Raw genomic sequence first — 110,852 nt, forward strand, 5'->3', positions numbered from 1 at the left:
CAGCAAAAGTGGGTCACCTAAGCGCTTAAGATTCCGAAGCTTTTTGTATCTGCTTCATATCTCGGAAGAAAACAAAGCCCGCATCCGGCGCGTTTGCGCCGTCGCGGGCAATGCTGCATCTTATATGCCGATCGGTCAGATCCGTCCAAGCAGGACCAGGATCAAGACGATGACCAGAACCAGTCCGAGACCACCCGAGGGGCCGTAGCCGTAATTATGGTAACCCCAGCTGGGCAGCGCGCCGATCAGGAAAAGAATGAGCAGGATGACGAGGATGGTGCCGAGCATGTGTAACCCTCCACTGTTGGCATGTGTCTGCCTGATTGAATGATGAAACGCGCAAAAAGTTCCCTTTCCTGCAGGTCCGGCAGCATAATTGCAGGCAGGCATCCTGTTCCGTTTCAACGGGTTACACCGGCAGTTCAAGAATGCGGCCCTTGCTCCCGTCTCCTGAAGTAATTCTCTGGCTAATTATATCGCGGCGGGAAGCTCCGGATGCGAATGACAGGCCTGCCCTCACGCGGATCGACCAAACCAGCGATTTATTCGTGGTAATTTCTCGGCCTATGTCTATCGGCAGTTGTCCGTCATATTAAGCGCCAGTCCCCCGTACCCTGAAACTGGCGGGAGACGGAGAGATCTGGCATCACTGGCAGTGCGCCAGATCTCTCCCGCCCCTCCCCAAGGGCCTCAAATTCTCCTTTGCAGGCACACGGATATTTTACCGACCGTGTCACGCCTTTGCCTTGCCTTGCCGGTTTCAGTCCGGCTAGACCCCGTGCCGGGAGGGAGAAACGAGAATCATATGTCCGGTTTTGCGAACCTCATCCCGCTTTTCATCTTTGGCCTGCTCGTCTACTTTTTCTTTCGCTGGGTCGCGCGCGACATTCAGAATCCGAAAAGCAAATAGTCGGGGAAAATCGCCTCCGGCCCCTTGCCCGCCGGGAACCGCCGCGCCTCCATCTCGTTTTCACAGACGCACTTCGGAGGACAGGATGAAAACGCTCGCATCATCGGCCACTATAGCGCTTGCACTGGCACTTGCCGGATGCACCGCCGGCACGACCGCCTATGTCGGCCCCGCGCCCTATGTCGAACCCATCCCCGGCAGCATCATCTACAGGGGCCAGCCGCGCACAAAGCTGACGAAATCACCGATCGGCAGCACCTTCAGCCACGAATTCCGCATAGACGGCAGCACAAGGGCGGTGGAAACCTATCGCATTGCGCCCGACCGCTCGCTGGAACTCATCGACCGGCGCATCATTCGCGACTGGCTGTTCGGGCGCGACGACTGACCGCACCGCAACCGGCAGAAACGCATCCGCAACGGGATTGCGCATCCTGACCGGTTCGTTTAGAGCCGGGCGCAACAACCAAGATGGATAGGCGATGAATACGCGCTGGCAAAAACCCGTCCTGATCGCGTTCGAAACGCCGGGCGATTACACGAGCATCGAAACCACGCAGGCCGCCTCCTGGGCGCTGATCGAGGACTGGCCGATAGAAGACGGCGATGCGCTGGACAAGGCGCTGCTGATCTGCGCCGCCGTCGATGCAGGCCGGAAAAAGCCCGAGGACGCGCGCAAGGCCTTCATCGCAGCCGCAATCGAAGCGGGCCTCGATATCAAGGCCTGATGGCGCAATAACTGGGGCCGCAGACTATAAATGCCGCCTGCAGCGCTACGTTTTCAACAAGACAGGTTCGATGGATCGCAACAGATGGAAGCTTCCGGAAACATGAAAAAAGCCCTGTTCATTTTTCTCCTCTCCTGCCTGGCGATCGGCCTTCTCGGCCACCTCGTGGTCGCCTTCGTCGTCACAGGCTGAAGCGTGAAAACGCCCTCCGTCGAAAGGCGGAGAGGCTGGATTTTAGAATTTCCTGAATTTCATTCTTTCGTTATGGAACCGCGATAAACTTTGACCGTTCTCTTTTCACTCAACAGGAGGAGGGTTGGAATGCGTGACGGATTGAACGGTTTTCTCGAAATCTCGATGATCGGCTTCGTGGTCGCAAGCTGCCTTTTCATGGTCAACCTGCCGATTTGACCCACCTCAAAAATCTATCTCCGACAGAACCGGCGACTTGACGTTCCGGCGTAAAAAATGCGGCCTTTTGGGCCGCATTTCTGTTTCAACAAATCATCACATCAGGCAGAAAGCTTGGCGGCCAGCTTGGCGACATGGGCGCCCTGATAACGAGCGGCTTCCAGCTCGATTTCGGAAGGCTGACGCGAACCATCGCCATCGGTGATGGTGGAGGCGCCATAGGGCGAACCGCCCTTGATTTCATCAACGCCCATCTGGCCCTGGAAAGCATAGGGCAGGCCGACAACGGCCATGCCGTGGTGCAGGAAGGTGGGGATGAAGCCGAGAATGGTGGATTCTTGACCGCCATGCTGGGTGGCGGACGAGGTGAAGGCCGAGCCGACCTTGCCGACCAGCTTGCCACTGAACCACAGGCCACCGGTCTGGTCCCAGAAATTGCGCATCTGCGACGCCACCGTGCCGAAACGCGTGCCGGCGCCGACGATGATCGCATCGTAACCCGCCAGTTCGTCCACCGTCGCCACCGGAGCCGGCTGGTCCAGCTTGAAGTGGGAGGACTTGGCAACCTCTTCCGGAACGAGTTCGGGAACGCGCTTCACCACGGCTTCCGCGCCGGTGGACTTCACGCCCTCGGCAACCGCATAGGCCATTTTCTCGATATGGCCGTAAGAGGAGTAATAAAGTACCAGAACCTTCGTCATTCTCTTCGTTTCCTTTGCTGGAACTGTTTCCGGCGTACCGGCGACAAGCTTCTTTAAAAACTCGATGATCATCGGCGTTGACCTGTAAAAACCGTATGACAAAAACGTAGCGGACGGATCGGTCTCTCGCCAGCCGGGGATTGGCATACGCACTGTTCACGATGAGTGAACACTCGATGCCATCGTCAACCAATCCCCGTTTTGCGTTTCTTTAAAACCGCTTTGCATTCGCACTGGCGCGGCGTTAACGTCTGACAAAACAGATGACGAGTGCACCCATGTCCAACCCCTCCTCCACCTCCTCCGTTGTTACCGCCGCCATGCTTGCCATCGGCGACGAACTGCTTTCGGGCCGCACCAAGGACAAGAATATCGGGCACCTCGCGGATGTGCTCACCATGTCCGGAATTGACCTGAAGGAAGTGCGCATCGTCGCCGACGAGGAGGAAGCGATCGTGGAAGCGCTGAACGCGCTGCGCAGCCGTTATGATTATGTCTTCACCTCGGGCGGCATCGGCCCGACCCATGACGACATCACCGCGGATGCGGTATCAGTGGCATTCGGCCTGCCCTGCGAACACGACGCCGAGGCGCTGCGCCTGCTCGGTGACATGTATCGCGTCCGCGAAATGGAATTCACCGAGGCGCGCAAGCGCATGGCGCGCATGCCGAGAGGCGCCGCCCACATCGCCAACCCCGTTTCCGTCGCCCCCGGCTTCGTCATCGGCAATGTCCACGTCATGGCCGGCGTGCCGCAGGTGTTCCAGGCCATGCTCGACAATGTCATGCCGACGCTGCGCACCGGCGCGAAAGTCATGTCGCAGGCGGTGCGTTCGCCCTATGGCGAAGGTGATATCGGCACGCCGCTGACGGCCATCCAGAAGGCGCATCCCGAAACCAGCATCGGCTCCTATCCGAAATATGACGGGCAGCGTTTTTCGACGGAGATCGTCGTGCGCGCCCGCGACGCTGGCGTGCTGAAGGCGGCGACCGAAGCGGTTGCGGCCATGATCGAAACCATCGGCCAGGAGAAACAATTGGCCGCCAGCAAGGGCGATGCAACCGCCTGAAACGAAAAGGCCTGAAACAAAAAAGTTTGACCAAAATCAAGGTGGCCATCGGCGAAGACGGCCACTCTCCCCCTAGAAACTAGATGTCACCGAGGAGAGAGAAATGGGTTACAAAACGATATTGGCAGTGGTCGATAATGTTTCGAACACGCAGAAGCTCGGCGAATTCGTGGTGAGCCTTGCCGACCAGTTTTCCTCGCATGTGATTGGCCTGCACATGGAAACGCTGGCCGCCGTTCCGCTCGTCGCGCCGATGGAGATTCCCGATCCCGCCACCGTGCAGGCGCTGCAGGATGTGGCGCACAAGGAAACCACCGACGTCGGGACTATCTTCGAGCACACCCTGTCCGCCAATGGCATCTCGCATGAATGGCGCAGCTTCGTCACCTCGGTGGGTTACGCCTCCGCATCGGCGATCGACAGCGCGCGCTGCGCCGATCTCATCGTCGCCCGCCAGAGCAGCTCCTCTGCACTGTCAGACAGCCGCTCGGATATTGACGGCTTCCTTTATGAAAGCGGCCGCCCCGTTCTCCTCGTGCCGCATGTGCTGACCGTCGCCAAACCGATCAAGCGCGTCCTGATCGCCTGGAACGGCTCGCGCGAGGCGACCCGCGCCACCTTCGACGCCCTGCCCTTCCTGAAGGCCGCAGACAGTGTCGAGATTTTCTCCGTCGATCAGGCCGAAAGCGAAACGCAGTCTTCCGGCCTTGCCGGCGCGGAACTGGCCGCAACCCTCGCCCGCCACGGCGTCAATGTCACCGTCACCTCGCAGGAAAAGATCGCAGGGATCTCGCCGCAGGCCGCCATCGAGAACCGCCTGTCGGACAACAGCATCGACCTTCTGGTCATGGGCGCTTATGGCCATTCCCGCTGGTGGGAGCTGCTGTTCGGCGGCGTGACGCGCACGCTGCTCGATTCCATGACGGCGATGACGCTGCTGTCGCGTTGAATAAGGATGCGGCGCAAACAATGCCGCATACCCTCCGTATCCCGCATTATAACAGCGATCACCGCTTGTTTCTTCTCCCCGCCGGGGAGAAGTCCGCGGCAGCGGGATGAGGGGGCGACAGTCGAGATATGCGGTGAGGCTTCCCCCTCATCCGACCCTTCGGGCCACCTTCTCCCCGGCGGGGAGAAGAAACAGGCGGCAATCTCCCGCCCTGTCCTTTTAGCGGAAAGCTTGCCTTTTTGCCGGTCTTGCGGCTATTAGCCAAAGCCATCGACAATTTTGACCAGATGGTAGACGACATGTCCCTTCCCGATAAAGCCTTTCCCGTTTCCTGGGACCAGTTCCACCGCGACGCCCGTGCGCTTGCCTGGCGTCTTGCCGGTCTCGACAAAGAGTTCCGGGCAATCGTCTGTATCACCCGCGGCGGCCTCGTGCCGGCGGCGATCATTTCCCGTGAACTGAATATCCGCATGATCGACACGGTCTGCATCGCCACGCGTCATGACTATGTGAACCAGGGCGACACGGTTCTGCTGAAGGGCGTGGCCCCGGAACTGACGAGCGATGCCGGCGAAGGCGTACTTGTTGTCGACGACCTGACCGATACCGGCAAGACCGCGCTTGAAGTGCGCGAAATGCTGCCGAAGGCGCATTTCGCCTGTGTTTATGCCAAGCCGAAGGGCGTGCCGACCATCGACACCTTCGTCACCGAAGTCAGCCAGGATACCTGGATTTATTTTCCCTGGGACATGGGCTTCACCTATCAGGAGCCGATCGCCAAGGGATCGCGCGGCTGATTGCCGGCCGCCATTAGAAAATCGGACAAAAAAACCGCCCCGCCGAGGGCGGTTTTTTTTGGAGAAAAGCCTTCTTTGACGACGGCGGAAAAACACGGAAAAACCGCAGTGTCGCCATTATGCCTCACCCCGGAAATGCGGGGTTTTGTCTTTCCGTTGCGGAAACCAGTCTCGCGCAAGCTTCAAATTTTCCCGCCAAGTCACTGATTTTTCTAATCGCTTTTCCTATCCCCGTTTTCCACAGGCACTTCACACAATATCTTGTGGTTAAAAATGGGTTTCAATCTATGGCTTGACGAATCTGTGCCGCGAGAGGAAAGTGACATTTATGTTGCGGCGGCAACGGACCGGAAAGTAACGAGGCCGGTTCTTCTCCATCTTCAGCGCGCATGTCCAAAGCGGCGTCCCGGCCATGAGGGGGCGGTTCGCCGCAGGCTTTTGCGCACCTTTCGGAACCGCCAAAAACATGACGCGGGGACTGGCGGCAGGAAGCTGTTGATACTATATTTAGTATTCCATGACATGCTTGCAGCCGAATAAGCCACGAGATACAGGGATGACATCCAAGGATGAACATCCCTTACAGATCGGCAACAACCGGCTGCGCGAAGGCATCGCACGGCTGGACCGGATTTTTGCGCCCTCCACCGGGCGCCCAATGGACGAGGACAGAAACCATGCGCATTGAACGCCGCTTCACGAAGCCCGGCCAATCGCCTTACGCGGAAATCGACTTCCGCAAGGCCGTCAGTGAAATCAAGAACCCGGATGGATCGATCGTGTTCCGTCTGGCTGACATCGACGTTCCCGCGCAGTTTTCCCAGGTTGCCACAGACGTTCTGGCGCAGAAATATTTCCGCAAGGCCGGTGTGCCGAAGTTCCTGAAGAAGGTTGAGGAAAACGACGTTCCTTCCTTCCTCTGGCGCTCCGTTCCCGATGAAAAGGCGTTGAAGGACGTTCCGGAAGCCGAACGTTTCGGTTCCGAGACCGATGCGCGCCAGGTTTTCGACCGTCTGGCCGGCACCTGGGCCTATTGGGGCTGGAAGGGCAAATATTTCTCGTCCGAAGAAGATGCGCTGGCCTTCCGCGACGAGCTTGCCTATATGCTCGCCACCCAGCGCGTTGCTCCGAATTCCCCGCAATGGTTCAACACCGGCCTGCACTGGGCCTATGGCATTGACGGTCCCGGCCAGGGCCACTTCTATGTCGACCCCTTCACGGGCAAGCTGACCAAGTCCAAATCCGCTTACGAACATCCGCAGCCGCATGCCTGCTTCATCCAGTCCGTTGAAGACGACCTCGTCAATGAAGGCGGCATCATGGACCTGTGGGTGCGTGAAGCGCGCCTGTTCAAATATGGCTCCGGCACCGGCTCCAACTTCTCCTATCTGCGCGGCGAAGGCGAAAAGCTCTCCGGCGGCGGCCGCTCCTCCGGCCTGATGAGCTTCCTCAAGATCGGCGACCGCGCAGCCGGCGCCATCAAGTCCGGCGGCACGACCCGTCGTGCAGCAAAGATGGTGGTTGTCGATGCCGACCACCCGGATATCGAAGCCTATATCGACTGGAAGGTGAACGAGGAGCAGAAGGTTGCCGCGCTCGTCACCGGCTCGAAGATCGTCGCCAAGCACCTGAAAGCGATCATGAAGGCCTGCGTCAATTGCGAGGCTGACAATGGTGATTGCTTCGACCCGGCCAAGAACCCTGCCCTGAAGCGCGAAATCCGCGCCGCCAAGAAGGACATGGTGCCGGAAAACTACGTCAAGCGCGTCATCCAGTTCGCCGAACAGGGTTACAAGGACATCCAGTTCAAGACCTATGACACGGATTGGGATTCGGAAGCCTACCTCACGGTTTCAGGCCAGAATTCCAATAACTCCGTCTCGCTGAAGGATGACTTCCTGCGCGCTGTCGAAAATGACGGCGACTGGAACCTCACCGCCCGCAAGGACGGCAAGGTGATGAAGACGCTGAAGGCCCGCGATCTCTGGGAAAAGATTTCCCATGCCGCCTGGGCATCGGCCGACCCGGGCCTGCACTTCAACACCACCATGAACGACTGGCACACTTCGCCGGCCGAAGGCCCGATCCGCGCTTCGAACCCGTGCTCGGAATACATGTTCCTCGACGACACGGCCTGCAACCTTGCCTCGCTGAACCTCTTGCAGTTCAAGGATCAGGCGACGAAGCGCATCGACATCGCCGACTATGAACATGCCGTCCGCCTGTGGACCGTCGTGCTCGAAGTTTCCGTGATGATGGCGCAGTTCCCGTCGCGCCAGATTGCCGAACGCTCCTATGAATACCGCACGCTTGGTCTCGGTTACGCCAATATCGGCGGCCTCCTGATGTCCTCGGGCATTCCCTATGACAGCGATGAGGGCCGCGCCATTGCCGGTGCGCTGACCGCGATCATGACGGGTGTCTCCTACGCAACTTCGGCTGAAATGGCCGGCGAGCTTGGCCCCTTCCCGAGCTTTGCGCCGAACCGCGACAACATGCTGCGCGTCATTCGCAACCACCGCCGCGCCGCCCATGGCCTGTCGGATGGTTATGAGGGCCTTTCGGTCAACCCCGTCGCACTCATCCACGCCGATTGCACGGATCAGGACCTCATCGCCCATGCGACAGCCGCCTGGGACAAGGCGCTGGAACTTGGCGAAAAGAACGGCTACCGCAACGCCCAGACGACGGTTATCGCGCCGACCGGCACGATCGGCCTCGTGATGGATTGCGACACGACCGGCATCGAACCCGACTTCGCGCTGGTGAAGTTCAAGAAGCTCGCCGGCGGCGGCTACTTCAAGATCATCAACCGCGCGGTTCCGGATGCCCTGCGTTCGCTCGGTTATTCCGAAAGCCAGATCGCCGAGATCGAGGCCTATGCCGTCGGCCATGGCAATCTCAACCAGGCGCCGGCCATCAACCCCTCAACGCTGAAGGCCAAGGGCTTCACCGATGAGAAGATCGAAGCCGTCAACGCTGCGCTGAAGAGCGCCTTCGACATCAAGTTCGTCTTCAACCAGTGGACGCTCGGCGCCGACTTCCTCAAGGAGACGCTCAAGGTTTCCGACGAGCAGCTCTCCGACATGAGCTTCAACCTGCTCGAGCATCTCGGCTTTGCCAAGAAGGACATCGAAGCGGCGAACGTTCACGTCTGCGGCGCGATGACGCTGGAAGGCGCACCGTTCCTGAAGAACGAGCACCTGCCGGTCTTCGATTGCGCCAACCCCTGCGGCAAGATCGGCAAGCGTTACCTCTCGGTCGAATCGCACATCCGCATGATGGCGGCGGCACAGCCCTTCATCTCGGGTGCAATCTCCAAAACGATCAACATGCCGAATGATGCGACTGTCGAGGATTGCGGCAGCGCCTACATGCTGTCGTGGAAGCTGGCGCTGAAAGCCAACGCCCTTTACCGCGATGGTTCCAAGCTTTCCCAGCCGCTCAACGCCTCGCTGGTGGAAGATGAGGACGACGAAGATTTCGTCGAGGAACTGGTCCAGCAGCCGCTCGCACAGCAGGCCGTGACGATCACCGAAAAGATCGTCGAACGCGTCATCGAGCGGGTTTCGCGCGAGCGTGAAAAGCTGCCGAACCGCCGTCAGGGTTACACCCAGAAGGCAACGGTCGGCGGTCACAAGGTGTATCTGCGCACCGGTGAATTCGGTGACGGCCGCATCGGCGAAATCTTCATCGACATGCACAAGGAAGGCGCCGCTTTCCGTGCGATGATGAACAACTTCGCCATCGCCATTTCGCTCGGCCTGCAATATGGCGTGCCGCTGGAAGAATATGTGGAGGCCTTCACCTTCACCAAGTTCGAACCGGCCGGCATGGTGCAGGGCAACGACGCGATCAAGAACGCCACGTCGATCCTCGACTACGTGTTCCGCGAACTCGCCGTCTCCTATCTCGGCCGCCACGATCTCGCCCATGTCGATACGTCTGACTTCTCCAATACGGCGCTTGGCAAGGGTATCCAGGAAGGCAAGACCAATCTGCTCTCCACCGGCTGGACACGCGGTTACAAGCCGACGCTGGTTTCCAGCAACGAAGGCGACCGCGCCGGTTCCGAACCCAAGGGCTCGGCAACGGCAGCCCCTGCCCGCGCGTCGGCCAACGTGACCTCGTTTGCAGGCTCCGCCGCCCGCAAGCTGGAACCGACAGTCGCGATTTCCACCTCGGAAATCGTCTCCTTCAAGCGCGATTATGAAGAGCGCGCCAAGGAACTGGCGGAAGAGATTGCCGAAGAGGTAATCGACGACGTGGTTCAGGAAACCAAGCAGACCGCCACCGCCCTCTTCTCCGACAAGGCCGCCGCCGACGCTGCATCGGCCAAGACGGAAGCCAAGAAGGTGGAAAACGAACGCCGCATGCGCTCGATTGCACAGGGCTATACCGGCAACATGTGCTCGGAATGCCAGAACTTCACGATGGTGCGGAATGGCACTTGCGAGAAGTGCGATACCTGCGGTGCGACGAGCGGCTGCAGCTAAGCAAGGGCAACAAGGTTTCTCGGAACCTGAAATTGGCCAATTGCGCAAATGATGGAAATCCGGACACTGAAAAGTACCCGGATTTTTCTTTTAGAATGACCATGACCTGCCACCTGCGACCCGCTACACCGGAGCGGCCAAGAAGCAACGGGCCTTGAAGCGCCATTAGTCTGACATCGATTGGATCAAATAGTTGGCGTTCCAGATGCCTTCGCATAAACCGCAACCGCAACGAATGCGGCGATACTGACCAGCCCGAGACACGCGTTAAGCGTCAGTGCGAAGCTCAAGCCAAGATTCTCCGTAAGCGCCGCAAAGACGAACGGCGCGCCGGCACCCACTGCAAGCCGAGCGGCTGCCATCTTTCCTGTAATTGCCCCATAGCCTTCGGATCCGAATAGATAGAGCGGCAGGTTTCCCTGTGCGATGCTGTTGATGCCTGAGCCCAGACCAAGGCAGATGGCGAAGGCAACCGCCCCCGGTAGCCAGCTGGCTGTCACCAGCAGGATCAATATGCCCAGCACGATTAAAACAGCGGAAAGCACCGCAAGTGCTGGCGGCGGGAGGCTCTTGCCGAAGATCATGTTGATCAAGCGACTGAGAACCTGGGCCGGACCGAAAAGCGAGCCGATCACGACAGCTGCCGCTCCCAGCCCCACGGTTCCAAGCATCGGCACCATATGGGCGAGGATGGCGGAGAGAGTAAAACCCAGTATCGCGAAAGCGAAGGAGACCAAGATCATCCCACGGCGTCTCGTATGCGAAGGGAGCGCACCCACGACGGTCTCGCGCGCGCGGCTCGTCGTGTCGGCACTCGGTCCCGTCTTTCCTGCGCGCATAATCCAGAAGTGAAGCGGCATACAAAGAAAAAGATTAAGTCCCGCGAAGACGAGATAGATCTCCCGCCAATCGAGGTGGACGGCTAACGCAGCCGAGATCGGCCAGAAAATGGTCGATGCGAAACCACCGATGAGAGTGAGATAGGTGATGTTTCGGGACGCCGAACGAGGATTGTTTTCCACCAGAGCCGCAAACGCCGCCTGATATTGCACCATACCGGAGGATATTTCGAGCAGGATGACCGCAGCGGCAAAGATCGCAACCGAGGGCGATAAAGCGCAGAGCGCCAGTGTCAATGCCGCAAGAAACGAACCGATTGTCATCATGGTTGCGGCGCCGATCCGGTCCATCTGCCTACCGATATAGGTTGCCGAAAGACCGCCGATAAAAAGGGACACCGAAAAAACCGCAAACACCTGAGAAAGCGTCAGGCCCAGATCTTTCGCCATGCCGGGCGCAAGGATGCTGAAACTATAATAGAGGGTGCCATAACCCACGATCTGTGTAAGGCCGAGCGCAGAAACGGTGGCCGCAGACGCCCTGAAATCACGCAACGATGTTGCCCTCTTCAGCACGGCCATCGGCAGGGTGGCAGCTGTTGCCACGCTCGACATCCTCCCGGACGGCCGGATGCCCGGCGCAGCAGTCTTCCATCAGGAATTTCACGAGGGACGCCAGAGTATCGTAGCTCGCGCTATAGAGGATCGATCGCGACAGGCGTCGCTGTGAGATCAAACCAGACCGTTCCAGCTCTTTGAGATGGAACGACACATTCGTTGCCGAGACGCCCATGCGCTCGGCGATCACGCCCGCGGCCAATCCTTCAGGTCCCGCGATAACAAGTGCTCGCACGATGGACAGACGGGTCTCCTGCGAGAGAGCCGAAAATGACAGCAGGGCCTGACGCTCATCCATATTTCAACAATCCTTGAATTATTGTATCGATGGATAACGCAGATTATCGAGGCCGACAAGACGATTATGTCGACGTCGTACGGGATGTGGCAGCCGCGCCTCGAAAAGGCGCGGCCCGCCCCCCTCTATCATCCCATAAAATCCACCAGCAGCTTCACATTCAGCGCCGCAATCACCACCGCGATCAGCCAGGCGAAGGACGAAAGCCAGAGCGGCGAGCGCAGCTCGCCCATCTTCGTCCGGTCGGCGGTGAACATGACGAGCGGGAAGACGGCGAAGGAGAGTTGCAGGCTGAGCACCACCTGCGTCAGGATCAAGAGTTCGGCCGTGCCGCTGTCGCCATAGAAGATGGTGACGCCGGCGGCGGGGATGATGGCGATGGCGCGGGTGATGAGGCGGCGCAGCCAGGGGGCGAGCCGCATCTTGAGGAAACCCTCCATCACGATCTGGCCGGCGAGTGTTGCCGTGACGGTGGAATTGATGCCGCAGCATAAGAGCGCCACGCCGAACAACGTCGGCGCAATGGCAAGGCCGAGCAGCGGCGCGAGCAGATTATGCGCCTCACCGAGTTCGGCGACATTCGTCTGCCCGGTCTTGTTGAAGGTCGCCGCTGCGAGGATGAGGATCGAGGCGTTGATGAGCAGGGCGAACATCAGCGCGATGGTGGAATCGAGGGTGGCGAATTTCAGCGCCTCGCGTTTTTCGGCAACCGTCTCGCCGATTTCGCGGGTCTGCACGATGCCCGAATGCAGATAGAGATTATGCGGCATGACGGTGGCGCCGAGAATGCCAAGCGCCAGATAGAGCATATCAGGATTGGTGACGATCTCAGTCGTCGGCGCAAAACCGAGAATCACCTGCCCCCAGTCGGGATCAGCCAGCGCCACCTGAATGGCGAAACACACGGCGATGACGCCAAGCAGCGTGATGACTAGCGCCTCCACCCAGCGGAAGCCGAGCTTCTGCAGATAGAGGATCAGAAACACATCGAGCGCGGTGATGAGGACGCCGAGTTCGAGCGGAATGCCGAAGATGAGGTTGAGGCCGATGGCCGTGCCGATGACCTCGGCAATATCGGTGGCGATAATGGCGATTTCCGCGAGCAGCCAGAGCACCATTGCCACCGGTTTCGGATAGGCGTCACGGCAGGCCTGTGCAAGATCACGGCCGGATGCGATCGCAAGACGCGCGCAAAGCGATTGCAGCACAATCGCCATGATGTTCGAGACCAGCGCAACCGTCAGCAGCGTGTAACCGAATTTGGATCCGCCGGCGAGCGACGTCGCCCAGTTCCCGGGATCCATATAACCGACGGCAACGAGATATCCGGGGCCGAAAAACGCCATCGCCCGGCGAAACGTGCCGGCATTCGGATTGATCCTGATCGAACTGTGAACGTCGGATAACGAGAGGTCGTCGCCGTTTCGTCGCCATCCAAAGACTGGCTTGTCCATTTTATGCGCTTTCAAAGGGAAGGTTGAATTGGTGCAGTTGCAAATCATTCGCATAAGCAATAGCGGCTGACAAGGGGAGTTTTTGCAGCCATGCAGACGGTGCCGGGGGAACCTGTCCGGTTTGAACGCAATCCGGCGCACCTCCACGTTCCGTTGGGGGCTGACACCCCTCCTTCCCGTCCTTCCGACCCTTGCCAATGCCCAGCCCAGATCCTGCCGCTGAAAAGACTTGTCTCGCCGCGCAGACGCGCCTCTGCTGAATTTCGGCTCAGGGCCGGAATGACGGAGGTCGGATGAGAAAGGGTGGTAGCAAATACGGAGACCGCCATGCCGACAGGTGTAGACGACGGAGCTACAGCCAGCCTGGCTCACGGCCTTGTCATCGCCCCTGCTCCGCCCTTGCGGAACAGCGCCGCACTTGTCTGCGTTTATATTTCAGGAACACTCTAATACCGGGGAAGTTCATGCGACATGGCCATAAATTCAGCCTGGTGAACCATCCGAGCCGATGGCCGAAATATATCATGGCGTATCGAAGGCCGCGCGACTGGCTGATGACGATCAGCGGCATCGTGCTACTGTTCATCGTCGCCGCCGCGGTTGCCATGGGTTATCTCGTCACCAGCCATCCCGGCAAGCCGGAGCCAAACCCCGGCATCGTGGAGGAACAGGCAGCGGAGAACGGCGGGTAAGCTGCGGCGCAAACGCGCCGCTCTCAGCTCAAGCCCGCAAGATGGCCGCTGAACTGCGCCTCATGCAGGCGGCTGTAATGGCCCTTGGCGGCCAGCAGCTCGGCGTGGGCGCCGGTTTCGGCAATGCCGGTCTGGTCCACCACCACGATGCGCGAGGCATCGCGGATCGTCGCCATCCGGTGGGCGATGACGAGCGTGGTGCGCCCCTTGGCAAGCTCGGTCAGCGATTGCTGGATGGCGCGCTCGGTTTCCGTGTCGAGCGCGGAGGTCGCCTCGTCGAGAATGAGGATCGGCGGGTTCTTTAGGAACATGCGGGCAATGGCGAGACGCTGTTTCTGGCCGCCGGACAATTTAACGCCGCGTTCACCGATGACGGTGTCGAGCCCGAGCGGCATGGCCTCGATGACGCCATCGAGACGGGCGCGCCGCGCCGCCTCCATGATGTCCGCATCCGATGCGCCAAGCCGTCCATATTCGATGTTCTCGCGGATCGTGCCGCCGAACAGGAAGACATCCTGCTGCACGATGCCGATCTGATTGCGCAGCGAAGCGAGTTTCATTTGTCGGATATCGATGCCGTCAATGGTGATCGCACCGCTGGTCACATCATAAAATCGCGGCAGAAGCGAGCAGAGCGTGGTCTTGCCCGCGCCCGAAGGACCAACGAAGGCCACCGTCTCGCCGGCGCTGATCTTCAGGTCGATATTGGTGAGAACCTGCTTGCCCTCGGCATAACCGAAACCGACATGACGATATTCGATATCGCCGCGCAGCAGCGGCGCGTCCACCGCATCAGGCGCATCGACAATGTCAGGCGCTGTGTCGAGAAGTTCGGTGAAGCGGCGGAAACCGGCAATGCCCTTCGGATAAGTCTCGATGACCGAATTGATCTTTTCCACCGGGCGGAAAAACACGCCGACCAGCAGCAGGAAGCCAACGAAGCCGCCTTCCGTGAGACCGCCCGTCAGCACGAACCATGCGCCGCAGATCATCACGATCATCTGCGTCAGCCGCATGCTCATGTAGCTGAGCGAGGTGCTGGCCGCCATGATCTTGTAGGCGTCGAGCTTCGTGCGGCGGTATTTCTGGTTGTCCTTCTCGAACAGCGCCCGCTCGTGATCCTCGTTGGCGAAAGCCTGCACCACCCGCATGCCGCCGACATTTTCCTCGATACGGGCGTTGAAATCCCCCACACGGCCATAAAGCGCGCGGAAATTCTGCGTCATGCGGCCGCCGTAACGGCTGGTCACCCAGGCGGTGACGGGCACGACGGCGGCGGTGATGAGCGCCAGCGGCACATTCACCGACAGCATCAGCAGGAAGGCGCCGATGAAGGTCATGATGGCGATGAACAGGTCTTCGGGGCCGTGATGGGCCACCTCGCCGATCTCTTCGAGATCCTTCGTCAGCCGCCCGACCAGATGGCCGGTCTTCTGGTTGTCGAAATAACGGAAGGACAGCTTCTGCAGATGGTCAAAGGCCAGACGCCGCATGTCGGTCTCGATATTGATGCCGAGCATGTGTCCCCAATAGGTGACGGTCGCCATCAGCCCGGTATTCAGCACATAGATGACGAGCAGCCCGACCGAAGCGGCGAGGATGATGGCCCATTCACCGCCCGGCAGCAGCACGTCCACAAAGGTCTTCACGGCCATCGGAAAGCCAAGTTCGAGCACACCCGACAAAACCGCGCAGGAAAAATCGAGAATGAACAGACCGCGATAGGGACGGTAATAGGCGAAGAAACGGCGCAGCATGGCATGACCTGGAGATCGGGCGCGGCAACCTGACGCCGCAATAAAAACGGAGTTTAATTGTCATATTTCAATGCGCGCGCCAAGACCGATGTTCTATTTTTACCAAAATCGTTCAATAGGTTCAGCAATAAACACACAACGGTAATGTGATCGGGTTATATTGCACTTATATGTATCGGTGTGACAGAGTGAATGCACCCCTTGCGGGGAGAATGCGAGAAAGAGCCTGCCGTGAGTAACATTGACAGCCGTAAGCCCAGTGGCGAACCGAGATGGCTTGGTCCCGCCAGCCCGACGCGGATCGCCCTGATCCCGCCTATTTCGGCTGCGCGCTGGCTGCTCCTTCTGGTCGTCCTTGCGGGCATCTATTTCTTCAACGGCTTTCTGGTTCCGGTTCTCGCCGCCCTCGTCATCGGTTTCGCCAGCTGGCCGGTCTATACGCGGCTTCTGCGGCAGGTGGGCGGCAACACGACGCTCGGCGCCACCATCGCCATCATCCTCATCATTGCCTTCCTCGTGGTGCCGATCTTCATCGCCGCCTCCTATACGGCAACCGAAATCCGCGAATGGTTCGGCTGGGCGGTGCACGTCAACAAGACGGGCGCGCCCGTGCCGGACTGGATCGCCGCCCTTCCCGCCGTCGGCCCCTGGCTCGGCGAACAATGGGTGAAATATATCGGCACGCCGGGCGCCATCGGCGAGCTCATCCAGCTCGTCAGCGGCGCCAATATCGGTAATATCTACCGGGCGATCCTCGCCGCCGGCAACGGCGCGTTCCATCTCGTGCTGACCCTGCTGTTCATGCTGATCGCGCTGTTCTTCGTTTACCGCAATGGCGCAGGCTTCACCCGTCAGGTCGATCTGGTGGGCGAACGCATCCTGCCGACACGATGGGAACGCATTTCGAGGGTCGTGCCCGCCACCATCAGCTCGACCGTAACCGGCATGACGCTGATCGCCATCGGCGAAGGCATCATCCTCGGCATCGCCTACTGGATCGCCGGCGTGCCCTCGCCCGTCACGCTCGGCGTGCTGACCGGCGTCATGGCGCTCATTCCCGGCGGCGCGCCGCTCTCGTTTACGCTGGTGTCGATCTATCTGGTCGCCAGCGGTTCGCCCGCCCACGGGCTGGCGCTGTTCGTCTGGGGCTCGGTCGAACTCTTCATCGTCGACAAGACCATCCGGCCGAAACTCGTCGGCGGACCGATCAAGCTGCCGTTCCTGCCCACCTTTTTCGGCCTTGTCGGCGGCGTCAAGACCATGGGTTTCCTCGGCCTCTTCATCGGCCCGGTGCTGATGGCGCTGCTGGTGGCAATCTGGCGCGAATGGGTGCGCGAGGTGGAACTGTCCGCCGCCACCACCACCGAGGCTCCGCCCCCGCCGCCAACAGAGGACGATCCCGTTGATGAGGTTGCCGCGCTCGAAGAGGATAGCGAGGAAACGACGGCATTTCGGAAAGCTGCTTTTTGATTGGTGAAGCCTGCGGTGAGCGGCGATGACGTGGAGCGCCAGCCGACAGGCCAAGGCCGCTTCCCTCTCTTTCGTCATGCCGGGCTTGGATACCGGCATCAGCCATGGCTCATCTGCGCAGTGAAAGAGTCTTCCGCGATCAAAGACTTGATCGCGCTGGACCTGGATCTAGTCCGGGGTGAGGTGGGCGGATGCTGCGGCTATACCTCAAACAGTCACATCGCCAGCCCATCCGACCGATCGGTGCCTTCGCCTTAAAGCACCTTTTCCATGAACCGGCTGAGCGGGTCAGGCTTATAAGGCGCAAAGGCCTCGATCTCCACAAACCCCGCCTTGCGGTAAAGGCTGATCGCCTCCGGCTGGCTGATCCCGGTTTCCAGCCGGATGGCGGAAAGGCCGAGTTCGGTACCGCGCGCGACAAGCGTATCCATGATCAGCTTGCCGATCCGCAATCCCCTCGCCTCGGGATCAACGAACATGCGCTTGACCTCCGCCGTGCCATCACCCGCCTCCACCAGCGCGCCGCAGCCGACCACGCGGCCATCGTGTCGCACCACGAAAAAGGAGACATTGTCCTTTTCCAGCTGGCCGATATCGACCAGATGATTGCTCTCGGCGGGATAAAGCGACGCCATATAGGTATTGGAGAGATCGATGAGGCGCAGAACCGCGTCCTGCCGTGGTGTTTCAAGCTTGATTTCGGTGGCCAATGCGATGCCTGCCTTCTCTATAAAAATGCGTATTTCGTCGTAATGTCACTGCAATCGGGATAGATGAGTTTCTAGAGCATTATTCCCGACAGAGGCAACACACCCCATGAAAACAGCCCTCGTTCTCATGACCTTCCTTGGCTGTGACGACAGCGCCACCGATTGCCATTACATCGCCACCTCGCAGCAGCGCTGGACGAGCATCGAGCTATGTGACGCCGTGTCGGAAAAGGAGCTGGAGCGTTACGCCAATGCGCCCTACCCGGTCGTGGTGGCCGTGTGCCAGACACCGGGCGAGCAGGCTCCGCAGACGGCGAGCAATACGCCCGGCGCGCAGCCTCCCGCCGCGGCGGCACCTGCCGGAACGCAGCAGGCGACCGCAGAGGTAACGCCGAAGGAAGAAGAGAGCCTCACCAAACAGGCGATCGGCCGCGTCAGCCGCATTCTGCCGTCCACAGAAGGCATAAAGCACCTTCTGGGCACACCAGTCAGGATGGTCGAAAACAGCTATTCGTGGATCGCCAAGCGGTTTGACAAGTAATTGCGGGGAACGCAGCAATTGCGTCTGGAGGCCCCCAGGACCTTACGCAGCCTCGACCGTCAGCGCTTCCGCATAATACCGCGCCTTCTGCCGTTCTTCGGCAATGGCCAGCTTGCGCACGGCATGCAGCAGTTCGAACAATGTCTCGGAACCGTTGACCTCACGGAAATGCGCCAGCAACTCGGCCGAGACGGAGGCCGCCGCCTCAGAAAGCTGCGAGCGGGCGGCACGGCGCCACATCAGCGTCGCCTCGATGAAAACGTCAACGACATCGCTAAAAAGCCCGACGGACTGGAACAGGGCCTTCAGCGCGTGCGGCCGCCCCGTCGCCAGAATGGCGCGCACCTTGCGGTCATCGAGACCGGAGAGATTGACCATCGCCGCCGTGAAGAATTCCAGCCGGCCCGAACAGACGGCGTGGATGAGCAGCGCCGGCGTCAGTTCCAGCCGCTGGCGCAGATGCTCCACCAGCGCCGGCAGTTCCGGCGAAGAAACGCTTGATGCGATAAGAATGGTGGCGGAATCTTCCGCCTCGCGAAAAAGACTGTCGGCGCGGTTGCGCGCGATCATCGCGTGAACCAGCGCCGAGCCGGCGAGCGCCTCGCTGATGCGACCCATCAACAGGTGGCGCGCATCGGCCGGCAGCGCCTCACGGCGCAGCAGGAGGTCGCGAATATCGGCGTCGCGGCCATGGCGCTCGGCAATGCGACGCAGCGAGAATGGCGTGATGAAGGCATCGTCGTTTTCAAGCAGGATGATGGTCTCAGGCAGATCGCCGACTTCGGCGAGGGCGGCGCAGACCCCGCGCGGCAGGCCGGGCCTTGCCGCGATGAGCGCGCGCGTCAGGCTTTCGCCGCGCCCGGCCAGATCAACCAGGTCGGCCTCGCCGAGAACCGGCGAACGGGCAATGACGGTGCAGGCGATTTCCGGCTGGTCTTCGGCAAGCGAAACGAGAATGGCGCGCGGTGCGTCTTGGGCATCCGCCAGCGCTTCGGCGAGCGCCAGCCGCACACGCGGTGAAGGGTCATCGAGAAGATAGGTCATCGCCATATAGGCGGCATCGCGGTTTTCCCGCGCCATGTCAGACTGCAGATAGGCACGGCCGAGCGCATTGGCAGCTTTCGCCCGCTCGGTCGATCCAGCCTTTTCAGACCAGCGAAGAAATGCCTGTACGATCACCTGAGCCTCGAAACACATTCATACAATGGATGGCGGCATCATCGCCGCCACCATGTATAAAACTCTAGGCGCAAATGGTTTACGTTTGGTTCACCATAAAATTTAACCCTTGTCGGCGAAGGATTATATTGACGGCGTAGTAGAGGGGCGCTGCAGCTGGAACACATCGCTGCCGCCATCGCAGTAATCCATGTAACCCATGCGCGCCACGGGGCGCGACAGCCCCATGTCGATGCGGCCATCACGAATGATCGTTTCATCGATATGGATCGCCATGACCTGCCCGATCACCATCCACGAATCCGTCGGCTTGCCGTCGAGATCCCCGAGTTGCTGTATCTGCGTCACCCGGCATTCCAGAACAGCCAGGGCTTCGCCGACGAACGGCGCGTCCACCACCCGCCCATTGACGGCGGTAAGGCCGGCAAGGGAGAATTCATCAACGTCATAAGCAACAGGTGCAGAAGACGCATTCATCCGGTCCACCAGATGACGGCTGACGAGATTGGCGGTGAAGACGCCGGTTTCCTCGACATTGCGCAGGCTGTCCTTCCTGCCGCTCGAGGAAAACATGACGAGCTTCGGCCGGTCCGAAATCGCGTTGAAGAAGGAATAGGGCGAGAGGTTCATGGAACCGTCCCTGCCCTTGGAGCCGATCCAGCCGATCGGCCGCGGCGCGACGATGGCCTTGAACGGATCATGCGGCAGGCCGTGCTGGTTGGTGTCCGTGGTGTAGAACATCAGACGTCCCCGACCCAGGTGACGACATCGGCAAGCTCCGGCCGCGGCCGCTCCACCGGCGGGAATGTCGTTGAGCCGATGTGGATATAGCCCGCGACCTTCTCTTCCCCGCTGATGCCGGTCTCAGCAAGGAATGCCGGGTCGAAAGCAAGCCATTCCGTCAGCCAGTTCGCGGCAAAACCGCTGGCATTGGCCGCGAAGATGAGGTTGAGGCACACCGCGCCGGCGGACATGACCTGCTCCCATTCCGGAATCTTGAAATGCGGCTTGGCGGTGCTGATGACGGCGATAACGACGGGCGCGCGGGTGAAGCGCGTGCGCTCCGCTTCCTGCTGCTGCAGGTCCAGTTCCGGGTTCTTCTCAAGCGCGATCCTGAGCGCCGCTTCACCGAGACGCACACGCTCCTCGCCACGATAAACCACGAAACGCCACGGCGCGAGCTTGCCATGGTCAGGCACGCGCACGGCAAGGCGCAGGATGTCCTCGATTTGCCCCTTCGAAGGTCCCGGCTCGGCAAGTTGCAGGGCCGGCGTAGAGCGGCGAGCCTTGAGATAATCGAGGAGCTTGATATCACTTGTCATGATCAAAAATCTTCCATTCTGCTGTCATCGCGAAACATGGGCCTTGAAATAGCCATGGCATTGGTTTTGAAGTGATGCGGGAAAATCAAGAAGTCAATCGGTATCGAAAATGTCGGCAATCAAAATCGCGGCACGTCTGGCCATTGCATGTGCTGCGCTTGGCCTTTTATCACAGGCCGCATTTTCGCAGGATGCCTTTAAAGACTTCAAGCAACTCGGCGGCACGCCGAAAATGCCGAAACTCAACGCTTTCACCGCCCCGTCCGCACCCAATGCCCCCGCAAGCACCGCCCGCGACATCGCCATGGAAGCCAAGCTGACGAGCGAAGGCGAGGCGGTGAAAGAAGGCCTGTCCTGGCGCGTTTTCAGCCCCATTCCCGGCGCTGACGGCAAATTGCCGATGCTGGCAAGCTCCGAGGGCGGCTCGGCCCATTTCAATCTGGTACCCGGCGAATATTTCGTCAACGTCGCCTTCGGCCGCGCCGGCGTCACCAAGAAACTCAATATCCCAACGTCTGGCAACGTTCAGAAACAGGTGCTGATTCTCGATGCCGGCGGCTTCGTGCTGAACGCGGTCGCAGGGTCCGACAAGCAGATTTCCAGCACCCAGCTCAAATTTTCCGTCTATTCGTCGGACGCCCGGCCGGATGGCGAACGCGGCCTCGTCATGGCCGATATCAAGCCCAACACCATCGTGCGGCTGAATGCCGGCACCTATCACGTGGTTTCCGAATACGGCAACGTCAATGCGGTGGTGCGCGCCGACATTCAGGTGGAAGCCGGCAAGCTGACAGAAGCGACGCTGCAGCACCAGGCCGCGCAGATCACCCTCAAGCTGGTGTCCGAAGAGGGTGGCGAAGCCATTGCCGATACGGCCTGGTCCGTGCTGAACGGCGGCGGCGATGTGGTGAACGAAAGCGTCAGCGCGTTTTCGACCATGGTTCTGGCGGAAGGCGAATATACCGCCATCGCCCGTAACAAGGAAAAGGTCTACCAGCGTAACTTCAAGGTCACGTCGGGCCGGGATTCGGATGTGGAAGTGCTGATGAAGGATCAGGCGCCGGAAGATATGACCGGGGATTTCGAGTAAGTCTGATTGAGCCGGCCGCGACGCCAGCGATAACGTCCGAAACTTCTCTTCCGTCATGCCGGACTAGATCCGGCATCCAGCCACGGCGCGTCTGCGCCGTGAGGGACGAGTCTTTCGCGATCAAGGACTTGATCGCACTGGCCCCCGGATCTAGTCCGGGGTGACGGAGTGCGGATGCCCCGCCCTCTGCCAATCATAGCGCTGCTACAGCACATCGTTCACAAACAAAAACGGCCCCCGAAGGGGCCGTTGTCATTTCTCACGCAACCTGCTTCTTCGCCGCAAGCTTGCGCTTCACGTCCGGCGGCGTCGCCTCGTCCACGAGGCTTGTAATGGCCTCCTCGAGCGACATCGACGTCTGGTTTTGCGAACCGAGACGACGGATGTTGACGGTGCGTTCTTCCGCTTCCTTGCGGCCGCAGACGATGATGACCGGAACCTTGGTCACCGAATGCTCGCGGACCTTGTAGTTGATCTTCTCGTTGCGGAAGTCGGTCTCGACTGCCATGCCCGCCTCGCGCAGTGCTTCGGCAACCTCGCGGCCGTAATCGTCCGCATCCGAGGTGATCGTGGCGACGACGACCTGAAGCGGCGCAAACCACAGCGGCATGTGGCCGGCGAAGTTCTCGATGAGAATACCGAGGAAGCGCTCCATCGAGCCGCAGATGGCGCGATGGATCATCACCGGCTGCGTCTTTTCGGAGTTCTGGTCGATATAGAAGGCGCCAAAGCGTTCCGGCAGGTTGAAGTCCACCTGTGTCGTGCCGCATTGCCATTCACGGCCGATGGCGTCCTTCAGCGTATATTCGAACTTCGGCCCGTAGAACGCACCCTCGCCCGGCATAATGCCGGTCTTGATGCGGCCGCCGGACTGTTCCTCGATGGTCTTCAGAACCTCCAGCATCACGCTTTCGGCGCGGTCCCAGAGATCGTCGGAACCGACGCGCTTGTCCGGACGGGTGGACAGCTTGACGACGATCTCGCTGAAACCGAAATCCTCATAGACGGAGAGGATCAGGTCGTTGATGCGCAGGCATTCCGCCGCCATCTGCTCTTCCGTGCAGAAGACATGCGCATCGTCCTGCGTGAAGCCGCGAACTCGCATCAGGCCGTGCAGAGCACCCGATGCTTCGTAGCGATGGACATTGCCGAATTCCGCAAGACGCACGGGCATTTCGCGGTAAGACTTCAAGCCATGCTTGAAGATCTGGACGTGGCCGGGGCAGTTCATCGGCTTCAGTGCGAAGACGCGCTGATCGGCTTCCTCGTCATCGGGATGGGTAAAGGCATGGGCGGATTTCACCGCAAACATGTTTTCCTGATACCAGCCCCAGTGACCGGAGGTTTCCCACAGCGACTTATCCAGCACCTGCGGCGCGTTGACTTCCTGATAGGTGTTGGCGAGCCGACGACGCATATAGGCCGTCAGCGTCTGGAACATGCGCCAGCCCTTGCCGTGCCAGAAGACGACGCCCGGACCTTCTTCCTGGAAATGGAACAGGTCCATTTCGCGGCCGAGACGGCGATGGTCGCGCTTTTCGGCTTCGGCCAGAACATGCAGATAATTGTCCAGCTCTTCCTGCGTCGCCCAGGCGGTGCCATAGATGCGTGACAGCATCGCATTGTTGCTGTCACCGCGCCAGTAAGCACCCGCCACCTTCATCAGCTTGAAGGCGGTGCCGACCTGCCCCGTGGAGGCCATATGCGGGCCACGGCAAAGATCGAACCAGTCGCCCTGGTAATAGATCTTCAGGTCCTGACCTTCGGGGATCGCATCAACCAGCTCGACCTTGTAATTCTCGCCCTTGGCGGCGAAGACTTCCTTGGCCTTTTCGCGCGACCAGATTTCGCGGGTAAACGCCTTGTTGCGCTGAATGATTTCCTTCATGCGCTTTTCGATCTTCGGCAGATCTTCGGGCGTGAAGGGCTCGTTCTTGGCGAAGTCGTAATAGAAGCCGTTCTCGATGACAGGGCCGATCGTCACCTGCGTGCCGGGCCAAAGCTCCTGCACGGCCTCGGCCATGACGTGGGCGGCATCGTGGCGGATGAGTTCCAGCGCACGCTTGTCTTCACGCGTGACGATCTCGATCTTGCCATCGGTGATGGTATCGGACAAATCGCGCACGGTGCCGTCAAGCGCAATGGCGACGGCCTTCTTGGCAAGCGATTTGGAAATGGATTCGGCAACCTCGCGGCCGGTCGTGCCGGGGGCGTAGCTGCGGACGGATCCATCGGGAAATGTAAGGGAAATGGCTTCAGACATCGTCTAGTGCTCCTGTCCAGTCCCGCCAACGAATGCGGGTGGTGTTGGAATAATGATCTGCCCGCTGAAAACGGACAGGCAGCCTGATAAAGGCTTTTGCCATTCCAGTCAAAGGTGAAGGGTCTCTCAGCGAAGCATTTCCGCGAGACCATTGACGGTATTGGCGTTGCGGGTCGTGCCTATGCCGAGCCTCCTGGTGGTCAGGACCGGGAGAAGCCGGCTCTCGCTCGGCTTTCCCAGAAAATCGATCCATAAATCGCCACCAATCACGGCGATCTTCTCCTGCCGGCGATATTTTTCGAGAAATCCGAGAACGTCCTCGCCAAGCGGTTCGCGCATCACCCGAACGCAGACATCGGATGGATTGCCATCCGGAAACGGATTCTCAGCCGCCAGTTTCAGCCAGTCGCGAGCCGGGCGAACCATGATATCGACATGTTTGTCGAAACGCTTTTCGAAGGCGCGTTCAAGCCTGTCCTCGATCTCGCGAATGGGAGCATCCTCCGCACGAAAGACCAGGTTTCCGGTGGCTACAAGCGTCCGGCACTCGGCAAATCCCAGTTCTTCAGCCATTGCGCGCAGATCGGCCATGATGAGCCGCTTGCCCGCGCCAAGGACGATGCTATGCAGCAGCGCCACATGATCGTTCATCGATGCAGGCTCCAGTAACGCCACGGCGCCCACCAGCGCCTCGTGCTGCCGAGCGCTTCCGGCACCGGGTCCAGTCCGCTCGTGCCGCCAGGGCCGCAGCGCGCAACGCGAAACAGGGTCATCCATCCGCCCGCCCACAGCCCGTGGCGGGCGATGGCCTCATAGCCATATTCGGAACAGGTGGGGATGTGACGGCAGGAATTTCCGATGAAGCCGGAAAGCGTCAATTGATAAAGCCGGATAAGGCCGACACCAAACAACCGCCCCGGCGTTTTGGCAAAGCTGCCCGCCCAGTTACGGGATCGGCCCGCTTTTTCCGCCGTCTGCTGATGCCGGCAGCCCGGTTCGCCGCACATCACCTAACCCGCAGCGTTGACAGCCGGCCGGCCTTCGATCTGGTCGAGAGCATCGACCACGGCTTCAAAGGTCAGCATGGTGGAGGCATGGCGCGCCTTGAAATCGCGCACGGGCTGAAGCACCCGCATATCTTCGAAACGGCCCGCCGGCCCTTCGCCGCCCTGTTTCAGCATGGCGAGCATGTCTTCCCGCGCCTGCCGGATTTCACCGCTGGAAGCGCCGATGATGTGATGCGCCATGATGGAGGCGGAGGCCTGGCCGAGCGCGCAGGCACGCACCTCGTGGGAAAACGCCGTCACGATGCCGCCTTCGACCTTCAGATAAACCTTGAGCTTAGAGCCGCACAGGCGCGAGTGTTTTTCGGCGCTGGCGTCGGCATCTTCAAGAACACCCGTCAGTGGAATATTCCCGGCAAAGTCCAGAATGCGATTATTGTAGATATCGTCCATCGTCAGGTGCCCGGCGCGCTCAAGATTGCCCAAAAACAGGACAGGTCAAATTTTTCAAACACAGCGTTTGTCGCAGTGAAGCTTTCCTGCCCTTCATTCTCATTATATGCTAACGAGCTTTCTGGACATCAAGCCGTGATGAAATTAACGGCTCCGATACCGAAATAACAGCATCGGTCTTGCCAAAATGCTGTAAAACAACCAGATAGCAGCAACTGCGAACAAATGTTCGCGATGAAAAACGAATTCAGGTGCGGCCTTTACCCGCATCGGGAGAGACGGAATGGATGCGATCGTGAAGAATTTCCCCGGCGCTGGCGCAAAAACCGACGTGGCAGAAGCTCGCCCAAGCCAGGCCGAAGCGGAAGAAGCAGTGCGCGTTCTTTTGCGCTGGGCAGGAGAAAATCCCGCCCGCGAAGGACTTCTGGATACGCCGAAGCGCGTCGCCAAGGCCTATCGCGAGCTTTTTGCCGGTTATGAGCTGAACGTTCAGGACGTGCTCGGCACGACCTTCGAGGAAGTCGGCGGTTATGACGATGTGGTGCTGGTGCGCGACATCCCATTCTTCTCCCATTGCGAGCACCACATGGTGCCGATCGTCGGCAAGGCGCATGTGGCCTATCTTCCGGCCGGCCGCGTGCTCGGCCTGTCGAAGATCGCCCGCGTCGTTGAAATCTTCGGCCGCCGCCTGCAGACGCAGGAAAACATGACAGCGCAGATCGCAAGATCGATCGAAGAAACCCTGAAACCGCGCGGCGTGGCCGTCATGATCGACGCCGAACATATGTGCATGTCCATGCGCGGCGTAAACAAGCAGGGGTCGACGACGCTGACCACCAGCTTCACCGGCACGTTCAAGAACGATCCGGCCGAGCAGGTCCGCTTCATGACCATGGTGCGCAACCGCTAGGCATCGGACCGAAAAGTGTAGCGCGGGTTTTTGAAAACCCGATGCTCAGACAAATTTTGGAGTGGCGGAGTGATCTCATTTTCCCCGCCGCTCTGAAACCTTCCGCTTTTCTCCCGGGGTAGCCATGTCCATTTCGTTTCCGTCCGCGCCTGCGGACAAGGAAGTGCTCGAAAACGCAGGTCTCTTTTCGCCGAAATTCGATGCCCACGGCCTTGTCACCGCCGTGGTTACCGATGCACGCGACGGCGAATTGCTGATGGTCGCCCATATGAATGCGCAAGCCCTGTCGCTGACGCTCGAGACCGGCATCGCCCACTATTACAGCCGTTCACGCGACAAGATCTGGAAGAAGGGCGAAACATCGGGCAACCTGCAGACGGTGAAGGAATTCCGCACTGATTGCGATCAGGACGCGGTGTGGCTGAAGGTCTCCGTCGCCGGCCATGATGCGACCTGCCATACCGGTCGCCGCTCCTGCTTTTATCGCACCGTCGAGCTCTCCAATGGCGATGCTGTGACGAAGATCACCGACGACACCCGCCATTTCGATCCGGCCACCACCTATTCGGACAAATAAACGGCCACCTTCCATCGGCCGCACCAATTTGCTACCAATATAGCGGGCTCCGGGGATAAGGGCGGAGCTTCACAGAATTGGCAGGGAGTGCGGTCATGTTGGGATGGGGAAATCGTCACAATCATCTTGCGGCTGGAAATCCCGAAGCCACCGGCAATGAGCCGCCCGTCACCCAGATCGTCGACAAACACCGCATAGCGCTCGCCCTTGGCGGCGGCGCGGCCCGCGGCTGGGCCCATATCGGCGTCCTGCGGGCGCTGGACGAGGCCGGCGTGAAGATCGGCATGATCGCCGGCACGTCGATCGGAGCGCTGGTGGGCGGTTGTTATCTCGCCGGCAAGCTCGATGAGCTGGAGGAATTCGCCCGTTCGCTGACGATGCGCCGCATTGCCGGCCTGCTTGATCTCACGATCGGCGGCGGCGGCCTTTTTGGCGGCATGCGGCTGACCAAGCGCATGCAGGAGCATCTGGAAGGCCTGCGCGTCGAAAACCTCGACCATCCCTTCATCGCCGTCGCCACGGAGCTGCGCACCGGCCACGAAGTGTGGATCCATCAGGGCGACCTCGTTACCGCGCTGCGTTCATCCTATGCCCTGCCCGGCATTTTCGAACCCGTGCAATGCAACGGCCGCACGCTGATTGACGGCGCGCTCGTCAATCCCGTGCCGGTTTCCGTCTGCCGCGCCTATGAGCAGGCGCTGGTCGTCGCCGTGAACCTCAACTACGATCTGTTTGGCCGTTCCGCCGTGGTCAAGCACGCGGCCTCACCGCATGGCGGCGGCACACCGCCGGTGGAAACGGCGCCGCGTCCCGGCCTGCCGGGCGTCATGGTGCAGGCCTTCAACATCATTCAGGACCGGATTTCGCGCTCGCGTCTGGCGGGCGACCCGCCCGATCTGATGCTTCATCCCCGCATCAACCATATCGGCCTCTCGGAATTCCATCGCGCCAGCGAAGCCATCGACCGGGGATATGAGGAAACGCGCTCCCGTATTCCGGAGCTTGAGCGCATGCAGCAGGCGTTCCGGCGCTAATACCCTGCTTTAAAAAACGTCTCCAAAGCCCAGATATGGTGAGACCATGTATTGGTATATCTCGGTCCTGCCCCCGACCGACAAAAACATACTGTGCGACACGAATCGATTGATCGGGTTTCTGGAGGGACAGCCTGAGCTCAAACGGACAAACGACGTCACCTTTACGTCGGCGGACGGTCAGCCCTGGATCGACATCGTCATCGTGAAAGAAGCGGCCGATGGCAACTGGTCCAGCAGCGGCAAATTCATTTCACAGTTCAATCGGGTTGAAATTGTCTGCTCTGATTATGAGACGCAAAACTTCTACGTGGAAATATCGGCGAAAATAGCCGACTTTCTTCAATGGCGACTTGTTACCAAGGGCGATGCGTGAGTCCCGGCCCGAGATTGAACCTTTTCCAGCCATCTGACGCCGGGACGCAAGATCATCCGGCAATATAAGCCTTGATGTGCTCCGCTTCTGCTTCGATCTCGCCGATCCGCGCCTTCACCACGTCACCGATGGAGATGATGCCGGCAAGGCGGCCGTTTTCTTCAACAGGAACATGCCTGAAACGTCCGCCCGTCATGATTTCCATCAGCTCATCGGTGGTGGAATTGTGATGACAGCGAATGACATTCTTGGTCATGGCCACCGAAACGGATTGCTGGAGGGAAGCAGCACCCTGGCCCGCCACGATCTTCACCAGATCGCGTTCCGTGAAGATGCCGAGAACGACACCGTCGGCGTCGGTCACGACGACGGAACCGATCTTATGCGCATTAAGCGTTGCCGCCGCTTCACCGATGCTGACCTCCGGACCGACAGTCACGACGTCCCGGCCCTTGCGGTCGAGAAGATCCTTTACGAATGTAGGCATGCCTTCCTCCTCTTTTCAGCGATCCGCAGTGCCGCAGTCTCCCCCGGCGGTTGCAAATCATGAGATATGGTGCGCTGAGGCCCGCATGAATGCAATCCCGCATGGGGCGTGCGAAAGCAAATTTGCGCCACGGCCGACAAGGAGCGTGATCGGCCTAGCGTAACGGACGATCGAAAAGGCCGAAGAACAGAAAGCCGAGCAGAAAACCGAAAACATGGGCGTCCCAGGCAATTTCACCGCCGACATCGCCGAACAGCGGCACGCCCACCGCAATCAGCACATTGCCGAACAGCCACATCAGCGTGAAGATCAGCACCGTGCGGTTGGAAAGCGCCGCAAGAATGCTCTGCCTCGGCATCAGATGGCCGAAGGAGGCGCTATATCCGCCACGCGCGGGGAATGCGAAGCGGCAGGCCGCCCCCATCAGCGCCGAAACGACACCGGATGCGCCGATCAGTACCGTCACATCACCCCAGTTCAACGCGGCATGACCAAAGGCCGAAACAGCGGCGGAAATGCACCATAACAGCACGAAGCGCACTGTTCCGATCCGGCGCAGAACCGGCGCGCCGAAGGCCATCAGCCACAAGCCATTAAAGAGAATGTGCTCGATACCGCCATGCAGGAAAGAATAGGTCACCGGTGTCCAGAGCCATTCCAGCCCCTGCTGCGAAAAAGGCACCGCATAACGCAGCGGAATGAAGCCAAAGGTGAAGATGAACCAGCCATTGCCTTCCTCCGACAGAAGATAGGCGGGAACCACATAAGCGATGATCAGCGCGGCCAGTATGCCGACCAGCAGCGATGGCAGGTTGAAGACGGGATTACTCGTATCGTCTTTCGGCTCCGGTGTTTCCGAAACCGGCGGCTGTTCGCCGTCCCCGTAGGACATGATCCCATCCCTGTCTTGGTCGAATTTTGCGTTCCCCGAGCAATATAGGAAGCCCGAACGAAAAAAAAGCCGTCCCGCCTTTGAAGCGCGCGACGCCCAAACCGCAATCGGTCAAGACGCCGGGCCAGGGACGGTCCGGCTTACGGGCCCGCCGTAAAATAACGGGCGGCGCCATCGAATTGTGCTGACGGAGCTTTCCCCGACATGGCCGCACCGATGCCACGGCCATTGCCGCCATTCAACATCAACCCTTTGTTAACCTTAACAAATCGAGTTGGCACGAAAATCGCTACACCTCAGAATACAGACGTTCGGATGGACATGATGTCCCAAAAACGAACATGGAGAGATGCTATGAAGAGCATGGCCGGACTGGACATATATGCCTATTGGGATGAATTGCGCGGCAAGCGATCGGCCCCTCGACGCGAGGACATCGATCCCGCAAAGCTGAAGCATCACCTGGGCGATCTTTTCATCCTCACCGACAAGGGAGAGAACACCCCGTTCTTCCGCCTTGCCGGCACACGTCTCTGCGACCTCTTCGGCCGCGAGCTGCGGGATCGCCCGTTTTCGGAACTGTGGCATCAGGCAAATGCCGTCTTCCCCTGCCGTGTCGCGCGCGGCATCCTTCATCATCAGTTGCCCGTGGTCTTCGATCTCGAGGCGGAGGACAGCCATGGCGCCGCACCGCTGGCATATGAAATGTTGCTCCTGCCGCTGCGCACGGATCCGGACGCCGCTCCAAGGTTGCTCGGGGCCCTGCTTGCGGAGCGGCCGCGACACGAATTCGCCGCGCCCATCCAGCATCTGTCAATGAAAAGCAGCCGCCTGCTGCGCCTGAACATCGCGCCCGTAGAATATCCGATGGATACGCAGCGCGCCGAAAGCTGCTGACCGACCTGTTTCACCGCTCCCAAACCCGTCTGGAAAAGGTGCGGCGGCGTCGAAACCTCAAAAAAATAGGTCAGAACTGTAACGATATTGCCGATCAGAAAAATTGTAGAGATTAAACAATACAGTCTGTTAACTCGCGCAAGGTAGAAACTTACCATCATCATTCATTACAATTGCGCTGCTCATGTTTTCGTCCCGTTCGGTCAACACCGCCCAAATCCTGCGTCCGGTTGAGGAAGCTCATCTTGACGACGCCGTCCGCGTGTCCTTCACCGGCCGCCTCATGTTGCCCGACCATGAAGAATATGATTGCACCGCGACCGAGATGACCGCCGAAAGAGCGCAGTTCACCTGCTCGGGCATTGCCCGCCACGGAGACCGCGTCATCGCTTATCTCCAGCATATCGGCCGGATCGAAGGCACGGTGACATCGCTCACCGCATCGGGCTTCCTCATCGCCATCAACGCGCCGGAGCGCAAGCGGGAAAAACTCGCCGCCCAGCTGGCATGGATCGCCAAGCGTCAATTGCTCGGCCTGCCGGAAGACCGCCGCCACGACCGCCTGACGCCGCGCAACGCGAGAGCCCAGCTTGTTCTGGAAGACGGCGTGCTTGTCGCATGCCGACTGATTGACCTTTCCCTGTCGGGTGCGGCAATCGAGATCGAAAACCGGCCGCCGCTCGGAAGCCGGGTCCAGCTCGGCAAAAACATGAGCGGCAAGATCGTGCGCCATTTCATGGAAGGCGTCGCTGTCGAATTCGACCGCGTCCAGTCGCCCGACGCACTGATTGAATTTCTCTAGGACGCTCCACCAAACGCGGCAGTTTTACGCCCGTACGAATACGTGCGGCATTTGACGTGCTTTGCGCTCGCCCTAGTCGCATGATTGAGACGATTCCCGGACCACGGTTTGGCAGTCTATGCTTTGTCCTTCGCGGCTGTATCGGGTTCACGAGCCGCTGATAGCTTCCGGCGCTCCATTCTCTGCTTTCTCGCTGCCGAACCTTTCCATTTCATGCCCCGACCGCGCACGACATCCTGCGCATGCTCAGCGTGCCGGACGGAAAACGTAACTACCAGGGACAGCTGTGCGGCAGATCGGTCCACCATATTCGGCGAAAAGGATAAACGCGGCGGAACATGTCACGCCCTTGATCAGATCATCCACGGCACGAAAATCGACCCGCAAAACTTTTTTCCAGAAAAAATGCAGTTTTTTTGAAGTTTTTTTGCCGCTTTTTCCGGCCTGTCCCAGCCTGAGACAGCCATCCCAAAACGAGAAATCCACGCCTTTGGTACCGTTCGCCAACTGGCTGTACAGCGCTCCGGAAATATCTCCGTGCCGAAAATTGCTTTCAATACAGGGGCCTAAATGGCTACCAAAAGCCTAAGGGTGAGATGCGTAAAATTGTAATAAAATTTGCTTCAAACACGCATAAAAACTAATTCGAATACAGTTCAAAACAACGGCTAATTTGCTGAAATTTAAGCTCAAATTGCGCTTCGCAAATTTCCGCGGGGTCAAAATATACCTGCGAATGTCTCCTCAACACGGGGAGACAAGCAATGAACAAGAACAACCGTTTCGTTTTCACTCTGATCGCATTCATCGTCAGCGCCTTCGCGCATCAGGCAAGCGCGTCGCCGGCCGCCGTCATGCGCGTCATCGGCAAGGCCAATCCGCCGATCGGCCACTATGAATTCTGCCAGACCTATCAGAGCGAATGCCAGCCGACATCGCTGGATAACGGCCCGATGAAACTGACCGAAGAGCGCTGGAAGACGATGCTCGACGTCAACTACACCGTCAACACCACCATCACGCCGATGACCGACATGGAAATCTATGGCGTCGAAGAGCGCTGGGCCTATCCGACCACGGTGGGCGATTGCGAAGACTTCGTGCTTCTGAAGCGCAAGATGCTGATGAACAAGGGCTTCTCCGCCTCCAACCTCTTGATCACGGTCGTTCTGCAGCCGAATGGCGAAGGCCATGCCGTTCTGACCGTCCGCACCGATCGTGGCGATTTCGTTCTCGACAACATGCGTAACAAGGTCATGAACTGGTCGGAAACCGAATATACCTACCTGAAGCGCCAGGACACCGCCAACCCCGGCCGCTGGGTCAAAATTCAGGATGGTCGCGCCACCACCGCGGTCGGCGGCATCAACTGAAGCCAGAAAACAACCCGTCTCCCCAAACGAAAAAAGCCGGCTCCCTAAAAGGGGCCGGCTTTTTTCATTTTCATCCGTCAGGCGTCAGAGCAGACCAAGCTCGGCCAGTTCACGCCTGAGATCGGAAGGCATGTCCTCGCCGCCTGCACCGCCGCCGAGATCGCGTGGAGCTTCATCGTCCTTCAGGTAACGCCAGCCCTGAAACGGGCGCTTTGGCGCAGGTGAGGTTTCGATGACTTCGGGGCCGAGAATGAGGTCACAGCGGGAAATACCGTCTTCGCCCTTGAAGGAGCGGATATCGAGAAGTTTCTGCCGCGCCTGTACCTGTCCCTTGATAACCCAGTAGAGCGAACCGCCCTCGAGCAATTCCTCGACCCGTTTCGGGATCATCCGGGTGGTGTGAACGCTGTGCGGCTCAAGGCCTGCGGCAATTGCGGTCAGCGCGCGATGCGCGACCCAGTCTCTCAAGTCCTGGATTGAATCCGCGCCGACGCAAAGTTTGATGAGATGTAAAGGCATGGTTCTATCAATGCCTTTTTGCAGCGGGCGTCAAGCATGGCAACCATGCCGGACGCCCTGCCCGTTCAGCACTCCACAACGTTCACGGCAAGGCCGCCGGTGGAGGTTTCCTTGTATTTCTCACTCATGTCATTGCCGGTCTGGCGCATCGTCTCGATACAGGCGTCGAGCGGCACGAAATGCTGGCCGTCGCCCTTCAGCGCCAGCGAGGCCGCCGTCACCGCTTTCACCGCGCCCATGGCATTACGTTCGATGCACGGCACCTGCACAAGCCCGGCAATCGGATCGCAGGTCATGCCGAGATGATGTTCGAGCGCGATCTCGGCGGCATTTTCCACCTGCTCCGGCGATCCGCCCATGACCGCGGCAAGACCCGCCGCCGCCATGGCGGAAGCCGAACCCACCTCGCCCTGACAGCCCACTTCCGCGCCTGAAATCGAGGCATTGTGCTTGATGATGCCGCCGATGGCGGCCGCCGTCAGCAAAAAGTCGCGCACGTCGTCGACGCTCGCATCCTCGTGGAAATGCCGGAAATATCTGACGGTCGCCGGAACGACACCTGCCGCACCATTGGTCGGCGCGGTCACCACGCGGCCGCCGGCGGCGTTTTCCTCGTTCACGGCCATGGCGTAAACGCTCAGCCAGTCATTGGCCATCACAGGGTTCAGCCGGTTGCTGCGCCATTCCGCATTCAGCTTCTCGTAAATGGAGCGGGCGCGGCGGCGCACCTTCAAGCCACCAGGCATGATGCCGTCCACTTTCAGACCGCGCTCAATGCAGCCGTTCATGGCTTCCCAGATCTGGTCGAGGCGCTCGTTCAGTTCCTCGCGGGAAACCACCGTCTCCTCATTGGCGCGCTTCATCTGGGCGATGGTGCGGCCGGAACGGGCCGCCATCTCAAGCATTTCCCGCGCCGTCCCGAAGGGATAAGGCACGCGCGGACCATTATCGATGGTCTTGCCGCGCTGCTTGATCGCCTCCAGTTCCGTATCGGTCACGACGAAACCGCCGCCGACGGAATAATAGATGCGCTTGATGAGCAGCCTGCCCTGATTGTCGAAGGCGGAGAAGATCATGCCGTTGGCATGGCCGGGCAGCGGGTTCTTCTTGTCGAAGATCAGATCCTCTGCGGGCCGAAACTCATAGGACGGATGGCCGGGCGGCGTTACCGTGCCGGCCTTCTCCACCGCATCGATAATGGCGTCCATCGCATCGGGGTCGACAAGGTCCGGCCGCTCGCCGGTGAGGCCCAGAATGACGGCACGCCCTGTGCCGTGGCCAATGCCGGTAAAGGCGAGAGAGCCATGCAGGCTGACCTTCAGCTGCGCAACGGCTGCACCCGCCGGTCGCGGCCACTCATCGCTGAGGATCAGCGCCAGGAAGCGGTTTGCAGCCGTCATCGGCCCCATCGTGTGGGAGCTCGAAGGACCGATACCGATCTTGAAGACGTCAAAGACCGAAAGAAACATGAAGTTCGCCCTGAATAAGAATGGATTCCTGCATCATCATATCCAAAGCCGAAACGGATCGCCACAAAAGAGCGTCAGCGGTTTGCGCAGCTGCGACATGAGCGTCCCAGAAACGAAAACAGCACGGTTTCCAGAGGAAAACCGCGCCGTTTCAAAACCCGTCATTCAGGAGAGATGCTTATGGGCTGCCAAAAATGTACGTCAATGCGAGAAAAGCGGCAAAGCCTGCAAGTGCGCGCAAGGTGACGCCCCAGCAGGATTTCTGAGCGGTTTCTTCCATGATTACTCCAGCTATTCACTCTCCGGGGGATCTTCAAGACCCGGCCCGTTGAGGCAAGCATTTATTAAAATCCGGCGGCGAACGCAAATGCAAAAAGCGGCTAAATGAAGGCGTTTTCGATGGGCTGCCATTCGCCCCGTGCATAGGTATGTGAAAAAACAAGATGTTAGCGCGGCGTGCAAAAAGACGCCGTTTCGGGCTTCGCCGCAATTTAGGCTAAAGTGTAACCGTTATTTAAAGCTTTCCTACAAACGCCTGTTGAAAACCCTCGCGACCGAACACGTTGCAGTCGAATTTCTTCCACTGAAGCGTCGCGCCTTGAAAGGCCGCCAGTGCTGCTTTATCGACGATGGCAACGGCAACGATGCGAGTCACCCCATGCAGCAGGCATCTTCTTTTCCCGACCGTGAAACGGTCGCGTCGAAACTCACTTCGCTGACAAGCGAAGATAAAGCGTGGGTGCTGCTGTTGATGGAAAACGCCCTGCAGGACGAAAACCTGCTGGCCGGCCTCAATCTTTATCTCGACCAGCAGACCAATGCCCGTTTCCTGAACAGCCTGAAGCTGGAAACGACCGGCGAATGGCTTGGCGGCAATGCCCCTTCCCGGTTGCAGATCCGCATCACGGAAACCGCAAGAGCGAGCCAGCACCCCGCCTATCTCGCCTTCCGCAAAGGGCTGACGGCATCGGCCGGTCTCGAAAAAGCCTATCCCAAGGCGCCGATCTGATCTTTTCGGCTAATCCGGCACCCGATCGACAACGGCGATGATCGGCCCCATGGGAAACAGCGAATCCCGGCGGTTCATCGCAGGAATATCGACGCTGGATATCGTGCCGTCGAGATAGAGCGCATTCGGCGCATCCAGCACGTCCCTGAACAGCGTGGCGAAATCGTAAAAGCGCACGGTATTTTCCGAAATGGCGAAATGCACCATGCCGTCGCGGGAGACGCCGACGCCGTTGCGCCGCTTCAGGCTGTCGCTATCGGCCAGGAAGCGCGGATGCAGCTTGCCGTCGATTACCAGCATCGGCCCGGACTGGGTGGCGAAATCGGCTTTCGGATCCGCCGCCAGATAGGCTGCGGTTTCCAGCACGCCAGCCTTTGCACCCTTCAGATAAAACACGCCGTTCGGCAAAAGGTGAAAATTGCCCCAGCCGCCCCGGGTGCTGAGCGGCGAACGCTCCACCCCATTTTCAATGTAGAGGCCGACGGGCGAATAGTCGGAATGATACATGCCGCCATTCATGGCGAAGATGCTGAACATGTGCTGCCGCCACAAGGCCGACGACAGGTCGGCGAAACTTCGGTATCCCTGCCCGGAGACATGGTCGCGGTCATAAATGCGGATGGCGTTCCTTGCCGGATCGAAACTGCAGACGGTGTAGCGCCCGCCCGCATGGTCGATGGCCTTGCAGAAATCCGGCTGCCCACCGGCCTGCGCGGAGAATGGCAACAACAACGGCAGCAGCGCCTTTGCCAGTTTCTTCATCGATGAAATCATGCCCGCCCCTTTGATTCTCGTAAGGCGAACATTCGCAGGGAAATTCGGTCAAAGAAAAGGCGTCACCCGGGTTTTCGGGTAACGCCTTTCCGGGAGGGGAGCCTTGATTAACGACGCGCTGCGCGGTCCACGTTGCGGCCGGCATCCTGCGTCGCGTCAACGGCGTTTGCCGTATCCCGGCCCATGCCGCGAATGGTATTGCCGCAGGAGCTGAGGGTGACGACAGTCAGCAAAGCCACGAAAACGGTCGAAAGAATACGTGTGATCATGTGAAACTACTCCCCTATGACTTGCCGTCCAAAGGCAAGCGCCAATGTGATATGCGTCACAATAACGTGAGTCCCAAAAAACGGTTCCAGCGGCATTTCAAAAAATCCTGTCGATGAAAATTAACATGGTTTTGAAGTTCACGAGTGACACTCGGCAACTGCATCATGGCTTAGGAAAATCCCGTGGGTGATATGACTGACATCAACAATCGGCTTCTGGTGATGACGGCGGGCGGCGTGAACCCCAATGTCATGATCAATGCTCTGGCTGCCCGATTTCCCGATATCCACGTCTTCATGGAGCAGCCGGAAAGCAAGTCGGTCATTCTCAGGCGACGCGCGAGACGGCTTGGCTGGATTGTCGCTGCGGGCCAGATAGCGACGATGATCGCCTCGCGGCTCGGCAAACGCTTCACGGTTCGCAGAAGCAACGAGATCATCGCCGAACACGGTCTTTCTCCCGATCTCCACCACAGCCTTCCCGTTACGCAATTCGCCTCGCTCAACGATGAGGAATGCCGCAAGGCCGCCAATCTGCTGCAACCGGCTGCAATCTTCACCATTTCCTGCCGTCTGCTGAGACCTGCCACGCTGCAGGCCCTGCAATGCCCGGTCATCAATTTCCACGCCGGCATCAACCCCGCCTATCGCGGGCAGATGGGCGGTTACTGGGCGCTGGTCGAAAAGGACCGAGGCAATTTCGGCGCGACCGTGCATCTGGTCGACAAGGGCGTGGATACCGGCGCAACACTCTACGAGAAGCGGCTGAAACCATCGCCTTCCGACACGATCGCCACCTATCCGCTGCTTTTGACCGCCGCTTCGGTGGATATCGCTGTCAGCGCCATCGAGGACGCCCTTTCCGGCAGCCTTGCGCCGCAGCCGCCCTCACCCGGCAAATCGGTGCTGCGTTTTCCGCCGACCATCTGGACCTGGCTGTGGAACGGCCTGACGAAACGGATCTGGTGAAACCGAAACTCTCCGAACCGGGGTTGAGCTTCGTCGCAGATGCAAGCCTGTCTTGCCGCAACAGGCACAGACTTCGCCGAAAAATCGGTGCATGATAATAAAAAGGATCATGCACAAATTGCCCGATATTTCCGCCGCTTCCATCATTCCCGCCTCCATCGAAGCCTCGCCCGCGCAGGTGCTTGGCGCGAGCGACCTTGCCGGTCTCTTTCCGCAGGGTGTCCGCGTCTATCTCACCGACACCGGAGCTGCCTCGCAGGAAAGGCTCGTTGATGCCGCAGGACATTTGCGCGACCTCGGTTACGAGCCAGTGCCGCATCTTGCAGCGCGGCGCATACCTTCCCGCACGGGGTTTGAAGAACAGGTGAGACGGCTTGCCGGAGAAGCGGGTGTCACGGATGTTCTGGTTGTCGGCGGCGGTGTCGACCGGCCAGCCGGTCCCTTCGCATCCAGCATGGACATGCTGTCGTCAGGCATTTTCGACCGTTGCGGGATAAGGCAGATCGCAATCGCCGGCCACCCGGAAGGCAGCCCGGATTTCAACGACGACACGGCGATGGCCGCACTCAGGCTGAAACGCGATTTTGCAGAAAGAAGCGATGCCGCAATGCGCATCGTCACGCAGTTCGGTTTTGATCCCGCGCGTTTCATCGCCTGGGCGGAAGGACTAACGGCGTCAGGCATCGATTTGCCGGTGCATATCGGCGTTTCCGGCCCGGCCAAGATCACGACGCTCTTGAAATATGCCGCACTCTGCGGCGTCGGCAATTCCATTGCCTATCTCAAGAAAAACGCGCTTTCCCTGACGACGCTGGCGAAGGGCCATTCGCCGGAAAGCATCGTCGGGCCGATCGAGCGGCACTGGCAGGCCAATCCGCAGGGGCCTATACGGCAGATTCACGTCTTTCCCTTTGGCGGATTGCAGAATTCGGCCGACTGGCTGGTCAAGCGTGGAAGCTGGCAAACCGGCGGCGCAGACCGTTCGGCATCACAGGATTCGATGGCGGGCTGAAGCCGCCATCCTGACAGCGCGACGGGCCACGTCCGCCGCGCATTATCAGGACCTCAGGCCGCCTTGGCGACCTCGACAAAAGCGTTTCGAATGCTTTCAGCCACGGCAAGAACAGGGCGCGACGCCTTGTCGCCCATGATCAGGCGAATATCGAAAGAGCCGAGCTCCGGCAGACCTTCCTTGTCGCCCAGAATGACCATATCGTTCAGCACATAGGATCGCGGCAGCGGTGCAATCGCGAGATCGGCGGCAATCGCCGCGCGCTGCGCCATGGTATGGCCGCTGAGATAGGCCACGCGGAAATTGCGCCCGCGCCGCTCCAGCGAATTGATCGCTTCCGAACGCCAGATGCAGCCTTCCTCCCAGATGGAGATCGGCAGCGGATCACGCAGATAGGCCGTACCGCATTTCGCGCCTGCCCAGACAAGACGTTCGCGCATCAGCACCTCGCCGGTGTCGCGCAGCGGATGCGAGGCACAGTTGACGAGGGCGAGATCGAGCCGCTGCTCGTCCATGCGCTTGTAGAGATTGGAACTGGAATCGATGGTGACGTCGATCATGATGCCGGGGAAAGCCTCGGCAAAACGCTTGAGAATACCCGGCAGCAGGCCACGCTCGCCAATATCCTCCGGCGCGCCGAGCCGGACGACACCTGAGAGTTCCGGCATGACGAAACGCGATACGGCCTCGTTGGAGAGCGCAATCATGCGCCGCGCATAGGTCAGCAGCGTCTCCCCATGCGCCGTCAATGTGACTGAGCGGGCATCGCGCAGGAACAGCGTCGTCTTCAACTGCTCCTCGAGTTTCTTGATCTGCATGGAAACGGCGGAAGGCGTTCTGAACACCACTTCAGCGGCGGTGGAGAAATTTCCCGTTTCCGCAATGGCGACGAAGGTTCTCAATATGTCGTTATCCAGCAACGGCAGCGGTTGGCGGAAAGTCACGGTCATGGCACGCACCTTCAAATATTTTGATTTATAGATGGATATCATTTCGTTTGATTGAATGTCAACAAGCGCGCACCATCCGGGACATCGATTGACGGGGCGAATTGAGCCTCGTCGGAATGAAGCGCTGACGATCTCGCGGATTGGAATTTTCCCCGCAGGCGTCGCCGGCAATTCATTCCAAAAACTGATGAATGACATAAGATTCATTATCTTGCCTGATGAAACAGGCAAGCGCATATCGAAGTCGCAAACAGGATCGTGGTTCACGAAAGGATCAAGACATGACCATGATACATTATCTCCCGGTGACGAACCGTTCTACGCACCGTCCTTCACCCATTGGCTGGCTCCATCGCCTGTCCGACCAGGTTTCCGCCCGTTACGCAGAATGGCGCCGCGCCAGAATGCTCCGTGCACTGGAGGCATTGCCGCCTGAAACATTGAAGGATATCGGATGGCCGACCACCGACACCACCCGCATACACACCATCCGCAAATGATGTCCAACCGATGGCTCGCAACCATTGCGCGTCTTGCGAGCCATCCCTGCCCGCGCCCAAACGGCAGGACGGGGGCGCAAAACAGCCTGCCTGTTTTGCATGCGACACATCGCCTTTTTTAAAGGCTTGTCGCGAAATTTGCATATTTCAAAAGCTATTTTTTGACAGCTCCGATTCCGAGGCGTATTTTTCGTTAAAGATGTCGTAATCAGGACATCCAGAAGACCAATTCCAAGGGAGGAATTGCGTATTCGCAACGGAGCACGGGCAAATGAGCAGAAACTCCCAGAAGAAACGCTCAATCGTCTTTTTTCTCATTCCGCAATTTACCATGCTGCCATTCGCCGCAGCGGTTGAAACGCTTCGCATCGCCAACCGAATGTTGGGCTATCAGGCCTATGAATGGCGCCTTGCCTCCCTAGACGGCCAGAAGGTCATGTCGTCAAGCGGCATCTGTCTTGAGGCCGATACCTGTCTTGCCGACGAGCGGCGTTATGTCAGCGGCGAAAACCGCCCGGAAATGGCGATCATCTGTTCCGGCATCGATGTGGATCAACACATCAACAAGTCCGTCAATGCCTGGCTGCGCGAAGCCTATAATCGCGGCATCGCCATCGGCAGCCTCTGTACCGCCGCCCATATCCTCGCACAGGCTGGCCTCCTGAACGGCAAGCGCTGCGCGATCCACTGGGAAAACCTGCCCGGCTTTTCCGAAGCCTTCCCGCAGGTGGAAGTCTATGCCGACCTCTTTGAAGTCGACAGCAACATCTACACCTGCGCCGGCGGCACGGCCTCGCTGGACATGATGCTGAGCCTGATTGGCCAGGATTTCGGCGAAAACCTCGTCAACCGTGTCTGCGAACAGCAATTGACCGACCGGGTGCGCAGTCCCAACGACCGTCAGCGCCTGCCGCTGCGCGCCCGCCTCGGCGTCCAGAACAGCAAGGTCCTGTCGATCATCGAATTGATGGAAGGCAATCTTGCCGAACCGCTGTCGCTGCTTGATATCGCCGACGCCGCCGATCTGTCCCGCCGGCAGGTGGAGCGCCTCTTCCGCCAGGAAATGGGCCGTTCGCCCGCCCGCTATTACCTTGAAATCCGTCTCGACCGCGCCCGCCACCTGCTGGTGCAGTCTGCCATGCCGGTTGTCGAGGTCGCCGTCGCCTGCGGTTTCGTCTCCGCCTCGCACTTTTCCAAGTGTTATCGCGAAATCTACAATCGCACGCCGCAGCAGGAGCGTGCCGAACGCAAGCTCTTGATCAGCGCCTCGCGGATGGCAATGGCAAGCCAGGGCAAAGCCGCGCATTGAGTGCGTGGCAAGGGCCACAAACGCAAAAGGCCTCGATTCGGAGGTAGAAACCTCTCCCCGTCATGCCGGACTTGATCCGGCATCCAGCCACGGCGCGTCTGCGCCGTGAACGAGCCTTTCGCGATCAAGGACGTGATCGCACTGGACCCCGGATCAAGTCCGGGGTGACGGAGTGAGAATGATGGAACTGTGCCAAACCACCGGATCTATCAGCGGCCAGCAAACAGCGAACATAATCAGACCAATTCACCCAAACGGCCGAACCGCATGGGCAAGGTCTTCCGCCGTCATGCCGTCACCCGCCCTGTGGCCCGCCTGCCCATGCAGCCAGACACCGGCCGCAGCCGCTTCGAAGGCGGGGGCTCCCTGCGCCAGCAGCGCACCGATGATACCGGCCAGCACATCACCTGATCCGGCCGTCGCAAGGCTCGCCGGCGCATTGGTGTTGACCAGCGCCCGGCCATCAGGTGCGGCAATCACCGTGTCTGCGCCTTTATAGATCAGCACAGCGCCGCTGCGCGCCGAGGCGGCCTGCGCCTTCTCGATCTTGCTCAGCGTCCCGTCGGCGGCAAGATCGGGAAACAAACGCGCAAACTCGCCCTCATGCGGCGTCAGCACGAATTTTCCCGCGCCTGAAGTGACGCGCTCGAACAAGGTCTCCGCATAATCCTTGAAAGCCGTGATCGCATCGGCATCCAGCACAGCCGCCCTGTCTCCAAGCAGGGACACGAATTGCCGCGCCTTTTCCAGATCGCCGAAACCGGGACCGAGAACGAAGGCTCCATGACGCCGGTCGTCCAGCCAGAGCCGCAGATCATCGGCATCGTCCATCGGCGCATTCATCACGGCCGTCAGCGTCACGGACAGCACGTCGAGCGCCTGCCTCGGAGCGGCGACAGTGACAATACCCGCGCCTGCCTTCAGCGCCGCAAGCGCCGTCATGCGGCTTGCACCCGTCGCATGGGCCGGGCCGGAAAAGACGGTCAGATGCCCGCGGCGGAATTTATGCGTCTCGATATCGCTCGCGGGCAAGGCATCACGCCAGACAAGCGGATGGTTTTCCGCAACCGAGCCTGCGTGATCGGTAAGGATGCGGGAGGGAATGCCGATATCGAACACCTCGAGCGCCCCGCAAAGCTCCCGCCCCGGCATCAGCAGATGGCCCGGCTTGCGCGCCATGAAGGTCACCGTCCGTTCGGCCCTGAACGAGGCACCAAGCGGCACGCCCCGCCGGCCGCAGAGACCGGAGGGCAGATCGACGGCGAGAACCGGCGCCTTCGCATTGGTCACCGCCTCGATTATCCGTGCAAGCTCCCGAGGAATATCGCGGGACAGTCCTGCCCCGAAGACCGCGTCGATCACCACGTCGCCGGCAAGAGGCGCGTAGTCGCCAAGCGGCAGCGGCGCCACCCCGCTGCGCTCGAAAGCCATCCGCGCATCACCCCTGAGCGCGCCGGCATCACCGAGATGATGAACCACAACGACCGCGCCGCTTTCCACAAGCGCCCGCGCCGCCACGTAACCATCACCGCCATTGTTGCCGCCGCCGCAAAGCACGACGAAACGCAGCGCCTGCGGATAGTGGCGAAGCGCTGAGGCGGCAACCGCCTGCCCCGCCCGCTCCATCAGATCATAAAGCGGAATGCCGGATTGACCGGCCGCCGCATCGATGCTGGCCATAACAGCCGGGTCAAAAAGGGAGAGCTGAGAGAGGGATGTCATGCCTCAATCATCCCTTCAAAACGCCGGAAAGGCAATCGATACAAAAATAAGCAGACAGCCAAGTCCAAATAATAATCAAATGCATAAAATATAAACAAACCAACTTCATCACACCCGCGCATTCTCAAATATTCAAACCATCTAAAATAATAAGAATTGGCAGAAATGCTGATGGATTTTTCGGGTTCCCGAGAGAAATTGGCTGGAAAACCGCCAAAACCGAATGCATTTTGTGTCGGAAGGCCGGGGGATCGAAGTTTTTTCTTCAAGCCCGCTTCCGATCTGGCACAATACGTGCATTCTTGTGGCAGAGCGGGAATAACCTGCTTTAACGGGAGAAGCGGAGAGATATTTTCTCATGAAAAAGATCGAAGCGATCATTAAGCCTTTCAAGCTCGATGAAGTGAAGGAAGCCCTTCAGGAAGTCGGACTTCAGGGCATCACGGTCACGGAAGCAAAAGGCTTTGGTCGTCAGAAGGGCCACACGGAACTCTACCGCGGTGCAGAGTACGTCGTGGACTTTTTGCCGAAAGTGAAAGTCGAAGTCGTACTGGCGGACGAAAACGCGGAAGCCGTCATCGAGGCGATCCGCAATGCGGCGCAGACCGGACGTATCGGCGACGGAAAGATTTTCGTTTCCAATATCGAGGAAGTCATCCGCATCCGTACCGGTGAAACAGGCGTGGACGCCATATAATCAAGAACGTCCCGAGCCGGGGAGGCTTGGGTTTTCACCTCGTCATCATCACACTCAAGGAAAACGTTTAAATGACGACCGCAAACGATATCTTGAAGCAGATCAAGGATAACGACATCAAGTTCGTGGACCTGCGCTTTACCGACCCCAAGGGCAAGCTGCAGCACGTCACCATGGATGTTGTCTGTGTGGACGAAGACATGTTCGCCGACGGCGTCATGTTCGACGGCTCCTCGATCGCCGGCTGGAAGGCCATCAACGAGTCCGACATGGTGCTGATGCCCGATCCGGCCACCGCCCATATCGACCCGTTCTTCGCCCAGTCCACCCTGGTCGTCCTTTGCGACATTCTCGACCCGGTCTCGGGCGAAGCCTATAACCGCGACCCGCGCGGCACCGCCAAAAAGGCCGAAGCCTACCTCAAGGCCTCGGGCATCGGCGACACCGTCTTCGTCGGCCCGGAGCCCGAATTTTTCGTCTTCGACGACGTGAAGTACAAGGCAGACCCCTATAACACCGGCTTCAAGCTCGACTCGTCCGAACTGCCGTCCAACGACGACACGGATTATGAAACCGGCAACCTCGGCCACCGTCCGCGCGTCAAGGGCGGTTATTTCCCGGTTCCGCCGATCGACAGCCTGCAGGACATGCGCTCCGAAATGCTGACGGTTCTGGCCGAAATGGGCGTCGTCGTTGAAAAGCACCACCACGAAGTGGCTGCCGCGCAGCACGAGCTGGGCGTGAAGTTCGACACGCTGGTTTCCAGCGCCGACAAGATGCAGATTTACAAGTACGTCGTGCATCAGGTCGCCAATGCCTATGGCAAGACGGCAACCTTCATGCCGAAGCCGATCTTCGGCGACAACGGCTCGGGCATGCACGTTCACCAGTCGATCTGGAAGGGCGGCAAGCCGACCTTCGCAGGCGACGAATATGCCGGCCTTTCTGAAAACTGCCTCTATTACATCGGCGGCATCATCAAGCACGCCAAGGCCATCAACGCCTTCACCAACCCCACCACCAACTCTTACAAGCGTCTGGTGCCGGGTTATGAAGCGCCGGTTCTGCTCGCCTATTCGGCCCGCAACCGTTCCGCATCCTGCCGTATTCCCTTCGGCTCCAACCCGAAGGCAAAGCGCGTCGAAGTCCGCTTCCCGGACCCGACCCAGAACCCCTATCTCGGTTTTGCGGCCATGCTGATGGCCGGCCTCGACGGCATCAAGAACAAGATCCACCCCGGCAAGCCGATGGACAAGGACCTTTACGACCTTCCTGCAAAGGAACTGAAGAAGATCCCGACCGTCTGCGGCTCGCTGCGCGAAGCTCTCGAAAGCCTCGACAAGGATCGCAAGTTCCTGACCGCCGGCGGCGTGTTCGACGACGACCAGATCGACTCGTTCATCGAGCTGAAGATGCAGGAAGTCATGCGTTTCGAAATGACCCCGCATCCGGTCGAATTCGACATGTACTACTCGGCCTGATCGGCCTTTCGAGCGCTCCCTCTGGGGCGCTCGATCCATTTCGGCGGTTTTCCCCGGAAAGCCGCCGTTTTCTTTTGAAGCCCAGCCATGTCGCGAAGAATGTCGAACAAGCCAGCCACTCAGCAAACGCGCCTTACGGACTGGCTCATCTTTCTGGCGGTGCCGTTCTTTTTCTCCAGCAACGTCATTTTCGGTCGCGGCGTCGTCGGTGAGGTATCGCCCTTCATCGCCGCCTTCATCCGCTGGATCGGATCGACCCTCATCATCGCGCCCTTCATGATCGCCGACTGGCGCAACTGCCTTGCCTTCCTGAGGCGCAAAACGCTTCTCTGGCTCGTTCTCGGCGTTCTCGGCATGGGCATCTGCGGCGGCGTGGTCTATTGGGGCCTCACCATGACCACGGCCGCCAACGGCACGCTGATCTACACGACATCGTCGCTGTTCATCATCCTGTTCCAGCGCATCTTTCAGGGCCGCCCCATCAGAAAGCTTGAGGTGGCGGGCATGATCATCGCCTTTGCCGGCGTGGCGGCCATCGTGCTCAAGGGCGATATCGCAGCTCTCCGGCACATGAGCTTCAACATCGGCGATTTCGCCATACTGACGGCGGCCATCGCCTTTGCCGTCTATTCGCTGCTGCTGCGCGAGCCGGCGGCGCGGCAGATGGCGTCCTTCAGCCTTTTTGGTCTGATCGCGCTTTCCGGCGCGCTGGTGCTTCTGCCGCCGGCGGCGCTGGAACTGGCGCAGGGCGGCATGCTGCCCGCGACGCCAATGGCATGGGCGAAGATCGGCGGCATCATCCTGTTCGCTTCGCTGCTTGCCTTTTACTGCTTCACCCATACGGTGCGCGTCTTCGGCCCCGCCACGGCCGGCATCACGCTTTACATGATGCCGCCCGTCTCGATCCTGATGGCCACGCTGTTCCTCGGGGAGACGTTCGAGACCTACCACGCGATCGGCATCGTGCTGGTCACCGGCGGTGTCATCATCGCCACCGCGCCGCTCGGCCGCCGAGCCTGAGCCCATATAGAGAGAAAGGGCCGGGATACCCCCTAGCCCTTGATATTTTGCGTTCCGCACCCAACTATTAGTGGGAAAGGAAGTTCATGCCATGAAACAAAGAGACGCAAAATTCACGCTTGGCGAGATCGTCCGCCACAAGGTGTTTCCGTTCCGCGGCGTGGTCATCGACGTCGACCCGGAATATGCCAATACCGAGGAATGGTGGAACGCCATTCCCGCGGAAATCAGGCCGGATCGCGACCAGCCCTTCTATCATCTTCTGGCCGAAAACGAGGAGACGGAATATGTCGCCTATGTTTCCGAGCAGAACCTCGTCCACGACGAAAACGAGACGCCGCTCCGAAACCCCAATATCGGCCGCATCTTCGACAAGGCGCCGAACGGCGAATGGCGCCCGAAAATGTCAACGGCGCATTGACGCCCGCCAACCATCTCCCCACCCTCCCAGGGACATAAAAAAACCGGTCTGTCACCAGACCGGTTTTCTGTTTTTAGCGCTTACGCTGCAATCAGGGCTTCGGAGCGCCCTTGGCGGCATCCTGAGCGGCTTCCAGCTTCTTGCGAGCCTCTTCAGCCTTCTTCTGCATGCCTTCCTGCAGGCTGCGCTGGCTTTCGGCCAGCTGCGACTGGGTGATCGCCGGGCCGTCAAAGGCGCCGGTGAAGCCGGAGAGCGCGATCTTGATGGGGTTCGGCGCGCGGCGGAAGTTGATGGAGGTGAAGACCACCTCGCTACCCTTCTTCAGGGAAGCGATCATGGCGTCCGTCAGCGGAACTTCGGCCGTGCACTTGTCGGGAAGGCAAACGGCGTAGTCGAGCTTCTGGCCCTTGCCGCCGTCGATCTGCATCATCACACCCGGAGGAATGAGACGCGCGGTCGGAACGGAAACCTGCAGCAGCTTGCGGTTAACCTTGCCTTCAACGGTGATGAGGCCGACAGCGGTGATCATCTGGCCGTTCTGGGCGAGAACCACGTTCTGCACGACGCAGACATCGTTGTCTTCCTGCTTGGAGCAGGTCTTGAACCAGCCGAGCGGCGGAGCGCCGGCGCCCTGAGCGGCGGGAGCAGCATCCTGTGCCTGCGAGATGGCCGGAGCGGAAACCGCGCCCAGAGAGAGGACCAGAGCGGACAGAGCCGTCCGGGTGAATGTGTTTGCCTTTTGCATCATAAGAGTTCCGTCTCCTGAATGTCTGCCAGAACAGAACCGTTAAGGCCCTGTTCGTCGATGGCGGTATCCTTCTGCCCGTTCAACTGTCGTTTAAATGAGGCAAATGCGTGACCCGTCTCTTCCGGCCACCCTGTTACATGCCGATCGCGGCGATATCCAGCACTTCTTTAACTTTTTCTTGAGCTGACCCAAGATTTCCCGCGCTTGGATGGGTCGCACCATGTCCGTGTGCTACATATCTGCCAGAATCATGATGATAAACGGTCGTGACGCACATCGGACGGACAGTTGAGACAGGACAGTGACATGCGCAACCTTGCGGCCCTCATCCCCGCATTGTTCCTTTTGGGATCATCCCTGCTTCCCGCTGGGAACGCCCTGGCGCAGCCGCTGCACGGCATTTCCATGCACGGCACGCCGGAGCTCCCCGCAGACTTCAGGCACCTTCCTTATGTCAATCCTGACGTGAAGAAAGGCGGCCGCATCTCCTATGGCGTCGTCGGCACCTTCGACAGCCTCAATCCCTTCGTTCTCAAGGGAATGCGCACCACGGCGCGCGGCGTCTGGGACCCGGAATTCGGCAATCTTCTCTACGAACCCCTGATGCTGCGCTCCAGCGATGAGCCTTTCAGCCTTTACGGCCTGCTGGCCGAAACAGTGGAGTGGGATGAGGAGCGAAGCTTCGTCCAGTTCAACATCAACCCGAAGGCAAAATGGTCCGACGGCGAGCCGGTGACCGCAGATGACGTGATCTTCACCTTCAATCTTCTGAAGGAAAAAGGCCGCCCGCCCTTCAACAGCCGTCTGGACGGGGTGGCGAAGCTGGAAAAGATCGGTGATCGCAGCGTGCGTTTCACCTTCAACGACAAGGCCAACCGCGAAACGCCGCTCATTCTCGCCTCCTCCACCCCGATCCTGCCAAAACATGCGATCGATCCGGAAAAATTCGAACAGGCCGGCCTCGGCGCAGTCGTCGGCTCGGGTCCATACCGAATCAAGACCCTGCGGCCGGGCGAACGAATCATCTGGGAGCGCAATCCGGATTATTGGGGCAAGGACATTCCGGGCAAGGTCGGCTTCGACAATTACGACGAGATCAGCGTGACCTATTTCCTGCAGGTCACCACCATGTTCGAGGCCTTCAAGAAGGGCGATATCGACATCTATCCCGAAGGCGACGCCATCAACGGCACCTCCGACACCTCCCATTGGGGACAGGCTTACAATTTCCCCGCCGTCCATCGCGGCGACATCGTCAAGGACGTCTTCCAGCCGCGCCTGCCGACAGGCATGTTCGGTCTCGTCTTCAACACCCGCCGCGCCGTCTTCGCCGACGAGAAGGTGCGTGAAGGCCTTACCTACGCGTTCGATTTCGAGTGGATGAACAGAAACATTCTCGGCGGCTCCTTCAAGCGCACACAGAGTTACTGGCAGAATTCGCCGCTCGGCGCCTATGGCAATGCCGCGGACGAACGCGAGCTGGCGCTGCTCGGCGACGCGGCGAAGACCATGCCTCCGCAGCTACTGGCCGGCACCTATGCCTTGCCGACCACCGACGCCACCGGTGCGGACCGCAAGGTCCTTAAAATGGCCGTCGACAAGCTGAAAGAGGCCGGATACAGCATCAGGAACGGCAGGATGTCCGACGCCAACGGCCGCCAGCTCGCCTTCGAGATCATGACACAGAACCCCGCTCAGGAGCGCATCGCGCTTGCCTATCAGCGTTCTCTCAATCTGATCGGCGTCGCCATGGGCATCCGCTCGGTCGATGACGGGCAATATCAGGCCCGCTCGAACAGCTTCGATTACGACATGATCATCCGCTCCCTGCCGTCGTCGCTTTCGCCGGGCATGGAGCAGCTCAACCGCTGGAATTCGCTCTCACGCGATGCGCAGGGCAGCTTCAACTATGCGGGCGCCGCCAATCCCGATATTGACCGGATGATCGAAGCGCTGCTGCAGGCGCGCTCGACGGAAGATTTCCAGGCCGCCGTGCGCGCCTATGACCGCCTTCTGGTTGCCGGCCACTACATCATTCCGCTCTATTATATCGGCGCGCAATGGGTTGCGCGCTGGAAATATATCGACCGCCCGGATATGACCCCGATATCAGGCAATCAGAAACAGACCTGGTGGGATGCGCGGGCGCAGTAACCCGCCCCTGCCCGGTCCAGGACAAGGGAAGATAAAGCCATGGAACGCATCGTTATCGACGTCGTATCGGATATGGTCTGCCCCTGGTGTTATCTCGGCAAGGCAAGGCTCGATCTTGCCATAGCCGAGGTGCAGGATGAAATCAGCGTCGACGTGAACTGGCGTCCCTATCGCCTCAACCCCGACTATCCGCCTGAAGGCGTCGACCAGAAAGCAGCTCTCGAGGAAAAACTCGGCAAGGAGCGTCTGGAACAGGCCCATGCCACGCTGGTGCAGCTCGGCAAGGAAGTCGGCATCCATTACGATTTTGATGCGATCAAGATCGGCCCGAACACACTCGACGCGCACCGCCTGTCGCTCTGGGCGCATTCCGAAGGCCGAGATATCCAGGAGAAGGTGGTGACCGGGCTGTTCAAGGCCAATTTCGAAGAAGGCCGCAATATCGGCGACCACGCCGTGTTGATCGATGTAGCCGAAAAGGCGGGCATGGACGCGCAGGTGGTGGCACGGCTTCTCGCTTCGGACGCGGACAAGGACACGGTCATCGCTGAAATTGATGCGGCGCAGCAGATGGGCGTGGCCGGCGTACCCTTCTTCATCATCGACCAGAAATACGCCATAAGCGGTGCACAAACGCCAGATGTCCTGATTGCTGCATTGCGGGATATTGCAAAAATCAAGGCGGACGAGCATAGATCGATGAACTGACGGCCAAACCACCGGCGGTTTTCTGCAACTCGATTTTCCCCCGGTGTTTCCGTGTCCGACCAGACCCTGAAAGGCATTCTGCTCGCCTTTGCCGCCTTCGCTGCCTACGCCTGGAGCGATGCCAGCGTTAAACTCATAGAAGGCCAGATTTCGCCGATCGAATCGGCCTTCTTCGGCGCCCTGTTCGGGCTCGTCGCCCTGCCCTTCATCCGCAAGCGCAACGATCGCTGGGTGGATGTGGTGAAGACGACGAACCGTCCTTTGTGGATCATCCGCTTTTTTGCTGCCGGCACCGGTGCTGTCGGCAGCGTTACCGCCTTTACCCATCTTTCCATGGCCGAAGCCTTCGCGCTGATCTTCCTTTTGCCCTCCTTCGTCACCATCATGTCGGTGGTATTTCTGAAGGAACAGGTGGGCATCCGTCGCTGGTCCGCAGTCATCATCGGTTTCCTCGGCGTACTGGTCATCCTGCGGCCGGGCTTCCGTGAACTGGGCATCGGCCATCTCGGCGCCATCATCGGCGGCTTCAGCGGCGCGCTCAGCATCGTCATCTTCCGGGCCATGGGCCCGTCGGAAAAAAATGTCTCGCTTTATGGCGCTGGCGTGCTGGGCTGTCTCACCATCAGCGGCATCGCCATGGTCCCCACCTTCATCATGCCGGGCGGTGAGCAATGGCTGCTGCTGGCGGGATATGGCCTGCTCGGCGCACTTGGCAACGTGCTGGTCATGTATGCCGCCCAATATGCGCCCGCCGCCATGATCGGCCCGACGCAATATAGCCAGATGCTCTGGGCCATCCTTTTCGGTTATCTGATTTTCGGCGACCGTATCGATGGCTGGATGCTCTTCGGCATCGCCCTCATCGTTGGCTCCGGCCTATTGACGCTGATCCGCGAGAAGCAGAGAAAAGTGCCGCTGCCCGCCTCGATCGCCGCAACCGATCAGAACGTGGCCGTCGGCATCACACCGGAAGACGAGACTTAGGTCACAAGAATACGGAACTACCGGCGACTGTTCCTGCCGCCGGCGCTCTCAGCTGTCAGTCGCAAACCCTGACCCGATACATGTCGCCCCAGGCATTCTGTCGCCAGGCAACGTGGCAGCGCGGATAGACGGGTTCATACGCGACCGGCGGGCCATAAACAGGCGCAGCGTAGACGGGAGGACCGTAAGCCGGACCATAGGCCGGAGCGTAGGCGTAACCCGGGTGTCTTGCACCCGCAATCAGCGCTCCGCCAATGATCGTGCCGGCAATGCCGGCCGCAAGGCCGCGGCCGAAATTATTGCGCGCTTCCGCCTGGCTGGTGGTGGCAATTGTGGTGCCCGCAATTGTCAAAGCAACCAGACCAGCGGTGGCAAACCTGTTGATGTTGGTCCACATCGTCCTGCTCCTTCATGACCCGGCGGCATCTACAGATCCGCCGCACCGGGTATGAAATGGAGATTACGCCCGCGAAAACTACCGGCACATGTCCGTTTAGTTACATCGCTGTAATATGGACGACAGCCCGCACTCTGCCGGTGCCATGGTCAGGAACGCGCCAGTTCCGCAAGCTGCGTCATGACCATCGCCGCACCCGTCAACCGCTTTTCAGGCGTGGGCAGATCGCGGGTGAGGAACAGGCTGTGATCCGGCCGGATCTTCGCCATCGTGCCCTGTTTGCCGATATAGCCAACAAGCGCTGCCGGATTGGGGAATTCCTTGTTGCGGAACTGCACCACGACGCCCTTCGGTCCGGCATCCAGCTTCTCGACATTGGCGATACGGCAGAGCGACTTGATGTAGACGATCTTGAGCAGGTGCTGAACCTCTTTCGGCAAGGGGCCGAAACGATCGATCATTTCCGCGCCAAAACCGTCGATCTCGCTGATATCCGCAAGCTCGCCGAGACGGCGGTAAAGGCCCATGCGCAGATGCAGATCGGGAACATAATCCTCCGGGATCATGACGGAGGTGCCGACCGAAATCTGCGGCGACCAGCCGCTGTCCTGTACCTGTTCGTCGCCCTTCACTTCGGCAACCGCCTCTTCCAGCATCTGCTGGTAAAGCTCGAAGCCGACTTCCTTGATATGGCCGGACTGTTCTTCGCCGAGCAGATTGCCCGCGCCGCGAATATCGAGGTCGTGGCTCGCCAGCTGGAAACCGGCGCCGAGCGTGTCGAGCGATTGCAGCACCTTCAGCCGCCGCTCCGCCATCGTCGTCAGCACCTTGTTGACCGGCAGGGTGAAGAGCGCGAAGGCGCGCACCTTGGAACGACCGACGCGACCACGCAGCTGGTAAAGCTGGGCAAGACCGAACATGTCGGCGCGGTGCACGATCAGCGTATTTGCGGTCGGCACGTCGAGGCCGGATTCGACGATGGTGGTCGAAAGCAACACGTCATACTTGCCGTCGTAGAAGGCGTTCATGATGTCTTCGAGTTCGCCTGCCGGCATCTGCCCATGCGCCACCGCCACCTTCAGCTCCGGCACATCCGATTGCAGGAAGGCATGGATATCCGCAAGATCGGCAAGCCGCGGGCAGACGTAGAAGCTCTGGCCGCCGCGATAATGCTCACGCATCAGCGTTTCGCGGATGACAAGCGGATCAAAGGGCGAAATGAAGGTGCGCACCGCCATGCGGTCCACCGGCGGCGTGGTGATGAGCGACAGTTCGCGCACGCCCGTCATGGCCAGCTGCAGGGTGCGCGGAATGGGCGTCGCAGAGAGCGTCAGCACATGCACGTCGCTCTTCAGTTCCTTCAGCCGCTCCTTGTGCTTCACCCCGAAATGCTGCTCTTCGTCGATGATGAGCAGGCCGAGATTGGCGAAGTTGATACCTGCGCCCAGCAGCGCATGGGTGCCGACGACGATATCGGTCTTGCCATCAGCCACTTCCTTTTTCGTCAGCGTCAATTCCTTCGAGCCGACGAGGCGCGACGCCTGCTGCACCCGGATCGGCAGGCCGCGGAAACGTTCGGAAAAGGTGCGGAAATGCTGGCGAGAGAGCAAAGTGGTCGGCACCACCACCGCCACCTGAATGCCGTTCATGGCGGCGAGGAAGGCGGCGCGCAGCGCCACTTCGGTCTTGCCGAAACCGACATCGCCGCAGATAAGGCGATCCATCGGCCGGCCTGCACCCAGATCCTCGCGGACCGCCTCGATGGCGTTCAGCTGGTCCTCAGTCTCGTCATAGGGGAAACGGGCGGCAAACTCGTCGTAAAGCCCATCGGGTGCCGCCAGAACCGGCGCGTGCCGCACCAGACGCGCGGCCGCGATGCGGATAAGCTCGTCGGCCATGTCGAGCAGGCGCTTCTTGAGCTTGGCCTTGCGCATCTGCCATGCGCCGCCACCCAGCTTGTCAAGCGTGGCTTCCGCCGCATCGGAGCCGTAACGGGAAAGAAGATCGATGTTTTCAACCGGCAGGAACAGCTTTGCATCGTCGGCATAATGCAGTTCCAGGCAGGCGCGCGGCGCACCCGCTGCCTCGATTGTCCGCAGGCCGACGAAGCGACCGATACCATGCTCGGCATGGACTACCAGCGAGCCTTCGTCCAGCCCCGCCACTTCCGAGATGAAATCCGCACCGCGCTTGCGGCGTTTCGAGCGCCGCACCATGCGGTCGCCGAGAATATCCTGCTCGCCGATGACCGCGAGCGTCCCGGTTTCGAAACCCGCCTCAAGGCTCAGCACCGCCGAGGCCGCCTCGCCCTTGCCGAGCTTCTCCACCTCTTTCAACGAGGCGACCGGCTTGATCTTCTCAAGCCCGTGCTCGTTCAGCACCTGCAGCAGCCGGTCGAGCGAACCTTCCGACCAGCCTGTTATCAGCACCTTCCAGCCCTTGGCGCGGCGCTCGGCAATATGCTTCACCGCCAGATCGAAAACATTGACCCGTTCTTCGCTCTCGCCTTCGGTTGGCGGACGCGCCCAGCGCGGCCCGACATGGGCGTCGAGCGTGGCGACCGGGCGGCCTTCGCTATCCTGCTCGTTGAAGGGTGTCAGACGCACCGCATTGACGGCGACCAGTGCGGCATCGAAACTCTTGCCGTCGAGATAGAGCTGGCCGGGCGAAACCGGCTTGTAGGGCGCGCCCTGCGTCGATCCCTTGGTTTCACCGGAGCTGCGGCGCGCATCGTAATAATCGAGCACCAGCTTGGAGCGCTCTTTTGCCGCCTCCCGCGCCGTGTGATCGGTGACGATGCGGAAACCCTCGAGATAATCGAAGGCGGTTTCCAGCTTCTCGTAAAACAACGGCAGCCAGTGCTCCATGCCGGCATAACGGCGGCCTTCAGAGACGGCCTGATAAAGCGCGTCGTCACGCGTCGCGGCACCGAACAGCGACAGGTAATTCTTGCGGAAACGGCTGATCGTATCCGGCGTCAGCGTCACTTCGCTCATCGGATTCAGATCGAGCGAGCGCGCCTGGCCGATGGTGCGCTGGCTGGCCGGATCGAAGGTGCGGATGCTTTCCAGCGTGTCGCCGAAGAAATCGAGCCGCACCGGCTCTTCCGTGCCCGGCACGAAGACATCGAGAATGCCACCGCGCACGGCGAATTCACCGACTTCGCGCACCGTCGCCACACGGTCGAAACCGTTGCGCTCCAGCCGTGCGGCGATGTCGTCCATGCGGATCTGGTTGCCGGGCTTCGCCGAAAAGCCGAGGCTCTCGATAATGTCGCGCGGCGCCATCTTCTGCAGCATGGCGTTGACGGTGACCAGCACGATGGCCGGATGCGGTTTCCTGGCGTGGGCGATGAGACCGGAAAGCGCCGCCAGCCTGCGCGCCGAGGTGTCGGCGCTCGGTGACACGCGGTCATAGGGAAGGCAGTCCCAGGCCGGCAGCGTCATGACCGGAATGTCAGGCGCGACGAAACCGAGGATCTGTTCGAGATCGGCAACCCGCTGGCCATCCGACATGACATAGGCGACCGATGTCCCCGCCCGCGCCATATCGGCCAGAAGCAGGGCTTCCATGCCGGAGGGCACATTTCCGATGGTCAGCGGCGTATCTGCCGACGCCACCAGCTTTGCATCGAATCCGGCTATCATGTTTCAGGCCTTCAGGGTTTCGGCGGTGACGAGATCAAAATCGGGACGGTAGGAGGCGATCTTTTCAAACAGCGGTGTCTGGAATTTTTCCGGTATGGCAAGCGCGCCGGTCACCATCTTGACGAGGTCGTTATCCTCTTCCGCCATGATGATCTCAAGCTCATCGAGCTGATCATCGGAAAGCCCGGCAATATTGTCTTCCGCAAATTGCCCGAGCACCAGATCCATCTCGCGAATGCCCCGGTGCCAGCAGCGGTAAAGAATCCGCCGGCGTCTCGGATCGAGGTCGGCACTCGTGCGCACCAGTCCAGTCATCGCATTCACCTTTCGGTTGGCTATTCAACAGGATGTTGACTGCGACCTCCTATAGAACAGGAGGCGAACGCTTGGGAACCGGTTTTTATCGAAATAATGCCACGGCCGCTAAAAACTGCCGGTGATAACCCGCCTTTGTGACCAGCGAAGTCTTGCATAAGCCGTGCCCTTCCCCGATTTTGCTGACCATGCGCCCGGCCATTCTCGATCCGCTGTTTGCTTCCGTCTCCACCCTTGCCGGTGTGGGGCCGAAGCTTGCCGATCTTCTGGCCAAGCTCTTGAGCCGGGAAAACGCCGACGACACCCGCGTGATCGATCTCCTGTTCCACGCGCCGTCCAACGTCATCGACCGCCGCAACCGCCCCGGCATCGCGCTTGCCGCACCCGGCGCCATTGTCACCATTCAGGGACGAGTGGACCGCCACCAGCCGCCACCGCCGGGAAACCGCTCCGCGCCCTATCGCGTCTTCCTGCATGACGAGACCGGCGAACTGGCGCTGACCTTCTTCCGCGCCAAGGGCGACTGGCTGTCCAAGGCGCTGCCCGTCGATGAGGAGGTTCTCGTCAGCGGCAAGGTGGACTGGTTCAATGGCCGCGCCTCCATGGTGCATCCGGATTTCATGGTGAAACTTTCCGAGGCCGAAAACCTGCCACTTGTGGAAGCCGTTTATCCCATGACCGCCGGACTGTCCCCCAAGGTGCTGCGGCGGGCGATCGAAGGCGGGCTATCGAAGCTGCCGGTCTTTCCGGAGTGGATCGATGAAACGCTGAAGACCCGGCAAGGCTTCGGCGATGTCGCTTCGAGCTTCCGTGAGTTGCACGACCCGCGTGACAGCGCCGATATCGAGCCGCAGGCTCCAGCGCGCAGGCGGCTTGCCTATGACGAATTCCTCGCCGGGCAGCTGTCACTCGCATTGGTGCGCCAGCGGCTGCGCAAAGTGGCGGGCCAGCCGATCCGCGCCAAGGGTGATGTCGCCGCAAAAATCCTGTCGCAACTGCCCTTCTCGCTGACACCGAGCCAGAGCGCTGCGGTGAAGGATATTCTGACTGACATGGCCGGCGAAGACCGCATGTTGCGGCTGCTGCAGGGCGATGTCGGCGCAGGCAAGACGCTGGTGGCGCTGATGGCGATGGCAACGGCCGTGGAGGCAGGCGGACAGGCGGTGCTGATGGCCCCGACCGAAATCCTCGCCCGGCAGCACTACGCCACCATTTCCAAGCTCGCTCAGGCCGCGGGCATTACCGTCGAAGTGCTGACCGGCCGCACCAAGGGCAAGGAGCGGCGCGAGATCGAGGAGCGCGTCGCATCAGGTGAAGCGCAGATCGTCATCGGCACCCATGCGTTGTTTCAGGACAGCGTGAGTTACAAGAACCTCGTGCTGGCCGTGGTGGACGAACAGCACCGTTTCGGCGTTCATCAACGCCTGCGCCTCACCGCCAAGGGCATCACCCCGCATATGCTGGTCATGACTGCCACGCCCATTCCGCGCACGCTGGTTCTGGCCGCCTTCGGCGACATGGATGTCTCCAAGCTCACCGAAAAGCCGGCCGGCCGCAAGCCTATCCAGACGGTAACGATCCCCACCGAACGGATCGGCGACATTGTCGAGCGGCTGCGTTCCGCGCTGAAGGATGGCAAGAAGGCCTACTGGATCTGCCCGCTGGTGGAAGAAACGGAAGAATCCGACCTTATGTCGGCGGAGGAGCGGCACGCAGTTCTCTCGCAGATGCTGGGCGCCAATATCGGCCTCATCCATGGCCGCATGAGCGGCCCGGAGAAGGACGCCGCCATGCTCGCCTTCAAGAGCGGTGAAACCCGGCTGTTGGTGGCAACGACGGTGGTGGAAGTGGGCGTCGATGTGCCTGACGCGACGATCATGGTCATCGAACATGCCGAACGTTTCGGCCTTGCCCAGCTTCACCAGCTGCGTGGCCGGGTTGGACGCGGTGACGAGGCCTCCACCTGCATCCTGCTCTACAAGGGGCCGCTCAGCGAAAACGGCCGCGCCCGGCTTTCCATCCTGCGTGACAGCGAGGATGGCTTCCTGATCGCGGAAGAGGATTTGAAGCTGCGCGGCGAAGGCGAGTTGCTCGGCACCCGCCAGTCCGGCACGCCGGGATTCCGCATCGCCAGCCTGGAAGCCCACGCCGACCTTCTGGAAATCGCCCGCAAGGACGCGGCCTACGTCATCGAGCGCGACCCCGAACTGACGGGCCCGCGCGGCAATGCGCTGCGCACCCTGCTCTACCTGCACCGCCGCGACGAAGCGATCCGCTTCCTGCACGCCGGCTGAAAGTGACCTGCCATGAACATGATCGACCCCCGCCGCCCACCACCCGCCTTCCGCAAGGGTTATGCGCTGTGCTCGCCGCAGAATATCCTGCAACCCGAGACATTTGCGAAGAGTGAGAAAAAGGCGATCGGCAAGGCGTTCAAGAAGCCAGGCCGCAAGAAGGCCTGGAGCAAGGCGCTGGAGGCAGGCTGGAGCGTGCGCCTGGTCTATATGCGACTTTTCGTTCCCGTTTTCCACGCGACCAATGCGGGGACGGAAGTGGATGATCTGGATGACGAGGATTGATATGGTCCATTGAATAGACTAGTCTGCGGAGTGCCTTAATTCCTGGAGCAAGCCATGCAGATCTCTGTCACTGACGCAAAGGGCCAACTGACCGAATTGGTGCGCCGCGCCGAGGCGGGAGATGAAATCATTCTCACCCGGCATGGTCATGCAGCAGTGCTGCTTGTTCCGGTCGCTGCCGTAGCGGACAAGAAATCCCGCAGTGCCACGCTGGAAAAGGTGCGCAAGGCAGTCGCAAACAAAACCAATGATGGCCCCGATGCCGCGCATAGTCAGGATTTCCTCTATGACGAAAACGGCCTGCCTGAATGATCGTCATCGATACTTCAGCACTGATGGCGATCCTGCTAAACGAACCCAAAGCGGATGCTTGCGCGGCGGCGCTCGAAACGGACGAACCTCTCCTCATTTCCGCAGGCACCCTTGCAGAAGCGATGATCGTGGCGCAGCGCCGTGGACGCGGTCAGGAACTGGACATGCTGATCGAAGGACTCGTAGTTGAAATCAGGAATGTCACCCCGAAATCAGCACAAGGCATTTCCGAAGCCTATCGTATCTGGGGCAAAGGCATTCATCCCGCAGGGCTGAATTTCGGTGACTGTTTTGCCTACGAGTTGGCGAAAACCGAGGGCTGCCCTTTGCTTTATGTCGGCAACGACTTTTCGCAGACGGACATCCTCGGCGCTCTCTAACCGTCAAACCGGCGCGATCATCTTGGGCGGCGTGAAATCAGGCGCCACCAGACCGCCGGAAATCAGCAGTTTCGCCGCATCCTCCGGTGTCATGTCCAGCATCACGATCTTGTTTTTGGGCACGAAGAGCAGAAAACCTGCCGTCGGCACCGGTGTGGGCGGCAGGAAGACGGCGACCATCTGCTGGCCCATTTCGTTGAAACGGTGAGCAAGTTCGCCCTTGGCCTCGGAGGCGACGAAAACCATGGCCCAGGTCCCTGACGATGGAAACTCGATCAGGCCGACCTTTTTGAAGGAGTTCGAATGCTCTTTCAGGACGGATTCGAACAGCTGCTTGATGCTTTTGTAGATCGGCCGCACCAGCGGCATGCGATTAAGGATGGATTCGCCGACGCCGAAAATCCATTTGCCGATGAGGTTATTACCGAGAAAGCCGATGAGCGTGATGCCAATGACGGCGATCAGCAGGCCGAAACCGGGGATTGCCACATCGAAATATTGCTCGGGATCGTAACGGGCCGGAATATAGGGCTTCACCCAGCTATCCGCCCATTGCAGGAAACTCCACACCAGCCACATGGTGATGGTGACGGGCGCGAGGATCAGAACGCCCGTGAGGAAACTATTGCGCAGGCGGGCTGCGAATGAAATTTTGACTGGAATATCGGTCATTTACCGTTCGGAATTAAGCGTTGTCGCCATCGAAACCCGGATGAAAACCGACAATGCCGGATGGAGTTCCACCATGCAAGCGAAGAACTGTGAAATATTCGTCAGGAATCCCTTCCGCACTCACCCCTTCAACATGGCGAAAACCGAAGCGGCCGTAATAGGCGGGATCACCGACAACGACGCAGCCGGCAGCGCTCAGCCGCTCCAGTGCGGCAAGCCCTTCACGCGCCAGCCGCGAACCGACACCTTCTCCCTGCCTTTCCGGTGTCACGGAGAGCGGCGCGAGGCAGAACCAGCCGGTCTCGCCGCCCGACAGCGTCACCGGCGAGAAGCCGACATGGCCGATGACGCCTTCGCTGTCTTCCGCCACCAGTGAAACCGTCAGTGCGCCGGCATTCCGCAGCCGCGCGACAATCAGCTGTTCTGTCCCGCTGCTGTGCTCGGCGTTACGGAAGGCATCTTCCGTAACGCGAGCGATCGCTTCCTCGTCGCCCTGCTGTTCCGGTCGGACAATCATTCCACCGTTACCGATTTCGCCAGATTGCGCGGCTGGTCCACATCAGTGCCCATGAAGACGGCGGTGTGATAGGCCAGCAGCTGGATCGGCAGCGAGAAAACCATCGGAGCAATAAGCTCGTCGACATTAGGCAACGTGATCGTCGCCATGGTGTCGAGCTTGGAGGCGGCGGCCCCCTTCTCGTCGGTGATGAAGATGATGCGGCCGCCGCGCGCGGCGACTTCCTGCATGTTCGAAACGGTCTTTTCGAAGAAGCGGTCATGCGGCGCGATGACGATGACGGGCATATTTTCGTCGATCAGCGCGATCGGCCCATGCTTCAGCTCGCCGGCGGCATAACCTTCGGCGTGGATATAGGAGATTTCCTTGAGCTTCAGCGCCCCTTCTAGCGCCAGCGGGAAGCTGGTGCCGCGGCCGAGATAAAGCACGTCCTTGAAACGCGACAGATCGCGTGACAGCGCTTCGATCTGCGGCTGGATGCTGTTGAGAACCTTGCTCATGATGCGCGGCATCTCGGTAAGATGGCGAACCAGCTCGGTTTCCTGCTGAGGCGTGATGGTGCCTCGCGCTTTTCCGGCGGCAACGGCAAGCGAAGCGAGCACGGCAAGCTGGCAGGTGAAGGCCTTGGTGGAGGCCACGCCGATTTCAGGACCGGCGAGGATCGGGAAGATCGCATCGGATTCACGCGCCATGGTCGATTCACGCGTATTGACCACCGCGCCGATCTTCAGGCCCTCCTGCTGGCAATAACGCAAGGCCGCCAGCGTATCGGCAGTTTCCCCCGATTGCGAAATGAACAGCGCGGCCTGCGTGGGAACAAGCGGGATTTCGCGATAGCGGAATTCCGAGGCGACATCGATTTCCACCGGCAGACGCGCGTAACGTTCGAACCAGTATTTGCCGATCAGGCCGGACAGATAGGCCGTGCCGCAGGCGGAAATCGCAAGGCCGGAAAGCTTGGCGAAGTCGATTGCCGTGTCGGCCTGCTTCACGGTCTTGGAGGCGAAATCCACGTAATGACTGAGCGCGTGGGAAATGACTTCCGGCTGCTCGTAGATTTCCTTTTCCATGAAGTGGCGATGGTTGCCCTTGTCGACCACGAAGGCCGTCGCCTGCGAGATCTGACGCTCGCGCTTCACCGGCTTGCCCGAGAAATCGATGATCTCAGCACCCTGGCGGGTCAAGATGGCACAATCGCCATCCACCAGATAGGTGATTTCGTTGGTGAAGGGCGACAGCGCGATGGCGTCGGAGCCGAGGAACATTTCGCCCCTACCGTAACCGACGGCAAGCGGCGGGCCGGAGCGCGCCGAAAGCAGCGTGCCGGGATCATCCTTGAACATCACCACCAGCGCATAGGCGCCTGTCACGCGGTTCAGCATCTTCAGCATCGCCTCGCGATGGCCGAGACCCTCCCGGGTATATTTCGCCAGAAGCTGCGCCACCACTTCCGTGTCGGTCTGGGTAGTGAAGCTCGCACCCTCGGCGCTCAGTTCGTCGCGCAATTCGGAGAAGTTTTCAATGATGCCGTTATGGACGACGGCAACGCCATCGACGAAATGCGGGTGGGCGTTGGTTTCGTTCGGAACGCCGTGGGTCGCCCAGCGGGTGTGCGCGATGCCAACGACACCAGGCAGCGGCTCTTCAGAGAGCCTTTTCTCCAGATTGAACAGCTTGCCTTCCGCACGGCGGCGGTCCATCGCGCCATTGTCGATGGTGGCGACACCCGCCGAATCGTAACCGCGATATTCGAGACGCTTCAGCGCATCGACAAGCCGTTCAGCAACGGGCTGGGTTCCGACAATTCCGACAATTCCGCACATATATTTCTCCAGACGGCGATCTCTTCGCCGCAACTACTAATCGTTTCCCTGAAATCGGCAATTACGCCGCCGGTCACTTTCGGTATCGCTTGGTAACGTCTTTCAAGAGGACTTTTTCTTCGCTTCCTTCAGCGCTTTTGCCCGCTCGCGCACGACGGTTGCCCGGCCCGGTTTCACTTCCTGACGCGCGCGTCCAAAAGCCAGCGCATCATCAGGCACGTCATCGGTAATCACGCTGCCGGAGGCGATATAGGCCCCCTCTCCAATGGTGACAGGAGCGACCAGCGACGAGTTCGAACCAATGAAACTGTTCGCACCAATGCGCGTTTCGGCCTTGTTGTAGCCATCGTAATTGCAGGTGATGGTGCCCGCGCCGATATTGCTGCCTGCACCGATAAAGGCGTCACCGATATAGGTCAGATGGTTGACCTTGGCGCCCTCGCCGATCTCGGCCTTCTTGACCTCGCAGAAATTGCCCACCTTGGAATTGGCATGCAGGTTCGCGCCCGGGCGCAACCGCGCATAGGGACCAACGGCCGCACCTTCCGCGACATGGGCCCCTTCCAGATGCGAGAAGGCGTGGATGACGGCGCCCGGCTCGATCGTGACGCCGGGACCGATGACGACATTCGGCTCGATCAGAACGTCCTGACCGATCTTCGTGTCGAAGGAGAGGAAGACGGTTTCGGGGGCAACCATCGAAACGCCGTCCACCATCAATTCGTGGCGGCGGCGCTCCTGCCAGAGCTTCTCGATAAAGGCCAGTTCGGCGCGGTTGTTGCAGCCGACCAGCTCGGCTTCCGGCGCATCGATGGCGACGGCGCGGCGTCCGAGAGAGCGGGCGATCTCGACGACGTCAGTCAGATAATATTCGCCCTTCACATTGCTGTTGCCGATCCGGTCGAGCAGGTCCAGCGCGTTGCGGCCGTTGATGGCCATCAGGCCGCTATTGCACCAGGTGACCTTGCGCTCCGCATCGGTGGCGTCCTTTTCCTCGCGGATCGCGACAAGCTCACCATTCTCGACCAGAAGCCGGCCGTAACCGGTCGGGCGATCGGTATGGAAACCGATGACAGCGACATCGGCGCCGGCGGCAATCGCCTCACGCGCCCGGTCGAGCGTTGCGGAGGTGATAAGCGGCACATCGCCATAGGCAATGATGAGATCATCGAAACCGCGTTCGAGGGCGGCGCGTGCGGCAAGAACCGCGTGGCCAGTGCCCTTGCGTTCCGTCTGCAGGAAAGCTTCGACCTGAATGCCCTTCATGCTTGCGGCCGCAGTGACATTGTCGGCATCGCGCCCGACCACCAGCGCCACCGTGCCGACGCCAGATCCAGCCACCGCCTCCACCACATGCGCGATCATCGGACGCCCGGCGACCGGATGCAGCACCTTGGACTTCGACGATTTCATGCGCGTGCTGTCGCCCGCTGCGAGAATAATGGCTAGAGAGCTGCGCTCCATAAGACCTCCAACACCTGTCACCGGCCGCATGGCGGCCAGGACGGCGGCATATGTTTGACTTCACGCCGTCCGGCAAACAAACGGGCGCATCGGTAATTTCATTCCGGAATTGCTATAACGGCGGCCCACTTAAGAAACCATGCAAATCTGCACCAAATTTCCGCACCGATTTTCATCAAACGTGATTGGGAGAGGGTCGCATCCCGCTCCCGCAGTTTGAGTTATCGCGGGGTATTGCGGGCAGTGAATTCCAGCACCTGCTGGCGGCCGTTTTCAATCAGCCTTTCCATTTCACGGCGCGCCGCTGCCTCATCGCGCAGGCGAAACGCCTCGACGAGCCTCAGGTGAGAGGCGGAGACATCGGAAATCTCATTGGGATCGGTGTCCGGGTTGCTCATCCGGAAAATGCCCACCAGAGCCGCCTTTATCAGCGAACCGACGGTGCGCATGAACGGGTTGCCCGACATTTCGGTGATGAGCACATGGAAGTTCATATCCGCAAGAGCGCGCTTTTCCTTGGAATAGGCCGTGTTGCCCATCTCGTTGGCATAGGCGGCGAGCTTGGTGATATCGGTGTCCTTTGCCCTGATGGCGGCAAGGCCCGCGCCATAGGGTTCGAAAGCCTGGCGGATATCATAAAGATGCAGCAAAAACTCATCGCTGACACCAGCCTCGAAATGCCAGAGCAGCACTTCGCTGTCGAACATGTTCCAGCTCTCGCGCTCCGTCACCCGGGTGCCGATACGCGCCTTGGGTGAAATCATGCCCTTGGCGGTGAGCGTCTTCATCGCTTCGCGCAGCACTGTGCGCGACACTTTCAGACGCTCCATCAGCTCGGCATCACCGGGAAGGATGTCACCCGTCTTGAAGGTGCCGGAGACGATATCGAGACCGAGCTTGTGAACGACCTGTGCATGATTTGTCCGCAGCTTTCGAAAACCGATCGCCGCATCGAGCATTCCGCGCTGCAAGTGCCATATCCTTCCGTTCGGCTGGCGATCTCGAAAAAATCGCGCCAGACGTGTGTATCTCAAGTCAGATTATAGTGAAAAACATCAAGTCGCGTGAAAAGCAAAGGTAAACTTCATCCATGCAGTAAAACGCATGAAAATAAGCAAGGCCGCACATGACGCATGTGCGGCCTTGCCTCAATCAGGATAGATGATCCGCATTATTGCGGCAGCTTGTCGTCCACGCCGGCAACGTAGAAGTTGAGGCCGAGCAGAACCTTGTCTTCAGCCTTCTCGCCAGCCTTCAGCCATTCCGAACCGTCCTGCTTCTTCACCGGACCGGTGAAAGGATGCAACTCGCCCGACTTGATCTTGGCTTCGGTTTCCTCGGCCATCTTCTTCACGTCATCAGGCATGTTGGTGTAGGGCGCCATGGTCAGGATGCCGTCCTTCAGGCCGTCCCAGATGGATTCGGACTTCCAGGTGCCGTCCAGAAGAGCCTGCGTGCGCTTGATGTAATATGCGCCCCAGGTGTCCTTGATCGCGGTCAGCTGCGTCTCCGGACCGGCCTTGATCATGTCCGAAGCCTGACCGAAGGCCTTGATGCCGCGTTCCGCTGCAACCTGCATCGGCGCTGTCGTGTCGGTGTGCTGCGTCAGGATATCGACGCCCTGATCGATCAGCGCCTTGGCGGCATCGGCTTCCTTGCCGGGGTCGAACCAGGTATTGGCCCAGACGACCTTGACCTTGAACTCGGGATTGACGGACTGCGCGCCGAGAACGAAGGCATCGATGCCCATCACCACTTCCGGGATCGGGAAGGACGCGATGTAGCCGGCAACACCCTTCTTCGACATCTTCGCGGCGATCTGGCCCTGAATGTAACGGCCTTCATAAAAACGCGAATTGTAGGTCGCGACGTTTTCAGCGGTCTTGAAGCCGGTGGCGTGTTCGAACTTCACCTTGGGGAACTTCTGGGCAACCTTCACGGTCGCATCCATGAAGCCGAAGGAGGTGGTGAACACCAGTTCGCAGCCGGAACGGGCCATGCGCTCGATGGCGCGTTCGGCATCCGGGCCTTCCGGAACGCTTTCGAGGAACGGCGTTTCGATCTTGTCGCCGAAGTGCTTCTGCAGCTCTTCGCGGCCGATTTCATGCGCCTGCGTCCAGCCGCCATCGGTGCGGCTGCCGACATAGATGAAGCAGACCTTCTTGGCGTCGGCGGCTTCAGCGGAGGAAACAACGCCTCCAAGCGCCGCGATGGAAGCGGCAAGTGCGATGACCAGTTTTTTCATTTTTACCCCTATTGGTTTGGAGACGTGAGAATGCTTCACCTGTCCGGCACGAAGGATTTGCCCAGCGATGCCGGTGTATTGATCAAGGTCGTGCGGCGATTATGCGAGATGATGACCAGCACGACAATAGTTGCAAGGTAAGGTAGCGCCGAAAGCAGTTGCGACGGCACCCCGATACCGAATGCCTGCGCATGCAATTGCCCGATGGAGACCGCGCCGAACAGATAACCGCCCGCCAGAACCCGCCATGGACGCCATGACGCGAAAACAACGAGCGCCAGCGCAATCCAGCCGCGCCCGGCCGACATGTTTTCCACCCATTGCGGCGTATAGACGAGCGACAGCTGCGCCCCGGCAAGACCGGCACAGGCGCCGCCGAACATGACAGCCAGATAACGCGTGCGGATGACATTGATGCCAAGCGCATGGGCGGAAGCGTGACTGTCGCCGATAGCGCGGATTTTGAGGCCCGCGCGGCTTTTGAACAGAAACCAGCCAGTGCCAAAGACCAGCGCGATGGACATGTAGAAGATTAGATCCTGCCGGAATAGCAGCGGACCAAAGAAGGGAATCTCCGACAGCAGCGGAAAGACGATAGGCTGCAGCTTGACGCCCGGCAGGCCAACGAAACTTTCGCCCAGCATGCCGGAAACGCCGAGGCCGAGAATGGTAAGCGCAAGGCCCGTCGCCACCTGATTGGTGACGAGCGTCAGCGTCAGAAAGCCGAACAGCAGCGAGAAAACCGCGCCAGAGGCGATGCCGGCCAGAATGCCGAGATAGGGAGAACCGGTCATATGTGCAGTGGCAAAAGCGCAGACCGCGCCCATGATCATCATGCCCTCTACGCCGAGATTGAGGACGCCGGATCGCTCCGTCACCAGCTCGCCGGAGGCGGCGATGACCAGCGGTGTCGCGGCGGTGATGACGGTGAGGAGGATGGCCTGAAGCATATCCATCATGCCGCTCCTTGGCTGTTATGCGCCTTGCCGGTGAAGACGACCCTGATGCGGTAGAAAATCAGCGTATCGCAGGACAGCACGAAGAACAGCATCAGCCCCTGGAACACACGCGTCACCTTGTCCGACACACCAATCGAAAGCTGCGCCGCCTCGCCGCCGAGATAGGTCAGCGCCAGCACCAGCCCTGACAGAATGATGCCAAGCGGATTGAGACGGCCGAGAAAGGCGACGATGATGGCGGTGAAACCATAGCCCGGCGAAATGCTGGGCTGTAGATGGCCGATGGAGCCGGAGGCCTCAGATATGCCCGCAAGCCCTGCCAGTGCACCTGACAGCAACAGCGAAAACCACACCATGCGGCTTGACGAGAAACCGGCAAAACGCCCGGCCCGCGCCGATTGCCCAAGCACGGTGACCTCGAAGCCTTTCAGCATGTAGCGCATCATGAACCACAGCGCGATTGCCGCGACGATGGCGAAAACGAAACCCCAGTGCGCCCGGCCCGAGGCCAGCATTTCCGGCAAGACGGCGCTTTCGTTGAAGGGCTTGGTCTGCGGGAAGTTGTAGCCGCCGGGATCGCGCCAGATGCCGCGCGTCAGCCAGTCGAGAAAAAGCTGCGCGACATAGACCAGCATCAAGCTGACGAGGATTTCGTTGGTGTTGAACTTCGTCTTCAACAGCGCCGGAATACCGGCATAAAGCGCGCCGCCGATGGCGCCCATCACCATCATCAACGGCAGGATGAGCGGCGAATGCCAGTCGGGATAAAGAACCGGCAGTATGGAACCGGTGATCGCGCCGATGGTGAATTGCCCTTCCGCGCCAATGTTCCAGTTATTGGAGCGATAACAGATCGATAGCCCAACGCCGATCAGGATCAGCGGTGCGGCCTTAATCGCCAGCTCGTGCAGCGACCAGACTTCGAGCAGCGGTTCAACGAAAAAGGCATAAAGCGCATGAGCCGGATTTTTGCCGAGCATGGCGAACATGACGGCGCCGACGAGCAGCGTCAGCACAAGCGCCAGAAGCGGCGAAATAAGGGTGAAAAGCTTCGAGACCCCTGCCCGTTTTTCAAGCTCAATGCGCATGCTGGGCGGCTCCCGAATGTGACGCGTTAATGCCGCCCATCAAAAGGCCGATCTTTTCAAGCGTCATGTCTTCCACCGGATAGGCCTCGGAAAGCTTGCCGTCGGAAATGACCGCGATATTGGTGGCAACCTCGAAAATTTCATCGAGATCCTGGCTGATGACGATGACGGCCGAGCCCGCCTTGGCAAGATCGACAAGCGCCTGACGAATGCGGCTTGCGGCACCGGCATCCACACCCCAGGTCGGCTGGTTGACGACAAGCACGGTCGGCTGACGATCAAGCTCGCGCCCGACGATGAATTTCTGCAGGTTGCCGCCGGAAAGCGAGCCCGCCAGCGGATCAGCCCCGCTCTTGCGCACATCCATCGTTTCCGAAATGCGCCGTGCCGCAGCCTTGATCGCCGAGCCCCTGACGATGCGCAGGAAACCGCCGGTCAGAAACGCCTTGCGGTCGGAGCGCGCCCGCGCCAGCAGCAGGTTGTCGGAAAGGCTCATGCCGGGAACGGCGGCGTGGCCGTGGCGTTCTTCCGGTACAAACCCCGCGCCCATCAGGCGACGGCCATTGATGCCGATGCGACCGACGGGCTTGCCGCGCAGATGGATGGCATCGTTGTTATAGACCGGATATTCGCCCGAAAGCGCATCGAACAGCTCGCCCTGCCCGTTGCCGGCCACGCCGGCAATCGCCAGCACTTCCCCGGCGCGCACCTGCATGGAAATCGATTTCAACGCCACGGCAAAGGGCGTGCGTGGCGCAACGGAAAGCCCCATGACCTCGATCTGCGGTTGGCCGAGCGCCTCGCCCGTCGGCCGCGAAACGCTTGCAACATCGCTGCCGACCATCATGCGCGCCAGCGATGCCGGCGTTTCCTTGCGCGGATCGCAGGCGCCGGTCACCTTGCCGTGACGCAGGACGGTGGCGCGGTCGCAGATGCGCTGCACCTCTTCCAGACGGTGGCTGATATAAAGCACCGAGCGGCCTTCGGCCTTCAGCTTCTCCAGCGTTTCGAACAGCTTGTCAGCCTCCTGCGGCGTCAGCACCGAGGTCGGCTCGTCGAGAATGATGAGGCGCGGGTTCTGCAGCAAGGCGCGGACGATCTCGATCCGCTGGCGCTCACCAACCGAAAGATCGGCCACATGCGCATAGGGATCGAGCGGCAGGCCATAGGCCCGCGACAGCGTTTCCGCTTCCCTGGCGATTTCCTTCAATGAAATTTTAGGGTCGAGCGACAGGGCGATGTTTTCAGCGACCGTCAGCGCCTCGAACAGGGAAAAATGCTGGAAGACCATGCCGATGCCGAGCTGGCGGGCCTCGCTTGGCGAACCGACGGAAACCGGCTGGCCCTGCCAGATAATATCACCCTCGGTGGGTGCGAGAACGCCGAACAGCATCTTGACGAGCGTGGATTTGCCCGCGCCGTTTTCACCCAGAAGCGCGTGGATTTCGCCCGGCGCAATATCGAGATCGATGCCGTTGCAGGCAGCGAAATTGCCGAACAGCTTGGTCAGCTTGCGAACGGACAGGAGAGGCACGGCCTCCGGCGCCAAAGTTCCAGTCACGAGTTCCCTCTCTCACCGACCATCCATGCCTTCTTCGAGGCGTTTCTAACGATCGTGGTCATTGTTCCCAATCGGACGCCAATGCGTATGCAATTTCATCCAATCAAGACTTATTGATAACGGTTTTGCTGCTGCGCACAACTGAAAAAGAAGCTGCTTAAATGCGATTTGCACAAGCAATAAACGGCTTTACCTTTTTCTTATTTCGCACCGAGCGAGGGGAAAAACTGCAATATTCCACCGATGCAATAAAGATAGATGCCACTGACCACGAAGCCGATCACGGCCCAGCTCGGGGTTTCGAAGTGCGTCAGCAGCGCATAACCGCCAAGCGCGCACCAGATGAAGACAACGGCCAGATTGAGCGGCCGCAATCGTTTCACCCGCACCGGATGCAGGAAATTGATCGGCAGGAATGTCAGGAACACCGAGACGGTAACGACGATCATGGCCGTCGTTGCGCTGGCATCCATGACGAACAGGGTGAACACCACCATGTTCCACACCACCGGAAAGCCGGAGAAGAAATATTCGTCCGTCTTCATGCCCATATCGGCATAATAGATGGCGCTGGACACCACGATCATGCCGGCCGCCACGAAGGACAGCGGCTCGCCGATCATGCCGCTCTGGTAAAGCGCAAAGGCGGGCAAGAGCACATATGTGACGTAGTCGATGATATTGTCGAGCGTATCGCCGGACCAGTTGGGCAGAACTTCCTTCACCCGCACCTTGCGGGCGATGGGTCCGTCGATACCATCGACCAGAAGCGCAAGCCCCAGCCACCAGAACATGTCGACGAAACGGTGTTCAGCCGCGGCAACGACGCCGAGAAAGGCCAGAAACGAACCGGAAGCCGTGAGCATATGAACGGAAAAGGCGCGGATTTCCGCGTAGGGAACACGCTTGTAGTTGAAAATTTTCATGGTCAGCGTCTGCGCCCCGTTTTTCATCCGCCCTGCTTATTCCGGTATGCGGCCATTCACCACGCTTTGCAACCGGCTCAATCCGCTTATCCTAGGACTAATATAACAGGGCAACCAACGAATCTTCGCAACCGGATGTTCCGGAGCCGAAGTGGATTTACCCGCGCAAAGCCATTATGATGCTTTGGAAATAACAACGGATCAGGACCATGAGACACTTCGATATCGCCATAACAGGTGCGGGACTTGCGGGCCAGATCGCGGCCATCGCGCTGGCGCGGGCGGGCCGCCACGTGGCGCTCATCGCACCTTCAAGCGACAGGAAGGACCAGCGCACCACGGCGCTGATGGACCAGTCCATCCGCTTCATGGACCGTCTCGGCCTCTGGTCACGCATCGCGCCATCAGCCGCACGTCTTTCCACCATGCAGATCATTGACGGCACCGAGCGCCTGCTACGCGCGCCAACCGTGCAGTTCCGCTCCTCCGAAATCGGGCTCGATGCCTTCGGCTGGAACATTCCCAACGAGGCGCTGCTTGGCGTTCTCAGCGAAGCGGTTGAGCAGGAACACAATATTACCCGCCTCGACGCCACGGCCGAGACGATCGACATCGGCAACGACCGCGTATCGGTGACACTTGCAGACGGCGAAACACTCTCGGCCGATTTCCTCATCGGCGCTGATGGCAGGAAGTCGATGGTGCGGGATGCAGCCGGCATCGGCGTCAAATCCTGGTCCTATCCGCAGACGGCCATTGTTTTGAACTTCGGCCACAGCCGGTCGCATGGCAATGTCTCGACGGAATTCCACACGCCAACCGGTCCTTTCACCCAGGTTCCCCTGCCCGGCAACCGCTCCAGCCTCGTCTGGGTCGTTACCCCGCAACAGGCGGAGGAATTGACGGCGCTGCCGCTGGAAACACTCAGCCTCCGGATCGAGGAGCGCATGCAGTCCATGCTGGGCGCGGTAACAGTAGAGGACAGCGTGCAGGCCTGGCCGCTCTCTTCCATGACGGCACACCGCTTCGGCAAGGGCCGCGTGGCCCTGATCGGCGAGGCTGCTCATGGTTTTCCACCCATCGGCGCGCAGGGGCTGAACCTCAGCCTGCGCGACATCATCGCGCTGACGGAACTGCTGGGCGCGGTCTCCGACCGCCCGATTGCGGCCGATGCCGGCAACAGCTTCGACCGCAGGCGGCGTGCGGATGTCTATAGCCGCACGCTCAGCGTCGATCTCCTCAACCGTTCGCTGCTTTCCGACCTGCTGCCGGTGCAGATGGCGCGCGCGGCGGGCCTGCACGTCCTCTCGGGAATCGGCACGCTCCGAAGCATGGTCATGCGCGAAGGCATCGAGCCGGGACGCGGGCTGAAGGCCCTGCCCTCGCTTTTATTCGGCAGCTTCAAAAAGGCTGGATGAAATACACCACGCCGGTCAGCGTGAAGACCGACAGAACCGTCGAAATCAGGATCGTCGCAGACGCCCTCTCCTGCCAGACATGATATTGCTGGCCGATGACGAAGACATTCGTCGCGGTCGGCAGCGCTGCCAGCAGCACCGCAGAATAGATCCACACCGGCTCGAATCGCCCGAGCGACGAGAGCACGAGCCAGACGGCAAGCGGATGCAGGATCAGCTTTGCCGGAACGATATAGCTGATTTCCACCGGCACCCGTTTCATTGGCCGAAGCGCCAGCGTCACACCCATGGCAAATAGCGCGCAGGGTGCTGCTGATTGCGCCAGATAATCCACCAGCCGCTGCACCGCCTCCGGCGGCTGCCATGACAGCGATGCGGCCAGAAAACCGGCGATGACGGATACGATGAAGGGATGGGTGATGACCTTGCGCGCCACATCCAGCGCAAGCCTTGCCGGAGAGCGTTTGTCGCCGCCCGCCACCGCCATCATCGCCGGGGCGACGATGAAATGGGCGGCGTTTTCAAGGCAGACGATCAGCGCCACCGGCACTGCCGCCTTTTCGCCGAGCGCCAGAAGCGCAAGGCCCGGCCCCATATAGCCGATATTGCCGTAGCTGGCCGCAAAACTCTGGATAGTGGTTTCGGCAAGGCTGTTTTTCCGCACGAACCGGCCGATCAGAAATACCAGCAGGAAAATGCCATAGGTGCAGGCAAGGCTGGCAGCGACGAAATCCATGCGTGCCAGCTCTTCCACCGGCGTTTTCGACACCAGTTTGAAAAACAGCGCCGGCAGCGCCGCATAGATGATGAAGGTGTTCAGCCAGCCCATCGCCTCGACCGGCTGTTTCGTTATGCGCGCCGCACCATAACCGATGAAGATCAGGCCGAAAAACGGCAAAAGCAATCCGACGATATCGGTCACTATGTTTCCCCCGCAAGCAACTCCGGCGGGAGGCTTAACCGATTTTCATGAGGATCGGAAAGGTCTCCTGGAACCAGATCGCCACATTGGTGATAAAACCGGACATGAAAGCGAGACCGGTCAGCACCAGCAATACGCCCAGCAGCTTTTCCACGAGGCCGAGATGGCGGCGGAAGCGGACGAGGAAACGCATGAAGGAACCGGAGAACGCAGCCGCGATCCAGAACGGCACGGCAAGGCCGAGCGAATAGACCGCAAGCAGCGCCGCACCATCACCAACCGTATCACGCGCGGCAGCGACACCCAGGATCGCGCCCAGCACCGGACCGATACAGGGCGTCCAGCCGAAAGCGAAGGCGAGGCCCATCACATAGGCCCCTGAAAGCGTGGCCGGCTTGCCCGCCCCCTGAAACCGCGCCTCGCGCGAAAACAGTCCGATGCGGAAGACACCGAGGAAATTCAGGCCCATAAGGATGATGATGAAACCGCCGATCTTGGCGAGAATATCCAGATTCTGACGAAGGAGCGTACCGATCGTCGAGGCCCCTGCTCCAAGCGCCACGAAAACAGTGGCGAAACCAAGCGTGAAGAAAAAGGCCGAAAACAGCACGGCCCTGCGAATCTCCGGTCGGGGTGCTGTATCTTCCGTCCTGAACTGCTCGACCGAAACGCCCGCCATATAACAGAGATAAGGCGGCACCAGCGGCAGGACGCAGGGCGACAGAAAGGAAAGAGCGCCGGCCAGAAGCGCGCTGAACAGGGAAATATCGGCAATCGACAAGAAAGAACTCCGCATCCCGCAAAGCCGCCGCGATTCCTAGGATTCGCCGCCGCCTCACGCTTCATTTTCATGCATGTCATTGCTGCAAAAGGATTTCACCCGTCTGGCCGACATGTCTGCAGCCGGTTTTATCCCCAGCTGCCCCCTCTCTCCAATCACCTTTTCGGGGGTGCGACAAAAAAAACCGGATTGATTGTAGAAAGCGCTTTTTTTGGGTTGACCGAACGGATCGCTCTACATATGTTCCGCGCACTTCCGAAGGGCAATCAAGCCCCGACACGGGAGAGCGTAGCTCAGCCGGTAGAGCAACTGACTTTTAATCAGTAGGTCCAGGGTTCGAATCCCTGCGCTCTCACCACCTCAAATCTACATTTTCTGATATTCTGCAAAGAGTTATCACCACGAGTGACAGGGCTTTGATGTAAACGGAAACGATGCGCCCGTAGTCTTAGACTGTATCCATTGCAAGCCTGGTTTCAGAACACCCGCTGCGATAAAGGGCCATAGGCTCAAGCGCCAGCTCACCGGCACGACCGGACGGTCGCTCCAAAAGGTTCAGTACAGTCTTCAGGTATAAAGTTTCAGGCTCGGAAAGCATAGGGTTTGATATTCCTACAAACCCGGCCAGAGATCATTTGCGCGCAGCGGTACGGCGGCAGCGCCAGTTCCAGTCTCTTGGCTCACCCGTGTCCATATGGACCGATTCGGTATGGCAATAGGTGCCCACGCCGCCGCGCTCCGGCAGGGAACGCAGATAGGTCGCAAGCTCCCATTTGGAGACGCCCTTGATCTGGATGTCGGCGGCATCGCAAGTATAGTGTTTGGAGCCCTGCCTTATGCCCTTTGGCGGGCGATAGCCCGAAGTGACGATCGCCGGGCTGTTATAGTGGCGCTCCACATCCTTGATCATCCGCACCAGTTCCGGCTTGAAGCAGCCAACTTCGACGCGATCCGTCTGCAGGAAAAGCCCGTTCGGGGCGACGCGGCTCAGGCCGGAGAGCGAGGCGAGTTTCATCAGGCCTGTCGGCTGGTCATCCTCTTCATCGAGATGGGCATCGTCAAACTCGTCGGACATGACAGAGCGGCCGGAAAGCGCAATGCCCATCGTCCCGTCCGCGGCTCCGGGCAATGATGCGACCTGCGTATTGTCCGCCGTGCCGCTTTCAATCATCTTGGGCAGGCGCTTCTTGGCCGCGCCGGCAAAAAATGCCGCAAGCGTCACGCCCTTACCGTCACCTCCCTGCGCCTCGCCCACCATTTTGGCAGCGTCCACGACCGGCTGCGCCGCAACAGCCGCGAGCTGTTCCGAGGCGGACTGCGGCGTGGGCACAGGAACCGGCTGACGGTTTTCGCTATGCTGTTCCGCCGGCACCTGTCCGGCTGGCGGGACCTGAACCGGCGCTGATACCGGCTGAGGCTGAGGTTGCGCCGCCTGCATGGGCGCCGAATAGACGCTGCTGACCGCGGGAATGATTTTGTGAGAGGGAGCGCCCGTGGCGGCGGCCGTGCCGGGTGCACCTGCAGCACCGGCGGGCGCCACAGTGGAATAAATGCTTGTCGTCCCGGCGGAAATCGCCGTGGGCTGCGTCGTCAATCCGCCAATATCGGCGGCGGCGCCATAAGCCTGCGCCGGGCCGCCCGGCGCCTGGGCAGGCGCAGCCGCGCCGGCCGCCGATGCCACGGCGGGATCCACATAATGTCCGGGTTGCGCGCCGGCGGCAGCGGAAGCTGCTGTTTGCGGCTTCTGTTGTGCGGCAATTTCCGGCTTCTTGGTAGCGGCGGCCATCTCGTCGTCGGTCACCGCCGAAACACAGCCGGAAAGCCCAAGCAGCGAAACCGCGACGACAAGACGCGGACGGACAAGGCGTCCTTTCGCGCTTTCGACAGTTTTCATGGCTGGCCTCCGTATCTTGCATTTCCAACAGCAGCACGGGAACGGAATCGTGTGCTTCCCCAAAACGGGACTGGCCGTTTCGATTCGCGGACTATGCCTCATCCCCTCAGGACAAGGCAAGAGCACCCGAAAACGCCGCTACTCACCGGAAAATCCCTACCAGGAACCGGTATTCTGCATAGATATCCACGGTTCGGCTGGTGCGAGGCTTTCGCCCTTCTGCAGAATTTCGAAGGAAATACCGTCAGGCGAACGCACGAAGGCCATATGTCCGTCGCGCGGCGGCCGGTTGATGACGATGCCGTTCTCCTGCAGCCGGGCGCAGAAATCGTAGATATTGTCGACCTCGTATGCCAGATGGCCGAAATTGCGGCCGCCGGTATAATCCTCGGTGTCCCAGTTATAGGTGAGCTCCAGGCACGGCGCCTTGTTTTCCTTCGCCGCAGCAATGTCGTCGCGCGCCGCAAGAAACACCAGAGTGAAGCGGCCTTTTTCGTTCTCGATTCGGCGTATTTCCGTAAGACCGAGCAGGTCGACATAGAATTTAAGTGATTCGCCAAGGTCTTTGACGCGAACCATCGTGTGCAGATACCGCATTTTATTCCTCTCCATTACACGGGTCCGAAGCCGTTAAACGCGTGATGGCAAGCCCCGGACAAGGACGGCGACATAAAAGCAGCTGCGTAAATCAAAAACTAGGGCTTGCGTGAAACCGTTACCAAGATGTTAATCTGGCGCACAGGAATCAGTTGACCGGTGTATGGCGCGTAATCGAGGGGTTGGCAGGATATGGCTGATAGGATGTCATCGAAAACGATAGTCGATGTCGAGGACCTTTCGGGCGATGCCGTGGACCTGACCGAGATCACCGGCGTCGTGAAGTGGTTCGATGTCGCCAAGGGTTTCGGCTTCATCGTGCCTGATAACGGCACGCAGGATGTGTTGCTGCACGTCTCCTGCCTGCGCCGCGACGGTTACCAGACTATCCTCGAAGGCACGCGCATCGTCGCCCTCATCCAGCGGCGCGATCGCGGTTTCCAGGCTTTCCGCATTCTCTCCATGGACCAGTCGACCGCCGTTCACCCCTCGCAGCTGCCCCCGGTGCGCACCCATGTGCAGGTGACGCCTTCGAGCGGGCTTGAGCGCGCCATCGTCAAGTGGTTCAACCGCACCAAGGGTTTCGGCTTCCTGACGCGTGGCGAAGGAACGGAAGATATTTTCGTGCATATGGAAACGCTGCGCCGTTTCGGCCTGACGGAGCTTCGTCCCGGTCAGGTGGTTCTGGTGCGCTTCGGCGATGGCGACAAGGGCCTGATGGCGGCGGAAATCCATCCCGACAACCCGGTTGCCATCGGGATGTCGCATTGATGTCCGCCCTGCGCCATATGGTGAAAAGCGCCGTTATGGCGCTTCTTTTTTTCATGCTGGCCGGCACCGCACAGGCTCAGGAACGCCAGGCCTTCACGTCAGAGCCGCTCACCATTGAAACCGCTTCCGGGAAAACGCACGACTTCGTTGCCGAACTGGCGCTGGACGATGCCCAGCGCGCGCAGGGTCTGATGTTCCGTAAATCCATGCCGTCTGAAAACGGCATGTTGTTCGATTTCGGTGAGACGCGCGCCGTCGCCATGTGGATGCGCAACACCCTCATCCCGCTCGATATGCTGTTCATCGGCAGCGATGGCCGAATCACCCATATTCATGAAAACGCCGTTCCGCATTCGGAAGCGATCATCAGCTCCCGCGGACCCGTAAAATTTGTGCTTGAGCTGAATGGCGGCGCCGCGAAACGTTCTGGCATCAAGCCCGGCGATATGGTCCGCAGCGCGCAAATCGGCAACCGGAAATGACATTGCCGCGTTATTGCGTCTGAATGAGCCGGACGAGGTTTCGCCCGGCTGGCACAATATTCAGTAAACCGGCTCGATATGGCTCAGAATCCGGCAATTGGAAATGGAAGCGGCAAGATTGATGGCGATATCGATCGCCTCGACCGAATCGGCCGTACCTTCCAGATAAATCACATCATTTTCGACACTTGCGGAAATGCGCGACTTTTCGAGCCCTGATTCGAAGGCCAGAGCCGAGGTGATAGCCTCGCATACGCCGGCCATGCGGTCTCCGAAGAAGCTTTCCTGAATGCCTGACAAATTAAACATATGTGTTCTCCTTCTTATGAACATACCAACGCCGTAGCGGTGGTTTTGTTCATCTCCGGTTCATCTATTTGTTCATCTTCCATTCATCTTGGAAAATTGGAACCCCCTGATCGATCACATTTTAGGTGATCGGGAACCATTTCGTGAGGCGGGCATTTCGCGCATGGGAGTGTGAGAGGCTTTCAAGCCAGGTAAAACAGGGAGGAAAATGACATGCTGATTCACAGAACAGAGCCGTGTCACCACGCCGCGTGGATGAAACCGGTGGCGATCCATCTGCCGCTTTCGGCGGCCGTGGAAATCTACAGCCCGCTGGTGGCACTTGATATGCTGATGTACCGCTGGCCCGAGGAACATGGGCCGGAATATGAGGAAGCGCGCAGGAACTGCCTCGATGCCATCGCCGGCAGATGCGACATCGAGAAAGCACGGGAATCGTTTCTCGTCGCAAGCAGTCATGCCCATATCCTGAACGTCCACTAAAATTCATCGACCATCATGACGATTGGGCCCTTCTATGCGGAGGGCTTTTCTTTTGAGCGCAGCCGTCGTGACGCCTCTCATGCGCCGCTCGATCTCCCCGCCTGTCCGATCATGACATGTAACTGTCACGCAAACGTTATAATCGGCAGAGACGAATTCCATGGAATCGATTGGCGGGTGGACCGCCGAAAGCTTGGGAGTGGAACTGGCCAGCATGGAAACCGTTTTTGCCCTTTGCGCAATCCTGCTCCTCGCCTTCAATCTTCTCGGCATCGTTCTGGCCGGCTGGCGACTGACAAGACGGGATGCGGAAAACGATCTTGTCCAGAAAAAACCGCCTGTCTCGCTTGTGGTGCCGTTGCGTGGCGTGGAAAACTTCACGCCGCTGACACTATCGCGCGCCTTTCAGCTCAACTGGCCCGACTACGAGCTGCTGTTCTGCGTCGCTGATGAATTCGATCCCGTGATCGAGGAAGTCCGCAAGGCCGAAGCCGCCTTTCCCTCGGTTTCCACACAATTGCTCATCGGTGACGACCGCATCAGCGCCAATCCAAAGCTGAACAATTGCGTGAAGGGCTGGCGCGCCGCCCGGCATGAATGGGTGATTCTCGCCGATTCGAACGTGTTGATGCCGAAATCCTATATTGCCACCATGATGTCGGCCTGGCGGAAGGACAGCGGGCTCGTCTGCTCACCGCCGCTCGGTTCACGGCCTGCGGGTTTCTGGGCGCATGTGGAATGCGCCTTCCTCAACGGATCGCAGGGCCGCTGGCAATATGCGGCGGAAGCCATCGGCATGGGTTTCGCGCAAGGCAAGTCGATGTTGTGGAACAAGCCGTTCCTGGAGGACAATGGCGGCATTCGTGCACTCGCCGCCGAAATCGCCGAAGACGCCGCCTCGACGAAGCTGGTCAGAAGCGCCGGCCGCAGGGTGCATCTGGTCTCCGCCCCGTTCGAGCAACCGCTCGGCCAGCGCCATGCCGGTGAAATCTGGTCGCGCCAGACCCGCTGGGCGCGGCTGCGACGCGTGACCTTCCCGCAATATTTCGCACCGGAAATCCTGACCGGCACGCTTCCCCCGCTTCTCTTCGCGCTCGCCGCCGCTGCCATGATGGACGTGAACCTTACCGCAACCGCCTTTGCCGTCCTCGCCCTCATGTACGTACCGGAACTCGCGCTTGCCGCCCTCAACCGCTGGCCGGTTTCGCTCTACACGCTGCCAGCCATGATCAGCAGGGATATGATCATGCCCCTCGTCTGGGCCCGCAGCTGGATCGGCAGCGCGGTCGCTTGGCGTGGCAATGTCATGACGATCGGCACGGCCGAGAGCACACTGGCCGGTCCGTCAGCAGAATAAATTGTCACCTTTAGGATAGGGTTACGCCGGAAAGCTGATGTTTTGCTTTAAAATGGTCGGAGTGGAGAGATTCGAACTCCCGACCCTCTGGTCCCAAACCAGATGCGCTACCAGACTGCGCTACACTCCGCCGAGGCGATGGCTGGGGAATACACGGTTCACCCGCAGTCCGCAACAGGGAAATTCATCTTTGTTCAACCGCAACCCGATGGGCAAAACATGACGCCGAAACGGCGGAGTGTGATCGGGCTGCGAGGGGATAATCGTCTTGACTCTCACCCGAAGTCAGTCCATTTCAAATTCAACGTTCCTGACACGATTTGGTTATTCTATTCAGGTACGTGATGAATAATTCGGGGTGTTGTGCCCCACTGTCCAACCGGAGCAGTTTCGACATGTCTGCGAAGATTTACCGCCCTGCAAAAACCGCCATGCAATCCGGCAAGGCGAAGACCAATGTCTGGGTTCTGGAATTCGACGCCGAAGTTCCGCGCAAGATCGATCCGATCATGGGCTACACCTCCAGTTCCGACATGAAGCAGCAACTCAAGCTGACATTCGAGACGCAGGAACAGGCCGAAGCCTATGCCCAGCGCAAGGGCATCGAATACCGCGTCATCCAGCCGAAGGAAGCGACCCGCAAGGTGGTTTCCTACACCGACAATTTCCGTTTCAACCGCACCCAGCCCTGGACGCACTGAAACACGACGACTTCAGGCCGGCGCAATCCCTGCCCGGCATGACGGCCCCTTAGCTCAACTGGATAGAGCAACTGCCTTCTAAGCAGTAGGTCGCAGGTTCGAGTCCTGCAGGGGTCGCCACCGCTTCTCACTTTATCCATGAATGACTGGTTTGGTACAGCGGCGAGGGCAAATTATCGCCTGGACAGTGTTTCGCCAGAAACAGTAGTTACTGTGGAGGAAGTTCAAGACCGTTTGGCAATGAAATCCAAATGACAGTCTGGGCTTCTGAAGAATGTCGCGAAAGATGGCCTCTGCCATGCGTGTCCGCGACCAGCACGAAACTACCCGCCGAAACATGGCGGACCTCACCGTCGCTGGTCTCGTACTCAACGGAACCGTCAAGCCTAACTGTAAGGACTGGCTCGGGTACTCCATGCCAGCCAACTTCTCTCATCCCTGCAGGGATGTGGGTAATACGGACGCGAGAGGCGGGGTAACTGGCGGTCACATCAAATGGGACGGCGTCGGGATGGACTGATACCTTCTTTGTTGGCAATTCGATTTCATCGAAATGAGACTCGCCATCCGGTGAGGCGTAGATGCGCAGGCACTTCATTAAGAATATCTCTCTGAAAAAGTGAGCGTGGCAATGCGTAGTCACCTACCATGATAAAGCTTGAACCGCTACTGACTTGAGCGCTTCGGGCTAAAAACCATCATCAAATCAGCGGCGACACCCTGTAAGACTAAACGTCTACAGAGACACCAGCTTTAACCAACTTGCATACTTGCGCCTTCCATCCTGCCCCAAGCTAGAGCGCCAACGCCGGACCATTTGCCCTACCCCTGCCCAAACAGTGTGAAATACCCCCACACCGCCACAAAAAACGCGATGACAGCCGCAATCGTCAAAGCCTTCCTGGCTTTCGGCCCGAGCGGTTCGCGTGGCTTCTTCGGCGGCACCGGTTTGCGGAACTTCACCACATTGTCGTTCATTTCATCATCGTCCTGAATGTCGCCGCTAAAAGCTCAGCCGCGTTTATGGCATCGATATTTCCGGATTTATCTCTAACAGACCAGAACTATCATAAATATTACCAAGTTTTCACTTCACCCTCAGGGCAAGCTATGTCACTTCCCACAATCAGAGGAATACAACGGCGACAGATGGACGGACAAACCGGAGAGCGGAAACAACCCTCTGTGGTATTTTGAATTTTGCGGGTGATGAGAATGAATGACGCCAATACGAGTGGCAGCGATACAAAAAACAGCCAGCCCGATCTGCGCGAGATTCTGGGAACGAACAGAAACGGCCGCAAGAAAAAGTCGCGCCGATATCTCTATGCCGCAGCAGCCATTGTGCTGATTGGCGGGGGCCTTGGTTATTATTACCAGTCACGCGCAGCCGGCGTCGCCTATAGCTACACCACGGAGGCCGCGCGTCAGGGCGATCTCTCGGTCATCGTCACCTCCACGGGCTCGGTTCAGCCGACGGATCAGGTCGATATATCGAGCGAACTGTCCGGCACGGTGCGCAAGGTCAACGTCACCTATAATACGCCGGTCAAGGCCGGAGACGTGTTGGCGGAACTGGATACCAACAAGCTGGAGGCCGATGTGCAGAGCGCCCGCGCCAAGCTTGCCTCCGCCAAGGCCAACGTGCTGAAGGCGCGCGCCGATCTCGGCTCGGCAAAAACCTCGATGGAGCGCCTGAGATCGCTGGTGCAGAACCGGGTGTCCAGCCAGCAGGATCTGGATGCGGCGCAGTTCACCCATGATGCCGCCGCCGCCACGCTGCAGGTCAACGAGGCAACGGTGCTGTCAGCGGAGGCGGATCTGAGGCTCGCCGAGGTCAATCTCGGCAAGGCCAAGATCGTCTCGCCCATCGATGGCGTCATCCTCACCCGCAGCGTGGATCCCGGCGCCACCGTCGCCTCCTCGCTCAACGCCCCTGTTCTCTTCACCATCGCCGGTGATTTGCGCCACATGGAATTGCAGGTCTCAGTGGATGAGGCCGATGTCGGCAAGGTCGAAACCGGCCAGAAGGCAAATTTTAATGTCGATGCCTATCCCGACCGCAGTTTCCCGGCCGAGATCGAGACCGTGCGCTTCGCGTCCGAAACCGTGTCCAACGTGGTGACCTACAAGGGCATATTGACTGTCGACAATGAGGAACTGCTGCTGCGCCCCGGCATGACGGCGACCGCCAATATCATTGTCGAGGAAATCAAGGACACGCTGCTGGTGCCGAATTCCGCGCTTCGTTATACGCCGCCGCGCGAATCCGCCTCCCGTGGCGGCGGGCTGATGAGCCTGTTCCGCCCGCCCCGCATGGGCCGCTCGCAGAACCGCGACGCCGGCCAGGCTGCGACAGGCAAAAGAACGGTCTGGGTGCTGCGCAACAACAATCCGGTCTCCGTTTCCATCGAAACCGGCTCCACCGACGGCCAGCATACCGTGGTAAAATCGGGCGAGTTGAAGGCCGATGACCAGGTGATCACCGACGCAACGGCCCGCAACGCCGGCTGACGGAGGACAAGCGCATGCAACAGCCGCCGCTCATCGAATTCCGCGATGTCGTCAAGCAATATGGCCGCGGCGAAGCGACGATCCGCGCGCTCGATGGCGTCAGCCTCTCCATTCGCGAGAAGGAGTTCGTCGCCATCATGGGGCCGTCAGGATCGGGCAAATCCACCTCGATGAACATCATAGGCTGTCTGGATGTGCCGACATCAGGCGAATATCTGTTCCAGGGTGTGCCGACCAGCAGTTTCGACAATGAACATTTGACGCTGCTGCGCCGGCACATGCTGGGTTTCGTGTTTCAGGGTTTCAATCTTCTCTCGCGCACCTCGGCCGTGGAAAATGTCGAGCTGCCGCTGATCTATCGCGGCATGAAAGCCTCGGAACGGCGCGAGCGCGCCATGGAGGCGCTGGCGCAGGTAGGTTTGAAGGGCCGCGAGGACCACACCACGCAGGAGCTTTCCGGCGGCCAGCAGCAGCGTGTGGCCATTGCACGCGCCATCGTCACCCGCCCTGCCCTGCTTCTGGCCGACGAGCCGACCGGCAATCTCGATACGAAAACCAGTGTCGAGATCATGGAACTGATCACCGCACTCAATCGTGACAGAGGCATCACCGTCGTCATGGTCACGCATGAAGAGGATATCGCCGCCCACGCCGGACGCCTCCTGCGCTTTGTCGACGGCCATCTCGCCTCCGATAGCGCCGCGGACAAAAAGGAGACATCAGATGTTCTTTGAAACGTCGCGTCTTGCGCTGCGCGCCATCAGCCGCAACCTGCTGCGCTCCTTCCTCACCGTGCTTGGTGTCGTCATCGGCGTGGCCGCCGTCATCGCCATGGTCACCATCGGCAATGGCACGACGGAACAGGTGAAATCGGAACTGTCACGGCTCGGCACCAACATGCTGTTCGTCCGCCCCGGCCAGTTCGGCCCCGGAAGGGCGAGCACCGAAGCCAAACGCTTTGACGACCGCGATATCGAGGCCATCCGCAACCAGATATCAGGCATCCGTGCCGTTGCGCCGCAGAACCGCAGTTCCGCCGCAACCGTCATTTTCGGCGGCAAGAACCACCAGACAAGTGTCATCGGCACCACCAACGATTATCTGATCGCGCAGGACTGGACCATTGCGCTCGGCCGCGACTTCCAGCCCGCCGAAGATCGCGGCGGCCAGATCGGCTGCATCATCGGCGAAACGGTGCGTCAGGAACTCTTTGGGGCAGAAAACCCTGTGGGGCAGACGATCCGCGTCAGCAACATCTCCTGCCCCGTCATCGGTGTGCTGGCCAGAAAAGGCCAGTCCGGCCTCGGTGACGACCAGGACGACACGATCATCATGCCGCTTAAAATCCACCAGCGGCGCATCGGCGGCACTACCACCATTTCCTCGATCATGGTTTCAGCGCAGGATGGCGTTTCAACCGCCAAGGTGCAGAGCGACCTGCAGAACCTGCTGCGCGAGCGCCGCCGCATTGGCATCGGCCGTGAGGATGATTTCACCGTCAACGACATGACGCAGATTGCCTCGGCCATGACCGGCACGACGACGCTGCTGACCGGGCTTCTGGGCGCGGTCGCCGCCGTCAGCCTTCTGGTGGGCGGCATCGGCATCATGAACATCATGCTGGTCTCAGTGACGGAACGCACCCGCGAGATCGGCATTCGACTTGCCATCGGCGCGCTGGAAAAACAGGTGCTGACGCAGTTTCTGGTGGAAGCCGTCATGCTGTCGGCCTTCGGTGGCCTCGTCGGCATCCTTACCGGCCTCGGCCTCGCTTATGCCGTCGTCAGCTATCTCACCGTGCCCTTTGTCACCAGCCCCTCGATCATCTTCCTCGCTTTCGCCTTTTCGGCGGCCATCGGGGTGATTTTCGGGTATTTCCCGGCACGGCGGGCGGCAAGCCTGAGCCCGATAGAAGCGTTGCGACATGAGTGAAAGTCGGCGTTCAAACCGCAACCGGCTTTGTGTGAGAGGAAACGGCAAGCTGCAACTCCTCCTTGGGGATTGACCCGATCCGCTCTAATCGCTCACCGTGGAGCACGCATATCCACCCATTCTTCTAGCGCGCGCTCTATATCGTCCTGATAGGGCGGCAGGTTTTCCGTCTCACTGATAGCGCGGAGATACGCTTCCACGGCATTCCGTTGCAGCAGAGTCAGTAAGGAAAATTTCTCCTGGCACCCGCACGAATAGGGTGCGAATTCGTGCCTGTAGTCGCCATCGAGATCAGCAGTCATATAGGCGGGCAGATGAAATCGCATTCCTTCAGCATCAAGGAAGGCGGGGCTGCCGGAATGTCTGTTGAGGTCCTCCACGGGGATAGCGGCCCAGTCATTCTTCTCGTCGCCAGCACGACACGCGGCGCGAACCTCATTATTCGCATAATCGTCAAGCGCCTGCGCCTCGGAAAGGCCGACGCCACCACCCAGGGTGACACCCGCGAATGCTTCTCTCACCGCCGCTTTCGCGTTTGCGATAATATCTGGCTCCGGTCGCATCAAATAATCCGCCTGTTCAATGATGCGTTCCCCCGTCACCGTGCACCGTCGGCCATTCTCCACCCTCGGTCCGCTCGAACTGAAGGCCATTCTGCGTGTCACCCTTGGATGTCGCAGACCGCGCTCGCAGGCGCGCCTTCTCCTCCCAGTAAAATGTAAGATAAATAATGCCGACGATCAGCGTCAGACCAGCCACGACGCCGGCGACGATCAGACCTATGGTCCAGATATCAATCGAGGCGCTATTGATTTCCATCCCGGTTTCCTCCCCACGATCAGTCCTGTCAGCTGTCCGAAATACCTTTTCAGTATGGGTGGCAGGTGGTCACGCACCTCCTGCCAAACCTCGCGGAATATCCGATAACCTTGCTTCAGGGCGTCAATCGGATAGGCTCACCCTCAAGTTTATCGGATGGAGTCTGGATGTTCAAATCGGTATCGGACAGCGCCGCTGCCGCGGACGGCGGTTCGCTCGCTCTCTTCGTGGAACGAACTGACGGGCAGACGGAAGTGTTTGTGATCAATCGTTCCCTCGCGTCACGCGGCAAGCCCGACTATAACAAGGTCACTTCAAGCCTTCGGCCACTTTCCGCGGGGGATTGCGGGATGATCGCGGCGGCTCTCGAACCTCTATTGACGACGACGCCATCAATTCATCCGCTGGCGGATTTTATCGAAACCCTCAAACAGCAGTCATGATCCTTCGAAAGCTGATTTTTACGCCGGGCGCAGTTTGCGGAAAAAGAACCTCAAACCTCTCATCCATCATCCTCGGGCTTGACCCGAGGATCTACAAACGTCTCAAGCGATTTGACGGGGATGACGTCGCGTTTGTGGGAGCGCTGCGTGCATAAGAAAGGTCTGCCTCTCCATCGCAGAGATAGCCGTAACCAATCAGACGCTGGCCTCTGCCTCGCGCTGCTTTGCCAGCGCTGCCAGATCGGCAGGCTTCAGCTCAACCGATTCACCACAGCCGCAGGCGGATGTCTGGTTCGGATTGTTGAAGGTGAAGCCAGAGCGCATCTTGGTCACTTCGAAATCCATCTGCGTGCCGAGCAGATAAAGCACGGCAGAAGGCTGAACCCAGACCCTGGCGCCTTCGAATTCGACCAGATCGTCCTTCGCATCCGCTTCGGTCACAAGGTCGATCGTATATTCCATGCCCGCGCAGCCGCCCTTCTTGATGCCGACGCGCACGCCCTTGGCATCAGGGCCGGAATTTTCAACGATTGCTTTAACACGCGAGGCGGCAGCCCCGGTCATGGTCATGATCGCAAAGCCCATGGGCCCATTCTCCTTCGACAATCGAGTTCAAGGCTCGATGCTTATGGATTTCAATCTAATAGCGCCTGAGAGTGTCATCAAGGGATGACACCTGTCAAAATCACGTCAGTACCAGCCGACGGCGACCTGCGCTTCTTCCGACATGCGGTCCGGCGTCCACGGCGGATCGAAGGTCATTTCGACGGTCACACCGGAAACACCCTCGACGGCGCCCACGGCATTTTCCACCCAGCCCGGCATTTCACCGGCCACCGGGCAACCCGGGGCCGTCAGCGTCATGACGATCTTGACCATCCGGTCGTCTTCGATATCGATCTTGTAGACGAGACCGAGTTCGAAAATATCGGCTGGAATTTCCGGGTCGTAGACGGTTTTCAGCGCCGCAATCACGTCGTCGCTGAGGCGCGCCAGCTCATCCGGCGGAATGGTGGACACCTTTTCCTGGGCTTCGGTCGCATCCTGGGTCTTTGCAGTGGCTTCGGCAGTCATGGTCTTAAACCTCAATCCTGATCTCTTATTCCGATATCAGGCGAAAAATTTGCGCGCATATTCCAGCGCCTCAACAAGAGAGTCTACTTCGGCGCGGGTATTGTAAAGGCCGAACGATGCCCGGCATGTGGAGGTGACGCCGAACCGTTTCAAGAGCGGCATGGCACAATGGGTGCCGGCACGCACGGCAACGCCGCGCCGGTCTATCACCATCGAGACGTCATGGGCATGGATGCCCTCGAGCTCGAAGGAGAAGATGCCGCCCTTGTCAGGCGCATTGCCGATGATGCGCAGCGAATTGATCTCGCGCAGCCGCTCAGCGGCGTAAGCCGCAAGATCTGCCTCATGCGCGGCAATCGCGGCACGGCCGAGATTGTCCATATAATCAAGCGCGTAACCGAGACCGATGGCCTGCACGATCGGCGGCGTGCCGGCTTCGAAACGGTGCGGCGGTTCGTTATAGGTCACATTGTCTTCGGACACGTCGAGGATCATCTCGCCGCCGCCCTGGAACGGCCGCATCTCGCTCAGGCGGTCAGCCTTGCCGTAGAGCACGCCGATGCCCGAGGGACCGTAAAGCTTGTGGCCGGTCATGACGTACCAGTCGCAATCGATATCGCGCACGTCAACCGGCATGTGAACCGCGCCCTGAGAGCCATCGACAAGCACCGGAATGCCGCGCTCATGGGCGATGCGGCAGATTTCCTTGACCGGCACGATGGTGCCCAGCGCATTCGACATATGGGTGATGGCAACGAGCTTGGTGCGCTCCGTCAGGCCTTTTTCGAAAGCCTCGATATGGAACGCGCCGTCGTCATCGACAGGCACCCAGACGAGCTTGGCGCCCTGCCGCTCGCGAATGAAATGCCACGGCACGATGTTGGAGTGATGCTCCATGATCGAGATGACGATCTCGTCGCCCACGCCAATAACAGGCATGCCGTAACCGTAAGCGACCGTATTGATCGCCTCGGTCGAGGATTTGGTGAAGACGATTTCATCCACCGAACCGGCGTTCAGAAAACGGCGCACCTTTTCGCGCGATGCCTCATAGGCATCCGTTGCGGCATTGGAGAGGAAATGCAGGCCACGATGCACATTCGCGTATTCATTGGAATAAGCATGCGAAACGGCGTCGATCACCACCTGCGGTTTTTGAGCGGACGCGCCGTTGTCGAGATAGACCAGCGGCTTGCCATAGACCTCGCGCGACAGGATCGGAAAATCCTTCCGCACTGCTTCGACGTCATAGGGGGCCGCCAGTGCGGCGCGTTCGCTCTCAGGCATGATGTTCCAGCCAGCCGGAGATGATCGTCTCCAGCGCCTCTACCAGATTTTCTTCTTCCAGTTCCTCGACGATCTGAGCGACGAAGGCATTCACCAGCATCGCCCGCGCCTTTGCCCGCGGCACGCCGCGCGCCATCATGTAATAAAGATGGTTGTCATCGATATCGGCAACCGTCGCACCATGACCGCACTGAACGTCGTCAGCGAAGATTTCCAGTTCCGGCTTTGCCGAGAACTCGCCATCGTCAGACATCAGCAGCGTATTGCACGCCATCTTCGCATCGGTCTTCTGGGCATCGGGGGCAACCCGGATCATGCCCTGGAAAATGCCCTTTGCACGGTCGAAGACCACGTTGCGGAACACTTCCGTCGAGGTCGTGTTCGGCACGTTGTGGCCAAGAACCATCGTCACGTCGGTATGGGTTTCGCCGCCCAACAGGTTGACGCCGCGAACGATGAGGTCAGTACCCTCGCCGTCCACGTCGATGCGCAGTTCCTGCCGCACCAGCTTGCCGCCGGCATTGATGACGAATAGACGAATCTTGGCGTCCGCACCGATTTTCATGCGCAGCTGGCCAAGATGAATATCGGCCGCGCCCTGTTGCTGCAGGATGATCCAGGTCACTTCCGCACCGTCTTCGACAACGATGTCGGTGACGGAGGAAACCAGGGCGGCATCCGAAGTCACCGAAAGGTGACGCTCGATGACGGTCGCCTTGGAACCTTTGCCGAAGCGCACCGGGAAGCGGCTGTGAACCTGACCTGCTCCATGGATCGCCTGCAATTCGATCGGCTTTTCGATCTCGGCATCAGCGGGAATGTCGAGCATCAGGCCGTCGCGCACGAAGCTGCCGTTGATACGGCCGATCACGTCGTCCTTGCTGGCTTCCGCAAGGCCTGTGGCGGCCGAGCCGTCAAGCAGGCTCTCGGCAAAGCTGGAAACGCCGATGTCTTCGATCTTGCCGACATTGCCCGTGCCATGCAGCACGTAGGCGACGGACGAGCCGGCGACAACGGACGCCTGCTTTTCGATGACAGGTGCGGGCTGGTCCTCGGGAATGGCACGCAACAGGCTCTTGAGATCGGTATAGTGCCACGCCTCGATGCGGCGGGTCGGAAGACCGCCGGTCTTCAGATCGTCGAACAGCACGTCACGGGCGGCGACAACCGCACCATTGCCCGGAAATTCGCTGAACTTGGCGGTATAGGCGTCGATCAGCGCGGTTTCCGCTGGCGTCAGCCGATTGGTCGTTTGAATGTTCATGGACATCACCTCCTGGCCTCTGGCTTAGGCCGCTTCACCGATGATGTCGGCGTAACCATTGTTTTCCAGCTCCAGCGCCAGGGCCTTGTCGCCCGAACGGATGATCTTGCCCTTGTAAAGAACGTGAACGCTATCAGGCACGATGTAATCGAGCAGGCGCTGGTAGTGGGTGATGACGACAGTGGCGCGATCCGGCGACTTCAGCGCGTTGACGCCATCAGCCACGATCTTCAGCGCGTCGATGTCGAGGCCGCTATCGGTTTCGTCGAGAACGCACAGCTTCGGCTCCAGCAGCGCCATCTGCAGGATTTCGGCGCGCTTCTTCTCACCGCCGGAGAAACCAACGTTAAGCGGACGCTTCAGCATGTCCATGTCGATCTTCAGATCGCCGGCAGCTTCCTTGACGCGACGGATGAAGTCCGGTGTCGTCAGCTCGGCCTCGCCGCGCGCCTTGCGCTGCTCGTTCATAGCAACCTTGAGGAACTGCATGGTGGCAACACCCGGAATTTCGACGGGATACTGGAAGGCCAGGAAAATACCCTTGGCAGCGCGCTCGGCGGCATCCAGTTCCAGAATGCTTTCGCCGTTGTAGAGGATGTCACCGGAGGTGACTTCATAGTCTTCGCGGCCCGACAGGATGTAGGACAGCGTCGACTTGCCGGAACCGTTCGGGCCCATTATGGCCGCAACTTCACCGGCAGCAACCTTCAGGTTGAGGCCCTTGATGATCTCGGTTTCGGTATCGGCGATCTTTGCGTGCAGGTCGATGATTTCAAGCATGGTTTTATCCTAAGAATAGTGTGAGCGAAGGTGCGCGAAACCGCGCACTCAAAGTGCGTATTCGTATGACGATCAGCCGACCGAACCTTCCAGCGAAATGCCGATCAGCTTCTGCGCTTCAACCGCAAACTCCATCGGCAGCTGCTGGATGACATCCTTCACGAAGCCGTTGACGATCAGTGCGATGGCCGACTCCTCGGGAATGCCGCGCTGCAGGCAATAGAACAGCTGGTCTTCGGAAATCTTCGACGTCGTCGCCTCATGCTCGAAATGAGCAGACGAGTTCTTCGCCTCGATATAGGGCACGGTATGCGCGCCGCACTTGTCACCGATCAGAAGCGAGTCGCACTGCGTGAAGTTGCGCGTGTTGGTCGCCTTGCGGTGGGCCGAGACCTGGCCGCGATAGACGTTTTCCGAAAAGCCGGCGGCGATACCCTTGGCGATGATGCGGCTCGACGTGTTCTTGCCGAGATGGATCATCTTGGTGCCACTGTCGATCTGCTGATGGCCGTTGGAAACCGCAATCGAATAGAATTCGCCACGGCTGTCGTCGCCGCGCAAAATGCAGGACGGGTATTTCCAGGTGATGGCAGAACCGGTCTCAACCTGCGTCCACGAGATCTTCGAACGGTTGCCACGGCAATCGCCGCGCTTGGTCACGAAGTTGTAGATGCCGCCCTTGCCGTCCTTGTCGCCCGGATACCAGTTCTGGACTGTGGAATATTTGATTTCGGCATCGTCGAGTGCCACCAGTTCCACCACGGCGGCGTGAAGCTGGTTCTCGTCGCGCTGAGGTGCCGTGCAGCCTTCCAGATAGGAGACGTAGGCGCCTTCTTCAGCGATGATCAGCGTGCGCTCGAACTGTCCGGTGTTCTTTTCGTTGATGCGAAAATAGGTGGAAAGCTCCATCGGGCACCGCACGCCCTTCGGCACGAACACGAATGAACCATCGGTAAAGACGGCCGAGTTCAGCGTTGCGTAAAAATTGTCCGTCTGCGGCACGACCGAACCGAGATATTTCTTCACCAGATCAGGATATTCGCGCACGGCTTCGGAGATCGACATGAAGATCACGCCGGCCTTTGCCAGTTCCGCCTTGAAGGTGGTGACAACGGAGACGCTGTCGAACACGGCATCCACGGCCACACGACGGTTTTCCACGCCGGCCAGGATTTCCTGTTCCTTCAGCGGAATGCCCAGCTTCTCGTAAACCTTCAGCAGCTCCGGATCGACTTCGTCCAGCGACTTCGGGCCGGGCGTGCTTTTCGGTGCGGCATAATAATAGAGATCGTTGAAGTCGATCTTGGGGTAGCTGACGCGCGCCCATGTCGGCTCTTCCATCGTCAGCCAGCGCTTGTAAGCCTCAAGACGCCATTCCAGCATCCATTCCGGCTCCTGCTTCTTGGCCGAGATGAAGCGGATCACCTCTTCCGAAAGGCCCTTCGGGGCCTTGTCGACTTCAATTTCGGTTTCGAAGCCGTATTTATACTGGTCCACATCGATCTGGCGAACCTGATCGATCGTTTCCTGAACCGCTGCCATGTCGTTCTCCAATCTCGCCGGAGCCAAGGTCCGGTGGCTTGTCAACGTATCAAGGCGGATAGCCGCCTTATCCATCTTCGGGCAAATCGTCCGTGCCGCATAAACGGGCGGAGCTTATACCCATGTAAGTGCGGGATGGCGCTTTTCACACATCCCGGCAAGCGGAAAATTGCTATTCCGCAATTCTTTGCCGCATTTTACGCGGCCTGACCGGCCAGCTTGCGCCGCCCGGCAATTTTCGTAAACGCCGCAAGCGTGCGTTCAATATCTGCCTCATCAGTCGCGTGGCCAAGGGAAATCCTCAGTGCGCCGAGCTTGGGGTCGCGCCCCATCGCCGTCAGCACATGGCTTTCCCCCACCTTGCCGGAAGAGCAGGCCGAACCGGCCGAGAGCGCGATGCCTTCTATATCAAAGGCGATCTGGCCCGTCTCCGCCTTCAAACCGGGCAAGGTGAAAAACGTGGTATTGCCGACACGTCCGACATCCTCGCCGTGGATGATCACGTCAGGCGCATTTGCCCGCATGCCGTCTTCCAGCCTTGCGCGCAACGCGACAAGACGCGTCGCTTCCGCCTCGAGATTTTTCGCGGCAACAGCGGCCGCGGCACCAAAACCGAGGATCGACAGGGTATTTTCAGTACCCGAACGGTGTCCCTTTTCCTGGCCGCCACCATGGATCAGCGGCTTCGGCATCATCACCTCGCCGCGCGAGATCAAAGCTCCCGCACCCTTCGGGCCACCAAGCTTGTGGGACGAGAGGACGAGGAAATCCGCATCGAGCCTATTGATATCGAGCGAAATGCGGCCGGCTGCCTGCACGGCATCGACAATCATCAATCCACCCGCCGTATGCGCAAGTCGCGCCGCTTCCGCCACCGGCTGAAGAATGCCCGTCTCGTTATTGACCAGCATGCAGGCGACCATCGGCAAGCCGGCGGATTTGTCATGCGAAGACAACAGCGCTTCGAGTGCGGCAAGATCGACGACACCCGCTGACGTAACGGGAATTTCCGTAACGTCAGCCTTGCCAAACCGACCGCCCTCACGAAAAGCCGGATGTTCGATGGCCGAGACATAAAGACGGCCATAGCGCACGGGAGCGCGCCCCATCCTGAAATCCGGCGTCAGCACCAGATTGGCCGCTTCCGTCGCCCCGCTGGTAAAGGTGACGTGGGATGCCTGTGCGCCGCAAAGCACCGCCACATCACGACGGGCAGCCTCAACGGCCGCGCGGGCGGCACGCCCTTCCCGGTGCACGGAGGACGGGTTGCCGGCAATCTCCAGCGCGGAGACGAGAACCTCCCGCACGGCGGGCAAAAGCGGCGCCGTGGCGTTCCAGTCCATATATGTGCGCGTCAAACCCGTCATCGCGGAATAGTTTCGCTCAATCTTCCATGCGCCAAAACGCATTTTTCTTGAAATTACAGTTGCGCTTGCCTTATGACACGACCGAGTGCTTAAGCACACGCAAAGTTTCGAATTATTCTAAACTGCGTTCTAGAAAAGATGACACAGTTCGTCAAGTCTTCTCATCGGAAGAATGCGGTTGGAGAATGAAAAAACACGACCGGAGTACCAATGCCCGAAGTCATTTTTAACGGCCCTGCGGGTCGCCTCGAAGGCCGTTATCAACCCTCCAAGGAAAAGAGCGCGCCGATAGCGATCATCCTTCATCCGCATCCGCAGTTCGGCGGCACGATGAACAACCAGATCGTCTATCAGCTGTTCTATCTTTTCCAGAAGCGCGGCTTCACCACGCTCCGGTTCAATTTCCGCTCGATCGGCCGCAGCCAGGGCGAATTCGACCATGGTGCTGGCGAGCTTTCCGACGCCGCTTCCGCTCTCGACTGGGTGCAGAGCCTGCATCCCGATTCGAAGAGCTGCTGGGTTGCCGGTTATTCCTTCGGCGCCTGGATCGGCATGCAGCTCCTGATGCGCCGCCCGGAAATCGAAGGCTTCATGTCGATTGCACCGCAGCCCAATACCTACGACTTCTCCTTCCTCGCCCCCTGCCCGTCTTCCGGCCTCATCATCAACGGCGATTCCGACAAGGTCGCGCCTGAGAAGGACGTGAATGGTCTGGTGGAAAAGCTGAAGACCCAGAAGGGCATCCTCATCACCCACCGCACCCTTCCCGGCGCCAACCACTTCTTCAATGGCAAGGTGGATGAGCTGATGGGCGAATGCGAGGACTACCTCGACCGTCGCCTGAATGGTGAACTGGTGCCGGAACCGGCAGCGAAGCGTATTCGGTGATAAGCCGCGCATCGTCGGGGCAGGTCTTGATCTAGCTACAGTGATCGACGGCGGGCTTGGCTTACCCCCCTCTGCCCTGCCGGGCATCTCCCCCTCAAGGGGGGAGATCAGCCAGACGCCTGCTCTTTACCTAAGCTGCTACGTTCAAGGTGGCCGATAGGTCGCCACGATTCGATCTCCCCCCTTGAGGGGGAGATGCCCGGCAGGGCAGAGGGGGGTGAGCCACACCCGCCGTCGTCTATTACGCCCTCACCAAAACCCCACCCGTCACCGGCTCATTCACACCCGTCGTTCCGGGGTAGGTCAGCGGCAAGCCTTTAAGCGATCGCACGGCCAGATAGGCCCAGGCCTCCGCCTCCATCGCCCCGCCATCGAAACCCGCCTCTTCCGCCGCAATCACCCGCGCGCCCACCTTTGCGGCAAGGCTCGCGAATTCTTCCATAATCACCGGGTTGAGACGCCCGCCACCGCAGACCACATAGGTTTTTGCTTCTTCCGGCAGATAGCTCGCCGATTTGAGGATTGCAGCGCCCGTCAGATGCGACAGCGTGCGCGCGCCGTCGGCAAACGAGGCCTCGCCCTTTTGCGGTGGCACAAAATCGCTGCGATCAAGGGAGCGGCGGATATTGGCCGAGAAGAACGGGCTTTCCATGTAGCGGGTGACGAGCGAGGCAACGACACTGCCGCCCGCCGCCGTCCTGCCACCCTTGTCGAAGGCTTTCCCCGTATGCGCCTCGATCCACTGGTCGATCAACATGTTGCCGGGACCGCTGTCGAAAGCGGCAAGTCGCCCTCCTTCGCCGATATAGGTAAGGTTGGATATGCCACCAATATTGACGAAGACGGCAGGCGTTTCGAACTCTGCCGGCAGATTGGCGGAGAGCGCCATGTGATAGGCGGGAATGAGCGGCGCGCCCTGCCCGCCATGTACCATGTCGTTCGCCCGCATGTCGTAAACCACATCGATGCCGGTTTCTTCAGCCAGAAGCGCGCCGTCGCCGATCTGCACGGTCAGCGCCTCATCCGGTCGGTGCAGCACCGTCTGGCCATGAAAACCGATCACATCGATATCGCCGGCTTCAAGCCGGTGACGGTGGAGGAAGGATTTGACCGCCGCGGCATGGGCAAGCGTCAGCTTGCGCTCTGCCTCACCAAGATCGCCGGGACGCTCGCGCCGTTCGCGAATGGATTTGGCTGTCACAAGCGCCTTCTGCCAGATGGCCCGCAGGCCCGGATCATAGGGGAAATAACCGCTCGGCCCGTGCCGCACCACGCTTTCGCCATCCGTGCGCAACAGGGCGATATCGATGCCGTCCATCGATGTCCCGCTCATCAGCCCGATCGCCGTTTTGACCTCGCCCATGCGCCGCTCCCCTTCAATATCGAATCATGATGACGTGAATCGCCGTTATTCATGGCCGAAACGGGTGCACATTTCAAAAAACAATGATAAAGCCGCGTCGTTCATTGGCTGCTTACGGCATTGTGGAGCGTCCTTTGCGCGTCCGAAAGGACGTGCGGCGCTCCAGCGACGGCAAAGATCAAACCAGAAAGTAAAAGGTTATGTCCAGGTTCAAGTCCGATTTCCTCCGCACGCTCGATGAGCGCGGCTTCATTCACCAGATCTCCGATGAGGCAGGTCTCGACGAACTGTTCGCCAAGGAAACCGTGACCGCCTATATCGGCTATGACCCGACGGCTTCGAGTTTGCATGTCGGCCACCTCACCCAGATCATGATGCTGCACTGGATGCAGAAGACCGGCCATCAGCCGATTTCCCTGATGGGCGGCGGCACCGGCATGGTCGGCGACCCCTCCTTCAAGGAAGAGGCCCGCAAGCTGATGACGATCGACATGATCGAGGACAACATCACCTCGCTCAAGCACGTCTTCGCCAACTACCTCGATTACGATCGCGCGGAAAATCCGGCGCTGATGATCAACAATGCCGACTGGCTGCGTGGGCTCAACTACCTCGAATTCCTGCGCGACGTCGGCCGCCACTTCTCGGTCAACCGCATGCTGTCCTTCGACAGCGTGAAGACGCGCCTCGACCGCGAGCAGTCGCTGTCCTTCCTCGAATTCAATTACATGATCCTCCAGGCCTACGATTACGTGGAACTGAACCAGCGCACCGGTTGCCGCCTGCAGATGGGCGGTTCCGACCAGTGGGGCAACATCATCAACGGCATCGACCTCGGTCACCGCATGGGGACACCGCAGCTCTATGCGCTGACCTCCCCGCTTTTGACCACCTCTTCGGGTGCGAAGATGGGCAAGTCCGCGTCTGGTGCCGTCTGGCTCAACAAGGACCTGCTGCCGGTCTATGATTTCTGGCAATACTGGCGCAACACGGAAGACGCGGACGTGGTTCGCTTCGCGAAGCTCTTCACCACGCTGCCGATGGATGAGATCGCACGCATCGCCGCCCTTGGCGGATCTGAGATCAACGAGGCGAAGAAAATCCTCGCAACGGAAGTGACGGCTATCCTGCATGGCCGTGCTGCTGCCGAAGAAGCAGCCGAAACGGCGCGCAAGACTTTCGAGGAAGGCGCACTTGCTGAAAACCTGCCCTCCATCGAGGTTCCAGCATCCGAACTCGATGCCGGCGTCGGCGTCCTGTCGCTCATCGTCCGCGCTGGCCTTGCCGGCTCGAATGGCGAAGCCCGCCGTCACGTTCAAGGCGGCGCGGTAAAGATCAACGACAAGGGCGTATCCGACGATCGCCAGATGATCGGTTCCGCCGAGATCACCGGCGATGGCATCATCAAGCTTTCGGTTGGCAAGAAGAAGCACGTTCTCGTTCGCCCGGCGTAACACCCGCACCAAAGCTGTTATTGAGGGCCGCGAAAGCGGCCCTTTTTATTGGAACTCGAAGATCTGCCGGAAGACGCCGGGCGCGATGAGCGACAGCGGATTAATCGTCAGCTTCGGCTGGTCCGTCTGGCCTGACAGCTTGAAGGTAATGCCGAGCAGACCCCGGTCGCGGCCATTGCCAAGGAAGATGCCGATGAAAGGCAGTTCCCCGAATAGCCGGTTCAGACCATAGGCAGGCATGAAGGTGCCGGTCATGTCCATGCGGCCGCTCTGGTCCTTCAAGAGCCCCTGGAATGTCGCGCCGATCTGTTCACCGCGCACGACGCCGTTTTCCACCGCCACCGAACCGTTGACATAAACGAGGCGGGCAAAACCGCGCTGGAATTTTTCCGAACTGACATCGATATTGCGGCGCACCGCATTGTTGAGGCTCCTGCCGTCCTCACCCGTCGGCGTGGCGACGATGTCCTGCAGCTTGGCTTCGTTGACGACGGCAAAATTGCGCAGGTCGAGCGAGCCGCTCCAGTCGCTGCCATTGGAGGTCGTCAGCGCAAGGTTGAGTAGACCGCCGCGGATGCGGCTGTAGATATTGGCGAAACGGGCGAGCGAACCCGCATCGCTGCTGGTCAGCGTTACGGTTCCCGTCGCCCCGCGATTGGTGGTCTGGGCGACGACCGCCTGGCCGTTGCCGGTGACACCGCGGAAATCAACCGAGCGTACCTTGCCGTCCCGCACGCTGACATCGGCGCTGACATTGCCGAGGATTTCGTCGTTGAAACCGTAAACCTTGTCGAACTGCGCCTTGACGGAAAGTGTGGGCTGCGAGCGGGATGCGCCGTCGCTGCCGCTGGAGGGGCTGCGCAGCTTCGAAATGAAGGGCCTGAGATCGGCGGATTTGCCCGATGCATTGATGATATAGCCGTTCTTCGACGCGGCGACCGAAACGGCGTAATTGTCGGAGGGCGAGAGTTGCACGCGGCTGAGATCGGCGGAAATCAGCCCGTTCTTGCTGAAGGCGATATCGCCGGCAGCGCCGAAACCGTCACCATCGAGTGAGAAGTCGCTGATCGTCGTGCGCCCATCAGCCACTTCCATGGTCAAGGTGGCATTGGCGGGAATGCCGATACCCTTGCTCCAGCCGAGCCCGGGCAGAATGATCGACGCCTTGGTCAGATCAAGCCGGATGTCCTGGCGTTTGGGGTCAGCGCCGTCGATTTCGATCGCCGTCGTGCCGCCGAGGACCGTGGACAGTTCAGGGGCGAGCTTGGCGACCTGCGTCTCATTGAGGGTTGCCTTCAGCGACAGTGTCGGCGCGATATCGCTCTTCTTGCGCACCGGCTCCGTCATCACGATGTCCATCGGCACGTCGTCCACGCGGCCCTTGCCCTCCAGTTTGAGCTGGCGGTCGTCCAACGTCATGAAGCCGTCGAGAGCGGTCACCTTGTGGCCGGCGAAGGGCTTCGTCAGCGACAGGTTTTTCAGGTCGAGATCGGCCGTCCAGACCGGCGGCGGCGGGTTGTGGCTGGAAAGCAGGCCAACGGTGAGATTCGCGTGGGCTTTGACATCACCGGTGAAATCTTCCGGTTTGAACTGCGTGTCCTTGAGCGCATTGATGGGTTTGAGTGTCGCAAGCTCGGCCACGGCGTCGGCCGAACCTGAAACGTTCAACTCGAGATTTCCGAGCAGCGGCTTGTCGTAAACAGCGGAAATGAGAAAGCGGCTGTTCTCCAGCGCGAGCGAGCGGTTCGACGGGAAATAGGTGGTGCCCTGCTTGATATCGACGGCCATCTTGCCGCCGACAAGGTCAAAATGCGCATCGACATCGCGCAACGGTGGAATGTCGCCGGTGGTATTGAGACGCGTATCATCGATATCGAAGCGGATCTGCATTTCGCTTTCGCCCAGCACCAGAGGGCAGCCGGGGCCGCACATCCGTCCCTGCGGGATGAAGATCGCGATTGAACCATTGGTTACGGTGCCGCCGTAAAGATTGGATACCACCCAGTCGCGTGGTTTGTGCGCCATCCAGAACGGCCAGAGCTGCTTGACCGCCGTGGCCTCCATCTTCGGAATCTGTCCGCCGAAACTGATTTCCGGCGACCCCTGGCCGAACCGGATTTTCAGCGATCCCGCCATGTCTCCGAGCGGGCCCGAGACATAAAGCGCGGGAACATCAAGCTGTTTCGTCGCCGCCGTGAAATGCCCGTCCGCCTTCAGGCTGAAAGGAACTGGGGCCTCCCCCGAAGCTTCGGACGAAGCAACGCCATTGTCGATCCGCAACGAAAGACCGAAGCCGTCTTCCGTATCGCTGATTTCACCGGCGACCGGAATAATAGTCCGGCCGAGCTCCAGCCGCGAATTGTCGATGACGAGGGTGCTTTTTGCAAAGTCATAATGCGCATTGACGGTGCCTGCCGTGAAGGTCTGGGCTTCGCCGCCAATCCGAAGCGTGCCGTTGCCCATGCCGAGGGAAACGTCCAGGCGCGGCTCCTGCCCCTGCGTGGCCCGCCGGGCGACAATGTTGACGCCGGTCTTGACGTTCAGGCCCTCATGAAGATTGCCGTCGGGATCGTATTTTTCCAGGAACGGGCCGATATCGAAACCGTCGATGCGGGCCTCGAAGCCGTTGATCACACCGCCCGCGCCGGAGGTCTTGAGCGATACGCTGGCAATCTCACCGTTAAACAGCGTTTCGCCATCAAGCGAATAGCCGCCCTGCTGATCCGGCGTCAGCGACAATTCGCGCACTTCGATTGTACGCGACTTGCCGAGTTCGCCGGGCGGCAGGTGAACCGAAACGCTGGAGATATCGATCTCCTCGGTTCCGCTGCTCAGGAAAGCCTGGGCGAGCTTGTCGAGCTGTCCGAAGGCATCCTGCAATTGCTGCGGCACGGCGTCGAGCTTGACGCTGGTGAGATCGAACCCGTTACCCTTGGGCAAAAGCGCGGTATCGAGCTCCATCCCGTCAGCTTCGAGGCTTTGCACCGAGACACGGCCGGTCAGAAGCGCAAGCGGATCGAGCGCCATGCCGATCGCCCGCGCCCGGCTCAGATGCTGGCCGGATTCCTTCTCAACGATATCCACGTCCTCAGCCACCAGCGCAAGGCGCAGCCCGGTGGAAAACCTGATCGCCGAAGAACCGATCCGCGCGCTGTAGTGTGGACCGAGCGCCTTTTCCAGTGCCTGCTGCGCCTGGCTGGAAAGCGTCGCATCGATCGATCCGGTCTCGACGGAAAGAATGATGCCGCCGATGGAGAGGAAGGCCAGCACGAAAAGCGCCGCGAAAATCTTGACGAAGGCTCGCACCATGGAGCGCGGCGCGGGGCAATGAACGATGATGGGATCTTCGGCCTGCGCCGAAGGAAGATCATGCAGCGCAATGATATCACGCCTGCCGAACTTGACCTTTTCACCCCTGACTTCAGCCATACGCCCTTGTTTGCCCTTGAATAGCTTTTGTTTCGCCGCAACACCGGAGCGGATGGCGAAAAGTATAAGCGGTTTCCGTCTGGAATCCCGCTCTAATTCTTTAGCCCAGATCATGATTGAGATTTAAGATCGTTTCGACCTCAAATCTCAATCATGATCTGGACGACGCGCGGTTTCGCTATATATCGAATGTGGCGACTTTCACTCAACATCCCGGCGAAAGAAAGGTAGATTATGACAGACTTGACGATTGGCGGCACCGCTCCCGATTTTACTTTGCCCCGTAACGGTGAAGGGACGGTGACATTGTCCAAACTGCAAGGCAAGGCCGTCATCCTCTATTTCTACCCGAAGGACGACACATCGGGCTGCACCGCCGAAGCCATCGACTTCAGCGCGCTGGGCGGCGAATTCGAGGCAGCCAACGCCGTCGTCATCGGCATTTCGCCCGACAGCGTCAAAAGTCACGACAAATTCGCGGCAAAACACGCGCTCTCCGTCATGCTGGCCGCCGATGAGGAGAAGAAGGTGGTGGAAGCCTACGGCGTCTGGAAGGAAAAAAGCATGTATGGCAAAAAATACATGGGTGTCGAACGCACCACCTTCCTCATCGCGCCGGATGGAAAAATCGCGGAAGTCTGGAACAAGGTGAAGGTCGCGGGTCACGCGCAGGCCGTTCTTGAGGCCGTGAAGAAGCTCTGAGGGGCCAATCCGTCGTGACGCCCCCATTCAAGATCATTTCGCTCCGAGGCGGCGCGACGGATGCCATCGTGAGCGCCGATCTCGACAGAAAAACCGCGCTTGCGCAGGAAACGGCGACGCGCTGGTTTGCGCGCCGCCTGTCGCTGCGCTCCCCGCTCGACCCGCCGCTGCCCGAACGTCCGGGCAGGCCCGAGAAGCCGGAACTCGTGCCGCCAACCGCCGTGGAACGCCGCTCGCTTCACAGCGTCAAGGGACGGATCGCGCTGCTGCATGCCATCGCCCATATCGAACTCAACGCCGTCGATCTCGCGCTCGACATCGTCGCCCGATATGCCAGCGAGCCCGTGCCGCATTCCTTTTTCGATGGCTGGATGCAGGTCGCCTTCGAAGAGGCAAAACATTTCCGGCTGGTGCGCGACCGCCTGAGAAGCCTAGGCGCCGACTACGGCGATCTGCCGGCCCATGACGGGCTCTGGCAGGCAGCGCATTCCACCCGCAACGATCTCACCGCGCGGCTGGCGGTCGTGCCGCTCATCCTGGAAGCGCGCGGACTGGACGTTACCCCTGCCCTGCAGGCCAGGATGCGAGAAACCGGCGACCTCGAAAGCGCCGCCGTTCTCGACGTCATCTATAATGATGAAAAAGGCCATGTCGCCATCGGCGCGAAATGGTTCCGGTTCCTGTGCGCGCGGGAGAAGAAGGACCCGGCCGCAACCTTCAGGCAACTGGTGCGCGCTAATTTCCGCGGTCCGCTGAAACCGCCCTTCAACGACCTTGCCCGGGCCGAAGCCGGCCTGACACCTTCCTTTTACCGCTCGCTCACATCCGTCAGCCAATAGCTGACAAGGCTAAAAGACCTCTCCTGCAAAACTTCGTTAACCTTAACGAATTATGATTTCCCTTAAGAAATCGGCCAGTCCGGAGAGAGATTGTGACTGATACGGCGGAAAACCGGGTATTCGGCAAAAAGCGTGAGCCGCACGTGCTCATTCTCGCGCGCGGCGACAGGGTGCGGCACATGACCATCCGGCCGTGGATGGCGGCGCTTGCCGGCTGCACGATCGGCCTGTTTTCACTCGGCTATCTTGGCGCCACAAGCTATCTCATCTTGCGTGACGACCTGATCGGCGCGACCATGGCGCGCCAGACCCGCATGCAGAACGACTATGAAGACCGCATCGCGGCGCTGAGGGCCCAGGTGGACCGTGTCACTTCCCGGCAGCTGCTCGATCAGCAGGTTGTTGAAAAGAAAGTGGAAAAGCTGCTGGAACAGCAGGCGGCGCTAACCTCGCGGCACGGCCGCATGAGTGAATTGCTGGAGCGCGCCGAAAATTCCGGCATCGCCGCCCCCCCGGCCGCGCCCTCGTCTCTTTCGAACGCCATGGCGCCGGAAAAACGCGCTGACCTCTCCGGCGGCCTTTCGGCCATTGAAAAGCTGATGGCGCCACGCAGGCCACAGGCGGAAAAGCCCGCCACATCAGACAGACGCGCCGCCTATGTACCCGAAGCCGGCGAAACGCCATCCGATCGGGCCGATCGGGTGTTCTCTAAGGTGACACTGTCGCTCAAGGATATCGAACGCCAGCAGATATCGCGCATAGCCAGACTGACCAGCGACGCCGAAGACAAGGCGAACGCGATGCAGGACATCATCCGGCAGGCGGGCCTGAAAATCGAGGAAAGCGGCACGAACGACATAGGCGGTCCCTATGCCGATCCCGAGCGCGGTGAAGGCGATCCCTTCAACCTGTCGCTTACCAATCTCGACAATGCCCTGAACAGGCTCGACATCGTCAAGGAAACCGCAACCGCCCTGCCCTTCGGCAACCCTGCTCCCGGCCGGGCGATCACCAGCCGATTCGGCAACCGGATGGATCCGTTTCTCGGCCGGCCGGCCCTGCATACCGGCATCGATTTTCGCGCCGAGACCGGTGCTGACGTCAAATCCACCGGCGCGGGCAAGGTGACGGTGGCGGAAAACTCAGGCGGCTACGGCAATATGGTTGAGATCGATCACGGTCAGGGGGTTTCGACGCGATTCGGCCATCTCTCCGCCATTCTGGTGAAAGCCGGCGACAAGGTCGAAGCAGGCGACGTCATTGGCCGTGCCGGCAGCACCGGTCGCTCCACCGGTCCGCATGTGCATTATGAGGTGCGCCGCAACGATACGCCTGTTGATCCCATGCGGTTCCTGATCGCTGGAACGGAACTCAAAACCTATTTAAAATAGCAGCAAGATTTTAATGCTTTTTTTGCGCTTTTTACGATAAATCGCTGAAATCTGCACCAAAGGCCCAGAAGCCCCGCCCGAACCCCGCTGTTTCGCGCGCTTTCCCCGTTGTTTCCTTGACTTTCCGGCAATTTGGGCATATCCCCGCGCCAAGTCTTTGCAAGTGCCGCAGCGGCACGCAGGTGTTCTTACCGAACCAGAACGGAAAAAGTTCTTCCTTTGACAACATTCTCTGATCTTGGCCTGAGCCAAAAAGTTCTTTCCGCTATTGCAGATGCCGGCTACACGACGCCGACACCCATTCAGGCTGGCGCCATTCCGCCGGCGCTGGAAAAGCGTGATATCTGCGGTATCGCACAGACCGGCACGGGCAAAACCGCGTCCTTCGTTCTGCCGATGCTGACGTTGCTCGAAAAGGGCCGTGCGCGCGCCAGAATGCCGCGCACCCTGATCCTCGAGCCGACCCGTGAGCTTGCAGCGCAGGTGGCGGAGAACTTCGAGAAATACGGCAAGAATCACAAGCTGAACGTCGCCCTCCTCATCGGCGGTGTTTCCTTCGAAGACCAGGACCGCAAGCTTGAGCGCGGCGCCGATGTGCTGATCTGCACGCCCGGCCGCCTTCTCGACCATTGCGAGCGCGGCAAGCTCCTGATGACCGGCGTTGAAATCCTCGTCATCGACGAAGCCGACCGCATGCTCGACATGGGCTTTATTCCCGATATCGAGCGTATCGCCAAGATGATCCCCTTCACCCGGCAGACGCTGTTCTTCTCGGCCACCATGCCGCCGGAAATCCAGAAGCTCGCCGACCGGTTCCTTCAGAACCCGACCCGTATCGAAGTCGCCAAGCCTTCTTCCACGGCAAAGACCGTGACGCAGCGCATCGTCGCCGCGCACAACAAGGACTATGAGAAGCGCGCCGTGCTGCGCGATCTCGTCCGTGCCGAGGAAGCCGAACTCAAGAACGCGATCATCTTCTGCAACCGCAAGAAGGATGTGGCCGATCTGTTCCGCTCGCTCGACCGCCACGGCTTTTCCGTCGGCGCGCTGCATGGCGACATGGACCAGCGTTCGCGCACCACGATGCTGCAGAACTTCCGCGACGGAAACCTGTCGCTGCTGGTCGCCTCCGACGTCGCGGCACGCGGGCTGGATATTCCCGATGTCAGCCACGTCTTCAACTTCGACGTTCCCATTCATGCCGAAGACTATGTCCACCGCATCGGCCGTACCGGTCGTGCGGGCCGTTCGGGCAAGGCCTTCACCCTCGTCACCAAGAGCGATGCGAAATATCTCGACGCGATCGAAAAGCTGATCGCCGAGAAGATCGAGTGGCTGAGCGGTGACCTGTCCTCACTCCCCGCGCCCATGGAAAGCTTCGAGAGCAATTCCAGCCGCCGGGGGCCCAAGGAACGTGGCGGTAGAGGTCGCGACAGGAACCGTCGCGATGCACCCGCATCGCCGGTCGAAAACATCAATCAGGATGCACAGTCCGCTGTGGATACGGACATTGCGGCTCACGGAGAAGACAAGGTGAAGGCAGAACGCAGACCGGAAAAGACCCCGCGCAATTCCGAGCGCAACAGCCGCAACCAGCCGCACGCCAATGACGACAACCGCGACCGCCGCCGCCATTATCGCGACCATGACGATGGCCCGACACCGGTTGGTTTCGGCGACGACATTCCCGCCTTCATGCTGATCGTGGCCAACGCCAAGGCTTGACCAGCGCAATGGACAGCATGACACCAACCATCAAGCCCGGCCTCGATTTTCCGGGCGTTGGTGTCGGCCTTGTCATATTGCGTAACGAGCGCGTACTTTTATGCCGGCGCCTGAAGGCGCCGGAAGCCGGATACTGGAGCATTCCGGGCGGCAAGGTCGATCACCTTGAAACTTCCCTCGCCGCAGCACGCCGCGAGGCCGAAGAAGAAACCGGCCTTGAGATCGGCGACGTCGAGTTTCTCTGCCATAGCGAATTTATCGATACGCAAGACCGCCACCACTGGGTTTCGCTGATCTTCGTTACCCGCGATGCGCAGGGTGAGCCGGCATTGACCGAACCGGACAAGCTTTCCGCTATCGGCTGGTTCGATCCGGGTGAACTTCCCGAACCCATCTCCGCCTTTGCCAGGGACGCCCTGGCCGCCCTGAAATAAGGCCGCACAAGCGGCCAACCGGACCCGCCTGCAGGCAACAAGGGCGTTCGACGGGCAATTTCACACAGTCATACGATCTATACGCCGGAGTTGGATTTACCCTCTCCGCGCTATATCTTTTCCAGAAATACAAAAATGAAAGAACGTCTTTGCGCCAGGCTTTCAGAATTCAATTTAAAATTGCTTAAATTAGCTTCATGTAAAAAACCGCCCCAGTTGCCTGAAGCGGTTTATACGTAATGAAAAAAATAGAATATAGAATGTAATATAGTCTGGCAGTGCTTATAATCGGAACACTTTCCGAGGCCTGTTACAGCCAATTTCAGTCGTCCCCTGAAACAGTTACATCTAAGCTAATCATTTACTTTCCGTCAAGCAAATCTTCTCGCAAATGCGAAAAAAACATGGCGTAAAAGCGGTGAATAATTGGAAGGATTATATATTCGTCATATATATCAATAAATTATGCAATTGATAATAAAATGTGCATGTTTTTGTGCTGCACTCTGAAAAGCATAAACCTAGCTCAGTCTTTTCTAAACTGTGCTTATACGCAGCACATGTAATAGATTTATGAAGTAACGCAACTCACGGCAGGAACACGAAATACCTCCTCGTCCAGTCGGCGCAAAGGAGGAACAACTTCACCGCAAGAACAGCCGCGCCGTGAGACCGGTCGCGCGCAATTGCACCGAACGCAAACAATCAAAAGTTGTCTCACTGCTACGAGCCCTCGAATCGGGCAACTTCCGATCAAAACCGCCGCCCTGCGCTTGGCGATATGCGATTAAGATGAAACCGCAGCGATTTTTCCTTTGGAAAACCGGTTGTTGCCGATAAACATCAAGCCGGGACAACAGGATTTCTATCGCGTCATGCTTTCACTTCGCCTGCTAACGATCATCGCCGGTTTTGCCTTCGCGGGCTCAGCAAGCGCGGCATCGATTGGCATTGTTGCCCCGCAGAACGGTCCTTACGAGCTTCTGGGCCAGCAGATGCGGCAGGGGGCGAAGGCGGCGGCGGCCAAGCTCGGGCTTGATGTCGTGGAAATCCACGAGAGCTGCGAAGACGGCAGCGGCGGCGCGATTGCCGATGGCCTCGTGGCGGCCAAGGTCAGCGCCGCGATCGGGTTTTTATGCACGGAGACGCTTCAGGGCGTTCTGCCGCCATTGAAAGCGGCCGCCATTCCCGCGATCACACTTTCCAGCCGCGCGCCGATCCTGATGGAAGATGCGCTGAAATACGGCTGGCCGCTCTTCCGCCTCGCCCCATCAGACCGGGCCGAATCGGACAGGATCGCCGAAGTCATCCTGCGCGACTGGAAGGGACACTCCATCGGACTTGTGGATGACGGCACGATCTATAGCCGCGAGCTGGTGGACCGCATCCGCTCGGCGCTCGAGGAAAACGGCCTCAAACCCACCTTCACCGATACGATGCGGCCCAACCAGGAACAGCAGGTAGCGCTGGTGCGCCGGCTGGCGCGCACCGGCATCTCCCATGTCTTCGTGGGCGCAGAGCGCAACGACGTCGCCATCATCGCCCGGGATGCCGCATCCGAAAACCTTCCCTTGACCATCATGGGCGGCGACGCCATGAACGCCGCCAACAACCCGGTTCCCCTGGTCGCGAATGTGCTGGCCGTCACACGCCCGGCCTATGACGCCCTACCCTCCGCCCAAGCCATCGCCGGCGAATTGCGGGGCGCAGGCATCGAACCTGAGGGTTATATCCTGCCCGCTTATGCCGCGGCCGAACTCACCGCCGCCCTTGCAGAGGCAGTGCAGGCGCAGTCGAAACCCGGGCCGGAAATATTGGTTGGCGGAACCGTCTTCAAAACGGTCATCGGCGATCTCGGCTTCAACCCGTCACACGACCTTTCCGACAATCCCTATCGCCTGCAGCGCTGGAACGGCCAGCGTTTCGAACCGGCGGACAAGGCGGAAAGACAATAGGCAACGCGGCAGCAACGGAAATTCGATGAAACGCGGCTGAAAACCTCCGGCAACCGCGCGGCCAGCCGTTTCAAACCCGGATACTTGATGTTAAAGGCAGCTTACGCAACGCGTCGAGAGGAGTTTGCCCCATGTCCCTGCCCATCCGCATAGCCCCTTCCATTCTGGCTGCCAATTTCGCCAAGCTCGGACAGGAAGTCGCCGATGTCACGGAAGCCGGCGCGGACTGGATCCATCTCGATGTGATGGATGGCCATTTCGTCCCCAATATTTCCTTCGGCCCTGATGTCATCAAGGCGCTGCGCCCGCACAGCATGGCGTTCTTCGACTGCCATCTGATGATCGCACCCGTTGATCCCTATCTCGAAGCCTTCGCCAAGGCCGGCTGTGACAGCATCACCGTGCATGCGGAAGCAGGGCCTCACCTGCACCGCTCGCTGCAGACGATCCGCGGGCTCGGCAGGAAGGCCGGCGTGACGCTGAACCCCGCCACGCCGCTTTCGGTTATCGAGAACGTGCTTGATGATGTCGATCTCGTCCTGATCATGAGCGTCAATCCCGGTTTCGGCGGGCAGAAGTTCATTCCGGCCATGCTCGACAAGATCCGCGCGGCAAAGGCAATGATCGGCGACCGGCCGATCGAACTGGAAGTGGATGGCGGCGTGACGGCGGAAACCGCGGGCGCTATCGTTGCCGCCGGTGCGAATGCGCTGGTGGCCGGCTCGGCCGTCTTCAAGGGCGATGGCGTCGCCGACTACCGCAAGACCGTCGCTCAGTTGCGTGCGGCGGCGGAAGCCGGGCGGACGTAACCCGCCACCGCTGAATGCGGACAGGCCGGAGACGGCACAGCAAGGCGTTGGGGGGATTTTCATGGGAAGCGACAGGCGGGGTTTCCGTGACACGGCTTCGGCAGCGCAATTTACGCTGCTCGGCGCGTTTGTCTGGGCCCTCTGCTCAGCCGCGGCCGCCGCCATCGGCCTCTATGTCAGGAACCGGCTGGAAACCGACCACGCCACCGACATAATCACGCTTTTCTTCGCGGGCGGCCTTTTCGGCTGGCTGCTGGCCATGGCCGCGTTGCACTTCCTCCCCCCGTCCACCGCCCTGCCGCTGCGTTTCGCGACGGCCTGTCTTGCCATCGCTTTTTTTACGCTGGCTGTCGCGGCGGCGTTCTTCGCTTTCGAGTACCGGATTTTCTATGCGCAATGGCACGCGCCGGCATTCTCCCGCATCTGGTTTTTCCAGCAGCTCTTCACATCGCTCGGCGCGATTTACCAGTTCTGCGTTCTGGGTCTTGGATTGTATTTACCCTTTGCCGCCGTTCCACTCCTGCCTGCGGGTGCATTCCTTTGCCGACGTGCGCAACGAGCAACATAGGCATGTGGCTTGATAGATTGAGATTACCGGAACACTTTGCTAAACGGGCAGCAAAATTCCTCCACAAAGAAAGTCATTGCCATGATCCCTCGTTACTCCCGGCCGGAAATGGTCGCCATCTGGTCGCCGGAAACAAAGTTCCGCATCTGGTTCGAGATCGAGGCACATGCCTGTGACGCGCTGGCCGAACTCGGCGTCATCCCCAAGTCGGCTGCCCAGACGATCTGGGAAAAAGGCGGCAGCGCCACCTTCGACGTCGCCCGCATCGATGAAATCGAAGCCGTCACCAAGCACGACGTCATCGCCTTCCTCACCCATCTTGCCGAATTTGTCGGCCCTGACAGCCGTTTCGTGCATCAGGGCATGACCTCTTCCGACGTGCTCGACACCACGCTCAACATCCAGCTCGTGCGCGCCGCCGATCTGCTGCTCGCCGATATGGACCGGGTGCTGACGGCGCTCAAGACCCGCGCCTTCGAACACAAGAACACGGTGCGCATCGGCCGCAGCCACGGCATCCATGCCGAGCCGACCACCATGGGCCTGACCTTTGCCCGCTTCTATGCCGAGATGCACCGCAATCGCGAGCGCCTCGTCAATGCCCGCGCCGAAATCGCCACGGGCGCGATCTCCGGCGCCGTCGGCACCTTCGCCAATATCGATCCGCGCGTCGAAGAACATGTCTGCGAAAAGCTCGGCCTCATCCCCGAGCCGGTCTCCACGCAGGTCATCCCGCGTGACCGCCACGCCATGTTCTTCGCGACCCTCGGCGTCATCGCCTCGTCGATCGAAAACGTCGCCATCGAAATCCGCCACATGCAGCGCACCGAGGTTCTGGAAGCGGAAGAGTTCTTCTCGCCGGGCCAGAAGGGTTCGTCCGCCATGCCGCACAAGCGCAACCCGGTTCTGACCGAAAACCTCACCGGCCTTGCCCGGCTGGTGCGCATGTCCGTCGTTCCGGCAATGGAAAACGTTGCCCTTTGGCACGAGCGCGATATCAGCCACTCCTCGGTCGAGCGCGCCATCGGCCCCGACACGACCGTCACGCTCGACTTCGCGCTGAACCGTCTGGCCGGCGTCATCGAAAAGCTGGTGATCTACCCGGACAACATGCTGAAGAACATGAACAAGTTCCGCGGCCTCGTGCATTCGCAGCGCGTTCTGCTGGCGCTGACGCAGGCAGGCGTTTCCCGCGAGGACGCCTATCGTCTCGTCCAGCGCAACGCCATGAAGGTGTGGGAACAGGGCGCCGACTTCCTTGAGGAACTGCTGGGCGACGAGGAAGTGCGCGCCGCACTTCCCGAAGAGGTCATCCGCGAAAAGTTCGACCTCGGTTACCACACCAAGCATGTCGACACGATCTTCACCCGCGTCTTCGGCAACGCCTGAGACTTGAGCTGAGTAAGAGACCTTGAAGTTAATGTCGCCGCGACCTTGATCGCGGCGGCATCACAACACAGATATGGGCGCATGAAAGTTTCAGAAGCAGATATCCTGATCGTCCCCGGTTATACCAATTCCGGCCCCGACCACTGGCAGAGCCGCTGGGAGCGCAAGCTTTCCACCGCCCGTCGCGTCGAGCAGGCCGAATGGGCCAAACCCGTGAAGGAAGATTGGGTCGCCCGGCTGGTGGAAGAGGTCAACGCCTCCACCAAGCCCATCGTTCTCGTCGCCCATTCCCTTGGCGTGCCGACCGTCATCCACGCCCTGCCGGAAATCGGCAAGAAGGTGTCCGGTGCGCTGTTCGTTGCGCCGCCCGATGTCGCCAATCCCGATATCCGGCCCAAGCACCTGATGACCTTCGGGCCTTACCCGCGCGACCCGCTGCCTTTCCCGACGATCACCATCGCCAGCCGGA

113 protein-coding genes and 3 tRNA genes (1 of these 116 only partly in view) are annotated in these 110,852 nt (G+C 59.7%); 59 read left to right on the forward strand and 57 right to left on the reverse strand.

The annotated features are described in order from the left end of the window. Positions 1-135: 135 nt before the first annotated feature. Positions 136-288 (reverse strand): DUF3309 family protein, encoded by a 153-nt coding sequence (locus QRN60_RS08305; RefSeq protein WP_003495626.1) that lies wholly within the window; start codon positions 286-288, stop codon positions 136-138. Positions 289-995: 707 nt separating this feature from the next. On the opposite strand from QRN60_RS08305, the gene QRN60_RS08310 reads away from it, so the two are divergent. Beyond that, the gene (locus tag QRN60_RS08310) at positions 996-1,298 is read left to right on the forward strand and encodes a hypothetical protein (RefSeq protein WP_003509745.1); all 303 of its coding nucleotides are present in this window, start codon (positions 996-998) and stop codon (positions 1,296-1,298) included. Between the two features lie 94 nt (positions 1,299-1,392). Further along, positions 1,393-1,638, forward strand: a complete 246-nt coding sequence (locus QRN60_RS08315; RefSeq protein ID WP_003509748.1) for a DUF982 domain-containing protein — start codon at positions 1,393-1,395, stop codon at positions 1,636-1,638. A gap of 512 nt (positions 1,639-2,150) precedes the next feature. Here the strand turns inward: QRN60_RS08315 and wrbA are convergent. Next, positions 2,151-2,750 (reverse strand): NAD(P)H:quinone oxidoreductase type IV, encoded by a 600-nt coding sequence (wrbA, locus tag QRN60_RS08320; RefSeq protein ID WP_031233953.1) that lies wholly within the window; start codon positions 2,748-2,750, stop codon positions 2,151-2,153. Positions 2,751-3,028: 278 nt separating this feature from the next. Between wrbA and QRN60_RS08325 the strand changes: the two genes are divergently transcribed. From QRN60_RS08325 to QRN60_RS08345, 5 genes are all read left to right on the forward strand, one after another. Next, positions 3,029-3,820, forward strand: coding sequence for a competence/damage-inducible protein A (locus tag QRN60_RS08325; RefSeq protein WP_060724326.1), 792 nt, complete (start codon positions 3,029-3,031; stop codon positions 3,818-3,820). 103 nt (positions 3,821-3,923) lie between these two features. Then, positions 3,924-4,769, forward strand: a complete 846-nt coding sequence (locus QRN60_RS08330; RefSeq protein ID WP_087744131.1) for a universal stress protein — start codon at positions 3,924-3,926, stop codon at positions 4,767-4,769. Positions 4,770-5,068: 299 nt separating this feature from the next. Further along, complete coding sequence (gpt, locus tag QRN60_RS08335) at positions 5,069-5,566, forward strand: xanthine phosphoribosyltransferase (RefSeq protein WP_060724333.1); 498 nt, start codon at positions 5,069-5,071, stop codon at positions 5,564-5,566. 556 nt (positions 5,567-6,122) lie between these two features. Further along, positions 6,123-6,254, forward strand: coding sequence for a hypothetical protein (locus tag QRN60_RS08340; RefSeq protein ID WP_020812850.1), 132 nt, complete (start codon positions 6,123-6,125; stop codon positions 6,252-6,254). Beyond that, positions 6,244-10,062: a vitamin B12-dependent ribonucleotide reductase gene (locus tag QRN60_RS08345; protein ID WP_129564979.1), complete on the forward strand. Its 3,819-nt coding sequence runs from the start codon at positions 6,244-6,246 to the stop codon at positions 10,060-10,062. The genes QRN60_RS08340 and QRN60_RS08345 overlap by 11 nt, the downstream gene beginning before the upstream one ends. Positions 10,063-10,247: 185 nt before the next feature. Here the strand turns inward: QRN60_RS08345 and arsK are convergent, their stop codons facing one another. The 3 genes from arsK to QRN60_RS08360 form a co-directional block, all read right to left on the reverse strand. After that, complete coding sequence (arsK, locus tag QRN60_RS08350) at positions 10,248-11,483, reverse strand: arsenite efflux MFS transporter ArsK (RefSeq protein ID WP_174035330.1); 1,236 nt, start codon at positions 11,481-11,483, stop codon at positions 10,248-10,250. Beyond that, positions 11,449-11,817, reverse strand: a complete 369-nt coding sequence (locus tag QRN60_RS08355) for an ArsR/SmtB family transcription factor (RefSeq protein ID WP_020809330.1) — start codon at positions 11,815-11,817, stop codon at positions 11,449-11,451. Before QRN60_RS08355 ends, arsK begins: the two co-directional genes overlap by 35 nt. A 128-nt stretch (positions 11,818-11,945) precedes the next feature. Continuing rightward, a complete protein-coding gene (locus tag QRN60_RS08360) occupies positions 11,946-13,271 on the reverse strand; it encodes an Nramp family divalent metal transporter (RefSeq protein WP_165000590.1) in 1,326 nt (441 codons plus the stop codon). Between the two features lie 464 nt (positions 13,272-13,735). Between QRN60_RS08360 and QRN60_RS08365 the strand changes: the two genes are divergently transcribed. Then, positions 13,736-13,963 (forward strand): hypothetical protein, encoded by a 228-nt coding sequence (locus QRN60_RS08365; RefSeq protein WP_003508088.1) that lies wholly within the window; start codon positions 13,736-13,738, stop codon positions 13,961-13,963. A 23-nt stretch (positions 13,964-13,986) separates the two neighbouring features. On the opposite strand, the gene QRN60_RS08370 is transcribed toward QRN60_RS08365, so the two are convergent. Next, positions 13,987-15,720: an ABC transporter ATP-binding protein gene (locus QRN60_RS08370; protein WP_129564980.1), complete on the reverse strand. Its 1,734-nt coding sequence runs from the start codon at positions 15,718-15,720 to the stop codon at positions 13,987-13,989. Positions 15,721-15,951: 231 nt separating this feature from the next. Here QRN60_RS08370 and QRN60_RS08375 point away from each other — a divergent pair, with 231 nt between their 5' ends. Beyond that, positions 15,952-17,190: an AI-2E family transporter gene (locus tag QRN60_RS08375; protein ID WP_080866210.1), complete on the forward strand. Its 1,239-nt coding sequence runs from the start codon at positions 15,952-15,954 to the stop codon at positions 17,188-17,190. A gap of 254 nt (positions 17,191-17,444) precedes the next feature. Here QRN60_RS08375 and QRN60_RS08380 read toward each other — a convergent pair whose 3' ends face one another. Further along, on the reverse strand, positions 17,445-17,900 hold the full coding sequence (locus tag QRN60_RS08380; protein WP_129564982.1) for a GNAT family N-acetyltransferase: 456 nt from the start codon (positions 17,898-17,900) through the stop codon (positions 17,445-17,447). A gap of 106 nt (positions 17,901-18,006) precedes the next feature. On the opposite strand from QRN60_RS08380, the gene QRN60_RS08385 reads away from it, so the two are divergent. Next, on the forward strand, positions 18,007-18,441 hold the full coding sequence (locus QRN60_RS08385) for a hypothetical protein (protein WP_111784313.1): 435 nt from the start codon (positions 18,007-18,009) through the stop codon (positions 18,439-18,441). Between the two features lie 42 nt (positions 18,442-18,483). Here QRN60_RS08385 and QRN60_RS08390 read toward each other — a convergent pair whose 3' ends face one another. The 3 genes from QRN60_RS08390 to QRN60_RS08400 form a co-directional block, all read right to left on the reverse strand. Continuing rightward, complete coding sequence (locus QRN60_RS08390; RefSeq protein ID WP_129564983.1) at positions 18,484-19,638, reverse strand: DUF2336 domain-containing protein; 1,155 nt, start codon at positions 19,636-19,638, stop codon at positions 18,484-18,486. Between the two features lie 105 nt (positions 19,639-19,743). Beyond that, positions 19,744-20,361 carry a flavin reductase family protein gene (locus QRN60_RS08395; protein ID WP_129564984.1) on the reverse strand — a complete coding sequence of 206 codons (618 nt, stop codon included), beginning with the start codon at positions 20,359-20,361 and terminating at the stop codon, positions 19,744-19,746. Continuing rightward, on the reverse strand, positions 20,361-20,942 hold the full coding sequence (locus tag QRN60_RS08400) for a nitroreductase family protein (protein ID WP_129564985.1): 582 nt from the start codon (positions 20,940-20,942) through the stop codon (positions 20,361-20,363). The genes QRN60_RS08395 and QRN60_RS08400 overlap by 1 nt, the downstream gene beginning before the upstream one ends. A gap of 109 nt (positions 20,943-21,051) precedes the next feature. Here QRN60_RS08400 and QRN60_RS08405 point away from each other — a divergent pair, with 109 nt between their 5' ends. Beyond that, positions 21,052-22,032, forward strand: a complete 981-nt coding sequence (locus QRN60_RS08405) for an RgsD C-terminal domain-containing protein (RefSeq protein ID WP_080864241.1) — start codon at positions 21,052-21,054, stop codon at positions 22,030-22,032. Positions 22,033-22,291: 259 nt separating this feature from the next. On the opposite strand, the gene thrS is transcribed toward QRN60_RS08405, so the two are convergent. From thrS to QRN60_RS08425, 4 genes are all read right to left on the reverse strand, one after another. Continuing rightward, entirely contained in the window at positions 22,292-24,295 is a 2,004-nt protein-coding gene (gene thrS, locus QRN60_RS08410; RefSeq protein ID WP_111784310.1) for a threonine--tRNA ligase, read from the reverse strand. Between the two features lie 126 nt (positions 24,296-24,421). Further along, positions 24,422-24,946 (reverse strand): DUF1697 domain-containing protein, encoded by a 525-nt coding sequence (locus QRN60_RS08415; RefSeq protein ID WP_129564986.1) that lies wholly within the window; start codon positions 24,944-24,946, stop codon positions 24,422-24,424. Beyond that, on the reverse strand, positions 24,943-25,302 hold the full coding sequence (gene yidD / locus QRN60_RS08420) for a membrane protein insertion efficiency factor YidD (protein ID WP_003508065.1): 360 nt from the start codon (positions 25,300-25,302) through the stop codon (positions 24,943-24,945). The genes QRN60_RS08415 and yidD overlap by 4 nt, the downstream gene beginning before the upstream one ends. A 3-nt stretch (positions 25,303-25,305) precedes the next feature. Then, positions 25,306-25,752: an iron-sulfur cluster assembly scaffold protein gene (locus QRN60_RS08425; RefSeq protein ID WP_111834540.1), complete on the reverse strand. Its 447-nt coding sequence runs from the start codon at positions 25,750-25,752 to the stop codon at positions 25,306-25,308. A gap of 283 nt (positions 25,753-26,035) precedes the next feature. On the opposite strand from QRN60_RS08425, the gene folE reads away from it, so the two are divergent. The 4 genes from folE (at position 26,036) to QRN60_RS08445 (ending at position 28,649) form a co-directional block, all read left to right on the forward strand. Next, complete coding sequence (gene folE / locus QRN60_RS08430) at positions 26,036-26,662, forward strand: GTP cyclohydrolase I FolE (RefSeq protein ID WP_003508063.1); 627 nt, start codon at positions 26,036-26,038, stop codon at positions 26,660-26,662. A 124-nt stretch (positions 26,663-26,786) separates the two neighbouring features. After that, positions 26,787-27,239 (forward strand): phosphoribosyl-AMP cyclohydrolase, encoded by a 453-nt coding sequence (hisI, locus tag QRN60_RS08435; protein ID WP_020811294.1) that lies wholly within the window; start codon positions 26,787-26,789, stop codon positions 27,237-27,239. Between the two features lie 95 nt (positions 27,240-27,334). Further along, positions 27,335-28,273 carry a patatin-like phospholipase family protein gene (locus QRN60_RS08440; protein ID WP_003508061.1) on the forward strand — a complete coding sequence of 313 codons (939 nt, stop codon included), beginning with the start codon at positions 27,335-27,337 and terminating at the stop codon, positions 28,271-28,273. Between the two features lie 46 nt (positions 28,274-28,319). Next, positions 28,320-28,649, forward strand: a complete 330-nt coding sequence (locus QRN60_RS08445; RefSeq protein ID WP_020811296.1) for a hypothetical protein — start codon at positions 28,320-28,322, stop codon at positions 28,647-28,649. A gap of 52 nt (positions 28,650-28,701) precedes the next feature. On the opposite strand, the gene QRN60_RS08450 is transcribed toward QRN60_RS08445, so the two are convergent. Together QRN60_RS08450 and QRN60_RS08455 are read right to left on the reverse strand one after the other, a co-directional pair. Next, complete coding sequence (locus QRN60_RS08450; protein WP_003508059.1) at positions 28,702-29,136, reverse strand: CBS domain-containing protein; 435 nt, start codon at positions 29,134-29,136, stop codon at positions 28,702-28,704. Positions 29,137-29,290: 154 nt separating this feature from the next. Beyond that, a complete protein-coding gene (locus tag QRN60_RS08455; protein ID WP_020811297.1) occupies positions 29,291-30,028 on the reverse strand; it encodes a rhomboid family intramembrane serine protease in 738 nt (245 codons plus the stop codon). A 354-nt stretch (positions 30,029-30,382) separates the two neighbouring features. Here QRN60_RS08455 and QRN60_RS08460 point away from each other — a divergent pair, with 354 nt between their 5' ends. Further along, entirely contained in the window at positions 30,383-30,925 is a 543-nt protein-coding gene (locus QRN60_RS08460) for a PAS domain-containing protein (RefSeq protein ID WP_161974086.1), read from the forward strand. Between the two features lie 184 nt (positions 30,926-31,109). Further along, positions 31,110-31,727 (forward strand): PilZ domain-containing protein, encoded by a 618-nt coding sequence (locus tag QRN60_RS08465; protein WP_003508056.1) that lies wholly within the window; start codon positions 31,110-31,112, stop codon positions 31,725-31,727. A gap of 246 nt (positions 31,728-31,973) precedes the next feature. On the opposite strand, the gene QRN60_RS08470 is transcribed toward QRN60_RS08465, so the two are convergent. Then, positions 31,974-32,234: a hypothetical protein gene (locus tag QRN60_RS08470; RefSeq protein ID WP_003508055.1), complete on the reverse strand. Its 261-nt coding sequence runs from the start codon at positions 32,232-32,234 to the stop codon at positions 31,974-31,976. 257 nt (positions 32,235-32,491) lie between these two features. Between QRN60_RS08470 and QRN60_RS08475 the strand changes: the two genes are divergently transcribed. Next, a complete protein-coding gene (locus tag QRN60_RS08475) occupies positions 32,492-33,100 on the forward strand; it encodes a transglutaminase-like cysteine peptidase (protein WP_003523403.1) in 609 nt (202 codons plus the stop codon). 84 nt (positions 33,101-33,184) lie between these two features. Here QRN60_RS08475 and QRN60_RS08480 read toward each other — a convergent pair whose 3' ends face one another. Both QRN60_RS08480 and QRN60_RS08485 read right to left on the reverse strand, forming a co-directional pair. After that, complete coding sequence (locus tag QRN60_RS08480) at positions 33,185-33,619, reverse strand: DUF1489 family protein (RefSeq protein ID WP_020012781.1); 435 nt, start codon at positions 33,617-33,619, stop codon at positions 33,185-33,187. A 65-nt stretch (positions 33,620-33,684) separates the two neighbouring features. Continuing rightward, a complete protein-coding gene (locus tag QRN60_RS08485) occupies positions 33,685-35,088 on the reverse strand; it encodes an L-serine ammonia-lyase (RefSeq protein WP_003508052.1) in 1,404 nt (467 codons plus the stop codon). Here QRN60_RS08485 and QRN60_RS08490 point away from each other — a divergent pair. Together QRN60_RS08490 and QRN60_RS08495 are read left to right on the forward strand one after the other, a co-directional pair. Next, positions 35,087-35,476, forward strand: coding sequence for a hypothetical protein (locus QRN60_RS08490; protein WP_161974088.1), 390 nt, complete (start codon positions 35,087-35,089; stop codon positions 35,474-35,476). The two genes, QRN60_RS08485 and QRN60_RS08490, sit on opposite strands and share 2 nt — an antisense overlap. A gap of 270 nt (positions 35,477-35,746) precedes the next feature. Next, on the forward strand, positions 35,747-36,097 hold the full coding sequence (locus QRN60_RS08495) for a hypothetical protein (RefSeq protein WP_003508050.1): 351 nt from the start codon (positions 35,747-35,749) through the stop codon (positions 36,095-36,097). A 9-nt stretch (positions 36,098-36,106) separates the two neighbouring features. Here the strand turns inward: QRN60_RS08495 and QRN60_RS08500 are convergent, their stop codons facing one another. Both QRN60_RS08500 and QRN60_RS08505 read right to left on the reverse strand, forming a co-directional pair. After that, positions 36,107-36,871 carry a phosphodiester glycosidase family protein gene (locus tag QRN60_RS08500; RefSeq protein WP_284765312.1) on the reverse strand — a complete coding sequence of 255 codons (765 nt, stop codon included), beginning with the start codon at positions 36,869-36,871 and terminating at the stop codon, positions 36,107-36,109. 107 nt (positions 36,872-36,978) lie between these two features. Then, positions 36,979-37,140, reverse strand: a complete 162-nt coding sequence (locus tag QRN60_RS08505) for an entericidin domain-containing protein (protein ID WP_003495552.1) — start codon at positions 37,138-37,140, stop codon at positions 36,979-36,981. Positions 37,141-37,332: 192 nt separating this feature from the next. On the opposite strand from QRN60_RS08505, the gene QRN60_RS08510 reads away from it, so the two are divergent. Continuing rightward, on the forward strand, positions 37,333-38,109 hold the full coding sequence (locus QRN60_RS08510; protein WP_035213178.1) for a formyl transferase: 777 nt from the start codon (positions 37,333-37,335) through the stop codon (positions 38,107-38,109). A 91-nt stretch (positions 38,110-38,200) separates the two neighbouring features. After that, on the forward strand, positions 38,201-39,121 hold the full coding sequence (locus QRN60_RS08515; protein ID WP_111834468.1) for a methylenetetrahydrofolate reductase: 921 nt from the start codon (positions 38,201-38,203) through the stop codon (positions 39,119-39,121). 53 nt (positions 39,122-39,174) lie between these two features. Here the strand turns inward: QRN60_RS08515 and QRN60_RS08520 are convergent, their stop codons facing one another. Continuing rightward, on the reverse strand, positions 39,175-40,113 hold the full coding sequence (locus QRN60_RS08520) for a LysR family transcriptional regulator (RefSeq protein ID WP_003508046.1): 939 nt from the start codon (positions 40,111-40,113) through the stop codon (positions 39,175-39,177). A gap of 239 nt (positions 40,114-40,352) precedes the next feature. On the opposite strand from QRN60_RS08520, the gene QRN60_RS08525 reads away from it, so the two are divergent. Continuing rightward, positions 40,353-40,571 carry a DUF1127 domain-containing protein gene (locus tag QRN60_RS08525; protein WP_003508045.1) on the forward strand — a complete coding sequence of 73 codons (219 nt, stop codon included), beginning with the start codon at positions 40,353-40,355 and terminating at the stop codon, positions 40,569-40,571. Positions 40,572-40,842: 271 nt separating this feature from the next. After that, positions 40,843-41,880, forward strand: a complete 1,038-nt coding sequence (locus tag QRN60_RS08530; RefSeq protein ID WP_060724311.1) for a GlxA family transcriptional regulator — start codon at positions 40,843-40,845, stop codon at positions 41,878-41,880. A 246-nt stretch (positions 41,881-42,126) separates the two neighbouring features. On the opposite strand, the gene QRN60_RS08535 is transcribed toward QRN60_RS08530, so the two are convergent. Continuing rightward, positions 42,127-43,602, reverse strand: a complete 1,476-nt coding sequence (locus QRN60_RS08535) for an NAD(P)H-hydrate dehydratase (protein WP_129564987.1) — start codon at positions 43,600-43,602, stop codon at positions 42,127-42,129. After that, a complete protein-coding gene (locus QRN60_RS08540) occupies positions 43,599-43,871 on the reverse strand; it encodes a hypothetical protein (protein ID WP_284765313.1) in 273 nt (90 codons plus the stop codon). The genes QRN60_RS08535 and QRN60_RS08540 overlap by 4 nt, the downstream gene beginning before the upstream one ends. A gap of 89 nt (positions 43,872-43,960) precedes the next feature. On the opposite strand from QRN60_RS08540, the gene QRN60_RS08545 reads away from it, so the two are divergent. The 4 genes from QRN60_RS08545 (at position 43,961) to hspQ (ending at position 47,221) form a co-directional block, all read left to right on the forward strand. Then, positions 43,961-44,299 carry a P-II family nitrogen regulator gene (locus QRN60_RS08545; protein ID WP_003508042.1) on the forward strand — a complete coding sequence of 113 codons (339 nt, stop codon included), beginning with the start codon at positions 43,961-43,963 and terminating at the stop codon, positions 44,297-44,299. 71 nt (positions 44,300-44,370) lie between these two features. Beyond that, entirely contained in the window at positions 44,371-45,780 is a 1,410-nt protein-coding gene (gene glnA / locus QRN60_RS08550; protein WP_003508040.1) for a type I glutamate--ammonia ligase, read from the forward strand. Between the two features lie 99 nt (positions 45,781-45,879). Further along, positions 45,880-46,800, forward strand: coding sequence for a DMT family transporter (locus tag QRN60_RS08555; RefSeq protein WP_129565016.1), 921 nt, complete (start codon positions 45,880-45,882; stop codon positions 46,798-46,800). 91 nt (positions 46,801-46,891) lie between these two features. Next, the gene (gene hspQ, locus QRN60_RS08560; RefSeq protein WP_003508038.1) at positions 46,892-47,221 is read left to right on the forward strand and encodes a heat shock protein HspQ; all 330 of its coding nucleotides are present in this window, start codon (positions 46,892-46,894) and stop codon (positions 47,219-47,221) included. Between the two features lie 91 nt (positions 47,222-47,312). Here hspQ and QRN60_RS08565 read toward each other — a convergent pair whose 3' ends face one another. Continuing rightward, the gene (locus QRN60_RS08565) at positions 47,313-47,969 is read right to left on the reverse strand and encodes an invasion associated locus B family protein (RefSeq protein ID WP_003508037.1); all 657 of its coding nucleotides are present in this window, start codon (positions 47,967-47,969) and stop codon (positions 47,313-47,315) included. A 306-nt stretch (positions 47,970-48,275) separates the two neighbouring features. Here QRN60_RS08565 and QRN60_RS08570 point away from each other — a divergent pair, with 306 nt between their 5' ends. The 3 genes from QRN60_RS08570 to QRN60_RS08580 are packed head-to-tail and all read left to right on the forward strand — an operon-like array spanning position 48,276 to position 51,815. Continuing rightward, the gene (locus QRN60_RS08570; RefSeq protein WP_020809529.1) at positions 48,276-50,123 is read left to right on the forward strand and encodes an extracellular solute-binding protein; all 1,848 of its coding nucleotides are present in this window, start codon (positions 48,276-48,278) and stop codon (positions 50,121-50,123) included. A 39-nt stretch (positions 50,124-50,162) separates the two neighbouring features. Next, the gene (locus QRN60_RS08575; RefSeq protein WP_111781089.1) at positions 50,163-50,831 is read left to right on the forward strand and encodes a DsbA family oxidoreductase; all 669 of its coding nucleotides are present in this window, start codon (positions 50,163-50,165) and stop codon (positions 50,829-50,831) included. A gap of 51 nt (positions 50,832-50,882) precedes the next feature. Then, positions 50,883-51,815: a DMT family transporter gene (locus tag QRN60_RS08580; protein WP_020809530.1), complete on the forward strand. Its 933-nt coding sequence runs from the start codon at positions 50,883-50,885 to the stop codon at positions 51,813-51,815. A 55-nt stretch (positions 51,816-51,870) separates the two neighbouring features. Here QRN60_RS08580 and QRN60_RS08585 read toward each other — a convergent pair whose 3' ends face one another. The 3 genes from QRN60_RS08585 to QRN60_RS08595 all read right to left on the reverse strand — a co-directional run bounded on the left by QRN60_RS08585 (position 51,871) and on the right by QRN60_RS08595 (position 56,174). Beyond that, positions 51,871-52,212, reverse strand: a complete 342-nt coding sequence (locus QRN60_RS08585) for a hypothetical protein (RefSeq protein WP_020809531.1) — start codon at positions 52,210-52,212, stop codon at positions 51,871-51,873. 149 nt (positions 52,213-52,361) lie between these two features. Continuing rightward, a complete protein-coding gene (gene mfd / locus QRN60_RS08590) occupies positions 52,362-55,859 on the reverse strand; it encodes a transcription-repair coupling factor (RefSeq protein ID WP_129564988.1) in 3,498 nt (1,165 codons plus the stop codon). 3 nt (positions 55,860-55,862) lie between these two features. Then, a complete protein-coding gene (locus tag QRN60_RS08595; protein WP_003508031.1) occupies positions 55,863-56,174 on the reverse strand; it encodes an FAD assembly factor SdhE in 312 nt (103 codons plus the stop codon). 188 nt (positions 56,175-56,362) lie between these two features. Here QRN60_RS08595 and recG point away from each other — a divergent pair, with 188 nt between their 5' ends. The 4 genes from recG to QRN60_RS08615 are packed head-to-tail and all read left to right on the forward strand — an operon-like array spanning position 56,363 to position 59,445. Next, the gene (recG, locus tag QRN60_RS08600; RefSeq protein WP_031233642.1) at positions 56,363-58,468 is read left to right on the forward strand and encodes an ATP-dependent DNA helicase RecG; all 2,106 of its coding nucleotides are present in this window, start codon (positions 56,363-56,365) and stop codon (positions 58,466-58,468) included. A gap of 12 nt (positions 58,469-58,480) precedes the next feature. Next, on the forward strand, positions 58,481-58,753 hold the full coding sequence (locus QRN60_RS08605) for a hypothetical protein (protein WP_129564989.1): 273 nt from the start codon (positions 58,481-58,483) through the stop codon (positions 58,751-58,753). A 54-nt stretch (positions 58,754-58,807) separates the two neighbouring features. After that, positions 58,808-59,065 (forward strand): type II toxin-antitoxin system Phd/YefM family antitoxin, encoded by a 258-nt coding sequence (locus tag QRN60_RS08610; protein ID WP_003508026.1) that lies wholly within the window; start codon positions 58,808-58,810, stop codon positions 59,063-59,065. After that, positions 59,062-59,445 (forward strand): type II toxin-antitoxin system VapC family toxin, encoded by a 384-nt coding sequence (locus QRN60_RS08615; RefSeq protein WP_003508024.1) that lies wholly within the window; start codon positions 59,062-59,064, stop codon positions 59,443-59,445. The genes QRN60_RS08610 and QRN60_RS08615 overlap by 4 nt, the downstream gene beginning before the upstream one ends. Before the next feature lie 3 nt (positions 59,446-59,448). Here the strand turns inward: QRN60_RS08615 and QRN60_RS08620 are convergent, their stop codons facing one another. The 10 genes from QRN60_RS08620 to pcsA all read right to left on the reverse strand — a co-directional run bounded on the left by QRN60_RS08620 (position 59,449) and on the right by pcsA (position 70,700). Next, positions 59,449-60,117, reverse strand: coding sequence for a DUF502 domain-containing protein (locus QRN60_RS08620; protein WP_003508022.1), 669 nt, complete (start codon positions 60,115-60,117; stop codon positions 59,449-59,451). A 13-nt stretch (positions 60,118-60,130) separates the two neighbouring features. Next, positions 60,131-60,634: a GNAT family N-acetyltransferase gene (locus QRN60_RS08625; RefSeq protein WP_060726324.1), complete on the reverse strand. Its 504-nt coding sequence runs from the start codon at positions 60,632-60,634 to the stop codon at positions 60,131-60,133. After that, positions 60,631-62,457, reverse strand: coding sequence for a glutamine--fructose-6-phosphate transaminase (isomerizing) (gene glmS, locus QRN60_RS08630; RefSeq protein WP_099085266.1), 1,827 nt, complete (start codon positions 62,455-62,457; stop codon positions 60,631-60,633). The genes QRN60_RS08625 and glmS overlap by 4 nt, the downstream gene beginning before the upstream one ends. 102 nt (positions 62,458-62,559) lie before the next feature. Beyond that, positions 62,560-63,921, reverse strand: coding sequence for a bifunctional UDP-N-acetylglucosamine diphosphorylase/glucosamine-1-phosphate N-acetyltransferase GlmU (gene glmU, locus QRN60_RS08635; protein ID WP_107675644.1), 1,362 nt, complete (start codon positions 63,919-63,921; stop codon positions 62,560-62,562). 221 nt (positions 63,922-64,142) lie between these two features. Next, positions 64,143-64,880: a FadR/GntR family transcriptional regulator gene (locus QRN60_RS08640; protein ID WP_003508015.1), complete on the reverse strand. Its 738-nt coding sequence runs from the start codon at positions 64,878-64,880 to the stop codon at positions 64,143-64,145. A 212-nt stretch (positions 64,881-65,092) separates the two neighbouring features. Further along, positions 65,093-66,166 (reverse strand): BMP family ABC transporter substrate-binding protein, encoded by a 1,074-nt coding sequence (locus tag QRN60_RS08645; RefSeq protein ID WP_003508013.1) that lies wholly within the window; start codon positions 66,164-66,166, stop codon positions 65,093-65,095. A gap of 35 nt (positions 66,167-66,201) precedes the next feature. Continuing rightward, positions 66,202-67,122, reverse strand: a complete 921-nt coding sequence (locus QRN60_RS08650) for an ABC transporter permease (RefSeq protein WP_003508011.1) — start codon at positions 67,120-67,122, stop codon at positions 66,202-66,204. After that, the gene (locus QRN60_RS08655) at positions 67,122-68,213 is read right to left on the reverse strand and encodes an ABC transporter permease (RefSeq protein ID WP_020809232.1); all 1,092 of its coding nucleotides are present in this window, start codon (positions 68,211-68,213) and stop codon (positions 67,122-67,124) included. The genes QRN60_RS08650 and QRN60_RS08655 overlap by 1 nt, the downstream gene beginning before the upstream one ends. Then, positions 68,203-69,762, reverse strand: coding sequence for an ABC transporter ATP-binding protein (locus QRN60_RS08660; protein WP_003508005.1), 1,560 nt, complete (start codon positions 69,760-69,762; stop codon positions 68,203-68,205). The genes QRN60_RS08655 and QRN60_RS08660 overlap by 11 nt, the downstream gene beginning before the upstream one ends. A 212-nt stretch (positions 69,763-69,974) precedes the next feature. After that, complete coding sequence (pcsA, locus tag QRN60_RS08665; RefSeq protein WP_003508003.1) at positions 69,975-70,700, reverse strand: phosphatidylcholine synthase; 726 nt, start codon at positions 70,698-70,700, stop codon at positions 69,975-69,977. Between the two features lie 209 nt (positions 70,701-70,909). On the opposite strand from pcsA, the gene QRN60_RS08670 reads away from it, so the two are divergent. Then, complete coding sequence (locus QRN60_RS08670; protein ID WP_129564990.1) at positions 70,910-72,118, forward strand: UbiH/UbiF family hydroxylase; 1,209 nt, start codon at positions 70,910-70,912, stop codon at positions 72,116-72,118. On the opposite strand, the gene QRN60_RS08675 is transcribed toward QRN60_RS08670, so the two are convergent. After that, positions 72,102-73,040 carry an AEC family transporter gene (locus QRN60_RS08675; protein ID WP_003507998.1) on the reverse strand — a complete coding sequence of 313 codons (939 nt, stop codon included), beginning with the start codon at positions 73,038-73,040 and terminating at the stop codon, positions 72,102-72,104. The genes QRN60_RS08670 and QRN60_RS08675 overlap by 17 nt on opposite strands. Before the next feature lie 34 nt (positions 73,041-73,074). Continuing rightward, the gene (locus QRN60_RS08680; RefSeq protein WP_003507996.1) at positions 73,075-73,821 is read right to left on the reverse strand and encodes a cytochrome c biogenesis CcdA family protein; all 747 of its coding nucleotides are present in this window, start codon (positions 73,819-73,821) and stop codon (positions 73,075-73,077) included. Positions 73,822-74,103: 282 nt separating this feature from the next. Between QRN60_RS08680 and QRN60_RS08685 the strand changes: the two genes are divergently transcribed. Further along, positions 74,104-74,179 (forward strand) — tRNA-Lys (locus QRN60_RS08685). Between the two features lie 273 nt (positions 74,180-74,452). On the opposite strand, the gene QRN60_RS08690 is transcribed toward QRN60_RS08685, so the two are convergent. Together QRN60_RS08690 and QRN60_RS08695 are read right to left on the reverse strand one after the other, a co-directional pair. Continuing rightward, positions 74,453-75,715, reverse strand: coding sequence for a YcbK family protein (locus tag QRN60_RS08690; protein WP_165000592.1), 1,263 nt, complete (start codon positions 75,713-75,715; stop codon positions 74,453-74,455). A 156-nt stretch (positions 75,716-75,871) separates the two neighbouring features. Next, on the reverse strand, positions 75,872-76,312 hold the full coding sequence (locus QRN60_RS08695; RefSeq protein ID WP_020809227.1) for a VOC family protein: 441 nt from the start codon (positions 76,310-76,312) through the stop codon (positions 75,872-75,874). A gap of 192 nt (positions 76,313-76,504) precedes the next feature. Here QRN60_RS08695 and QRN60_RS08700 point away from each other — a divergent pair, with 192 nt between their 5' ends. Then, on the forward strand, positions 76,505-77,083 hold the full coding sequence (locus tag QRN60_RS08700) for a cold-shock protein (RefSeq protein ID WP_035213171.1): 579 nt from the start codon (positions 76,505-76,507) through the stop codon (positions 77,081-77,083). Next, a complete protein-coding gene (locus QRN60_RS08705; RefSeq protein ID WP_165000593.1) occupies positions 77,083-77,565 on the forward strand; it encodes a DUF192 domain-containing protein in 483 nt (160 codons plus the stop codon). Before QRN60_RS08700 ends, QRN60_RS08705 begins: the two co-directional genes overlap by 1 nt. 60 nt (positions 77,566-77,625) lie before the next feature. Here the strand turns inward: QRN60_RS08705 and QRN60_RS08710 are convergent, their stop codons facing one another. Next, the gene (locus tag QRN60_RS08710; protein ID WP_003507987.1) at positions 77,626-77,874 is read right to left on the reverse strand and encodes a BON domain-containing protein; all 249 of its coding nucleotides are present in this window, start codon (positions 77,872-77,874) and stop codon (positions 77,626-77,628) included. Positions 77,875-78,087: 213 nt separating this feature from the next. On the opposite strand from QRN60_RS08710, the gene QRN60_RS08715 reads away from it, so the two are divergent. Together QRN60_RS08715 and QRN60_RS08720 are read left to right on the forward strand one after the other, a co-directional pair. Beyond that, entirely contained in the window at positions 78,088-78,357 is a 270-nt protein-coding gene (locus tag QRN60_RS08715; RefSeq protein WP_035213169.1) for a DUF982 domain-containing protein, read from the forward strand. Between the two features lie 214 nt (positions 78,358-78,571). Continuing rightward, entirely contained in the window at positions 78,572-79,714 is a 1,143-nt protein-coding gene (locus QRN60_RS08720; RefSeq protein ID WP_129564992.1) for a ceramide glucosyltransferase, read from the forward strand. Between the two features lie 53 nt (positions 79,715-79,767). Here the strand turns inward: QRN60_RS08720 and QRN60_RS08725 are convergent. Next, a tRNA-Pro gene (locus QRN60_RS08725) sits at positions 79,768-79,844 on the reverse strand. Positions 79,845-80,109: 265 nt separating this feature from the next. On the opposite strand from QRN60_RS08725, the gene QRN60_RS08730 reads away from it, so the two are divergent. Together QRN60_RS08730 and QRN60_RS08735 are read left to right on the forward strand one after the other, a co-directional pair. After that, complete coding sequence (locus tag QRN60_RS08730; RefSeq protein WP_003507982.1) at positions 80,110-80,415, forward strand: ETC complex I subunit; 306 nt, start codon at positions 80,110-80,112, stop codon at positions 80,413-80,415. A 43-nt stretch (positions 80,416-80,458) separates the two neighbouring features. Continuing rightward, positions 80,459-80,535: transfer RNA gene (locus QRN60_RS08735), tRNA-Arg, on the forward strand. A gap of 88 nt (positions 80,536-80,623) precedes the next feature. Here QRN60_RS08735 and QRN60_RS26510 read toward each other — a convergent pair. Both QRN60_RS26510 and QRN60_RS08740 read right to left on the reverse strand, forming a co-directional pair. Beyond that, positions 80,624-81,013, reverse strand: a complete 390-nt coding sequence (locus QRN60_RS26510) for a cupin domain-containing protein (RefSeq protein WP_112294002.1) — start codon at positions 81,011-81,013, stop codon at positions 80,624-80,626. Between the two features lie 224 nt (positions 81,014-81,237). Next, a complete protein-coding gene (locus tag QRN60_RS08740) occupies positions 81,238-81,393 on the reverse strand; it encodes a hypothetical protein (protein ID WP_003507979.1) in 156 nt (51 codons plus the stop codon). Positions 81,394-81,630: 237 nt separating this feature from the next. Here QRN60_RS08740 and QRN60_RS08745 point away from each other — a divergent pair, with 237 nt between their 5' ends. The 3 genes from QRN60_RS08745 to QRN60_RS08755 are packed head-to-tail and all read left to right on the forward strand — an operon-like array spanning position 81,631 to position 84,861. After that, positions 81,631-82,929: an efflux RND transporter periplasmic adaptor subunit gene (locus QRN60_RS08745; RefSeq protein ID WP_060723292.1), complete on the forward strand. Its 1,299-nt coding sequence runs from the start codon at positions 81,631-81,633 to the stop codon at positions 82,927-82,929. 14 nt (positions 82,930-82,943) lie between these two features. Beyond that, positions 82,944-83,663: an ABC transporter ATP-binding protein gene (locus QRN60_RS08750; protein ID WP_020012822.1), complete on the forward strand. Its 720-nt coding sequence runs from the start codon at positions 82,944-82,946 to the stop codon at positions 83,661-83,663. Beyond that, the gene (locus QRN60_RS08755) at positions 83,653-84,861 is read left to right on the forward strand and encodes an ABC transporter permease (protein WP_003507972.1); all 1,209 of its coding nucleotides are present in this window, start codon (positions 83,653-83,655) and stop codon (positions 84,859-84,861) included. Before QRN60_RS08750 ends, QRN60_RS08755 begins: the two co-directional genes overlap by 11 nt. A 92-nt stretch (positions 84,862-84,953) precedes the next feature. On the opposite strand, the gene QRN60_RS08760 is transcribed toward QRN60_RS08755, so the two are convergent. Further along, on the reverse strand, positions 84,954-85,463 hold the full coding sequence (locus QRN60_RS08760; RefSeq protein WP_003507971.1) for a DUF6714 family protein: 510 nt from the start codon (positions 85,461-85,463) through the stop codon (positions 84,954-84,956). Beyond that, positions 85,441-85,680 carry a hypothetical protein gene (locus QRN60_RS08765; RefSeq protein WP_003507969.1) on the reverse strand — a complete coding sequence of 80 codons (240 nt, stop codon included), beginning with the start codon at positions 85,678-85,680 and terminating at the stop codon, positions 85,441-85,443. The genes QRN60_RS08760 and QRN60_RS08765 overlap by 23 nt, the downstream gene beginning before the upstream one ends. Positions 85,681-85,847: 167 nt before the next feature. On the opposite strand from QRN60_RS08765, the gene QRN60_RS08770 reads away from it, so the two are divergent. Beyond that, entirely contained in the window at positions 85,848-86,123 is a 276-nt protein-coding gene (locus QRN60_RS08770) for a hypothetical protein (RefSeq protein ID WP_003507967.1), read from the forward strand. A 195-nt stretch (positions 86,124-86,318) separates the two neighbouring features. Here QRN60_RS08770 and sufA read toward each other — a convergent pair whose 3' ends face one another. From sufA to QRN60_RS08805, 7 genes are all read right to left on the reverse strand, one after another. Next, complete coding sequence (gene sufA / locus QRN60_RS08775) at positions 86,319-86,708, reverse strand: Fe-S cluster assembly scaffold SufA (RefSeq protein ID WP_003507965.1); 390 nt, start codon at positions 86,706-86,708, stop codon at positions 86,319-86,321. A 105-nt stretch (positions 86,709-86,813) separates the two neighbouring features. Continuing rightward, positions 86,814-87,197, reverse strand: a complete 384-nt coding sequence (locus QRN60_RS08780; RefSeq protein WP_003507963.1) for an SUF system Fe-S cluster assembly protein — start codon at positions 87,195-87,197, stop codon at positions 86,814-86,816. Positions 87,198-87,233: 36 nt separating this feature from the next. Further along, the gene (locus QRN60_RS08785) at positions 87,234-88,484 is read right to left on the reverse strand and encodes a cysteine desulfurase (RefSeq protein ID WP_129564993.1); all 1,251 of its coding nucleotides are present in this window, start codon (positions 88,482-88,484) and stop codon (positions 87,234-87,236) included. Further along, complete coding sequence (gene sufD, locus QRN60_RS08790) at positions 88,477-89,748, reverse strand: Fe-S cluster assembly protein SufD (protein ID WP_111792502.1); 1,272 nt, start codon at positions 89,746-89,748, stop codon at positions 88,477-88,479. Before sufD ends, QRN60_RS08785 begins: the two co-directional genes overlap by 8 nt. A 24-nt stretch (positions 89,749-89,772) precedes the next feature. Further along, complete coding sequence (gene sufC / locus QRN60_RS08795; protein ID WP_003507958.1) at positions 89,773-90,528, reverse strand: Fe-S cluster assembly ATPase SufC; 756 nt, start codon at positions 90,526-90,528, stop codon at positions 89,773-89,775. Between the two features lie 72 nt (positions 90,529-90,600). After that, positions 90,601-92,070, reverse strand: coding sequence for a Fe-S cluster assembly protein SufB (gene sufB / locus QRN60_RS08800; RefSeq protein ID WP_003507956.1), 1,470 nt, complete (start codon positions 92,068-92,070; stop codon positions 90,601-90,603). Between the two features lie 197 nt (positions 92,071-92,267). Then, a complete protein-coding gene (locus QRN60_RS08805) occupies positions 92,268-93,437 on the reverse strand; it encodes a cysteine desulfurase family protein (RefSeq protein ID WP_065695042.1) in 1,170 nt (389 codons plus the stop codon). Between the two features lie 210 nt (positions 93,438-93,647). Between QRN60_RS08805 and QRN60_RS08810 the strand changes: the two genes are divergently transcribed. Continuing rightward, positions 93,648-94,325, forward strand: coding sequence for an alpha/beta hydrolase (locus QRN60_RS08810; RefSeq protein ID WP_020012833.1), 678 nt, complete (start codon positions 93,648-93,650; stop codon positions 94,323-94,325). A 241-nt stretch (positions 94,326-94,566) separates the two neighbouring features. Here QRN60_RS08810 and QRN60_RS08815 read toward each other — a convergent pair whose 3' ends face one another. Then, on the reverse strand, positions 94,567-95,688 hold the full coding sequence (locus tag QRN60_RS08815; RefSeq protein WP_060726328.1) for an anhydro-N-acetylmuramic acid kinase: 1,122 nt from the start codon (positions 95,686-95,688) through the stop codon (positions 94,567-94,569). Between the two features lie 200 nt (positions 95,689-95,888). On the opposite strand from QRN60_RS08815, the gene tyrS reads away from it, so the two are divergent. Next, a complete protein-coding gene (gene tyrS, locus QRN60_RS08820) occupies positions 95,889-97,142 on the forward strand; it encodes a tyrosine--tRNA ligase (RefSeq protein ID WP_111792487.1) in 1,254 nt (417 codons plus the stop codon). Positions 97,143-97,187: 45 nt separating this feature from the next. Here tyrS and QRN60_RS08825 read toward each other — a convergent pair whose 3' ends face one another. Beyond that, the gene (locus QRN60_RS08825; RefSeq protein ID WP_129564994.1) at positions 97,188-100,571 is read right to left on the reverse strand and encodes a YhdP family protein; all 3,384 of its coding nucleotides are present in this window, start codon (positions 100,569-100,571) and stop codon (positions 97,188-97,190) included. A 234-nt stretch (positions 100,572-100,805) separates the two neighbouring features. Between QRN60_RS08825 and bcp the strand changes: the two genes are divergently transcribed. From bcp to QRN60_RS08875, 10 genes are all read left to right on the forward strand, one after another. Continuing rightward, positions 100,806-101,273, forward strand: a complete 468-nt coding sequence (gene bcp / locus QRN60_RS08830; protein ID WP_003507937.1) for a thioredoxin-dependent thiol peroxidase — start codon at positions 100,806-100,808, stop codon at positions 101,271-101,273. Positions 101,274-101,287: 14 nt separating this feature from the next. Then, positions 101,288-102,112, forward strand: a complete 825-nt coding sequence (locus QRN60_RS08835; protein WP_129564995.1) for a ferritin-like domain-containing protein — start codon at positions 101,288-101,290, stop codon at positions 102,110-102,112. A gap of 92 nt (positions 102,113-102,204) precedes the next feature. Further along, positions 102,205-103,503: a M23 family metallopeptidase gene (locus QRN60_RS08840; RefSeq protein WP_129564996.1), complete on the forward strand. Its 1,299-nt coding sequence runs from the start codon at positions 102,205-102,207 to the stop codon at positions 103,501-103,503. 219 nt (positions 103,504-103,722) lie between these two features. After that, complete coding sequence (locus QRN60_RS08845; protein WP_003507934.1) at positions 103,723-105,228, forward strand: DEAD/DEAH box helicase; 1,506 nt, start codon at positions 103,723-103,725, stop codon at positions 105,226-105,228. Between the two features lie 8 nt (positions 105,229-105,236). Then, the gene (locus QRN60_RS08850) at positions 105,237-105,662 is read left to right on the forward strand and encodes an NUDIX domain-containing protein (protein ID WP_129564997.1); all 426 of its coding nucleotides are present in this window, start codon (positions 105,237-105,239) and stop codon (positions 105,660-105,662) included. An 827-nt stretch (positions 105,663-106,489) separates the two neighbouring features. Next, a complete protein-coding gene (locus QRN60_RS08855; RefSeq protein WP_173992177.1) occupies positions 106,490-107,617 on the forward strand; it encodes an ABC transporter substrate-binding protein in 1,128 nt (375 codons plus the stop codon). A gap of 131 nt (positions 107,618-107,748) precedes the next feature. Beyond that, positions 107,749-108,426, forward strand: a complete 678-nt coding sequence (gene rpe / locus QRN60_RS08860) for a ribulose-phosphate 3-epimerase (protein WP_003507931.1) — start codon at positions 107,749-107,751, stop codon at positions 108,424-108,426. 61 nt (positions 108,427-108,487) lie between these two features. Then, the gene (locus QRN60_RS08865; RefSeq protein ID WP_129564998.1) at positions 108,488-108,994 is read left to right on the forward strand and encodes a hypothetical protein; all 507 of its coding nucleotides are present in this window, start codon (positions 108,488-108,490) and stop codon (positions 108,992-108,994) included. 81 nt (positions 108,995-109,075) lie between these two features. After that, positions 109,076-110,383, forward strand: a complete 1,308-nt coding sequence (gene purB, locus QRN60_RS08870) for an adenylosuccinate lyase (RefSeq protein ID WP_003507924.1) — start codon at positions 109,076-109,078, stop codon at positions 110,381-110,383. A gap of 81 nt (positions 110,384-110,464) precedes the next feature. Continuing rightward, positions 110,465-110,852 carry the 5' portion of an alpha/beta hydrolase gene (locus tag QRN60_RS08875; RefSeq protein WP_003507920.1) on the forward strand. It continues 176 nt past the right edge of the window, so 388 of the gene's 564 nt are visible here — the first part of the coding sequence; the start codon lies at positions 110,465-110,467; its stop codon lies beyond the right edge, outside the window.

This window comes from Agrobacterium sp. CFBP2214, from assembly GCF_030209895.1.
Classification (GTDB): domain Bacteria; phylum Pseudomonadota; class Alphaproteobacteria; order Rhizobiales; family Rhizobiaceae; genus Agrobacterium; species Agrobacterium radiobacter.

Bases quoted from the DNA above. Each gene is read 5' to 3' on its own strand.
- QRN60_RS08370 (WP_129564980.1), bottom strand. From the start codon at position 15,720: ATGCTGCGCCGTTTCTTCGCCTATTACCGTCCCTATCGCGGTCTGTTC.
- QRN60_RS08530 (WP_060724311.1), top strand. From the start codon at position 40,843: ATGAGCAGAAACTCCCAGAAGAAACGCTCAATCGTCTTTTTTCTCATT.
- QRN60_RS08345 (WP_129564979.1), top strand. From the start codon at position 6,244: ATGCGCATTGAACGCCGCTTCACGAAGCCCGGCCAATCGCCTTACGCG.
- QRN60_RS08490 (WP_161974088.1), top strand. From the start codon at position 35,087: ATGAAGTTCGCCCTGAATAAGAATGGATTCCTGCATCATCATATCCAA.
- hisI (WP_020811294.1), top strand. From the start codon at position 26,787: ATGTCCATTTCGTTTCCGTCCGCGCCTGCGGACAAGGAAGTGCTCGAA.
- sufD (WP_111792502.1), bottom strand. From the start codon at position 89,748: ATGAACATTCAAACGACCAATCGGCTGACGCCAGCGGAAACCGCGCTG.
- QRN60_RS08810 (WP_020012833.1), top strand. From the start codon at position 93,648: ATGCCCGAAGTCATTTTTAACGGCCCTGCGGGTCGCCTCGAAGGCCGT.
- thrS (WP_111784310.1), bottom strand. From the start codon at position 24,295: ATGTCTGAAGCCATTTCCCTTACATTTCCCGATGGATCCGTCCGCAGC.
- QRN60_RS08625 (WP_060726324.1), bottom strand. From the start codon at position 60,634: ATGATTGTCCGACCGGAACAGCAGGGCGACGAGGAAGCGATCGCTCGC.
- folE (WP_003508063.1), top strand. From the start codon at position 26,036: ATGGATGCGATCGTGAAGAATTTCCCCGGCGCTGGCGCAAAAACCGAC.
- sufA (WP_003507965.1), bottom strand. From the start codon at position 86,708: ATGGGCTTTGCGATCATGACCATGACCGGGGCTGCCGCCTCGCGTGTT.
- QRN60_RS08765 (WP_003507969.1), bottom strand. From the start codon at position 85,680: ATGGAAATCAATAGCGCCTCGATTGATATCTGGACCATAGGTCTGATC.
- QRN60_RS08545 (WP_003508042.1), top strand. From the start codon at position 43,961: ATGAAAAAGATCGAAGCGATCATTAAGCCTTTCAAGCTCGATGAAGTG.
- QRN60_RS08715 (WP_035213169.1), top strand. From the start codon at position 78,088: ATGCTGATTCACAGAACAGAGCCGTGTCACCACGCCGCGTGGATGAAA.
- QRN60_RS26510 (WP_112294002.1), bottom strand. From the start codon at position 81,013: ATGAAGTGCCTGCGCATCTACGCCTCACCGGATGGCGAGTCTCATTTC.
- QRN60_RS08495 (WP_003508050.1), top strand. From the start codon at position 35,747: ATGCAGCAGGCATCTTCTTTTCCCGACCGTGAAACGGTCGCGTCGAAA.
- bcp (WP_003507937.1), top strand. From the start codon at position 100,806: ATGACAGACTTGACGATTGGCGGCACCGCTCCCGATTTTACTTTGCCC.
- QRN60_RS08520 (WP_003508046.1), bottom strand. From the start codon at position 40,113: ATGATATCCATCTATAAATCAAAATATTTGAAGGTGCGTGCCATGACC.
- QRN60_RS08565 (WP_003508037.1), bottom strand. From the start codon at position 47,969: ATGATGCAAAAGGCAAACACATTCACCCGGACGGCTCTGTCCGCTCTG.
- rpe (WP_003507931.1), top strand. From the start codon at position 107,749: ATGTCCCTGCCCATCCGCATAGCCCCTTCCATTCTGGCTGCCAATTTC.
- QRN60_RS08325 (WP_060724326.1), top strand. From the start codon at position 3,029: ATGTCCAACCCCTCCTCCACCTCCTCCGTTGTTACCGCCGCCATGCTT.
- QRN60_RS08400 (WP_129564985.1), bottom strand. From the start codon at position 20,942: ATGACAAGTGATATCAAGCTCCTCGATTATCTCAAGGCTCGCCGCTCT.
- QRN60_RS08570 (WP_020809529.1), top strand. From the start codon at position 48,276: ATGCGCAACCTTGCGGCCCTCATCCCCGCATTGTTCCTTTTGGGATCA.
- QRN60_RS08485 (WP_003508052.1), bottom strand. From the start codon at position 35,088: ATGTTTCTTTCGGTCTTTGACGTCTTCAAGATCGGTATCGGTCCTTCG.
- QRN60_RS08500 (WP_284765312.1), bottom strand. From the start codon at position 36,871: ATGATTTCATCGATGAAGAAACTGGCAAAGGCGCTGCTGCCGTTGTTG.
- QRN60_RS08445 (WP_020811296.1), top strand. From the start codon at position 28,320: ATGTATTGGTATATCTCGGTCCTGCCCCCGACCGACAAAAACATACTG.
- QRN60_RS08360 (WP_165000590.1), bottom strand. From the start codon at position 13,271: ATGGACAAGCCAGTCTTTGGATGGCGACGAAACGGCGACGACCTCTCG.
- QRN60_RS08605 (WP_129564989.1), top strand. From the start codon at position 58,481: ATGAACATGATCGACCCCCGCCGCCCACCACCCGCCTTCCGCAAGGGT.
- QRN60_RS08730 (WP_003507982.1), top strand. From the start codon at position 80,110: ATGTCTGCGAAGATTTACCGCCCTGCAAAAACCGCCATGCAATCCGGC.
- QRN60_RS08390 (WP_129564983.1), bottom strand. From the start codon at position 19,638: ATGTGTTTCGAGGCTCAGGTGATCGTACAGGCATTTCTTCGCTGGTCT.
- arsK (WP_174035330.1), bottom strand. From the start codon at position 11,483: ATGGCCGTGCTGAAGAGGGCAACATCGTTGCGTGATTTCAGGGCGTCT.
- gpt (WP_060724333.1), top strand. From the start codon at position 5,069: ATGTCCCTTCCCGATAAAGCCTTTCCCGTTTCCTGGGACCAGTTCCAC.
- QRN60_RS08465 (WP_003508056.1), top strand. From the start codon at position 31,110: ATGTTTTCGTCCCGTTCGGTCAACACCGCCCAAATCCTGCGTCCGGTT.
- QRN60_RS08315 (WP_003509748.1), top strand. From the start codon at position 1,393: ATGAATACGCGCTGGCAAAAACCCGTCCTGATCGCGTTCGAAACGCCG.
- QRN60_RS08705 (WP_165000593.1), top strand. From the start codon at position 77,083: ATGTCCGCCCTGCGCCATATGGTGAAAAGCGCCGTTATGGCGCTTCTT.
- QRN60_RS08700 (WP_035213171.1), top strand. From the start codon at position 76,505: ATGGCTGATAGGATGTCATCGAAAACGATAGTCGATGTCGAGGACCTT.
- QRN60_RS08330 (WP_087744131.1), top strand. From the start codon at position 3,924: ATGGGTTACAAAACGATATTGGCAGTGGTCGATAATGTTTCGAACACG.
- QRN60_RS08595 (WP_003508031.1), bottom strand. From the start codon at position 56,174: ATGACTGGACTGGTGCGCACGAGTGCCGACCTCGATCCGAGACGCCGG.
- QRN60_RS08650 (WP_003508011.1), bottom strand. From the start codon at position 67,122: ATGGATATGCTTCAGGCCATCCTCCTCACCGTCATCACCGCCGCGACA.
- QRN60_RS08695 (WP_020809227.1), bottom strand. From the start codon at position 76,312: ATGCGGTATCTGCACACGATGGTTCGCGTCAAAGACCTTGGCGAATCA.
- QRN60_RS08805 (WP_065695042.1), bottom strand. From the start codon at position 93,437: ATGACGGGTTTGACGCGCACATATATGGACTGGAACGCCACGGCGCCG.
- QRN60_RS08720 (WP_129564992.1), top strand. From the start codon at position 78,572: ATGGAAACCGTTTTTGCCCTTTGCGCAATCCTGCTCCTCGCCTTCAAT.
- QRN60_RS08475 (WP_003523403.1), top strand. From the start codon at position 32,492: ATGAACAAGAACAACCGTTTCGTTTTCACTCTGATCGCATTCATCGTC.
- QRN60_RS08365 (WP_003508088.1), top strand. From the start codon at position 13,736: ATGCGACATGGCCATAAATTCAGCCTGGTGAACCATCCGAGCCGATGG.
- QRN60_RS08745 (WP_060723292.1), top strand. From the start codon at position 81,631: ATGAATGACGCCAATACGAGTGGCAGCGATACAAAAAACAGCCAGCCC.
- QRN60_RS08645 (WP_003508013.1), bottom strand. From the start codon at position 66,166: ATGAAAAAACTGGTCATCGCACTTGCCGCTTCCATCGCGGCGCTTGGA.
- QRN60_RS08415 (WP_129564986.1), bottom strand. From the start codon at position 24,946: ATGAACGATCATGTGGCGCTGCTGCATAGCATCGTCCTTGGCGCGGGC.
- QRN60_RS08450 (WP_003508059.1), bottom strand. From the start codon at position 29,136: ATGCCTACATTCGTAAAGGATCTTCTCGACCGCAAGGGCCGGGACGTC.
- QRN60_RS08670 (WP_129564990.1), top strand. From the start codon at position 70,910: ATGAGACACTTCGATATCGCCATAACAGGTGCGGGACTTGCGGGCCAG.
- QRN60_RS08385 (WP_111784313.1), top strand. From the start codon at position 18,007: ATGAAAACAGCCCTCGTTCTCATGACCTTCCTTGGCTGTGACGACAGC.
- glmU (WP_107675644.1), bottom strand. From the start codon at position 63,921: ATGGAGCGCAGCTCTCTAGCCATTATTCTCGCAGCGGGCGACAGCACG.
- QRN60_RS08825 (WP_129564994.1), bottom strand. From the start codon at position 100,571: ATGGCTGAAGTCAGGGGTGAAAAGGTCAAGTTCGGCAGGCGTGATATC.
- QRN60_RS08770 (WP_003507967.1), top strand. From the start codon at position 85,848: ATGTTCAAATCGGTATCGGACAGCGCCGCTGCCGCGGACGGCGGTTCG.
- sufB (WP_003507956.1), bottom strand. From the start codon at position 92,070: ATGGCAGCGGTTCAGGAAACGATCGATCAGGTTCGCCAGATCGATGTG.
- QRN60_RS08480 (WP_020012781.1), bottom strand. From the start codon at position 33,619: ATGCCTTTACATCTCATCAAACTTTGCGTCGGCGCGGATTCAATCCAG.
- QRN60_RS08440 (WP_003508061.1), top strand. From the start codon at position 27,335: ATGTTGGGATGGGGAAATCGTCACAATCATCTTGCGGCTGGAAATCCC.
- QRN60_RS08340 (WP_020812850.1), top strand. From the start codon at position 6,123: ATGACATCCAAGGATGAACATCCCTTACAGATCGGCAACAACCGGCTG.
- QRN60_RS08515 (WP_111834468.1), top strand. From the start codon at position 38,201: ATGATAATAAAAAGGATCATGCACAAATTGCCCGATATTTCCGCCGCT.
- QRN60_RS08615 (WP_003508024.1), top strand. From the start codon at position 59,062: ATGATCGTCATCGATACTTCAGCACTGATGGCGATCCTGCTAAACGAA.
- hspQ (WP_003508038.1), top strand. From the start codon at position 46,892: ATGAAACAAAGAGACGCAAAATTCACGCTTGGCGAGATCGTCCGCCAC.
- pcsA (WP_003508003.1), bottom strand. From the start codon at position 70,700: ATGAAAATTTTCAACTACAAGCGTGTTCCCTACGCGGAAATCCGCGCC.
- yidD (WP_003508065.1), bottom strand. From the start codon at position 25,302: ATGTGCGGCGAACCGGGCTGCCGGCATCAGCAGACGGCGGAAAAAGCG.
- sufC (WP_003507958.1), bottom strand. From the start codon at position 90,528: ATGCTTGAAATCATCGACCTGCACGCAAAGATCGCCGATACCGAAACC.
- QRN60_RS08710 (WP_003507987.1), bottom strand. From the start codon at position 77,874: ATGTTTAATTTGTCAGGCATTCAGGAAAGCTTCTTCGGAGACCGCATG.
- QRN60_RS08850 (WP_129564997.1), top strand. From the start codon at position 105,237: ATGGACAGCATGACACCAACCATCAAGCCCGGCCTCGATTTTCCGGGC.
- QRN60_RS08815 (WP_060726328.1), bottom strand. From the start codon at position 95,688: ATGGGCGAGGTCAAAACGGCGATCGGGCTGATGAGCGGGACATCGATG.
- QRN60_RS08610 (WP_003508026.1), top strand. From the start codon at position 58,808: ATGCAGATCTCTGTCACTGACGCAAAGGGCCAACTGACCGAATTGGTG.
- QRN60_RS08525 (WP_003508045.1), top strand. From the start codon at position 40,353: ATGACCATGATACATTATCTCCCGGTGACGAACCGTTCTACGCACCGT.
- QRN60_RS08405 (WP_080864241.1), top strand. From the start codon at position 21,052: ATGTCGGCAATCAAAATCGCGGCACGTCTGGCCATTGCATGTGCTGCG.
- QRN60_RS08575 (WP_111781089.1), top strand. From the start codon at position 50,163: ATGGAACGCATCGTTATCGACGTCGTATCGGATATGGTCTGCCCCTGG.
- QRN60_RS08740 (WP_003507979.1), bottom strand. From the start codon at position 81,393: ATGAACGACAATGTGGTGAAGTTCCGCAAACCGGTGCCGCCGAAGAAG.
- QRN60_RS08310 (WP_003509745.1), top strand. From the start codon at position 996: ATGAAAACGCTCGCATCATCGGCCACTATAGCGCTTGCACTGGCACTT.
- glmS (WP_099085266.1), bottom strand. From the start codon at position 62,457: ATGTGCGGAATTGTCGGAATTGTCGGAACCCAGCCCGTTGCTGAACGG.
- QRN60_RS08555 (WP_129565016.1), top strand. From the start codon at position 45,880: ATGTCGAACAAGCCAGCCACTCAGCAAACGCGCCTTACGGACTGGCTC.
- QRN60_RS08455 (WP_020811297.1), bottom strand. From the start codon at position 30,028: ATGTCCTACGGGGACGGCGAACAGCCGCCGGTTTCGGAAACACCGGAG.
- QRN60_RS08585 (WP_020809531.1), bottom strand. From the start codon at position 52,212: ATGTGGACCAACATCAACAGGTTTGCCACCGCTGGTCTGGTTGCTTTG.
- QRN60_RS08750 (WP_020012822.1), top strand. From the start codon at position 82,944: ATGCAACAGCCGCCGCTCATCGAATTCCGCGATGTCGTCAAGCAATAT.
- QRN60_RS08785 (WP_129564993.1), bottom strand. From the start codon at position 88,484: ATGCCTGAGAGCGAACGCGCCGCACTGGCGGCCCCCTATGACGTCGAA.
- recG (WP_031233642.1), top strand. From the start codon at position 56,363: ATGCGCCCGGCCATTCTCGATCCGCTGTTTGCTTCCGTCTCCACCCTT.
- glnA (WP_003508040.1), top strand. From the start codon at position 44,371: ATGACGACCGCAAACGATATCTTGAAGCAGATCAAGGATAACGACATC.
- QRN60_RS08755 (WP_003507972.1), top strand. From the start codon at position 83,653: ATGTTCTTTGAAACGTCGCGTCTTGCGCTGCGCGCCATCAGCCGCAAC.
- tyrS (WP_111792487.1), top strand. From the start codon at position 95,889: ATGTCCAGGTTCAAGTCCGATTTCCTCCGCACGCTCGATGAGCGCGGC.
- QRN60_RS08780 (WP_003507963.1), bottom strand. From the start codon at position 87,197: ATGACTGCCGAAGCCACTGCAAAGACCCAGGATGCGACCGAAGCCCAG.
- mfd (WP_129564988.1), bottom strand. From the start codon at position 55,859: ATGATAGCCGGATTCGATGCAAAGCTGGTGGCGTCGGCAGATACGCCG.
- wrbA (WP_031233953.1), bottom strand. From the start codon at position 2,750: ATGACGAAGGTTCTGGTACTTTATTACTCCTCTTACGGCCATATCGAG.
- QRN60_RS08535 (WP_129564987.1), bottom strand. From the start codon at position 43,602: ATGACATCCCTCTCTCAGCTCTCCCTTTTTGACCCGGCTGTTATGGCC.
- QRN60_RS08355 (WP_020809330.1), bottom strand. From the start codon at position 11,817: ATGGATGAGCGTCAGGCCCTGCTGTCATTTTCGGCTCTCTCGCAGGAG.
- QRN60_RS08640 (WP_003508015.1), bottom strand. From the start codon at position 64,880: ATGCTCGATGCGGCGATCGGTTTTCGAAAGCTGCGGACAAATCATGCA.
- purB (WP_003507924.1), top strand. From the start codon at position 109,076: ATGATCCCTCGTTACTCCCGGCCGGAAATGGTCGCCATCTGGTCGCCG.
- QRN60_RS08395 (WP_129564984.1), bottom strand. From the start codon at position 20,361: ATGTTCTACACCACGGACACCAACCAGCACGGCCTGCCGCATGATCCG.
- QRN60_RS08460 (WP_161974086.1), top strand. From the start codon at position 30,383: ATGAAGAGCATGGCCGGACTGGACATATATGCCTATTGGGATGAATTG.
- QRN60_RS08655 (WP_020809232.1), bottom strand. From the start codon at position 68,213: ATGCGCATTGAGCTTGAAAAACGGGCAGGGGTCTCGAAGCTTTTCACC.
- QRN60_RS08690 (WP_165000592.1), bottom strand. From the start codon at position 75,715: ATGAAAACTGTCGAAAGCGCGAAAGGACGCCTTGTCCGTCCGCGTCTT.
- QRN60_RS08425 (WP_111834540.1), bottom strand. From the start codon at position 25,752: ATGGACGATATCTACAATAATCGCATTCTGGACTTTGCCGGGAATATT.
- QRN60_RS08305 (WP_003495626.1), bottom strand. From the start codon at position 288: ATGCTCGGCACCATCCTCGTCATCCTGCTCATTCTTTTCCTGATCGGC.
- QRN60_RS08510 (WP_035213178.1), top strand. From the start codon at position 37,333: ATGACTGACATCAACAATCGGCTTCTGGTGATGACGGCGGGCGGCGTG.
- QRN60_RS08865 (WP_129564998.1), top strand. From the start codon at position 108,488: ATGGGAAGCGACAGGCGGGGTTTCCGTGACACGGCTTCGGCAGCGCAA.
- QRN60_RS08505 (WP_003495552.1), bottom strand. From the start codon at position 37,140: ATGATCACACGTATTCTTTCGACCGTTTTCGTGGCTTTGCTGACTGTC.
- QRN60_RS08620 (WP_003508022.1), bottom strand. From the start codon at position 60,117: ATGACCGATATTCCAGTCAAAATTTCATTCGCAGCCCGCCTGCGCAAT.